This is a genomic window from uncultured Shewanella sp., from assembly GCF_947497935.1.
Classification (GTDB): Bacteria; Pseudomonadota; Gammaproteobacteria; order Enterobacterales; family Shewanellaceae; genus Shewanella.
Map to the genome: position 1 here is coordinate 287,562 of NZ_CANMIO010000001.1, position 115,343 is coordinate 402,904.

General features: G+C 45.1%; 105 protein-coding genes and 1 tRNA gene (1 of these 106 only partly in view). 52 read left to right on the top strand and 54 right to left on the bottom strand.

The window, feature by feature from the left end; all coding sequences use genetic code 11:
* Window positions 1-133 precede the first annotated feature (133 nt).
* Window positions 134-604, bottom strand: a complete 471-nt coding sequence (locus Q1A86_RS01205; protein WP_299801921.1) for an FKBP-type peptidyl-prolyl cis-trans isomerase — start codon at window positions 602-604, stop codon at window positions 134-136.
* 312 nt (window positions 605-916) lie between these two features.
* On the opposite strand from Q1A86_RS01205, the gene Q1A86_RS01210 reads away from it, so the two are divergent.
* Complete coding sequence (locus Q1A86_RS01210; protein WP_299801923.1) at window positions 917-1,990, top strand: outer membrane beta-barrel protein; 1,074 nt, start codon at window positions 917-919, stop codon at window positions 1,988-1,990.
* The gene (locus Q1A86_RS01215; protein WP_299801925.1) at window positions 1,987-7,002 is read left to right on the top strand and encodes an Ig-like domain-containing protein; all 5,016 of its coding nucleotides are present in this window, start codon (window positions 1,987-1,989) and stop codon (window positions 7,000-7,002) included. Before Q1A86_RS01210 ends, Q1A86_RS01215 begins: the two co-directional genes overlap by 4 nt.
* An 86-nt stretch (window positions 7,003-7,088) precedes the next feature.
* Here Q1A86_RS01215 and Q1A86_RS01220 read toward each other — a convergent pair whose 3' ends face one another.
* From Q1A86_RS01220 to Q1A86_RS01230, 3 genes are all read right to left on the bottom strand, one after another.
* A complete protein-coding gene (locus tag Q1A86_RS01220) occupies window positions 7,089-7,715 on the bottom strand; it encodes a cold shock and DUF1294 domain-containing protein (protein ID WP_299801927.1) in 627 nt (208 codons plus the stop codon).
* 95 nt (window positions 7,716-7,810) lie between these two features.
* The gene (locus tag Q1A86_RS01225; RefSeq protein ID WP_299801928.1) at window positions 7,811-8,104 is read right to left on the bottom strand and encodes a helix-turn-helix transcriptional regulator; all 294 of its coding nucleotides are present in this window, start codon (window positions 8,102-8,104) and stop codon (window positions 7,811-7,813) included.
* A gap of 113 nt (window positions 8,105-8,217) precedes the next feature.
* Entirely contained in the window at window positions 8,218-8,703 is a 486-nt protein-coding gene (locus Q1A86_RS01230; protein ID WP_299801930.1) for a hotdog fold domain-containing protein, read from the bottom strand.
* Window positions 8,704-8,884: 181 nt separating this feature from the next.
* On the opposite strand from Q1A86_RS01230, the gene Q1A86_RS01235 reads away from it, so the two are divergent.
* Window positions 8,885-9,802 carry a DUF368 domain-containing protein gene (locus Q1A86_RS01235; protein WP_299801932.1) on the top strand — a complete coding sequence of 306 codons (918 nt, stop codon included), beginning with the start codon at window positions 8,885-8,887 and terminating at the stop codon, window positions 9,800-9,802.
* A 181-nt stretch (window positions 9,803-9,983) separates the two neighbouring features.
* On the opposite strand, the gene Q1A86_RS01240 is transcribed toward Q1A86_RS01235, so the two are convergent.
* On the bottom strand, window positions 9,984-10,127 hold the full coding sequence (locus Q1A86_RS01240) for a hypothetical protein (RefSeq protein ID WP_299801934.1): 144 nt from the start codon (window positions 10,125-10,127) through the stop codon (window positions 9,984-9,986).
* A 59-nt stretch (window positions 10,128-10,186) separates the two neighbouring features.
* Here Q1A86_RS01240 and Q1A86_RS01245 point away from each other — a divergent pair, with 59 nt between their 5' ends.
* The 10 genes from Q1A86_RS01245 (at window position 10,187) to Q1A86_RS01290 (ending at window position 19,179) form a co-directional block, all read left to right on the top strand.
* A complete protein-coding gene (locus Q1A86_RS01245) occupies window positions 10,187-11,143 on the top strand; it encodes a DUF523 and DUF1722 domain-containing protein (protein WP_299801936.1) in 957 nt (318 codons plus the stop codon).
* A 62-nt stretch (window positions 11,144-11,205) separates the two neighbouring features.
* Complete coding sequence (phrB, locus tag Q1A86_RS01250) at window positions 11,206-12,726, top strand: deoxyribodipyrimidine photo-lyase (protein WP_299801938.1); 1,521 nt, start codon at window positions 11,206-11,208, stop codon at window positions 12,724-12,726.
* Complete coding sequence (locus Q1A86_RS01255; protein WP_299801940.1) at window positions 12,723-13,211, top strand: nuclear transport factor 2 family protein; 489 nt, start codon at window positions 12,723-12,725, stop codon at window positions 13,209-13,211. Before phrB ends, Q1A86_RS01255 begins: the two co-directional genes overlap by 4 nt.
* Window positions 13,208-14,014, top strand: a complete 807-nt coding sequence (locus Q1A86_RS01260; protein WP_299801941.1) for an SDR family NAD(P)-dependent oxidoreductase — start codon at window positions 13,208-13,210, stop codon at window positions 14,012-14,014. The genes Q1A86_RS01255 and Q1A86_RS01260 overlap by 4 nt, the downstream gene beginning before the upstream one ends.
* Entirely contained in the window at window positions 14,014-15,306 is a 1,293-nt protein-coding gene (locus Q1A86_RS01265; RefSeq protein ID WP_299801942.1) for an NAD(P)/FAD-dependent oxidoreductase, read from the top strand. Before Q1A86_RS01260 ends, Q1A86_RS01265 begins: the two co-directional genes overlap by 1 nt.
* The gene (locus Q1A86_RS01270) at window positions 15,303-16,085 is read left to right on the top strand and encodes a DUF1365 domain-containing protein (protein WP_299801943.1); all 783 of its coding nucleotides are present in this window, start codon (window positions 15,303-15,305) and stop codon (window positions 16,083-16,085) included. The genes Q1A86_RS01265 and Q1A86_RS01270 overlap by 4 nt, the downstream gene beginning before the upstream one ends.
* Complete coding sequence (locus Q1A86_RS01275; RefSeq protein ID WP_299801944.1) at window positions 16,085-17,353, top strand: cyclopropane-fatty-acyl-phospholipid synthase family protein; 1,269 nt, start codon at window positions 16,085-16,087, stop codon at window positions 17,351-17,353. The genes Q1A86_RS01270 and Q1A86_RS01275 overlap by 1 nt, the downstream gene beginning before the upstream one ends.
* A 31-nt stretch (window positions 17,354-17,384) precedes the next feature.
* Window positions 17,385-17,891, top strand: coding sequence for a DUF2878 domain-containing protein (locus Q1A86_RS01280; RefSeq protein ID WP_299801946.1), 507 nt, complete (start codon window positions 17,385-17,387; stop codon window positions 17,889-17,891).
* 35 nt (window positions 17,892-17,926) lie between these two features.
* A complete protein-coding gene (locus Q1A86_RS01285; protein ID WP_299801947.1) occupies window positions 17,927-18,649 on the top strand; it encodes a chalcone isomerase family protein in 723 nt (240 codons plus the stop codon).
* Window positions 18,637-19,179, top strand: coding sequence for a DUF3833 domain-containing protein (locus Q1A86_RS01290; protein WP_299801949.1), 543 nt, complete (start codon window positions 18,637-18,639; stop codon window positions 19,177-19,179). The genes Q1A86_RS01285 and Q1A86_RS01290 overlap by 13 nt, the downstream gene beginning before the upstream one ends.
* Before the next feature lie 84 nt (window positions 19,180-19,263).
* Here Q1A86_RS01290 and Q1A86_RS01295 read toward each other — a convergent pair whose 3' ends face one another.
* Entirely contained in the window at window positions 19,264-19,608 is a 345-nt protein-coding gene (locus tag Q1A86_RS01295) for a DUF3634 family protein (protein WP_299801950.1), read from the bottom strand.
* A 164-nt stretch (window positions 19,609-19,772) separates the two neighbouring features.
* On the opposite strand from Q1A86_RS01295, the gene Q1A86_RS01300 reads away from it, so the two are divergent.
* A complete protein-coding gene (locus Q1A86_RS01300) occupies window positions 19,773-19,955 on the top strand; it encodes a hypothetical protein (RefSeq protein WP_299801951.1) in 183 nt (60 codons plus the stop codon).
* 139 nt (window positions 19,956-20,094) lie between these two features.
* On the opposite strand, the gene Q1A86_RS01305 is transcribed toward Q1A86_RS01300, so the two are convergent.
* From Q1A86_RS01305 to Q1A86_RS01320, 4 genes are all read right to left on the bottom strand, one after another.
* Entirely contained in the window at window positions 20,095-20,817 is a 723-nt protein-coding gene (locus Q1A86_RS01305; RefSeq protein ID WP_299801952.1) for a TorF family putative porin, read from the bottom strand.
* Between the two features lie 169 nt (window positions 20,818-20,986).
* A complete protein-coding gene (locus tag Q1A86_RS01310) occupies window positions 20,987-21,358 on the bottom strand; it encodes a cupin domain-containing protein (RefSeq protein WP_299801954.1) in 372 nt (123 codons plus the stop codon).
* A gap of 80 nt (window positions 21,359-21,438) precedes the next feature.
* Window positions 21,439-22,944: a CoA-acylating methylmalonate-semialdehyde dehydrogenase gene (locus tag Q1A86_RS01315; protein WP_299801956.1), complete on the bottom strand. Its 1,506-nt coding sequence runs from the start codon at window positions 22,942-22,944 to the stop codon at window positions 21,439-21,441.
* Window positions 22,945-23,058: 114 nt separating this feature from the next.
* The gene (locus Q1A86_RS01320) at window positions 23,059-24,399 is read right to left on the bottom strand and encodes an aspartate aminotransferase family protein (RefSeq protein ID WP_299801958.1); all 1,341 of its coding nucleotides are present in this window, start codon (window positions 24,397-24,399) and stop codon (window positions 23,059-23,061) included.
* A 278-nt stretch (window positions 24,400-24,677) separates the two neighbouring features.
* On the opposite strand from Q1A86_RS01320, the gene Q1A86_RS01325 reads away from it, so the two are divergent.
* Window positions 24,678-26,177 (top strand): aldehyde dehydrogenase, encoded by a 1,500-nt coding sequence (locus Q1A86_RS01325; RefSeq protein ID WP_299801959.1) that lies wholly within the window; start codon window positions 24,678-24,680, stop codon window positions 26,175-26,177.
* A 94-nt stretch (window positions 26,178-26,271) separates the two neighbouring features.
* On the opposite strand, the gene Q1A86_RS01330 is transcribed toward Q1A86_RS01325, so the two are convergent.
* Both Q1A86_RS01330 and Q1A86_RS01335 read right to left on the bottom strand, forming a co-directional pair.
* A complete protein-coding gene (locus Q1A86_RS01330; RefSeq protein WP_299801960.1) occupies window positions 26,272-27,054 on the bottom strand; it encodes a response regulator transcription factor in 783 nt (260 codons plus the stop codon).
* 287 nt (window positions 27,055-27,341) lie between these two features.
* Window positions 27,342-29,174: a cytochrome c3 family protein gene (locus tag Q1A86_RS01335; RefSeq protein ID WP_299801962.1), complete on the bottom strand. Its 1,833-nt coding sequence runs from the start codon at window positions 29,172-29,174 to the stop codon at window positions 27,342-27,344.
* 456 nt (window positions 29,175-29,630) lie between these two features.
* Here Q1A86_RS01335 and Q1A86_RS01340 point away from each other — a divergent pair, with 456 nt between their 5' ends.
* The 3 genes from Q1A86_RS01340 to Q1A86_RS01350 all read left to right on the top strand — a co-directional run bounded on the left by Q1A86_RS01340 (window position 29,631) and on the right by Q1A86_RS01350 (window position 31,574).
* Window positions 29,631-30,167, top strand: a complete 537-nt coding sequence (locus Q1A86_RS01340) for a GNAT family N-acetyltransferase (protein ID WP_299801964.1) — start codon at window positions 29,631-29,633, stop codon at window positions 30,165-30,167.
* Window positions 30,168-30,301: 134 nt separating this feature from the next.
* The gene (locus Q1A86_RS01345) at window positions 30,302-30,862 is read left to right on the top strand and encodes a class IV adenylate cyclase (protein ID WP_299801966.1); all 561 of its coding nucleotides are present in this window, start codon (window positions 30,302-30,304) and stop codon (window positions 30,860-30,862) included.
* 19 nt (window positions 30,863-30,881) lie between these two features.
* Complete coding sequence (locus Q1A86_RS01350) at window positions 30,882-31,574, top strand: aspartate/glutamate racemase family protein (protein WP_299801967.1); 693 nt, start codon at window positions 30,882-30,884, stop codon at window positions 31,572-31,574.
* A gap of 77 nt (window positions 31,575-31,651) precedes the next feature.
* Here the strand turns inward: Q1A86_RS01350 and Q1A86_RS01355 are convergent, their stop codons facing one another.
* Window positions 31,652-32,959, bottom strand: coding sequence for an FAD-binding oxidoreductase (locus tag Q1A86_RS01355; RefSeq protein WP_299801968.1), 1,308 nt, complete (start codon window positions 32,957-32,959; stop codon window positions 31,652-31,654).
* Between the two features lie 243 nt (window positions 32,960-33,202).
* Here Q1A86_RS01355 and Q1A86_RS01360 point away from each other — a divergent pair, with 243 nt between their 5' ends.
* The 10 genes from Q1A86_RS01360 (at window position 33,203) to gabT (ending at window position 45,048) form a co-directional block, all read left to right on the top strand.
* Complete coding sequence (locus Q1A86_RS01360) at window positions 33,203-33,751, top strand: cupin domain-containing protein (protein WP_299801970.1); 549 nt, start codon at window positions 33,203-33,205, stop codon at window positions 33,749-33,751.
* A 497-nt stretch (window positions 33,752-34,248) separates the two neighbouring features.
* Entirely contained in the window at window positions 34,249-35,010 is a 762-nt protein-coding gene (locus Q1A86_RS01365) for a gamma-glutamyl-gamma-aminobutyrate hydrolase family protein (protein ID WP_299801971.1), read from the top strand.
* Between the two features lie 2 nt (window positions 35,011-35,012).
* Complete coding sequence (locus Q1A86_RS01370) at window positions 35,013-36,362, top strand: glutamine synthetase family protein (protein WP_299801973.1); 1,350 nt, start codon at window positions 35,013-35,015, stop codon at window positions 36,360-36,362.
* A gap of 280 nt (window positions 36,363-36,642) precedes the next feature.
* On the top strand, window positions 36,643-37,743 hold the full coding sequence (locus tag Q1A86_RS01375) for a polyamine ABC transporter substrate-binding protein (protein ID WP_299801974.1): 1,101 nt from the start codon (window positions 36,643-36,645) through the stop codon (window positions 37,741-37,743).
* 94 nt (window positions 37,744-37,837) lie between these two features.
* Window positions 37,838-38,974, top strand: a complete 1,137-nt coding sequence (gene potA, locus Q1A86_RS01380) for a polyamine ABC transporter ATP-binding protein (protein ID WP_299801976.1) — start codon at window positions 37,838-37,840, stop codon at window positions 38,972-38,974.
* A 10-nt stretch (window positions 38,975-38,984) separates the two neighbouring features.
* Window positions 38,985-39,890, top strand: a complete 906-nt coding sequence (locus Q1A86_RS01385; RefSeq protein WP_220761258.1) for an ABC transporter permease subunit — start codon at window positions 38,985-38,987, stop codon at window positions 39,888-39,890.
* Complete coding sequence (locus Q1A86_RS01390) at window positions 39,887-40,702, top strand: ABC transporter permease subunit (protein WP_299801978.1); 816 nt, start codon at window positions 39,887-39,889, stop codon at window positions 40,700-40,702. Before Q1A86_RS01385 ends, Q1A86_RS01390 begins: the two co-directional genes overlap by 4 nt.
* 163 nt (window positions 40,703-40,865) lie before the next feature.
* A complete protein-coding gene (locus Q1A86_RS01395) occupies window positions 40,866-42,185 on the top strand; it encodes an FAD-binding oxidoreductase (RefSeq protein ID WP_299801980.1) in 1,320 nt (439 codons plus the stop codon).
* Window positions 42,186-42,274: 89 nt separating this feature from the next.
* Window positions 42,275-43,723 carry an NADP-dependent succinate-semialdehyde dehydrogenase gene (gabD, locus tag Q1A86_RS01400; protein WP_299801981.1) on the top strand — a complete coding sequence of 483 codons (1,449 nt, stop codon included), beginning with the start codon at window positions 42,275-42,277 and terminating at the stop codon, window positions 43,721-43,723.
* A gap of 47 nt (window positions 43,724-43,770) precedes the next feature.
* On the top strand, window positions 43,771-45,048 hold the full coding sequence (gene gabT, locus Q1A86_RS01405) for a 4-aminobutyrate--2-oxoglutarate transaminase (RefSeq protein WP_299801983.1): 1,278 nt from the start codon (window positions 43,771-43,773) through the stop codon (window positions 45,046-45,048).
* 141 nt (window positions 45,049-45,189) lie between these two features.
* Here gabT and Q1A86_RS01410 read toward each other — a convergent pair whose 3' ends face one another.
* Window positions 45,190-45,621, bottom strand: coding sequence for a universal stress protein (locus Q1A86_RS01410; protein ID WP_299801985.1), 432 nt, complete (start codon window positions 45,619-45,621; stop codon window positions 45,190-45,192).
* A gap of 716 nt (window positions 45,622-46,337) precedes the next feature.
* Here Q1A86_RS01410 and Q1A86_RS01415 point away from each other — a divergent pair.
* From Q1A86_RS01415 to Q1A86_RS01430, 4 genes are read left to right on the top strand one after another with little or no spacing between them, the layout of a single operon-like run.
* A complete protein-coding gene (locus Q1A86_RS01415) occupies window positions 46,338-46,670 on the top strand; it encodes a cytochrome c (protein WP_299801987.1) in 333 nt (110 codons plus the stop codon).
* 3 nt (window positions 46,671-46,673) lie between these two features.
* On the top strand, window positions 46,674-48,083 hold the full coding sequence (gene ccoN, locus Q1A86_RS01420) for a cytochrome-c oxidase, cbb3-type subunit I (RefSeq protein ID WP_299801988.1): 1,410 nt from the start codon (window positions 46,674-46,676) through the stop codon (window positions 48,081-48,083).
* On the top strand, window positions 48,073-48,687 hold the full coding sequence (locus Q1A86_RS01425; protein WP_299802244.1) for a cbb3-type cytochrome c oxidase subunit II: 615 nt from the start codon (window positions 48,073-48,075) through the stop codon (window positions 48,685-48,687). The genes ccoN and Q1A86_RS01425 overlap by 11 nt, the downstream gene beginning before the upstream one ends.
* A 1-nt stretch (window position 48,688) precedes the next feature.
* Window positions 48,689-50,860, top strand: coding sequence for a cytochrome c (locus tag Q1A86_RS01430; RefSeq protein ID WP_299801989.1), 2,172 nt, complete (start codon window positions 48,689-48,691; stop codon window positions 50,858-50,860).
* A 116-nt stretch (window positions 50,861-50,976) separates the two neighbouring features.
* Here the strand turns inward: Q1A86_RS01430 and Q1A86_RS01435 are convergent.
* The 5 genes from Q1A86_RS01435 to rpsU all read right to left on the bottom strand — a co-directional run bounded on the left by Q1A86_RS01435 (window position 50,977) and on the right by rpsU (window position 55,925).
* Window positions 50,977-51,053 (bottom strand) — tRNA-Ile (locus tag Q1A86_RS01435).
* A gap of 348 nt (window positions 51,054-51,401) precedes the next feature.
* Window positions 51,402-53,246 (bottom strand): RNA polymerase sigma factor RpoD, encoded by a 1,845-nt coding sequence (rpoD, locus tag Q1A86_RS01440; protein ID WP_220765704.1) that lies wholly within the window; start codon window positions 53,244-53,246, stop codon window positions 51,402-51,404.
* A gap of 126 nt (window positions 53,247-53,372) precedes the next feature.
* Window positions 53,373-55,103 (bottom strand): DNA primase, encoded by a 1,731-nt coding sequence (gene dnaG, locus Q1A86_RS01445; protein WP_299801992.1) that lies wholly within the window; start codon window positions 55,101-55,103, stop codon window positions 53,373-53,375.
* 155 nt (window positions 55,104-55,258) lie between these two features.
* The gene (locus Q1A86_RS01450) at window positions 55,259-55,702 is read right to left on the bottom strand and encodes a GatB/YqeY domain-containing protein (RefSeq protein WP_299801993.1); all 444 of its coding nucleotides are present in this window, start codon (window positions 55,700-55,702) and stop codon (window positions 55,259-55,261) included.
* A 7-nt stretch (window positions 55,703-55,709) separates the two neighbouring features.
* Window positions 55,710-55,925, bottom strand: a complete 216-nt coding sequence (rpsU, locus tag Q1A86_RS01455) for a 30S ribosomal protein S21 (RefSeq protein WP_006080725.1) — start codon at window positions 55,923-55,925, stop codon at window positions 55,710-55,712.
* 228 nt (window positions 55,926-56,153) lie between these two features.
* Here rpsU and tsaD point away from each other — a divergent pair, with 228 nt between their 5' ends.
* On the top strand, window positions 56,154-57,170 hold the full coding sequence (gene tsaD, locus Q1A86_RS01460; RefSeq protein WP_299802004.1) for a tRNA (adenosine(37)-N6)-threonylcarbamoyltransferase complex transferase subunit TsaD: 1,017 nt from the start codon (window positions 56,154-56,156) through the stop codon (window positions 57,168-57,170).
* A gap of 64 nt (window positions 57,171-57,234) precedes the next feature.
* Here tsaD and Q1A86_RS01465 read toward each other — a convergent pair whose 3' ends face one another.
* Together Q1A86_RS01465 and plsY are read right to left on the bottom strand one after the other, a co-directional pair.
* Window positions 57,235-57,858 carry a 2OG-Fe(II) oxygenase gene (locus Q1A86_RS01465; RefSeq protein WP_299802006.1) on the bottom strand — a complete coding sequence of 208 codons (624 nt, stop codon included), beginning with the start codon at window positions 57,856-57,858 and terminating at the stop codon, window positions 57,235-57,237.
* Window positions 57,859-58,160: 302 nt separating this feature from the next.
* Window positions 58,161-58,760 carry a glycerol-3-phosphate 1-O-acyltransferase PlsY gene (gene plsY, locus Q1A86_RS01470; RefSeq protein ID WP_299802008.1) on the bottom strand — a complete coding sequence of 200 codons (600 nt, stop codon included), beginning with the start codon at window positions 58,758-58,760 and terminating at the stop codon, window positions 58,161-58,163.
* A gap of 300 nt (window positions 58,761-59,060) precedes the next feature.
* On the opposite strand from plsY, the gene folB reads away from it, so the two are divergent.
* The 5 genes from folB to Q1A86_RS01495 are packed head-to-tail and all read left to right on the top strand — an operon-like array spanning window position 59,061 to window position 62,573.
* Window positions 59,061-59,414, top strand: coding sequence for a dihydroneopterin aldolase (folB, locus tag Q1A86_RS01475; RefSeq protein WP_299802010.1), 354 nt, complete (start codon window positions 59,061-59,063; stop codon window positions 59,412-59,414).
* Window positions 59,415-59,906 (top strand): 2-amino-4-hydroxy-6-hydroxymethyldihydropteridine diphosphokinase, encoded by a 492-nt coding sequence (gene folK, locus Q1A86_RS01480; protein ID WP_299802012.1) that lies wholly within the window; start codon window positions 59,415-59,417, stop codon window positions 59,904-59,906.
* Between the two features lie 24 nt (window positions 59,907-59,930).
* Window positions 59,931-60,731 (top strand): undecaprenyl-diphosphate phosphatase, encoded by an 801-nt coding sequence (locus Q1A86_RS01485; protein ID WP_299802014.1) that lies wholly within the window; start codon window positions 59,931-59,933, stop codon window positions 60,729-60,731.
* Between the two features lie 55 nt (window positions 60,732-60,786).
* Entirely contained in the window at window positions 60,787-61,620 is an 834-nt protein-coding gene (locus tag Q1A86_RS01490) for a putative RNA methyltransferase (protein WP_299802016.1), read from the top strand.
* Between the two features lie 53 nt (window positions 61,621-61,673).
* Complete coding sequence (locus tag Q1A86_RS01495) at window positions 61,674-62,573, top strand: L,D-transpeptidase family protein (protein WP_299802017.1); 900 nt, start codon at window positions 61,674-61,676, stop codon at window positions 62,571-62,573.
* A 216-nt stretch (window positions 62,574-62,789) separates the two neighbouring features.
* On the opposite strand, the gene Q1A86_RS01500 is transcribed toward Q1A86_RS01495, so the two are convergent.
* Window positions 62,790-63,056, bottom strand: coding sequence for an Lpp/OprI family alanine-zipper lipoprotein (locus Q1A86_RS01500; RefSeq protein ID WP_012154230.1), 267 nt, complete (start codon window positions 63,054-63,056; stop codon window positions 62,790-62,792).
* Between the two features lie 227 nt (window positions 63,057-63,283).
* Window positions 63,284-64,513, bottom strand: coding sequence for a multifunctional CCA addition/repair protein (locus Q1A86_RS01505; protein WP_299802020.1), 1,230 nt, complete (start codon window positions 64,511-64,513; stop codon window positions 63,284-63,286).
* A 407-nt stretch (window positions 64,514-64,920) separates the two neighbouring features.
* On the opposite strand from Q1A86_RS01505, the gene Q1A86_RS01510 reads away from it, so the two are divergent.
* Window positions 64,921-66,591, top strand: coding sequence for an AAA family ATPase (locus tag Q1A86_RS01510; RefSeq protein ID WP_299802021.1), 1,671 nt, complete (start codon window positions 64,921-64,923; stop codon window positions 66,589-66,591).
* A complete protein-coding gene (locus Q1A86_RS01515; RefSeq protein WP_299802023.1) occupies window positions 66,591-67,616 on the top strand; it encodes a general secretion pathway protein GspB in 1,026 nt (341 codons plus the stop codon). The genes Q1A86_RS01510 and Q1A86_RS01515 overlap by 1 nt, the downstream gene beginning before the upstream one ends.
* Window positions 67,617-67,712: 96 nt before the next feature.
* On the opposite strand, the gene nhaD is transcribed toward Q1A86_RS01515, so the two are convergent.
* From nhaD to Q1A86_RS01530, 3 genes are all read right to left on the bottom strand, one after another.
* Window positions 67,713-68,960, bottom strand: a complete 1,248-nt coding sequence (gene nhaD / locus Q1A86_RS01520) for a sodium:proton antiporter NhaD (protein WP_299802024.1) — start codon at window positions 68,958-68,960, stop codon at window positions 67,713-67,715.
* A gap of 628 nt (window positions 68,961-69,588) precedes the next feature.
* Window positions 69,589-70,878 (bottom strand): glutamate-1-semialdehyde 2,1-aminomutase, encoded by a 1,290-nt coding sequence (gene hemL / locus Q1A86_RS01525; protein ID WP_248468971.1) that lies wholly within the window; start codon window positions 70,876-70,878, stop codon window positions 69,589-69,591.
* 26 nt (window positions 70,879-70,904) lie between these two features.
* A complete protein-coding gene (locus Q1A86_RS01530) occupies window positions 70,905-71,924 on the bottom strand; it encodes an aspartate carbamoyltransferase (RefSeq protein ID WP_299802028.1) in 1,020 nt (339 codons plus the stop codon).
* 281 nt (window positions 71,925-72,205) lie between these two features.
* On the opposite strand from Q1A86_RS01530, the gene lgt reads away from it, so the two are divergent.
* On the top strand, window positions 72,206-72,991 hold the full coding sequence (gene lgt / locus Q1A86_RS01535) for a prolipoprotein diacylglyceryl transferase (protein ID WP_299802030.1): 786 nt from the start codon (window positions 72,206-72,208) through the stop codon (window positions 72,989-72,991).
* Window positions 72,992-73,083: 92 nt separating this feature from the next.
* Here lgt and Q1A86_RS01540 read toward each other — a convergent pair whose 3' ends face one another.
* The 7 genes from Q1A86_RS01540 to Q1A86_RS01570 all read right to left on the bottom strand — a co-directional run bounded on the left by Q1A86_RS01540 (window position 73,084) and on the right by Q1A86_RS01570 (window position 81,736).
* Window positions 73,084-75,240 (bottom strand): TonB-dependent receptor, encoded by a 2,157-nt coding sequence (locus tag Q1A86_RS01540; RefSeq protein WP_299802032.1) that lies wholly within the window; start codon window positions 75,238-75,240, stop codon window positions 73,084-73,086.
* A 370-nt stretch (window positions 75,241-75,610) separates the two neighbouring features.
* Window positions 75,611-76,636, bottom strand: a complete 1,026-nt coding sequence (locus Q1A86_RS01545; RefSeq protein WP_299802034.1) for a glucosaminidase domain-containing protein — start codon at window positions 76,634-76,636, stop codon at window positions 75,611-75,613.
* 225 nt (window positions 76,637-76,861) lie between these two features.
* Window positions 76,862-77,275 carry a cytochrome c gene (locus tag Q1A86_RS01550; RefSeq protein WP_299802035.1) on the bottom strand — a complete coding sequence of 138 codons (414 nt, stop codon included), beginning with the start codon at window positions 77,273-77,275 and terminating at the stop codon, window positions 76,862-76,864.
* Between the two features lies 1 nt (window position 77,276).
* Complete coding sequence (locus Q1A86_RS01555) at window positions 77,277-77,666, bottom strand: cytochrome C (RefSeq protein WP_299802037.1); 390 nt, start codon at window positions 77,664-77,666, stop codon at window positions 77,277-77,279.
* A complete protein-coding gene (locus Q1A86_RS01560; protein ID WP_299802039.1) occupies window positions 77,666-78,892 on the bottom strand; it encodes a molybdopterin-dependent oxidoreductase in 1,227 nt (408 codons plus the stop codon). Before Q1A86_RS01560 ends, Q1A86_RS01555 begins: the two co-directional genes overlap by 1 nt.
* The gene (locus Q1A86_RS01565; protein ID WP_299802040.1) at window positions 78,892-79,212 is read right to left on the bottom strand and encodes a c-type cytochrome; all 321 of its coding nucleotides are present in this window, start codon (window positions 79,210-79,212) and stop codon (window positions 78,892-78,894) included. Before Q1A86_RS01565 ends, Q1A86_RS01560 begins: the two co-directional genes overlap by 1 nt.
* A gap of 802 nt (window positions 79,213-80,014) precedes the next feature.
* On the bottom strand, window positions 80,015-81,736 hold the full coding sequence (locus Q1A86_RS01570; protein WP_299802042.1) for a chloride channel protein: 1,722 nt from the start codon (window positions 81,734-81,736) through the stop codon (window positions 80,015-80,017).
* Window positions 81,737-81,797: 61 nt separating this feature from the next.
* On the opposite strand from Q1A86_RS01570, the gene Q1A86_RS01575 reads away from it, so the two are divergent.
* Both Q1A86_RS01575 and erpA read left to right on the top strand, forming a co-directional pair.
* On the top strand, window positions 81,798-82,601 hold the full coding sequence (locus Q1A86_RS01575) for a DUF6776 family protein (protein ID WP_299802043.1): 804 nt from the start codon (window positions 81,798-81,800) through the stop codon (window positions 82,599-82,601).
* Entirely contained in the window at window positions 82,594-82,944 is a 351-nt protein-coding gene (gene erpA, locus Q1A86_RS01580) for an iron-sulfur cluster insertion protein ErpA (RefSeq protein WP_299802044.1), read from the top strand. The genes Q1A86_RS01575 and erpA overlap by 8 nt, the downstream gene beginning before the upstream one ends.
* 86 nt (window positions 82,945-83,030) lie before the next feature.
* Here erpA and Q1A86_RS01585 read toward each other — a convergent pair whose 3' ends face one another.
* The 6 genes from Q1A86_RS01585 to Q1A86_RS01610 all read right to left on the bottom strand — a co-directional run bounded on the left by Q1A86_RS01585 (window position 83,031) and on the right by Q1A86_RS01610 (window position 91,858).
* The gene (locus Q1A86_RS01585; protein ID WP_299802245.1) at window positions 83,031-83,423 is read right to left on the bottom strand and encodes a hypothetical protein; all 393 of its coding nucleotides are present in this window, start codon (window positions 83,421-83,423) and stop codon (window positions 83,031-83,033) included.
* Between the two features lie 141 nt (window positions 83,424-83,564).
* The gene (locus tag Q1A86_RS01590; RefSeq protein WP_299802045.1) at window positions 83,565-83,945 is read right to left on the bottom strand and encodes a DUF2750 domain-containing protein; all 381 of its coding nucleotides are present in this window, start codon (window positions 83,943-83,945) and stop codon (window positions 83,565-83,567) included.
* Window positions 83,946-84,081: 136 nt separating this feature from the next.
* Window positions 84,082-84,777 carry an aquaporin Z gene (gene aqpZ, locus Q1A86_RS01595; protein ID WP_299802047.1) on the bottom strand — a complete coding sequence of 232 codons (696 nt, stop codon included), beginning with the start codon at window positions 84,775-84,777 and terminating at the stop codon, window positions 84,082-84,084.
* Window positions 84,778-84,930: 153 nt separating this feature from the next.
* Window positions 84,931-86,358 (bottom strand): alkaline phosphatase, encoded by a 1,428-nt coding sequence (locus tag Q1A86_RS01600; RefSeq protein ID WP_299802049.1) that lies wholly within the window; start codon window positions 86,356-86,358, stop codon window positions 84,931-84,933.
* Between the two features lie 60 nt (window positions 86,359-86,418).
* The gene (locus tag Q1A86_RS01605; RefSeq protein ID WP_299802050.1) at window positions 86,419-88,941 is read right to left on the bottom strand and encodes a prolyl oligopeptidase family serine peptidase; all 2,523 of its coding nucleotides are present in this window, start codon (window positions 88,939-88,941) and stop codon (window positions 86,419-86,421) included.
* 139 nt (window positions 88,942-89,080) lie between these two features.
* Window positions 89,081-91,858: a TonB-dependent receptor gene (locus Q1A86_RS01610; protein WP_299802052.1), complete on the bottom strand. Its 2,778-nt coding sequence runs from the start codon at window positions 91,856-91,858 to the stop codon at window positions 89,081-89,083.
* Between the two features lie 353 nt (window positions 91,859-92,211).
* On the opposite strand from Q1A86_RS01610, the gene Q1A86_RS01615 reads away from it, so the two are divergent.
* On the top strand, window positions 92,212-94,362 hold the full coding sequence (locus Q1A86_RS01615; protein WP_299802054.1) for a winged helix-turn-helix domain-containing protein: 2,151 nt from the start codon (window positions 92,212-92,214) through the stop codon (window positions 94,360-94,362).
* A gap of 71 nt (window positions 94,363-94,433) precedes the next feature.
* Here Q1A86_RS01615 and Q1A86_RS01620 read toward each other — a convergent pair whose 3' ends face one another.
* Window positions 94,434-95,543 carry an anhydro-N-acetylmuramic acid kinase gene (locus Q1A86_RS01620; RefSeq protein WP_299802056.1) on the bottom strand — a complete coding sequence of 370 codons (1,110 nt, stop codon included), beginning with the start codon at window positions 95,541-95,543 and terminating at the stop codon, window positions 94,434-94,436.
* 60 nt (window positions 95,544-95,603) lie between these two features.
* A complete protein-coding gene (locus Q1A86_RS01625; RefSeq protein WP_299802058.1) occupies window positions 95,604-97,019 on the bottom strand; it encodes a peptidoglycan DD-metalloendopeptidase family protein in 1,416 nt (471 codons plus the stop codon).
* Window positions 97,020-97,146: 127 nt separating this feature from the next.
* Between Q1A86_RS01625 and tyrS the strand changes: the two genes are divergently transcribed.
* Window positions 97,147-98,343, top strand: coding sequence for a tyrosine--tRNA ligase (gene tyrS, locus Q1A86_RS01630; RefSeq protein ID WP_299802059.1), 1,197 nt, complete (start codon window positions 97,147-97,149; stop codon window positions 98,341-98,343).
* A 75-nt stretch (window positions 98,344-98,418) separates the two neighbouring features.
* Here tyrS and Q1A86_RS01635 read toward each other — a convergent pair whose 3' ends face one another.
* The 6 genes from Q1A86_RS01635 to mtnN form a co-directional block, all read right to left on the bottom strand.
* The gene (locus tag Q1A86_RS01635; protein WP_299802061.1) at window positions 98,419-98,829 is read right to left on the bottom strand and encodes a hypothetical protein; all 411 of its coding nucleotides are present in this window, start codon (window positions 98,827-98,829) and stop codon (window positions 98,419-98,421) included.
* Between the two features lie 178 nt (window positions 98,830-99,007).
* Window positions 99,008-99,487, bottom strand: coding sequence for a nuclear transport factor 2 family protein (locus Q1A86_RS01640; RefSeq protein WP_299802062.1), 480 nt, complete (start codon window positions 99,485-99,487; stop codon window positions 99,008-99,010).
* On the bottom strand, window positions 99,487-100,110 hold the full coding sequence (locus Q1A86_RS01645; protein ID WP_299802064.1) for a trimeric intracellular cation channel family protein: 624 nt from the start codon (window positions 100,108-100,110) through the stop codon (window positions 99,487-99,489). Before Q1A86_RS01645 ends, Q1A86_RS01640 begins: the two co-directional genes overlap by 1 nt.
* Window positions 100,107-100,484: a DUF2721 domain-containing protein gene (locus Q1A86_RS01650; protein ID WP_220764463.1), complete on the bottom strand. Its 378-nt coding sequence runs from the start codon at window positions 100,482-100,484 to the stop codon at window positions 100,107-100,109. Before Q1A86_RS01650 ends, Q1A86_RS01645 begins: the two co-directional genes overlap by 4 nt.
* A gap of 167 nt (window positions 100,485-100,651) precedes the next feature.
* Entirely contained in the window at window positions 100,652-101,632 is a 981-nt protein-coding gene (locus Q1A86_RS01655; protein ID WP_299802065.1) for a cobalamin biosynthesis protein, read from the bottom strand.
* An 86-nt stretch (window positions 101,633-101,718) separates the two neighbouring features.
* Window positions 101,719-102,411: a 5'-methylthioadenosine/S-adenosylhomocysteine nucleosidase gene (mtnN, locus tag Q1A86_RS01660; protein ID WP_299802067.1), complete on the bottom strand. Its 693-nt coding sequence runs from the start codon at window positions 102,409-102,411 to the stop codon at window positions 101,719-101,721.
* Between the two features lie 232 nt (window positions 102,412-102,643).
* Here mtnN and Q1A86_RS01665 point away from each other — a divergent pair, with 232 nt between their 5' ends.
* From Q1A86_RS01665 to Q1A86_RS01690, 6 genes are all read left to right on the top strand, one after another.
* A complete protein-coding gene (locus Q1A86_RS01665; RefSeq protein WP_299802069.1) occupies window positions 102,644-103,243 on the top strand; it encodes a DUF6624 domain-containing protein in 600 nt (199 codons plus the stop codon).
* 128 nt (window positions 103,244-103,371) lie between these two features.
* Window positions 103,372-103,755 (top strand): VOC family protein, encoded by a 384-nt coding sequence (locus Q1A86_RS01670; RefSeq protein ID WP_299802071.1) that lies wholly within the window; start codon window positions 103,372-103,374, stop codon window positions 103,753-103,755.
* 25 nt (window positions 103,756-103,780) lie between these two features.
* Window positions 103,781-104,236 (top strand): GNAT family N-acetyltransferase, encoded by a 456-nt coding sequence (locus Q1A86_RS01675; protein ID WP_299802072.1) that lies wholly within the window; start codon window positions 103,781-103,783, stop codon window positions 104,234-104,236.
* A gap of 309 nt (window positions 104,237-104,545) precedes the next feature.
* Complete coding sequence (locus Q1A86_RS01680; RefSeq protein WP_299802074.1) at window positions 104,546-105,106, top strand: helix-turn-helix transcriptional regulator; 561 nt, start codon at window positions 104,546-104,548, stop codon at window positions 105,104-105,106.
* A gap of 16 nt (window positions 105,107-105,122) precedes the next feature.
* The gene (locus tag Q1A86_RS01685; RefSeq protein ID WP_299802076.1) at window positions 105,123-106,949 is read left to right on the top strand and encodes a hypothetical protein; all 1,827 of its coding nucleotides are present in this window, start codon (window positions 105,123-105,125) and stop codon (window positions 106,947-106,949) included.
* Between the two features lie 49 nt (window positions 106,950-106,998).
* A complete protein-coding gene (locus Q1A86_RS01690) occupies window positions 106,999-107,721 on the top strand; it encodes a hypothetical protein (protein ID WP_299802078.1) in 723 nt (240 codons plus the stop codon).
* Window positions 107,722-107,780: 59 nt separating this feature from the next.
* Here the strand turns inward: Q1A86_RS01690 and Q1A86_RS01695 are convergent, their stop codons facing one another.
* The 3 genes from Q1A86_RS01695 to Q1A86_RS01705 form a co-directional block, all read right to left on the bottom strand.
* Window positions 107,781-108,263 carry a MarR family winged helix-turn-helix transcriptional regulator gene (locus tag Q1A86_RS01695; RefSeq protein ID WP_299802079.1) on the bottom strand — a complete coding sequence of 161 codons (483 nt, stop codon included), beginning with the start codon at window positions 108,261-108,263 and terminating at the stop codon, window positions 107,781-107,783.
* 174 nt (window positions 108,264-108,437) lie between these two features.
* Window positions 108,438-109,142 (bottom strand): TorF family putative porin, encoded by a 705-nt coding sequence (locus tag Q1A86_RS01700; protein ID WP_299802081.1) that lies wholly within the window; start codon window positions 109,140-109,142, stop codon window positions 108,438-108,440.
* Window positions 109,143-109,160: 18 nt separating this feature from the next.
* Window positions 109,161-110,378 (bottom strand): BCCT family transporter, encoded by a 1,218-nt coding sequence (locus tag Q1A86_RS01705; RefSeq protein ID WP_299802083.1) that lies wholly within the window; start codon window positions 110,376-110,378, stop codon window positions 109,161-109,163.
* A gap of 157 nt (window positions 110,379-110,535) precedes the next feature.
* Between Q1A86_RS01705 and Q1A86_RS01710 the strand changes: the two genes are divergently transcribed.
* Complete coding sequence (locus Q1A86_RS01710) at window positions 110,536-110,679, top strand: hypothetical protein (RefSeq protein WP_299802086.1); 144 nt, start codon at window positions 110,536-110,538, stop codon at window positions 110,677-110,679.
* 29 nt (window positions 110,680-110,708) lie between these two features.
* On the opposite strand, the gene betA is transcribed toward Q1A86_RS01710, so the two are convergent.
* The 4 genes from betA to Q1A86_RS01730 all read right to left on the bottom strand — a co-directional run.
* The gene (gene betA / locus Q1A86_RS01715) at window positions 110,709-112,406 is read right to left on the bottom strand and encodes a choline dehydrogenase (RefSeq protein ID WP_299802089.1); all 1,698 of its coding nucleotides are present in this window, start codon (window positions 112,404-112,406) and stop codon (window positions 110,709-110,711) included.
* Between the two features lie 9 nt (window positions 112,407-112,415).
* Entirely contained in the window at window positions 112,416-113,879 is a 1,464-nt protein-coding gene (gene betB / locus Q1A86_RS01720; protein WP_299802091.1) for a betaine-aldehyde dehydrogenase, read from the bottom strand.
* Window positions 113,870-114,475: a transcriptional regulator BetI gene (gene betI / locus Q1A86_RS01725; protein WP_299802092.1), complete on the bottom strand. Its 606-nt coding sequence runs from the start codon at window positions 114,473-114,475 to the stop codon at window positions 113,870-113,872. The genes betB and betI overlap by 10 nt, the downstream gene beginning before the upstream one ends.
* Before the next feature lie 540 nt (window positions 114,476-115,015).
* A protein-coding gene (locus Q1A86_RS01730) for an FAD-dependent oxidoreductase (RefSeq protein ID WP_299802093.1) crosses the window boundary here: on the bottom strand, window positions 115,016-115,343 show its 3' end. The gene runs 1,082 nt beyond the window's last position; 328 of the gene's 1,410 nt are visible here — the last part of the coding sequence; its start codon lies beyond the right edge, outside the window — the gene reads right to left on this strand; the stop codon is at window positions 115,016-115,018.

The window sequence follows — 115,343 nt, forward strand, 5'->3', positions numbered from 1 at the left end:
CACAATGAATAGTCGTTTACCTCGTTATCAGTAACGAGACTGAACTAGATAAATGTTTGTTGCATACAACAAAAAAGCCCGAATGGTTATCCATTCGGGCTTTGTTTTTTATAGGGCAAATAGCCAATTCGAGTTAGTCGATACTAATTAGCTCAACATCAAAAATCAGCGTCGAACCGCCAGCAATTTTACCTGCACTGCGATTACCGTATGCCAATTCACTTGGTATAAAGAAACGTGCTTTCTCGCCCACAACCATCAACTGTACGCCTTCGGTCCAGCCTTTAATCACGCGATTAAGCGGAAACGCAATAGGCTCACCGCGCTCAACAGAGCTATCAAATACACTGCCATCGATTAACGTACCGTGATAATGCACGGTTACTGTGTCGCTAGCCTTTGGGTGCACAGTGCCTGTACCTGGCTCCAGTACTTGGTACTGAAGTCCTGAAGCTGTGGTTGTCACACCTTCTTTTAGTTTGTTCTCGGCTAAAAAGGCGCTACCGATAGCGATGTTTTCTTTGGCCGCTTTTTGGTTGTTCATAGAAGAGAAGAAATAAAACACAACACAAGCAATTACCACAACAGCTAAAACCACTTTCATTTTTGAGTCACCTTATTTTTATTTGACGGCCTATGATAGCGAATCACTCTCTTGAGGTAAATCTTGGTACTTAGTGTTAAGAATAGCGTTAAGAATAGCGTTTATATTGCTTGGTATATAGAGAGTATGAGCTTTAGTTTCAGAGACGATAAATTAGTAATCAAGTTATTGAATAATAGATTGATAAGTGTGCTCAATAAGGATTATTGTTGCGGCTAATAGGATGTTGTGGGGCGCTTTGGTTATGATGTGTAGTTATGCCCCAATTTGTACCGCTCCAAATTGTAACGAATCGTCATCAAGGAATAAGCCATGTTTAAACTGAGTTCTATGAGAAGCGCCTCACTTGTTCTTTCTACCCTGCTATATCTACCTTTAGGTGTGGCTTACGCTGGACAGCTTGATGGCGTCGAGCCTGTAAAAGAGTTCGAGCCTTATTTTTATCTTGGGGCTAAGGCTGGGCAGATGCATTACCAAAATGCCTGTGAAAGCTGGAGCATAAGTTGTGACGGAAACGATCTTGGTTACGGGGCGTTTGCAGGTTACCAAGCATGGCGCTACCTAGGTTTTGAAACTGCCTATCTCGATCTCGGTGAGGCTGTAGCGCACTATTCAGAAAGCGGTGTCAATAATACTTATACAGGCAGCATGAAAGGTTGGGAGTTCTCGGCCGTGGCGCGGTTTAATCTAAGTGACAATTTCGACCTATTTGCAAAGGCGGGTAGCCTATATTGGGATGGCGACAATCGTGGACCATATAGCCGTCAGTCTGACTCAGATTGGGCGCCTATGTTGGGAGCCGGGGTTGAGTATCAGTTATCCCCATCTTGGGTTGCACGTCTTGAGTATCAGTATATCGATAGCTTAGGCAGTGAACTCATTGGTGGCAGCAATGGTCACTTAACTACTTTAGGCATTAGTTACCGCTTTGGCCAAAGTGCAACAAAAGCTCAGCCGCCGGTTAAAGAAACTCCGGAAATCTTACCTGAGAAGGTTATTCCGTTAACACCTAAACCTGTTGTATTACCCGCATTCACGCTAACCACTTTATTCGATTTTGACAGCAGCGAATTAACCAACCCTGATGCTTTAGCGCCAGTGATTGAACGCCTAAAGCTGGTACCCACAGCTGTAGCCAATATTAAAGGCTATACAGACTCCAAAGGAAATGCCGTTTATAACCAAGCCCTGTCTGAGCGCAGAGCTCAAGCTGTGGCCGAACACTTAATCGAGGCTGGTATTAAACCTGAGCAGATTGAGGTTCATGGTTATGGTGAGCAGTTCCCATTAATGAAAAATGATACATCAGAACATCGTCATGAAAATCGTCGGGTACTTATCCATATCCAATCCATGACCATAACCCCTCAGCCGGAGCAAAGATGATGACTATTTTTAAGCCGATGTATCGTCAACTGCTACTACTAACTTTATTAGTACTTGCTGGTTGTGGCGGCGATGACGATGGTTTTCCAACCGGAGCCTGTGGTGGACCTGATAACCCATGCCCCGCATACGCAGTCGCTCTTGAGGTCAGTCCAAGCAACAGTGTGATTGCGGTCAACACTCATCAAATTTATCAGGCGATCGCGACATACAGTGACGGCTCAACTAAAGATGTCACACAAGAGGCCAGTTGGTCGAGTAGTGAGCCGACGGTCGCCACTGTTTCTGTAAATGGTGTCGCTCAGGGAGTCTTAGCTGGGGAGGTGCAGATCGCGGCAAGTCTCCCGCCTATGCAGGAAGGGGGCTCAGAATTAATCGATAGCGCGTCACTTAAGGTGACGGATGCAGCTCTGATGGCATTGAATATTGAACCGGGGCAGGCTCAGATATTGGCTGGAATGAGTCAGAATTTTCGAGCCTTGGCTTTGTTTGACGATGGCCATCAACAAGATGTGACTAACGAGGCTAATTGGACAAGCTTAGACGCTGCTATCGCAACAATAGAGAGCGAAGGAGAGACTATCGGACTTGCAACTGGAATTGCTGTAGGTGTGACACAAGTTAAGGCACAGTTTTCTGCTCAGGAAGCGTTAGCAACATTAGTTGTGCTAGCGACCAAACCAAGTCAGTTATTGATTAACCCTCTTGATGAAGTATTACCGAATGGTACCAGTCTACAGTATCAAGCACACCTTATTTTAGACGACGGTTTGAGTATCGATGTGACGACACAGTCGGCGTGGCACTCTTCTTCTGTCGATATTGCGTCTATCGATAATCAAGGCTTTTTAGTCGCTAAGGCACTTGGGCTAACACGAGTGACGGCGACACTTTCATTTGCTGGTGTTAGCTTGTCTGATACAACCACTGCAACGGTTGTCGATGCACAAGTGAGTGATTTAATCGTGACTCCTGCCCAAGGGATATTTCCTGTGGGAACCAAAGGCAGTTATGTTGCTACAGCCTATTTTTCAGATGGTCAGGTGAAAGATGTGAGTCGTGATGCACTCTGGTCTGCATCGCAGACGGATGTTGTCGACATCACAGCACAAGGGCAAAATGCCGGCGATGCCACCGCGAAAGCGGTTGGTAGCTCAAGCATTACTGCAACCTATCAAGAGTTAAGTGCAAATGCACAGTTAGAGGTGACCGATGCCGTGTTAACCTCGCTACAGGTCTCACCGTTGAATACCCTGGTACCGGCTGGCACTCAGGTTCAATATCAGGCTTATGCGAGCTTTAGCGATGGCAGTATAAAAGATGTCACGACTTTGGGTTATTGGCAAAGTAGTGAGCCACAAATTGCTTCTGTTGGCTTAATGGGGAGGTTTTCTGGCATCGCTGATACCTACCAAGAGGGCATTACTGAGATCCGCTTCGATTATTTGGGGCAGAGTCAGGCAACAGAGTTAACCGTTACAAAAGCGACTTTGGTGGATTTACAGATCTCACCGATAGATCTGCAGGTGCCTATCGGCACACAAGGCCAATATATTGCGATTGCCTATTATTCCGATGGGCATAGCAGTGATGTTACTCAACAGGCGAGTTGGCAGTCGAGTAATCGAGAGATTGTGAGTATTGTAAATTCTGGTGTCGATGCTGGTTATGCCATGGGGCTAACCGAGGGGCTGGTAGATATTTCTGCAACTTATTCAGGGCTAAGCTCAGGTGTCAGCCCAATAACAAGTTCTGCATTGCCTTTACGGGTTTCTCAAGCTGTAGCTGAGGAAGAATCATCGACCACTATCAGCAGTAAAACGACGGCAAAAGTTACTCCGGCAATTTTACAGAGCCTGATTATCTCACCTGTTAGCGCGAGTATTGCGGCAGGTATTAATCAGCCTTATCAATTATTTGGTCTATTTTCTGATGGTAGTAGTAAAGAGGTGACGCCTTACGCCTACTGGCAAACCAGTGATACTGCTATCGCTACCATAGACCGCTCTGGCTTGGCTCACAGCCTTGCAGAGGGACAGGTGAACATTGTTGCCAGTTATCTTGGCATGCAGATCAGTGCCGAGTTAATTGTGACTGATGCGGTTATCACTCAATTACAGGTTTCACCAGCAGATAGCTCCATTGCAGTAGGTTATAGTCAGCAGCTGATAGCAACTGCCTATTACTCAGATGATCATAGCAGTGACGTCTCTAGCTTAGCTAATTGGAGCTCACTGTCATCCTCAATTGTGCAAGTTAACGCCACTGGTCTTGCCGAAGGTGCGGCTCAAGGAAGCTCGACTGTTGAGGCTAGTTATCAAGGCATGCAGGCAAGCGCCAATGTTAATGTTACAAGTGCAATCCTAGAATCGCTTACTTTAACGCCCGTAACGGCTACTGTAGCTGCAGGTACTACTCAACAATATCGACTGTTTGGCATATTCTCTGACGGTAGCCATAAAGAGTTAACTTATGTCGCGAGTTGGCAATCAGGCTCCTTAGCAGTTGCAACCATTGATAAGTATGGCTTAGCGCAAAGTTATCTGCAGGGGATAAGTCAGATCCAGGCCAGTTATATCGGCTTCTCTGCCGTTGCTGAGCTTAAAGTGACCGATGCCGAAGTCACTAGTCTTCAAGTCTCTCCTGCCAACCTCTCGGTTCCATTGGGAACAACGGGACAATATCGTGCCGATGCATTTTATTCCGATGGCCATACGAGTGATGTTACCCATTTAGCGACCTGGAGTGTTAGCGATCCAAGCTTAGTTAATATTGCTGCAACGGGAAACTCTGCGGGATTTGCTGAAGCCATTGCGGTTGGGATGACGACAGTTCAAGCCAATTTTGAAGGGCAAAGTAATAAGGTTGAGGTGAAGGTAACCGATGCCATACTCGAACAGCTTGTGATCTCACCGGCTTATAGCAGTATTGCAGCAGGACTCGGTCAACCCTATCAAGCGACAGGTGTGTTCTCCGATGGTAGCAGTAAAACCCTTACTGACGTTGTCAGTTGGAATAGCTCCGATAGTGAGGTTGCAACACTTAATCGATTGGGGCTTGCTCAAAGCTATAAGGCTGGCAATATTGTCGTCAGTGCCAGCTATTTAGGCTTTAAGGCAACGGCTGAATTGAATGTGACCGATGCACAACTGAGCTATATTAGAGTCACGCCAATTTTTGCCAGTGTGCCATTAGGTACCGAAGGCCAGTTTAATGCTCGTGCTTTTTATACCGACAACAGCTCTGAAGATATCACTGAGGTTGCAACTTGGGGCTCCAATGATGATGCGATAGTGCATATTGGCACCGGTGCACCTAGCAGCGGTTTTGCCAGCGCCATAGGGCTGGGACAGGCTGTCATCACGGCTCAATATTTAACGGCAATCGATACCGCCGTGGTTAAGGTTACACCGGCCGAATTAGTCGAATTGACCGTATCACCACCAGATGCATCGATTGCTGCTGGGCTAGACCAAGCCTATCAGGCTTATGCTCGTTTCTCCGATGGCAGCAGTAAAGAGGTGACGTTAGAGTCGAGTTGGCAGAGTAGTGAAATCGATATCGCTACTGTCGACTCTCAAGGTTTAGCACATACTTTGTTGTCGGGTAACACAGAGATCCAAGCGAGTTATAAGTCTCTTACGGCTAAGGCTTCACTCTTCGTTAATGAACCTATTTTAGTGGACCTTCAGGTCACGCCAGTAAGCTCGACGATGAATATTAATGAGAGCCAGAAGTATATCGCGAGGGCGTTCTATTCTGATGGTTATTCAAATGATGTATCAATGCTATCAACATGGAGCTTAGCTGATGTCTCGGTTGCTCATGTTGTCCCATCAGGGTTCTCAGCAGGTATAGTCACTGGGGATACTCACGGTCAGACGAGAGTGACAGCGCGTTACGGTGGTATGGACGCTGAGGCTCAAGTTATTGTGAGTGATTTTGAATACATGGGTGTACAAGTCGAGCCCGCCGATACTCACGTTATCGTGAATAAAACGACCCAGTTACAGGCATTTGCTGTTTATAGAAATAGTAGCGGAACGATAACTCAAAAAGAGGTTACAGATGTCAGTGACTGGCGACCGGGTGATTCGAAAAAAGTCTCCATTGACGGTAAAGGTGTCGCATACGGTATAGAGGCTGGTGTAACGAATACCTTTGCGATCTATCAAGGTATTGAAGGACAAGGCAGAATCACTGTATACGATAGTGAACTAGTTACGCTGACTATCACACCTGACAACTTATCGGCCCCCGTTGGGACTAAAGGACGCTACAAGGCGATGGCGAGCTACATTGATAGGCCAGATGAGGATGTCACTCTGCTTGCCACTTGGTCTTCAAGTCATAATGAGGTGGTACATATTGTTACCTCTGGGAGCGATGGCGGAACGGCGACGGCTAAGGCTGTGGGCTCGAGTGAGATCAGCGCCCAGTTCGAGGGGGTTACCGATAGTGTCAACGTACAGGTAACCGCTCCCGTGTTAGAGCGGATAGAAATCACGCCAAGAGTTGATACCGTCTATATAGAAAATACACAGCAGTTTTACGCCAATGCTCACTTTTCAGATGGCACAGTGGTAGATGTGACGTTAGATGCAAACTGGAAAAGTGATAATCCACAGATAATTACTATCCAAACCGGTAATGCGAGAGCAGGCGAGGCGATGGGCGCAGACCAAGGTGACCCTACGACCATTTCCGCTAGCTATGACGGCTTTAGCGATAGTTTGTTGTTGAATGTAAAACTGAATGTCGTTGAAAGTATTGAAATTATTCCAAATACACTGACCCTTAAGAACGGAGATTATCAAGAGGTTCAGGTGATGGTAACTTTTAGTAATGGTGACGTGTATGACTACGGGGATTATGTTGGTTGGAGTTCAACGGATAATAACGTTGCCTCCGGTCACAAGGGAGAGATAAGCGCTAATGGTGTAGGTAACGCCACTGTGACAGCAACGATGGGTATGGCATCAGGCTCAGCAGAAGTCACCGTGACGCCTTAAGCTTTCTCTAAGTCTAGCTGACAGAGTTTAAACGAAAAACGCAGCCGTTCATTTGGGCTGCGTTTTAATTTATTGGGTGAATGACATTATTTTATATGCATAAATAACGTTTCTAGCTCTGGTCTGTGTAACAGATAAATAAGTGTGAGATTACAAAGTACCGTTAACCATAATACAAACTTAAAACGGCCTTTAGAAGATTTGTGTCTGAGCCATTGCTGAGCCAGTAACGCACCGGGCCAGCCCCCCACTAAGCTTAATAGCTGTAGTTTAAACTCACTGACACGCCAACGTTTTTTACGCGCTGAGCGCTTATCCCAACCATAGGCAATAAATGTTACTAGACTGGTAGTGATAAAGTAGAGCAATAGCCAGAGGGAAATATGTTGCAGTGAGTAGGCAATGGTTAAGCCTGCAATAAAGCTTAATGCAATACTTACACTGAATCGACTTGTAGAGCTGCTAATTTTCCGACTCGACTTTAGCGTACCACCACTTAGCAGCTGCGCTTGCTCAGCGCGCCACTTACCTTGCTTGTCCTTTACCTGATGAAACTGGACTCGATTGCCCGCTTGAGGCCGTAATTTTTTGTTAGTAAAGCCTGAGATGTGCAGAAAACACTGTTGTTTTTGTCCTGGAATTTGGATAAACCCAAATCCCTTAGCATCATCCCAACTATCTATAGTGCCAAGGGTTATGCTAATTTTTGTCATCGAGTCATATCTGCTTCTATTGACAGTGGGCCATAGCGCATGTGTTTAGCACTTGTATCATTGTACTTATTGAGCCTTGTCAGTGATGGAGTTGATTAGCATGACTCTTCTGAGCAGCACTCTTCTTGTAAAAACTGAATCAAGCCCTCTAAACAGTCAAATTGTGGGATGCAGTGCAGGACTCGGCCTTCTCTGTGCTGTTTGACTAGGCCTGCCGACATCAAACTAGAAAGGTGATGTGACAAAGTCGAGTTGGGGATCTGTAGGCTTTCTTGCAGCTGGCCAACAGGTAAGCCCTTATGGCCCGCTTTTACTAGGCATCTAAACAGGGTTAACCGGGTAGGATGACCCAATTCTTTTAAGGCTTTTGCTGCGATTTCAGTGTTCATTACGCGTACTCACAAAGAACAAGTTATGCTTCGGTATTATTCGAAATAATAGCAGGAAAATACTGAGCGACAAACGATATTATTGTCGGTCTGCTAATCCGTGGCGCTAGTGGTTATTTCTTGGCGGGTTTTTCCGAAATCCATAACTTAATCGTGCCTTGTACCACCACAACGCCATCGGTGTCATAAGCGGTAACGGGGACTAACATGTCACCAGGGACCCATTGCTCAGGTTTTACTTCGGCAACACAGGTGATATCGCTACCCGCCTTAGCGGTGTAATCGACACTCATGCCTTTAGGGATCCATCTTAAGTGATGCGGAATAGACGCTTCAGCCATCACCCCCATCGCCATTTCTAGACCATTACAGATGGCAATCACATGTACGGTTTGAATATGGTTGTGTACCGCTTTGTGTTTTTTGATTAAGCACACACAGCGATTCACATTTAATTCACTAATCATGGGTTTTACTGTGGCGAAGTAGGGCGCCATACGGCTAACCATGATTGAAAAAATCTTGTTGCCAAAAGGCAGCTTGGTGACACGGTTATACAGTGACATGACTTTAGTGGGCTTATTATTAGTATTGCTCATCTTTCCTTGTCCATTTTAACGCGCTTAACTGGTCGGATGAGGTTAACATTGAATTAACATCAATTGCTAGCATCAGATTATTCCGTGTGCAGAAAATTAAACTGCATTTCATTTCTTTTTAGAGGAAGTGGCACGTATAATTTCGCTCGATAAAAAAGATTTCAGTGAATTAAGGATTACAGTGAATTATTTACAGACCTACCTGAAAGGGATGGCAATGGGAGCCGCAGATGTGGTTCCTGGCGTTTCGGGCGGTACTATCGCCTTTATTACTGGGATTTTAGACCCACTACTTGAAAGCATTAAAAAGATTAGGCCATCTCTATTAGGTGTGGTTAAGGAGCAAGGTGTAAAAGCGGCGTTTATGCACATTAACGGACCATTTTTAGTGTGTGTGTTTGGTGGTATTTTGACCAGCATTCTGACTCTAGCCAAATTGATCACTTATTTACTGGAAACACATCCGATCCCAGTATGGTCGTTCTTTTTTGGTCTGATTTTGATCTCGGTTATTCATATGCTCAAGCAGGTGAAAGGGGTGACGATTGGGAGAGTCATCTTGTTTGCCTTGGGAGTCGTGTTTGCGTGGGGGATTACCATGCTAAACCCTATCGCACTTGAGATGACCTATCTGAACGTGTTCTTAGGTGGCTGTATTGCGATTACCGCAATGATCTTACCGGGAATTTCAGGCAGCTTTATCTTATTGTTGCTTGGGTTATATACGCCAGTAATCGGCGCAGTTAAGAATTTTGATATTGCGATTATGGCAACCTTTGCCGCCGGCGCTGCTATCGGCATACTTTGCTTTAGTCACGTATTGTCGGCACTACTTAGAAAGTATCATGACGCAACGCTGATGTTTTTGATTGGGTTAATGCTGGGTACGCTGGGTAAAATCTGGCCATGGAAAGAGGTACTGACGTTCCGTGAAAACTCTAAGGGAGAAATGGTACCTCTAGATGAGCGCATACTTTCGCCAATGCAGTATGAGCATATTACCGGCCAACCTTCGTTGATCATCTATGCGGTCATAGCCATGTTGGGTGGTATTTTATTGGTCTGGGGCTTAGAACGTTTTGCGGATAAAAACCGTTAATTGAGTCTCCTAAAACCGAGTTATCAAAAAGCCAGCTTATTAGCTGGCTTTTTCTTGCCCTGAAATTAGCAAGCCGCTAATTATCCCAATCAGTATAAGAATTTGATCTACTCAGAGCGATTTTTGGCAAACTAATTCAAGGCGAATAGCTGCAATAATGGTTATTCCCTTATAAAACTATTCAACGCAGAAGTAGGCAGCCAAAACGCTCCAGAATGGCGAGGTTTAGCGGTTCTGATGCTGTGATTCTTAATGACTTTGCCTCAGAACCGCTAAACTCTCGCTGAGCGACTACATGTTTATACTGATTGGTATTAATACTCATTAAAGTGATCTTTACTGTGGCTAGGTTCGTAAAATTATTCTCAATAGGGGAGTATGACGATGAGCCAATTTAATCCAGATAAGATTCAAATAGGGATCAGTGCCTGTTTATTAGGGGAGAAAGTTCGTTTTGATGGCGGACATAAAGCCTCGAGTTATTGCCAGAAAGAGATCGCAGACTATTTTCATTATGTGCCCGTTTGCCCTGAAATGGCGATTGGTATGGGTGCCCCTAGAAAGTCCATTCGTCTTGAAAAAGATGGCGATATTATCTTTGTAAAAAGTGCCGATGGGTCAGTTGATGTCACCGACAAACTCAATGAGTTTAGCCAAAAAAAGGTTGAGCAGCTTAACTTTCTTGGTGGCTATATCTTATGTGCTAAGTCGCCAACTTGTGGTATGGAGCGGGTGACTGAATATAAGTATGGCACTAACAATGGCTGGAAGTCAGGCATTGGTGTTTACGCTAAGAAATTGATGGAGCGTTATCCGCTTTTACCTGTTGAGGAAGAGGGGCGTTTACATGATCTGCCTATTCGCGAAAACTTCTTTACCCGCGTATATGCCTACCATGACTGGCATTGCCTGAAAGTATCTGGTTTGACTAAAAGCAATATTCTCGATTTTCATGCTCGTTATAAATACATGTTGATGGCCCATAATCCAAAGCTCTATCGAGAGCTAGGGCCTCTACTGGCGAATATGACTGGTGATCTTGAACAGATAGCAAATGATTATTTCGCAGGCTTCATGCAGATCTTAAAGATTAAAGCTACCCGTAAAAATCACACCAGTGCTTTGCAGCATATACAAGGTTATTTCAAGAAGCACTTATCGAGTGAGCAAAAGTCTGAGCTCAGCGAATCTATTCTCAAGTATAACCAGGGTCTACAACCTATCTTAGTACCGATGACCTTGATTAATCACTACTTGCGTGAACACCCAACCCCTTACATTGAAAATCAGGTGTACCTTAATCCTCACCCGCAGGAATTAAAGCTTCGCTATGCCTATTAACGAGTGACTGTTCCCGTCACTTTAATTCGTCATTTTAGTTTGTCACTCTCAAAGGGGGAGCCGTGAATAACGACAGCGTTATCGCAACTGGCAATGCCGTGATCTGGTTTAGAAGTGATTTACGTCTAGCCGATAATCAAAGTTTACTTGCGGCATGCGAACATGCTCGTCATGGCAAGGGTAAGGTTAGAGGGCTATTTATTTCGACCCCTAAGCAATGGAAGTCCCATGATGTTGCTGCGATTCAGTTAGACTTTATCGAACGTCAACTTAATTATCTTGCTGTAGAGCTGGCAACCATAGGGATCCCTCTCGATGTGTGTCATTTAGAGACATTTGATGAGATCCCAGATGTGTTAGCTCTGTACGTTAGTGATTGGCAGATAGATAAGGTGTTTGCTAGTAGCGAGCCTGAGTTTAATGAGCAGATGCGCGATCAAGCTATTGCAAGAGCGGGTGTAAAACTTGAACTTCATCAGCAACACTGTTTACTTGCCCCGTTAGATGTACTCAATTTATCTGGCGAAATGTATAGAGTCTTTACTCCCTTTAGTAAAAAGTGGTGTGAAATCGCCAGACAAAATCCAATACACACTTTAGCTAGACCATTATCGAGATCTACCCCCTTACCAAAACCGAATGAAATCAGTTTGCGCTGCAAGAAAGTGTCGAGTCGTGCTTGGCCTGTGGGGGAGGCGACTGCTCAGCAACAACTGCGTGACTTTGCCCAAAATAAGTTACTGGGTTATCAGGCAAATAGAGACTTTCCTGCACTTGATGGTACTAGCCGAATATCGGCCTATTTGGCGATAGGTGTGCTTAGCCCACGCCAATGTGTACAAGTGCTGCTCAGCCATTTTCCTGATGCACTCGTTCATGATGAAAGCCCCGGCAGGTGCTGGCTCAATGAGTTGATCTGGCGTGAGTTTTATCGCCACTTGCTGGTGGCTTTTCCCAAGCTATCTAAGCGGGCAAACTTCAATGCATTAGCTGATAACATTAATTGGCGAAATAACCCAAGAGAGTTTCAAGCTTGGTGCGAGGGGCGCACAGGTTACCCGTTAGTTGATGCTGCTATGCGGCAACTCAATCAAACGGGTTGGATGCACAATCGATTGCGTATGGTGACGGCAAGCTTTTTAACTAAGCACTTGCTTATCGATTGGCGTTGGGGCGAGCGTTATTTCAGGCAAAAACTCATTGATGGTGATTTGGCGGCGAATAATGGCGGTTGGCAATGGTCTGCTGGAACGGGCTGCGATGCCCAGCCTTATTTTCGGGTATTTAATCCTATCTCTCAGTGCGAAAAATTTGATCCTACTGGCGCCTTTATTCGTAAGTATTTACCTGAGCTAAATGATGTAGATTTAAAGTCAATTCATAAGCTTAAATTACACTCTCAAGCACAACTCTTTGTTGATAAGGACTATGCTTCTCCTATAGTTGACCATAAGTTTGCCAGAAAACGCGCAATGACTGAGTTGTCCGTAATGAAGCGAAAGGCATTAAGTGATATGCAAAAGATAAAAGGAACATCAAAAGTCACTAACCCTGTTGATTTGGACAAGGAGATTTTCGGATGACTGATAACACTCAAGTATTACAGACTGAATTGTCATCTACTGGCTGGGGTGAACTCATCGCTGAAAAAGAGTTAATCGATAGCTTTATCGAATTATATCAGCGGCTCGATAAAGATAATCTGCACTTGTTGGGGCAAGTTTACAGTGATGACATCGAATTTAGCGATCCGCTACATCATGTATCGGGTCTGCCTGCACTGACCGATTATTTTGCCAACCTTTACCACAATGTAGGTTCAATCGATTTTGAAATTCATCAGGTTATCCATCAAGCAGACTCTGCGAGCCTAAAATGGACCATGAGGTTTATACACCCAAAGTTAAATGCAGGGGGGGAAATTACCGTCGAAGGGATCAGTTTACTGAGGTTTAATCACAAGATTTATCAACACCAAGATTTCTTCGACTTGGGCACTATGCTTTATGAGCATATTCCACTGTTGGGTAGCTTGGTGAAGTTCGTTAAGGCGAAGGCGTCAAAATGAGAGCGGCGAATATGTTGACTCATGATCCAAAAAGCGTGCTTATTACAGGAGCAAGCTCTGGGATTGGCCTACAACTTGCGAAAGACTATCTCGCCGATGGCTGGCAAGTGTTTGCTTGCGGCCGCAATCAGCAGGCGTTATCCCAGTTACAAGGAGCTGAAAAGCTTAACTTTGATATTACCAATAATCATCAAGTTGCCGCGCAAGCTGACATTGTTAAGGCGAAGCTATCTAGCTCATTAGACTTAGTTATTTTAAATGCGGGTAGCTGTGAATATATCAATGACGCGGTCAATTTTGACGGCAAACTATTTGAGCGCGTGATCCGCACCAACCTGATTGCCATGGGGTACTGTTTATCGGCCTTCACGCCGCTTATCGATAAAGGCGGTAGGTTGGCGTTAATGGGCTCTAGTGCAGTGTATTTGCCCTTTCCACGAGCGGAAGCTTATGGAGCATCTAAAGCGGCTGTGCAATATTTGGCAGCCAGTCTCGCTATCGATCTAAAGCCTCACCATATTGGCGTCAGTGTTATTTGTCCTGGATTTGTTAAAACGCCATTAACCGATAAAAATGACTTCGCGATGCCGATGCAGCAAACGCCGGAGCAGGCTTCACTAGCAATACGACAAGGGTTAGCCAGAGGTCTACGAGAAATTCATTTTCCAAAAAGGTTCACCTTGTTACTCAAATTTATCTCTCTATTGCCGCGAGCAATATGGGAAAAACTAAATACGAGTAACACGTCTGTCGATACAGAGCATGAAAATGCTGCGACAAAACAAAATAAGAAGGTGCGCTAATGAATACCGTTGACAACATAAAGCAGCGTAAAAGAGTGGCGATTGTCGGCACTGGCGTATCAGGGCTGACCTGCGCACATATTTTATCTCAAAAGCATGATGTAACCGTATTTGAGGCCAATCACTATATCGGCGGCCACACGGCAACGGTTGATGTTGAAGTGGCGGGCAAAGAGTACGCCATCGATACTGGCTTTATTGTGTTTAATGACCGTACCTACCCTAGATTTGAGCAGCTTTTAGCTAGGCTTAATGTTAAGGCTATTACTACAGAGATGAGTTTCAGTGTGCACAATGCAAATACTGGACTTGAGTATAACGGCAATACACTCAGCTCTTTATTTGCTCAAAAGCGTAACCTTTTTAGACCTAGGTTTTGGTCATTTATTTTAGAGATTTTGCGTTTTAATAAACTCTGTAAGCAAGCTTTTTCAGCTGACAGCTACCAATACCAAACCTTGGGAGAGCTGCTAGATCGCCAAGGCTTTAGCGACTTCTTTAGTGAGCACTACATTTTGCCGATGGGCGCAGCCATTTGGTCATCGAGTATCGATGATATGCGCGCTTTCTCATTGCGCTTCTTTATTCAGTTTTTTGAAAATCACGGCTTACTCAATATTGCCGACAGGCCGCAGTGGTATGTATTAGAGGGCGGTTCACGTAGCTATATTCCTGATCTCATCGCACCCTTTAAAGAATCGATTCATTTAAACAGCCCAGTAACTGCTATTAAACGCGCTATCGGTGATGAGTGCGATGGAGTGCAATTACAGATAAATAAAGGTGAGTGGCAAGGGTTTGATGAAGTGATTTTAGCTTGCCATAGCGACCAAGCGCTAGCGATGCTAGACGATGCAACTGCTGATGAGCAGCAAGTGCTGAGTAAGCTTGCCTATCAAAATAATGAAGTGGTCTTGCATACCGACAAAAGCTTAATGCCTAAACGGAAAAAGACTTGGGCGAGCTGGAACTATCGCTTAGATGGCAATACTCAGCGTCAAGCATCGGTAACCTACAACATGAATATCCTGCAACGCTTACCAGCGGGGGCTCCTACATTTTGTGTGACATTAAATCAATCACAATTGATCTCTCCCGATAAGGTGCTACGTACATTTAACTATGCTCACCCAGTATTTAATGAAGAGAGCATGCAGGCGCAATCACAGCGAGACTTGATATCTGGTGTTAACCACACCCACTTTGCAGGAGCCTACTGGTATAACGGCTTCCATGAAGATGGCGTACACAGCGCATTTGATGTGTGTGAAGCCTTTGGGATGCGCTTATGAGTCAAGCAGCGTTAGCAGGAAACGACAGCACCGAGTCATTTGTCAGTGGGGTGTATCGCGGCAAAGTGATGCACCGTCGGTATAGCCCCGCAGAACACAGCTTTGATTACCAAATGGCGATGCTCGGTATCGATCTTGATGAGCTTGAACGATTGGAACAGGTCAGCTGGGTATTTTCCTCAACGCGCTTTGCACCGTTACGATTTGAGCAAAAAGATTATTTAGCCAACGGCGGCGATTTACTGCAAGACTTGAAAACCAGAGTACTAAGTAAAGCGTTGGCGTTAGGAGCTGAGCCCGGTTGTAATCGTGTGGTCTTTGTCGGCCAAGTAAGGCACTTTGGCATCTATTTTAGTCCGATAAACTGTTTCTTTTGCTATCAGGACGATAAGGCTAAATACATGTTGGCTGAGGTGAGTAATACCCCTTGGAATCAACGTCATTATTACTTGGTTAATCTTGAACGTACCGAGCCGACGGACAAGGTGTTTCATGTATCGCCCTTTATGGATCTCGACATGAAATACATTTGGCGGATTAAAGCACCTAGCAGCGAAGTCAGAGTTGGTATTGAAAATCGCAATACGCAGAAGTTATTTGATGCCAATTTATGTTTGTTTAAGCATGAGATGAGTGCCAAAAATTTGCAATCAATGCTAATAAATTTTCCTTTTATGACCCTTAAAATCGTCCAAGGCATTTATTGGCAAGCACTTAAATTATTAATAAAACGTGTGCCTTTTGTTGGGCATCCCGGTAAGCCAGCGGAGAAACGATAATGGAAAATATTACCACTAAAAATAATCTGGCTACTGAACGTTTGCTGGACAGCCTTGCAAGAAAGTTGTTACTCAGCGCGCTTCCTGGGCTTGCTGATGGCCACTTAAGCCTTATCGATGGTGATAAGAGTTACGAGTTTGGTCGTAAAGAGTCCGAGTTACACGCCACGATTATCGTTAATAATCCACGCTTTTATCGACAAATACTGTTGTCGGGTTCGATTGGTGCGGGCGAAGCCTATATTCAAGCGCATTGGACCAGCCCTGAGCTGACCAAGGTGGTGCAACTATTTGCGCGCAACCTGCCTCTATTAGACAAACTTGAACAGAAGTTATCTTGGATCTCGGCTCCCTTTAGTCGTATTGCTCACCTATTTAATCGCAATACTCAAGAGGGGTCTAAACGTAATATTTTGGCTCACTATGATCTGGGCAATGAGATGTACCAGCAATTCTTAGATAAACAGATGCTGTATTCAAGTGCGCTTTACCCTCATAGCGGTGCAAGCCTTGATGAGGCGCAGCAGCATAAACTAAAAACCATTTGTGAACGCTTAGACTTAACTCCTGGGCAGACTTTATTAGAGGTGGGCACCGGCTGGGGCGCGTTAGCTATTTACGCAGCCAAACATCATGGCGTACAAGTTACGACTACGACCATTTCTGATGCGCAGTTTGAATATGCCTCACAACGAATCGAAGAAGAGGGCTTACAAGATAGGGTAACGCTACTTAAAGATGATTATCGTATATTAACGGGAGAATATGACCGTGTGGTTTCTATTGAAATGATAGAAGCGGTAGGACACGAATACTTACCGGGATTTTTTAAGAAGTTACAGAGTTTACTTAAACCTAATGGACGCTTATTGATCCAAGCTATCACCATTGCTGATCAGCGTTACGACAGTTACCGCAAAGGAGCTGACTTTATCCAGCGTTATATTTTTCCCGGTGGTTGCTTACCGTCAGTGACACGCATGACTAACGAGCTCACCAAGCATACCGATTTTGTCACTTGGTCAGTCGATGATATGGGGCTGGATTACGCTAAAACTCTCAAAGATTGGCATGATAATTTTGACGCTGCGTTACCTAAGATAAAAGCGCTGGGTTACGGCGATGACTTTATTCGTATGTGGAAGTTTTACTTAAGCTACTGTGAAGGCGGTTTTTTAGAGAGGACCACAAGTACAGTGCATTTAGTGGCAGTGCGTCCAAGCTATCGCCTACAGTCTAACGGCTATCATACACAGATTAGCGTATAGAGGTCACGGTAAAGAGATGAGTGGAGGCCAGATGAACTCGAATCGTTTGCTTAAGTTTGCACAGCAACATTTGATGATTATCAATTTACTGATGTTTCAGGCAGTTTGGTGGTTATCTATCTTGTACCGAAACTCATCATTGTGGTTGACCTTAGCGCTGTTATTGGTTCACTTTTACTTGTCTACCTATGTGCGTCAAGATGTAAGTTTGATGCTTAAGGTCGCTATATTTGGATTTGCCTTCGATAGCGCCTTAATGTTTGCTGGCGTGTTTCAATTTCAGCAATTCCCTTTTTGGCTGTTAGCGATTTGGTGTCACTTTGCCATTTCATTACGTTATAGTTTGGCCTTCACCCAAAAATTAAATTGGCAGTTGAATGCTTTACTTGGCGGCATTTTTGGTTGTTTAAGTTATTTGGCAGGCGAGCGTTTTGACGCTGTTGTTTTGCCTCTGGAATTATTCTATAGCGCATTGATCCTGTTCTTTGTTTGGCTCGTAATGTTTCCTATGTTTGTTAATGTCACCCGAGATCAGTAAATAATAGTTGAGGTGACGGGCATAGGAAGGTCGCCATGTTTACCCAATCTGTTTGTCGCCATTTAAAGCTAAATGCGCTAAATCTAAATGTACTAGCGCTTAAAATTGGAATATTAACTGCAGCTGTGATTTTTGTTAGTCAGTCTCATGCCCAATCTGTAGCTAAAGTAGCAGCACTAGAACAACCCCATTCTCAAGGAACTTTTGACTCAACTTTTCAGGCTCATTCAACACAAATTGCATCACTGCAGATTCATAGCCAACAAGCAGCCTCTTTAACTAAAAATGTGAGCTCCTCTGCTGAGCCCGATTTCGACTCTTTTAAAGAAGTGGGCCGCGGTGAAATGCAGTGGTGGTGGTTTTCACTTTATCGCGCCACATTACTCACGTTGGACGGTGATTATAAACAAGGCGAGTCGCCGTTAGTGTTAGATATTGAGTACTTTCAAGAGATCCCAAGTGAACGTTTAGTCGAAGCAACCTTAGATCAGTGGCAGCACCTAGGCGTGAGTAAACAAAACCAACAAAAATGGCTCGCTGCCATCAACTCTATTTGGCCTGATGTGGTAGAAGGCGACAAGCTGACTTTACGAGTATTAGGCTCAGGTGTAAGCCAATTTTATTTTAATGGTGAGCCGTTGGCTGAGCCAATGCCTAAAGGCTTTAGTGAAGACTTTTTAGCGATTTGGCTATCTGAAGCTACTAGCCGTCCAGAGCTAAGAAAACAACTACTAGGAGAGCTTGCATGCGACTGTTAAGTAGGATTAAACATGGCATCGGCGCAATTGGATTTTTGTTGCTAGCGGCCTGCTCAAGTTCCGATATTAACGATTATCAAGGCACGAGACCTAATCTAGATTTAAAGCAGTTCTTTGATGGCAAGTTAACTGCGCATGGTACTGTGCAGGACTATAGTGGAAAAGTCGTTAGACGTTTTACTGTGGAGATGTTAGCGAGCTGGCAGGGGAAGGAAGGCGAGATCAAAGAGTGGTTTATCTATGATGATGGCGAAAAGCAGATCCGAATTTGGAACATCACAGATCTTGGTAACGGAAAATACTCAGGTACCGCCAATGATATTTTAGGCGAAGCCGAGGGGCAGGCTGTCGGCATGGCGCTGCAATGGCAATATGAAATGTTGTTACCCGTTGATGATACTGAGTACCAGGTAACCTTTGATGACTGGATGTTTTTAGTGGATGAAAATACTATTATTAATCGCAGTGATATCATCAAGTTCGGGGTCACTATGGCTGAAGTGACCTTGGTTATATCCAAAGTTGAATAGTGGAACTTTTATAATGGAGGGAAACAAGATTCATTCAGTTCAAAGCCTATTTAGGCCTTGAACTGAAAAGGTATTTTATAGCGTTTATGATGTTTTCCGGCTGTTATCGACCTGCTTCTTATCGTAATACTCAAATGGAAATACATTTCTAATTCGCTGGGTAATAGCATCGCTAACATTGGCTGATACATGAAGACGCACATCACCAAGCTTTTCGGCTCTAACTGTGGCTGTCAGCTTGTTTGATTTTGCAATAGCGCGGCATTCTTTGGCAAATTTGTCTGGGATCTTACCCTTGTGTGAGGTCAGGCGGCCGTCTTTAAAATGCATTTCAAATAGAGTTAAGCCTCTCTTACCACTGAAAATAAGCTTATAGATAATAAAAACAGCGATGGCGATAAAAATAATTTTAAGTAGGGTAGGGGTCATGCGCTTTCCTTTTCTTTCGATTTTAGCCCTTAAGTTAAGATACTCTTGCACAAGACAATTTAAAAGTGCGCCATGCCTCAGAATCGCTAGATTATAATTTGTGCTAGAGTGAATATGGAAAACCAAGGATTTATTGGCTTCTCAAATAAGTTAAGGATAACACCATGCAAATATCAAATTCGGAGCGCTGGCTTGAGCTTTGTCAGAAGCAGGCTCAACTAATCGAAAACCTATCTAAAACCTTTCCTGAGCGTCGTGAGCAGCATCAAAGCTTGAGTGGTCGGTGGCGCCAAGTGGCCGAACACCTGAGCCATGAAGAGTTTGAGCAGATGGCTAAGATAAAGTAGAGGCCTATAATCGCTTTACAGGCGACTCGTATAAGCATCCAATAAAAAAACCGCCTGAGGGCGGTTTTTTATTGGGAGGGAAACTGTCTAGGCCAGTTTTACCTTCTTAAGATTAACTTCTTAGCGCTAAATATATATCTTAAAAAGCATAGCTTACGGTCGCAAGCACAGTTCCATCGTTTCTCCATGGCTCTGAAGAATCGATGATATTGTCATCGCTTAAGTTAGTGTCTAACCAAGCAAGAGATAGACCTACACCACCAAGCTCAGTAGAGACACCGATAGAGTAATCGACATAGTCTTCACCCCAGTCGTAATCAGCGCCGTCACCATAGCTATAACCTACATGCGCATCGATGCTCCAGTTCTCGAAGATCTCATAGGAGTAGTTAAGCTCTGTGTAGTTCAATGATATATCTGCATTAGCGTAGTCATTGGTATACCACTGAGCGAGGTGGAAGCCGCCATAATAGAGACCTACATTGGCCTCTAAGTATCCGGTGTTTTCATCTTGTCCAGGATAGGTATAGTAGGTCAGAGTAACATCATATTCCCACTCTTCATCGGCGCCAAACGCTCCCCAGTAACCAGCATAAATATCAATTTCTACATCGGCGTCGTAGCTATCTTTATCAACATTACTCGCCCAAGCACCAAAGAAAAGACCATTTTCCATACTGTAGTCTAAGCTGCCTTGAACAGCGAAATCGCCAGCTGTTTGTGATACACCGCGGAAGCGGTAATCGTTAGTGGCGCTGATTTCGCCAGAGAACTCCGCTTGAGCTAGAGGGGCAAATAGCGCGGTAGATAGTGATAGACCGACAATCTGGGCAATCCGTTTTTTATTGAGTTTCTTATACACGGTAGTTTCTCCATTTTACTATGTTGACTGAGATGCTTTATTTTTAAGTGTTATACCAATCCCCTATAGGAAGTTGGCGTTAAGCATCCTTTGGTTTTGCCAAACAGCAGCACAATGCTACGACCTCATGGCTGATAAGCGATTTTCTAGTGCCTTATACCTATCGGTATTACTGCGCGTTAGCTTCAAAAATCACGTATACCTTACGGCAGTTATCTAGCACCTCCCAGGTGCCTTCAAACCCTGCTGGAATGACAAACCTGTCACCCGTTTTCACCGTTATGCTGTGACCATTGTTATCGGTGACCTTGCTAGAACCCGATAAAATCTCACAATATTCATGTTCGCTATAGGCGACTTTCCAACTGCCTACATCACCTTGCCAAACGCCTGCGTGGAACTGTTCGCAATCGCTTGAGTAATGGTTTTGCAACTCTTGCCCTGGGTTACCCGCCAGCACTTTTTCGGCATCGAGTTTATAGCGCTCGATAGCGGTATTAAGCTTGGCAAAGTTAAGGATTGAATCTATGTTTTGAATCATTAGTGCTTCCATTTCACTGCTTAGTTAGCGCTGGTTAAGCTAAACGAAAAAAGCGCGGTCTAAGCCACGCCTTTTTATATCTACTTCATCGTCGGCATCACAAAGTCAGCCTTTGCACCTTTCGATGCGTTTTGAGATGACTGCGGCCAGCGCGCAGTAATTGCCTTACGCTTGGTATAAAAGCGCACTCCATCAGGTCCGTGCATATGTAGTGGACCAAAGAGTGAGCGTTTCCAGCCACCAAAGCTATGGAACGCCATTGGTACTGGAATTGGGACATTCACACCGACCATACCGACTTGTACGTTGTGGCAGAAGTGGCGCGCGGCCTCACCGCTTTGAGTGAATATTGCTGTGCCGTTACCAAATTCATGGTCGTTGATGAGTTGTAGTGCTTCGCTGTAATCTTTTACGCGCACGATGGCGAGAACCGGACCGAAGATCTCTTCCTTATAGATGGTCATCTCAGGGGTTACGTGATCAAACAAGCAGCCACCTAGGAAGTAGCCTTGCTCATGATCGGCAACTGATAACTGTCGGCCATCGGCAAGTAGCTGTGCTCCCTCGCTAACGCCAGTCTCCACATAATTGCTGACTTTTTCTAAATGTTGGGCAGAGATCAGTGGGCCCATATCCATCTCTGGCGTCACGCCATTGCCGACTTTAAGGGCTTTGATCTGTGGTAGCAGTTTTTCAACTAATGCATCACCCGATTCGCCTACGGCCAAGACTACCGAAATCGCCATACAGCGCTCGCCTGCACTACCGTACGCCGCACCCATTAAGGCACCAACGGCTTGATCGAGATCGGCATCTGGCATCAATAACATATGGTTCTTCGCGCCGCCAAGGGCTTGTACACGTTTGCCATGGGCCGATGCGGTTGAGTAGATATACTCGGCAATCGGGGTCGAACCGACAAAGCTAACCGCCTGCACATCTTTGTGTGTGAGTAGCGTATCAACGGCTTCTTTATCACCGTTAACCACGTTAAACACCCCATTTGGCAAACCCGCTTCGGTCAGTAGTTCAGCCATACGCATAACAGAGCTTGGATCTTTCTCCGATGGCTTCATGATGAAGCTGTTACCGCAAGCAATTGCGATAGGGAACATCCACATAGGCACCATCACTGGGAAGTTAAACGGGGCAATACCCGCAACGACGCCTAGCGATTGGTTGAGAGTCCAAGCGTCGACACCACCGCCGACCTGCTCGGTATGCTCACCCTTTAATAGGTGGGGAATACCACAGGCAAACTCGACAACTTCTAAACCGCGAATGATTTCGCCTTTAGCATCATCGAGCACTTTGCCGTGTTCGCGGGTAATAAGTTCGGCAAGTTCATCAATGTTAGCTTCGACTAAGGCTTTAAACTTAAACAGAACACGAGAACGGTTTAGCGGGGTGACTTTAGACCATGACTCATGGGCCATCTTAGCCAATTCAATCACGCCTGCGACTTCTGCGGCGCTGGCAAGAGACACTGTGCCACGCTGCTCGCCAGTTGCTGGTTCGAAAAAAGCCTGAGTTCGTTGGCTTGGCGCAGAGTGGCCGCCGTTAATGTAATGGTTAATGGTGTGCATAACGCAAAATCCTAATTATCGCTCCCCAAAAGGGAATCAATTGTGTTTCAAAGTAATGGTTTTGCCCATTGCATCAACGCCGGTATCAGGAGCGAAGTGCAATAGGCACAGAGATTAACCGACAGCCCTAATTGCATCGCTAAGGGTATTCACTATTTGATCGATTTGTTGTTTATCGACAATAAGTGGCGGCGAAATAGCGATAATATCGCCGGTGGCACGCACTAAGGTTCCGGCTTCGAAGCAGTGTTCAAAGATCCCAAAGCCACGTTTGCCTACGCCTGCTTCACTTGGCGCAAATTGAATGCCACCAACAAGACCCGTGTTGCGAATATCAATCACATTAGGTAGGTCTTTTAAGCTGTGTACTGCATCTTCGAAATAGCCTTCAAGCTCTTTAGTGCGCTCAAATAGTTTTTCATTTTCATAGATATTGAGGGTAGCAAGCGCCGCGGCAGCTGCGACGGGATGACCCGAATAGGTATAGCCATGAAATAGCTCGATAGCATTTTCTGGCCCTTGCATACAGGTATCATAGATATTGTCATCGACCAGCACGGCACCCATAGGGATTGCGCCATTATTAAGCGCTTTTGCCGTGGTGATCATATCGGGAACCACGCCCCAACGCTGACTTGCAAACGCATCGCCGACACGGCCAAATGCTGTGATAACTTCATCAAATATCAATAAGATGCCGTGCTTTTGAGTTATTTCGCGTAGCTTTTGTAGGTATCCCTCAGGCGGTAGGATCACGCCTGCAGAACCTGACATTGGCTCGACAATCACGGCTGCAATGTTTTCTGCGCCGTGCAGGGCGACGAGTTGCTCGAGTACTTCAGCTTTCTCTGCGCCAGTTTTGGGCATGCCGCGACAAAAGGCATTGTCTTTTATGTCTAATGTATGGGGAAGGTGATCGACGCCCTGTAGCAACTGTTGATTAAAGGTCTTACGATTATTTCCTATGCCACCAACTGAAATACCACCAAAGCCAACACCGTGATAACCAAGCTCGCGGCCAATAAAGCGGGTTCTAGTTGCTTCACCGTTAGCGCGGTGGTAGGTGAGGGCAATTTTTAAGGCACTGTCTACCGACTCTGAACCTGAATTTGTGAAGAAGGCTTTATTTAATCCTTTTGGGCTAATTTGCGCTAAACGCTCTGCTAGCTCAAAAGCTAAAGGGTGACCCATCTGAAAAGAGGGAGCGTAGTCCATCTCATGAATTTGTTTACTGACGGCTTCTGAAATCTCTTTACGTCCGTGTCCGGCGTTACAGCACCACAAACCTGCTGTACCGTCTAATATGGGGCGACCTGCGACGTCTTTATAATACATACCTTCGGCGTGGGCGAGCATTCTTGGGCTCGACTTAAACTGCCTATTTGCCGTAAACGGCATCCAGTAATGTTCTAATGACTGTGCATCGCGTTGATTGTGCATCTGTGGATCTGCCATATCATCTACCTTGATTCAGTTTCATTATTGTTTTTGTTATCTGTTGCTTTTTTGGTCAAAGCGGTCGATATATTCCATGCTATGTCAGAAATAATGAACATGAAAGCTTTTTGTGCATTTATTTGTAGCAAAAATGAAGTTTTTGTAAAATATATTGAAATTGTGGTGCTATTGAGCGTAATCTTTAGCCACACCTTTTTGTAGCAATCGCCTATAGACGGCGCTTTGACTGCATTAACCATCATTCTAATTATTATATTCAGTGTTAAGAGGTCATCATGAGCACACCAGAAAATCGTAGTCAGTGGCAGGCGTTGGCAGATTCAATGTCGATAAATGGCTCAGCTTTTATTGCGGGCGAGTACCTTGATGCTCAGTCAAAGCAAACTTTTGACTGTATCAGCCCGATCGATGGCAAGGTCTTAGCTAAGGTGGCAAGTTGTGATGAGGCTGACGCTAATATTGCGGTACAAAATGCCAGAGAGACATTCGAAAGCGGCGTGTGGGCAAATTTAGCGCCAGTAAAACGTAAGCAGGTAATGATACGTTTTGCCGAATTGCTGGAAGAGAATGCCGATGAACTCGCGTTACTTGAAACTTTAGATATGGGTAAACCTATCCAATACTCAAAGTCAGTGGATGTGGCTGGCGCGGCCCGAGCTATTCGCTGGTCTGGTGAGGCGATTGATAAAGTTTACGATGAGATTGCACCGACCGCACATAATGAAATAGGTATGATCACCCGCGAAGCGGTGGGTGTGGTAGCAGCTATTGTGCCATGGAACTTCCCGATGTTGATGGCGTGCTGGAAATTAGGGCCCGCTTTAGCCACAGGTAATAGTGTGGTGCTAAAACCTTCTGAGAAGTCTCCGCTTAGCGCAATTCGTATGGCACAAATTGCCCTTGAAGCGGGACTGCCAAAAGGCGTGCTAAACGTGTTACCAGGCTTTGGTCATACTGTGGGTAAGGCGCTGGCGCTACATATGGATGTCGATACTTTGGTATTTACCGGCTCAACTAAAATCGCTAAGCAGTTGATGATCTACGCCGGCGAGTCAAACATGAAGCGCGTCTGGTTAGAGGCTGGAGGTAAGAGCCCGAATATTATCTTTAATGATGCGCCAGATCTTAAAAAAGCCGCCGAGGCCGCGGCATGTGCTATCGCCTTTAACCAGGGAGAAGTCTGCACCGCAGGTTCTCGACTGCTGGTGGAGTCAGGCGTCAAAGATGAGCTTATCGGCTTAATTGCGCAGGAGCTTAAGGGTTGGAAGCCTGGGCATCCGCTCGATCCAAACACTAACTCAGGCGCTGTAGTCGATAAACAACAGCTAGATAACGTACTTGGCTATATTCAATCGGGTAAGGATGAAGGTGCCACCTTAAACCATGGCGGCTCTCAGGTGATGCAAGACAGTGGCGGCGTATATATCGAACCGACGATATTCTCCAATGTTGACAATAAGATGACCATTGCCAAAGAGGAAATTTTTGGCCCTGTGCTATCTGTGATTACTTTTGATGGTATGCAGCAGGCAGTCGAGATCGCTAACGATACTATCTATGGACTCGCAGCTGGTGTATGGACATCAGACATAAATAAGGCTCATAAAACTGCTAAAGCACTTCGCAGCGGTATGGTGTGGATTAATCATTATGATGGCGGTGATATGACGGCGCCATTTGGCGGTTACAAGCAGTCGGGTAATGGCCGCGATAAGTCACTGCATGCGTTTGATAAGTACACCGAAATTAAGGCCACTTGGTTAGTGCTAGAGTAAATTCTGCGAGAAATAAGGTCTGTATAAATCTAAATAATAGCCACTTAGCTTGTAGATCTAAGTGGCTTTTTTTAGGCGGCTTATGTGGGGGGCGTTAAATAACAGTATTGAGTACACCGTATTGATAAGCCTTACTGATCAAGTTAGTTCTATTTTTAGCTTCTAAAATACTCCGAGCGCGATCAAGATGATAGTTCACTCCTCGCTCGCTCATAAATATTTGTTTCGCTATCTCATCGCTAGAGTGACCCTGGGCGACTAGCTCCAGTATTTGAATACAAGTTGGTGACAGCACTCTAAAGTTAATCAATGGGTTGATGGATTTTAGTGCCAGAGAGTTAAAGGTGTCGGCAAACTCGACTAATACCTGCTCAAGTTCTTTGCCATCACTAGTCAGGTGTTGGTTTATCTCTTCATTGGGAAGAGTGGAAAATAGATTAAACATCCCCAGCCAGCCTTTTGGGTTTTTTAGTGGTTGATAAAAAGTAAGTCGACTGGCAATTTCATAACGATGCAGTAGCTGTTCAAAGGTCATTTGCTGCCGCTGGGGAACACTATTACTAGGCCACAGATAGGGATTTTGAAATTTACGAATTGAGGGCGAACTCGTCGAAAAACCTTTATCGTTTTTAGAAAAGCGGCTAAGAAACTCGTCCCGGTATTGAAGGATCTCTGCATCGGATGAAACCGCAAAGCGCATTTTATTAATATTGACAGCTTTGGAAAAATTAATGGGATCACAAGGTTCTGGAGCTACTGACTGATTGTCACATGGCAAGATGCAATAATAGAAACGACTAAAGCCAAAACGAGAGAGTTGCTTCTTAAAGTCTTCAATGATGTAGTGATTAACCAATTTACTCTGTTTAGCTGACATTTTGACTTACCCATAATGAAAGAGGAAACATAGCTGTCCTCTTGGTTAATCCATATTGTGATCTTGTCGCTAACACAGCGATACACAAAGATATAAATCCCAGTGTTCGACCCCTCACGTTTGTCTATGGGACAAACTCCTCTGGGCTACAACTTCCTTAGACTCAATTCCACAAGACTTTGACTACATAATGCGTTTGTTAGACAAAATAAAGCAGGCTCATCCATGAGCTTGTTGTGATTACCGCACAGATAGCACGGTAATGATTCAAGTTTATCTAACGATTATTAGCGCTTTTCGACGTGACAGGTTAAGCAGCTTTCAGGCTCTTTAAACTGAGTCTCTAGACCAAAGTAATCATTTTTAGTGGTATAGGCATCACCGTGGCTTTCTAAAGTTTGCGCATGACAGAAACCACAAGTTAGCAATTCACCATGACTATCTGGTGCTCCGTTGTTACCATGACACTCTGCACATTCCCATGGTGCCATATCTTCTACCACGTGACTGTTTGTTGAGTCATGGCAAGTGCTGCAATCTGGGATCTGCCAGCCAAAATGGCTATCTGTGAGTGGTGCACGCGCTTGAGTGATATCTTTGATTTGACTAGGATCAACTTCTGGTGCGTCAGTATCACAGCCAGAAGTTGCTTGTTGATCGCCATAACCATTACCAAATGCCGCACCTACATAATTGATATATTCAGGGCTATAGATGATCATCGCATCACCAGTTAAGTGCGGATCGTTACCACCGAAAGGAAGGCCGAACTTGATGTAACCGCGTCCTTTTGGGTTATGGTTTTCATACTTTTCACCTGGGCCGTAGTTATGAGCGCGGTAACCTAGAACGCCTGGGATATTGCCATAACAGGCTTCTCGATATTCTTCACCCATATCGGTACGTGAACCACACATTACCCACTGATACAGGCCATTTTGGCGGCCAGAATCCATGTAATTTTCCCACTCACCTGTGGTGTGCACGAAGCCACAAGAGCCATTATTAGTGTATCGCTCGTTAACGATGTTTCCAAGGTCATCACGGCCATTAAAGGTGATAGCAGTCGCAACATAGCCTTGTACGTTAGCGTTGGTACTTAGGCGTGGCCAGTAACTGTAGTCTATGGTTAAGTCGTCGCGTTGTTCGTCAAGTGATAGCCAGGCATCTAATTCGGTTATTACACCGGGCTGGTAAATATCGGTACGCAAGTTATGAGCTTTAACTTCGATATTTTTGAATACGACTCGTTGATTTGGCACAAGTACTTCGCCAGTGGCTGAGTATTGCGCTGGTTTAAAGTCGATTACCATTTCAGGGATGATCACTTTGCCGCCATTTTGGGCCATACGATCCATCTCTTTTTCGTACTTCTTCTTACGGATCTCCATTTCACCCGGCTCTGCAGGCATAATTACGATACTCATCTCATTTTTTAATGGATGATGATCCATGCGGAAGTAGATCTCTTCTTCCTTGTAGTAGAGCCCCTTAGTATCATAGTCACCATTGGCAATATCTTTATCTTCCCACACGCTTGGAGCGACTAAGTATTTCCAGCCTTGTCCCTCTGTTTGACCGAGAGTTTCTTGGTCCACCGCTTCTGGCAAGCCTTTAATACCTTCAATAGCAGTAATAAAGTGAGTATTAAGCGCTTCATCTTTTTCAATCTTGATATCTAAACCGTAATTCTTGCCCGCCCAAACCAGCAAGTCCATGACTGAACCGCGGCCTGGTTGGAATAGGTCTGGACGCATGGTGTCAATATTCACGCCTGACATATTAATTGCTGTCGGTGGCAGTAAGTAATCAACTTTTAAGCCTAGATCTGCAGCTTCCTTTTCCATCATCGATTTAACGACGCCTTCGATTTCAATTGGCTTAGCGCGAGCCTCACTGGCCTCTGTTAATGGACTGAAGCCTTTAACGATAGAAATTTGAATAACTTTATTGATCTTTTGCTCATCGGCTAATGGGCCGCCGAATACGCTATCGGGTTTGATTATTGGTGGTGGCTCCGGTGTCACTGGCGGTGTTGGTGTGCTGGAGTTGTCGTCGCTACCACAGGCTGTGATTGCTAAGCTTAAGGCGATTAGGCTCGCTAAGCGGGTGAGATTCATTCATCATTTCCTTACTGTTGTTTTTGTGGGGTAAGGATAGAAGTACTATCTATGGCTAAGCACTAGTAAAAATACCAGTCAAGAACGGCAGTGTGATTTGGGTCTTAGGCTACTGATTAATGCGGACTATGACAGATGTTGTAGCCGATATACTCCCTGAATTATCCTGATTTATGACTTAAGTAATTGAGTTTAATTCACGAAAGTCGTACTAGGTAAATTGATAGATGGCTATAGAGAAAGACTCTGAGGATTAGGTATTACAAGCATATTTCACAGCTACTACATTGGTAACTTATCTAGATTAATGACCGCCCTAAGGCTAACCGAACGTCCCACTTTTGTTGTCTGATTGTTGAGGGATTTGATTGTCAAATGTTGTTCTTAAACAAAATATAGCAATCGAGGCTGATTTAGTGGTATTAAGAAATAGCGATATTGAAGAAGTAGAAAAAAATGAAACTTTCACTATGTGATACAAGTAAGACAAAAGAAATTATTCAGCTTTTTAGCGAAACATTTTCAGACTCAGAGGGTGAGGCTGAAGGAAGAGTCATTGGTGAGTTAACCACAGAGCTAATGAGCACTACTGACAGTGATGATTTGTTTATTTTTGTGGCTATCGAGGCGGATAAGCTCGCTGGCTGCATCATGTTTTCAAGATTAACTTTTGAAACTGGTATCAATGCTTTTATCTTGTCACCGGTTGCGGTTCACCCTAGCTTTCAACGACAAGGCGTGGGCCAGAAACTGATTCAATTTGGCCTAGATAGCCTACAAAGCAAAGGTATAGAGTTGGTGTTTACCTATGGCGATCCAAACTATTACTCGAAAGTGGGTTTTAAGCAGATAAGCGAAGATGTGGTAAAGGCGCCTCAAGCTCTGACTTATCCAGAAGGCTGGTTAGCTCAATCTCTAAAGGGCGAACAACTACAGGCTATTAGCGGTAGAACTCATTGTGTAGCAGCCTTAGATAAAGCTAAATATTGGTAATCGTATTAATGATATAGCCTAGCCTTTAGCTGTTGATTAACTTCAGTAAAGCTGAAAGTTTTAACTCTATCGCTAATCGCTGAATGGAAAACAGATATTATTTGTGCCAGTAGATTATTCGCGAGCCACAACCCATGAGTCATGAGCATTTTAAAGGTCAATTTGAAGTCGAGCTAAAGTATCGTTTGGCCGATAAGCAAGCTTTCTTAGCCGTATTGAGTTCTATAGAGCATGAGGTAATGTTTGAAGATAATATCGAGTCTGATAGTTACTTCGATACCAAAGAACAGTTGCTTTTAGCCCAGAATAAGAGTGTTTGTATACGAGAGTGCGAGCCATCGGGTATAAAGCTCTGGATAGTAAAGGGGCCAGAGGCCGATCGCTGTCAGGCCACCAACATTACCGATGCCGAGAGTGCTAAGAGTATGCTTGGAACCATGGGTTATCAGGTACGCCTAGAGATGAAGAAGCAGCGCAGTATTTACTTTGTCGGCAAGTTCCATATCACGCTTGATCACTTAGCTGGACTAGGCGATTTTGCCGAGTTTGCCATCATGACCGATGACGAAGGCATGTTAGAGGTGTATCGAGCTGAGCTAGTGGACTTAGCGGCTATTTTCGGACTAACTCAAGCGCACCTTGAGCACAGATCTTATCGTAGTTTACAGCAAGCCAATATATTGTCACTAACATAACAAAGCGGGGGGAGGGTTGATGAAAACGATAGGCATGTTAGGCGGTATGAGTTGGGAGTCTACAGCGAGTTATTACAAGGCGCTCAATGAAGGTGTAAAGGCAAGACTCGGTGGACTGCATTCCGCAAAAGTATGTCTCTACAGTGTCGATTTTGCTGAGATTGAAAAGCTACAGCATGCAGGTAAGTGGTTAGATACGGCTGATATCTTGTCAGATGCGGCTAAAAAAATTGCTGCAGGCGGCGCTGATTTTTTATTAATTTGCACCAATACTATGCATAAGGTAGCTGATGAGATCCAAAGTCAGATTTCAATCCCTATCTTACATATTGCCGATGCAACAGCAGTAAAGCTTTTGGCTAACGGTGTTACTAAAGTGGGGCTGTTAGGAACTCGTTTTACCATGGAGCAAGAATTCTACAAAAGTCGCCTGACAAACCAATTTGATATCGAGGTGATAGTTCCAAATGAAGCAGATCGTAACATTGTGCACCATGTTATTTATGAGGAATTATGCCAAGGCTTGATTAATCCTAATTCAAAGCAACAATATCTGGATATAGTTGATAACTTGTATGCCCAAGGAGCCCAGGCTGTCATTTTAGGCTGTACCGAGATTGCATTACTGATTGGCCAACCAGATACCCAAGTGCCACTCTACGATACTACAGCTATCCACTGTGAGTATGCAGTGGATAGGGCACTAAGTTAGGTATTGATTACTGGTTATAAGTAAGAAAACGGACTAGGAAGTCCGTTTTCTTGTTTATGCAGAGCCTAAAGTTGACGTTAAAAAATATCTTTAAACCTATGATAAAGCATGCCCATGGCTAATAGTGGTGAGCGCAGGTGTGGGCCTCCTGGGAAGGTCATATGGGGGATTTGGGCAAACACGTCGAAACGTTCGGCTTGAGTGGTTATTGCCTCGGCGATTAATTTTGCTGCCATATGGGTGGCATTAACGCCATGGCCTGCATAGGCTTGGGCATAGAAGATATTCTTGGCATCGGGCAAACGACCGATTTGCGGTAAGCGGTTAGCGCCTATACCCATCATGCCACCCCATTCATAATCGATACGCACGCCTTTTAGCTGGGGGAATACCTTCTCAAGGTTAGGTCTCAATGCCGCCTCAATGTCTTTTGGATCTTTGCCTGAGTAGGTACACAGGCCACCAAATAGCAGGCGATTATCTTCCGATAGATGGTAGTAATCCAAGTCGACTCTTAAGTCGGCAAAGGCCATGTTTTGGGGGATGATTGCGTCACATTGCTCTTGAGTTAACGGCTCAGTGGCTAAAATATAGGTGCCTGCTGGGAGTACCTTACTGCCAATGTTTTCTTCTAAATCTAAGCCTAAATAGGCGTTACCGGCTAATACTAGGTACTGGCAATTTACCTCGCCATGCTCGGTGATTACTTTTGGCTTATCGCCCTTAATAATCTTCTGCGCTGCGCTGTATTCATACATCTTAACGCCTAAGTTGCGGGCAACTCTGGCTTCACCTAAGGCTAAGTTAAGCGGGTGCAGATGACCACTGGCCATATCCACTAATGCGCCTTGATAGAAATCAGAGCCTATCACCTCGCCGATACGAGATTTATCGAGTAAGGTCATGTTATGGCCGTAACCAATACTGTTTAAATGTTCAAAATCTTCTTCAAGTTCCCTCATATGGCGAGGTCGAATCGCTAAGTCGCAATAACCCATCTGTAAGTTGCAATCAATATTGTGCTCAGCGACACGCTGTCTAACGATATCAACAGCTTCAAAGCCCATCTGCTCGATGGCTTTTACCCCTTCGCTGCCAATGATATTTTGAAACTGGCTAACGTCATGACCAATGCCACGAATAAGCTCGCCGCCGTTACGGCCCGATGCTCCCCAACCTATGCGTTTTGCTTCAAGCAATGCAACGCTAAAGCCTTTTTGGGCCAACTCAATTGCAGTATTAATGCCACTAAATCCACCGCCTACCACACACACATCCACATCAATGATCTCTTCTAGGCGTGGTGATTGATGTAGTTCTTTAGCGGTTGCAAAGTAATATGATGCGGGATATTGGTCGCTGTGCACCGGGCTTCTAGTTGGCATCTTATCTCCAAGTATATGTTTTTATTGTAAGTTGGAATTTTGACGGTATATTCTAAGTTATATAAATAAATTATTTACATATGTTCGTTATTTTTAACACGCTTTCCTGTAGAATACAAATTCACTCGGTGGCACTCATTTCGTTGATAATTACAAACGGGCTCTGGTTCTATCGAGAATACGTTTTATTGCCCTACACTTTGTTCGAGGCAAAGAACGATTACTTCAATTAGGGGAAAGATTTTGGATATTGGAGAAAACCTTAAAAGGGTTAGAAAAGAGAAAGGCTTGTCTCAACGAGAACTGGCAAAACGCGCAGGTGTGACTAACAGCACCATCTCCATGATTGAGAAAAATAGCGTTAGCCCTTCGGTCAGTTCGTTGAAAAAAGTACTTTCAGGCTTACCTATGTCTTTGGTGGAGTTTTTCTCTATTGAAGATACTTCAGCCGCCGAGCAAAAAGTGGTGTACCGCAGTGACGAGCTGTTAGATATCGGTGATGGCACCTTGGACTTTAAGTTAATTGGTCGAGACTTTCCCAATCGGGCCATGTCAGTCATGAGTGAAACCTATCCACCGGGGGCGGATACTGGCATTGAGATGCTTAAGCATGAAGGGCAAGAAGCGGCAATGGTGATTGAGGGACGATTAGAGTTGACCGTTGGTGATGAAGTGTTTGAGCTAAAAGAGGGTGACAGTTATTACTTTAATAGCGAGTTGCCTCATCGTTTTCGTAATCCGTTTGATGAAGCTTGTCGGATTATCAGCGCCACAACCCCTGCTAATTTTTAGTTTATATCCTCTGCTTTTTGTAAAGCTAGCTTACCGGAGAGTGTTTCACATTCTTAACGGTAACTAGCTTGTTATCTATTTCAAAATCCTGCTGTTTCCGCTTTATATAACATTACCCGCTAGGCAGTTCTATACGACGCTGTTTTTATGCTTTTATGTAAATAATTTTAAGCATCGGCTGTGCTTGAATGCGATCCGCGTCATCCTCGTTATTTATGCTTTTAATGCATAAAAAACTTATTAATATGCAATCCAATATAAACTTACACAAAGCTGTTTTACTCTAAGGTGTTGATAACTATTGGTTAGTCATATTTTTGTGTTTTTTTTAACAATCCTTTCACCTTCGCTATTGCCTACTTAATTGATTCCGTGTAGTGTGTGAAAAAATGAACGTTTGAGTAATAACTGTTCATTATTCAATATTTCGTAAATCAAGATAAAAACTATTCAAAATAATTCTAAAAATTACGAAGACAAAGGATTGAAGGTGTTTTATGTCGGAAGTAGGGCTCGCAGTTGTCGGTGTGACTGCATGTAATCAGCAGTTAGGCTTGCACCCCTTTAATATCGTGGGTGAGAAGTATTTATTATCGATAGCGGATGCAACACAAGCTTGGCCATTAGTCATTCCTGCGTTAGGGCACTGCCCCGCAGAAACCATTCTCCCACGTTTAGATGGGATCTTATTCACCGGCTCCCCCTCAAATATTGAACCACATCATTTCAATGGTCCTGCAAGCGATCAAGAAACACATCATGATCCCAAGCGCGATGCAACAACCTTACCGCTATTAAAAGCGGCAATCGATGCCGGTGTTCCTGTGCTTGCAATCTGTCGTGGCTTCCAAGAGATGAATGTGGTGTTTGGTGGCAGCTTGCACCAGAAGCTTCATGAGGTGGGAGGTTTTATTGAACACAGAGAAGATAAAACCAAGTCAGTAGAGGTGCAGTACGGGATCTCCCACGAGGTTCAGATAGAACCTGGGGGACTGCTTCACGATGCATGGGGCCGCAGCTCTGCAGAGGTGAACTCTGTCCATACCCAAGGCGTCGATCGCCTGGGTGTTGGGTTGCGGCCAGAAGCATATGCAACCGATGGTCTGATAGAAGCTTTTTCTGTCAGAAACGCAAAGAATTTTGCACTAGGTGTGCAGTGGCATCCTGAATGGAAAGTGCTTGATAGCCCTTTCTATACCGCAATTTTTGCAGCCTTTAATAAAGCATGCCAGCGCCGTGCAGCAAGCAGAGTGAAATAATTATGAAAAAGTTAGTCAGTTATTTAAAAGAGCAAAAAATTACCGAAGTTGAGTGTGTTGTCTGTGATATGACGGGTATTGCCCGTGGCAAGATAGCCCCAGTGGCAAAATTTATCGATGAAAAGGGCATGCGTTTGCCTGAGAGTGTGTTGTTGCAGACGGTGACAGGCGATTATGTCGATGACGAATCTTATGATGCACTACTCGACGAAGCAGATATCGACTTTGTCTGTGTGCCGGATGAAGATGCAGTCTTTAAGTTGCCATGGACCATAGAAGCCACGGCTCAGGTGATCCACGACACTTATGACAAGATGGGCAATCCTATCGAATTGTCTCCCCGTAACCTGCTGAAAAAAGTGCTTAGGCTTTATGAAGATAAAGGTTGGAAGCCTGTGGTTGCACCAGAGATGGAGTTTTATTTAACGCGTATCAATGAGCATCCCGACCACCCACTTATTCCTCCCGTTGGACGTTCTGGCCGCCAAGAGTCGGGTCGCCAGTCTTTCTCTATCGATGCGGCAAATGAGTACGATCCGTTATTTGAAGATATGTACGACTGGTGTGAAGAGCAGGGTCTGGATATTGACACCTTGATCCATGAAGAGGGCACGGCGCAGATGGAGATTAACTTCTCTCACGGCGATGCTCTTTCTCTGGCTGATCAAGTGTTTGTATTTAAGCGCACCCTACGTGAAGCCGCGCTTAAACATAATGTTTGCGCCACCTTTATGGCTAAGCCTGTAACCAACGAGCCGGGCAGTGCGATGCATCTGCATCAGAGTATCGTTGATGTTAAGTCGGGCAAGAATATCTTCTCTAATGAGGACGGCACTAAGAGCCCACTGTTTTATAGCTATATCGGTGGTCTGCAAAAGTTTATTCCAGAGCTGTTGCCACTATTTGCGCCTAACGTTAACTCGTTCCGTCGGTTCTTGCCGGGTGCCTCGGCTCCGGTAAACCTTGAGTGGGGCGAAGAGAACCGCACTTGCGGTCTGCGTATACCTGAGTCTTCACCGCAAAACTTACGTATTGAAAACCGTATCGCTGGCGCAGATGCTAACAGCTACCTGTCTATAGCGGCGAGCTTATTATGTGGCTACATGGGCATGGTGGATGATGTTAAACCCTCTACACCGGTTCAAGGCCGTGCAAATGAAACTCGCGGCGGGGCCGCACTGCCATTAACCCTTGAAGAGGCGTTAGCAATAATGGCCGAAAGCTCGGCTTGCCGTGAGTATTTAGGCGATATCTTCACTAACGGCTATATCGCGGTGAAGCAGGCAGATCTTGAAAACTACCGCCGGGTGATCAGTTCATGGGAACGTGAGTTCCTGTTACTCACAGTTTAAAGCGCTTAGTTTGATGAAATGAGTTTAATGACTCAGCACTGAGACTCGTTTTGGGGACGAGTCTTAGATGCCTAACATAAATCTTAAGCAAAGAAGTTATTCATACAGATAGCATTTTAAAGAGTGTTATCTATATGAAAGCTGTAAAGCAGTACCACACTGCCGATGCGGTTTTTCAGGTGTAGCATTGGTTAACAATAAGAACTAGCCGATAAATCGGTAACACAATGTATGGACAGCAGAGATAGATTAACTGCTGCTACGCTACAAAGGAGATAGCATGAAACTTTTAAAAAAGGCGACCACACTTGCCCTCGTCACAGCAAGTGTAATGGCTTCTACAACTGCGTACGCTGAAGAAGTTGTTCGCGTATATAACTGGTCAGATTATATTGCCGAAGATACCTTAGAGAACTTTCACAAAGAGACTGGCATTCGTGTTGTTTACGATGTGTTTGACAGTAATGAAGTGGTAGAAGCTAAGCTACTTTCGGGTCGCTCAGGCTACGATATCGTTGTACCATCGAATAGTTTTCTCGCTAAGCAAATTAAAGCGGGTGCCTTCCAAAAGCTAGACTCAAATCAGTTACCAAATCATAAGAACTTGAGTCCAGAGTTAATGACTCAGCTTGAATCTGCCGATCCGGGTAACCAGTATTCAGTACCGTATTTATGGGGTACAAATGGTATTGGCTATAACGTCGAAAAAGTAAAAGCTGTGCTAGGTGAAGATGCACCGGTTGATTCTTTGGAGCTTATCTTCAACCCTAAGTATGCCGAGAAGGTGTCTCAGTGTGGTCTGTCTTTACTTGATAGTGCCGATGAGATGGTGCCTATGGCGCTTATCTACTTAGGTCTTGATCCAAATAGCACTAAAGCCGATGACTTTAAGAAGGCCGGTGAAGTGCTCGCTCAGGTACGTCCTTACATCACTTATTTCCATTCATCACGTTATATCACTGACTTAGCGAATGGCGATATCTGTGTTGCATTTGGTTATTCGGGTGACATCTTCCAGGCTGCCGATCGCGCCGATGAAGCGGAAAATGGTAATACCATTGAATACTCAATTCCTAAAGAGGGCTCAAACCTTTGGTTTGATATGTTAGCGATCCCAGCCGATGCGGCTAACGTTAAAAATGCTCACACCTTTATTAACTATCTGCTCCGCCCTGAGGTGATTGCGCCTATCACTAACTATGTGGCTTACGCCAACCCAAACGTACCAGCGTTGCCTTTAGTGGATGAAGATGTACGTACTAATACGTCTATCTACCCAACTAAAGAAGTGCTAGATCGCTTGTATGTCGGTGATGTACGTCCAATGAAATCACAGCGTTCATTAACGCGTGTATGGACTAAAGTGAAATCGGGCTACTAAGCAGAGAAGGGCAAGGCATCGCCTTGCCCTTTTTGATCAATATGTAAGATAGAAATAAAGGGCGATGATTAATACCCTTAGTTGGAGAAGTAAAATGACTAGTACCTTAGACGTCACCAATAATTCGATTAAAAAGACGCAAGGCGAAGTGCTGCTTCAGATAGACAGAGTGAGTAAGCTATTTGATGAAGTGCGTGCAGTAGATGATGTCACGCTAAATATCAAGAAAGGGGAGATTTTTGCATTACTAGGCGGCTCGGGCTCGGGTAAGTCTACATTGCTACGTATGCTTGCTGGATTTGAAAAGCCATCTGAAGGGCGCATCTTTCTAGACGGAGAAGATATTACCGATATGCCGCCCCATGAGCGACCTATCAATATGATGTTCCAGTCTTATGCACTATTCCCACATATGACAGTGGCGCAAAACATCGCCTTTGGCCTTAAACAAGACAAGTTACCCAAAGCTGAAATCGAATCCCGCGTGCAAGAGATGTTGAAGCTAGTGCACATGGAAAGTTACGCCAAGCGTAAGCCAAATCAACTCTCCGGTGGTCAAAGGCAGCGTGTGGCTTTGGCCCGTTCCTTGGCTAAGCGACCTAAGTTATTACTGCTCGATGAGCCAATGGGCGCGCTGGATAAGAAGCTACGAACTCAGATGCAACTTGAGGTTGTCGATATTCTTGAAGCCGTTGGCGTGACTTGTGTGATGGTTACCCATGACCAAGAAGAAGCCATGACGATGGCGGGCCGTATCTCGATAATGAATGAAGGCTGGATAGCCCAGACTGGCTCGCCCACGGATATTTATGAGAGTCCGAGTAGCCGTATGGTGGCCGAATTTATCGGCAGCGTGAACCTGTTTGAAGGCGAGATTGTTGAAGATGAGGCCGATCATGTCATTGTCGAATGCCCTGGTTTATCGCAGAAGATCTTTATCGGTCACGGCGCCTCGACCAGTGTCGATGATAAGACGATATGGATAGCGGTGCGTCCAGAGAAGACACGTATTACCCGTGAGCAGCCACAAGGTGAATATAACTGGTCTAGTGGTGTGGTTGAAGATATCGCTTATCTTGGTGGAATTTCTGTGTACTACATTCGCCTACCGAATAACCTGCTTATTCAAACCATTATGACTAATCGAGAACGTCGTTCAGATCCTCCTACGTGGGAAGAAGCGGTTTTCATTAGCTGGGAGGCCACCAGCGGAGTGGTCCTTAGATCATAAGGATTTAATCATGAAAAAGCCGTTAAAATTTCGATTACCCAAAGGCCAATGCTGGACCATAGGTGTCCCGTACTTTTGGCTATTACTCTTCTTCGCACTGCCTTTCGCTATCGTACTTAAGATAAGTTTTTCGACTCCAATCATCTCGATACCGCCTTATGAGCCCCTGTTTCAGTATGCAGAGGAATCTTTGCAGATCATGCTGAATCTGGGTAATTACCTGCTTATTCTCGATGACTCTTTGTACTATAACGCCTACTTAGGCTCGCTTAAGATGGCAACAATCTCAACTATAGGCTGTTTGCTGATTGGTTACCCTATGGCCTACGCCATCGCTCGTGCGCCTAAGCGTAACCAAACCATGTTAATTCTGTTGGTAATGTTACCCTCTTGGACCTCATTTCTTATCCGGGTCTACGCCTGGATGGGGATATTGAGCAACAATGGTGTGATCAATAATTTGTTGATGTGGACTGGCATTATCTCTGAGCCTTTGCAGATCCTAAATACCAATACCGCTGTGTATATCGGCATCATCTACAGTTATTTGCCGTTTATGATTTTGCCACTTTACGCCAACTTGTCTCAGCTCGATGGCAGCTTGCTAGAAGCGGCGGCTGATCTTGGCTCTCGTAGTCTCAATACCTTTTGGAAAGTGACCCTACCGCTTTCAAAAGGCGGCGTGATTGCTGGATCCATGCTGGTGTTTATTCCGGTGGTGGGTGAGTTTGTGATCCCTGAACTACTCGGTGGTCCAGATTCATTGATGATTGGTAAGGTGCTATGGCAGGAGTTCTTCAATAACCGTGATTGGCCAGTGGCTTCGGCGCTTGCAATTGTGATGTTAGGGCTACTGATTATTCCGATAACCCTGTTCCATCGTTATCAGGCTAAAGAGATGGAGAAAACAGCATGAAGAAGTTAAATTTTTCTACCATTATGCTTTGGGCGGGTATGTTTTTCCTGTACGCGCCAATGTTTATCTTAGTTATTTATTCATTTAACGAGTCTAAGCTGGTTACCGTATGGGCTGGGTTCTCGACCAAGTGGTATGGAGAACTGCTGCGTGATCAACAGATCCTCGATGCAGTATGGACCAGTTTACAGGTGGCCTTTTACGCCTCAACCATGGCCGTGATATTGGGCACCATGGCGGCGTTTGTGATGACGCGATTCGCCCGAGGTTGGGGCAAGTTAACCCTATCTAACATGATCACCGCCCCTCTGGTGATGCCAGAGGTGATCACGGGTCTGTCATTGTTACTGCTATTCGTGCATATGGCCGACTTGTTTGGCTGGCCTGCAGAGCGTGGCATGTTGACCGTGTGGATTGCCCACTCAACCTTCTGTGCCGCTTATGTGGCGGTGGTGGTGTCATCGCGCTTACGTGAGATTGACCGATCGGTGGAAGAGGCGGCGCAAGACTTAGGAGCAACGCCATTTAAAACCTTCTTCGCCATTACCGTGCCGATGATCTCGCCTGCGCTAGTGGCGGGCTGGTTACTGTCATTTAGCCTATCGCTGGACGATTTAGTGATCGCGAGCTTCGCTTCAGGCCCAGGGGCAACAACCTTACCTATGGTGGTGTTCTCCTCGGTGAGAATGGGCGTCTCGCCTAAGATTAATGCGCTGGCGACACTGATCATTCTTATCGTATCGCTGATCGCATTTATCTCTTGGTACTTTGCTCGTCGCGCAGACATTAAGCAACGTTCTAGCTCTGCTTAGCAGTCGCTGCATCACTACGATGTGAGAGCTAGCTTTGATATTGGTTAGCTTTCATATCGAGCCGTTCTATAGATTAATCCCAATTTATTTAAGACAGTGAGCCGAAAATGGCTCACCTATCGAGATCGAGAAATACGCTATTGAAGCGTAAAGGACTGAAGTTATGTCAATAATAATCAACGAAAGACAGGCGGAAACCATGACCACTCCCCATGCTGATTCATATTATGCGGCGTCGGCAAACGACAAGACCGAGCGCCCAATGTTACAAGACAATATCGACACAGATGTGTGCATTATTGGTGCCGGTTACACCGGACTGTCGACTGCGCTGCATCTTCTTGAGATGGGCTACAAGGTTACCGTGCTTGAAGCGGCGCGCATCGGTTGGGGCGCATCGGGGCGAAATGGCGGTCAAATTGTTAACAGCTTTAGTCGAGATATCGACTCAATTGAGAAAACCGTTGGCACCGAGGCAGGTAAGTTGTTCGGTGAGATGGCCTTTGAAGGTGCGCGCATCATTAAGGAGCGGATCCATAAATATAACATCCAATGCGATCTGCAAGATGGTGGCGTATTTGCCGCGCTAAACGACAAGCAGATGGGCCACCTACAAGCGCAAAAGGCGCTATGGGAAAAGCACGGTCATATGAATCACCTTGAGCTATTAGACCATAGCGATATCCGTAAGGTAGTAAATACTGAGTCTTATGTCGGCGGTCTACTGGACAAGAGTGGCGGTCACATTCATCCACTTAACTTGGCATTAGGTGAGGCGCAGGCTGTCGAGTCGCTGGGCGGTAAAATATTTGAAGGCTCGGCTGTGGTTAAGGTCGAAGAGGGCGAAAGCCCCGTTGTGCACACGGCTCATGGTAGCGTGAAGTCTAAGTTTGTCGTGGTTGCAGGTAATGCCTACTTAGGCGACCTGATCCCTAAGTTACAGGCTAAATCTATGCCTTGTGGTACGCAGGTGATCACTACTGAGCCGTTAAGCGATGAAGTTGCAAAGAGTTTATTGCCGCAGAATTACTGTGTCGAAGACTGTAATTACCTATTAGATTACTTCCGTCTGTCTGGCGATAACCGATTAATTTATGGCGGCGGCGTGGTATATGGCGCAAGAGATCCTGCCGATATTAAGTCGATCATCGGGCCTAAGATGCTTAAGACCTTCCCACAATTGAAAGATGTGAAGATTGATTATACTTGGACAGGTAATTTCTTACTGACTCTGTCTCGCCTGCCACAAGTCGGTCGAATTGGCAGTAACATCTACTATTCACAAGGCTGTAGTGGTCATGGGGTAACTTACACTCACCTAGCAGGCAAGATCTTAGCTGAGGCGATTAATGGGCAGGCGACGCGCTTCGATGCCTTTGCAGGTTTGCCTCATTACCCCTTCCCGGGCGGGCATATGTTTAAGGTGCCATTTAGTGCCATTGGCGCCTGGTACTACACAATGCGTGACAAGTTAGGTGTGTAAATACATAGACAATAAAGCGAAACCAATCAGGCTCAAGACAGTCGAAAGGCTTTAGGTGATAAGCGCTTAAGCAAATTAAGGAGTAACCCGTGCAGTTAAATGATATGAGTTTGCTACGCCAGCAATGTTATATAGATGGCCAGTGGCTTGAAGCCATAAACGGTGAAAAAGTTGAGATAGCCGATCCTGCAACCCATAAGGTGATTGGTAGTGTACCTGTAATGGGCACGACTGAAACCAAAGCCGCGATAGCGGCGGCAGAAAAGGCGTTACCGGCTTGGCGTGCACTTACCGCGAAAGAGCGTGGCGCCAAATTGAACCGCTGGTTTGAATTGTTACTTGAGCACCAAGACGATTTAGCCCTGTTGATGACCACTGAGCAAGGTAAACCATTGGCCGAGGCTAAAGGTGAGGTTGCCTATGCGGCGTCGTTTATCGAGTGGTTCGCCGAAGAAGCAAAGCGCGTCTATGGCGATACGATTCCAGGCCATCAAGGCGATAAGCGCTTAATGGTGATTAAGCAAAGTGTTGGTGTTACCGCAGCCATTACACCATGGAATTTCCCTGCGGCGATGATCACTCGTAAAGCTGCTCCTGCATTGGCAGCGGGTTGCACCATGGTGGTTAAACCTGCGCCGCAAACTCCTTTTACTGCACTGGCATTAGCTGAACTTGCCGAGCGAGCAGGTATTCCTGCAGGCGTCTTTAGTGTGGTTACCGGTGATGCTATCGCTATCGGTAATGAGCTTTGTAGCAACCCGGTTGTTCGCAAACTCTCTTTTACTGGCTCAACTCCCGTAGGGATCAAGCTGATGCAGCAGTGTGCGCCGACCCTAAAGAAAATGTCACTGGAACTTGGTGGCAACGCCCCTTTTATCGTGTTTAACGATGCCGACATCGATGCTGCGGTAGAGGGCGCGATGATCGCCAAATATCGTAACGCCGGCCAGACCTGCGTCTGTGCTAACCGTATCTATGTTCAAGATGCAGTTTACGATGAGTTTGCTGAGAAGTTAGCAGCAGCCGTGACCAAGTTGAAACTGGGTGTGGGCACTGAAGCTGGCGTAACAACAGGGCCGCTTATTAACGCCGACGCGGTGGCGAAAGTACAAAGACATCTTGATGATGCCTTGTCTAAGGGCGCAACTCTAAAAGCCGGCGGTAAGCTTGCGAGCCTAGGCGGCAACTTCTTCGAGCCGACGATTATCACTCATGTCGATAAAAGTATGTTAGTGGCCAAGGAGGAAACCTTTGGGCCGCTTGCCCCGCTATTTCAATTCTCTGATGTCGATGATGTGATTGAGCAAGCCAATGACACTGAGTTCGGGCTAGCCGCTTACTTCTATGGTCGCGATATTTCCCTTGTTTGGAAAGTCTCTGAAGCATTGGAGTACGGCATGGTTGGGGTCAATACCGGGCTTATTTCCACCGAAGTTGCGCCTTTTGGCGGCATTAAGTCATCGGGCTTAGGCCGTGAAGGCTCAAAGTTTGGTATCGAAGAGTACTTAGAGATGAAGTACATCTGTATGTCTGTTTAATACTTGAAGATTAAGTTCATCAGTATGTCAGTTAAAAGGAAATAGTTATGACAACTAATGAGTCACTCATGGTGCGTCGTCAGGCGGCGGTAGCCAATGGTGTAGGGCAAATCCATCCTATCTATACTCAGCGAGCGGACAACGCCACAGTTTGGGATGTAGAGGGGCGCGAGTTTATCGACTTTGCAGGTGGTATTGCCGTGCTTAATACAGGCCATCTACACGACAAAGTTAAAGCGGCGGTTGCCGAGCAGCTAGAGCTGTTTTCTCATACTTGCTTTATGGTGCTGGGCTATGAGAATTACATTCAAGTATGTGAAAAGCTCAATCAGCTGGTGCCTGGGGATTTTGCCAAGAAAACAGCGTTATTTACCAGTGGCTCAGAGGCGGTCGAAAACGCGGTTAAAGTGGCGCGGGCTCATACCAAACGCAGCGGTGTTATTGCCTTTACCTCGGGTTATCATGGTCGCACCATGGCGGCGTTGGCGCTTACGGGGAGAGTCGCACCTTACAGTAAAGGTATGGGACTTATGTCGGCCAACGTGTTTAGAGCCGAGTTCCCTTGTGCGTTGCATGGTGTTAGCGATGATGACGCCATGACATCGATAGAGCGCGTTTTTAAAAATGATGCCGAGCCCGATGATATCGCAGCAATCATCATAGAGCCTGTACAAGGCGAAGGTGGTTTTTATCATACCTCAGTAGCGTTTATGCAGCGATTACGCCAGCTATGTGACAAGCATGGCATCATGCTGATTGCCGATGAGGTACAGACAGGCGCTGGACGCACTGGCACCTTCTTTGCTATGGAGCAGATGGGCGTTGCGGCAGATATCACGACTTTTGCTAAGTCTATCGCTGGTGGCTTCCCACTTTCAGGAATAACAGGCCGAGCCGAGGTGATGGATGCCATCGGTGCAGGAGGACTGGGCGGAACTTATGGTGGCAGTCCACTAGCTTGTGCAGCCGCGCTTGCGGTGATTGAGGTGTTTGAAGAAGAGCAACTATTGCAAAGAGCCAATGCACTCGGAGCTAAGCTTAAAGAGTCATTGCAGGCTATGGCGGCAGAGCATAAGCAAATTATCGATGTGCGTGGCCTAGGTGCCATGATAGCGGTTGAGTTGATGCAAGACGGCAAACCTGCACCTGAGTATTGTGCACTAATGCTCAAAGAGGCACGAGATAGGGGCCTTATCCTATTATCTTGCGGCACTTACGGTAATGTCTTGCGTATTCTGGTGCCACTTACCGCACCCGATGAGCAGATCGATCAAGGTTTAGAGATCATTAAGGCTTGTTTTGAGCAGGTGTTCAGCCCAGCTTAAACGGTTTTATTTAGCTTAATTAAAAATCCGGGATCAGTTCGATACCGGATTTTTTTATACCTCTAAATCAGCAAGGCACGAAATTGGTCTTGTAAGCAGAATGGTTTAGCTCTGATGCTATATCGCTATGGGTAATAGCAATTACTTTACCACTAGCACCGGACAGTGGGCTTTGTTGGCCACTTCCTCCGCTATATTGGCATTCAAGAAGTGAGCTAGACCTGTTCTCCCATGGCTTGCCATGACAATCATTCCAGCATTCATATTTTTTTCGGTAGCTAAGATCTGTTCGACTGGATGGCCATGACAAATTTTACTTTCAAATGGAAAGTAAATATCGAACGAGTCGATAAATTGCTGCATTTTATCAGCGGCCTCTCTTTCCATTCTCTCGATGAGTTCATCGGGTGTTACCGCGAGCACTCGGGTATGTTTATCGCCAAAAGGCTTATCGACAACGTGTAGTAGACAGACCCCGACTTTATAAAAATTTGCCATCTCAATGGCATAACTTATGGCGTGTGATGCTGTTTCTGAAAAGTCGGTCGGACATAGGATCTGTTGGGTTCGCATAACATTCTCCTGTTACCTGTCGCGCTATACCCAAAATCATCATTGGGGTAAATGGATTAAGGGCTAAATCCTCACTCCTTTAAATATAGGCGCTGTGTTCCTGTGAGTAAATTCGCTAGAGAAAAATCATTTACTCTGTTGTGACTGTTTTTTGAATCGGAAGAGATGATGATAAAAGGGGCTGGGAGTGACAGCGAAATAATAAAGCTAAGTTACAAAGTAGCCTGAATAACAGGCCTTTTCATGACTTAGCTTTACTTGTTGAGGTTAGTCCTTAGTAAATAACTTTGTCAGTCGATTAACGCATAACCCTAAGACCACAACACTGCACTCAATAATTGCAATTCCTGTCACTAATGAAAATAGTGCGGGTACATGTCTAATAAAATCCATCTAAGGCCTCTCAACAATACTCGATAAAAGCTTGATATGTTCGAATAAATATCCCACGGATAATCAGTTATGTTTTTGACCAAGTTCACAAAATTGTGAGTCTTAACGATTGTTAATCTTCACTTAAATTGATGAATTGGGGCCAAGGCCAAATGGTTTTTACTTTTGATTGGTGCAGTCGAGCTTACTCTTTGCTGTGAAAAGTTGAACCAAATCACCTTAACTAACGTAGTGGCATTTCGGTGGATAATTGCACAAATTGTGGCAAATAAATCAATACCGACTAGTTTCAATAAGGTGCACAAGAAGATAAGGGAATGCTTATGAATCGATTACCTCTATTGATAATCCTGATTTTTGGGTCAGCAAGCGTATCGGCAGATTACGACCCTAGCTTTAAAATTGGTAAAGAGAAAGCCAAAGTTTGCATGACCTGTCATGGAGAGGACGGGATCTCAACAATCGACCCTTACCCCAATTTACGCGGCCAAAAAATGGGGTACTTAATCTCTGCACTAAAAGATTATCAGTCGAGGCAGCGTACTAGTGGCTTGGCCATTTTGATGCAGCAACAGGCAGATACGCTTAGCGAACAGGATATGAAAGACATCTCTTACTATTACTCTGTGTTAGGCACGAAACAAGAAGAGGAGTAAGGCATGCAGGTAAGCACTGAGCAATATGATGTAAGGGTTGTTCGTTATTTTGTTGTGGCTGCGGTTATTTGGTCGATTGCGGGGATGTTCATTGGTGTGGTGCTAGCTGCACAGCTTTATTGGCCTGCACTTAACTTTGATTCTGAATATATCCAATTTGGACGGTTACGGCCTTTGCATACCTCTGGCGTGATCTATGGCTTTGTCGTCAATATTTTAATGGGTACGTCGCTGTATATTGTGCAGCGAACTGGGCAAACGCGGTTGTTTAATCGTAGTCTATCTTGGATGGTGTTTTGGGGCTGGCAGCTGATATTACTACTTGCGCTGATAACCTTGCCTCTAGGTTACACCACTAGTAAAGAATATGCGGAGCTTGAATGGCCCGTTGATATTCTGATTGTGATTGTTTGGGTGCTTTATGCAGTATTGTTTTTTGGCACTATCGCCAAACGAAAAGTGCAACATATCTTCGTTGCCAATTGGTTCTTCGGTGCCTTTATTATTGTCATTGCGCTGATTTTTATTCTGAATAATTTGGCCTTACCCGCCTATTTCATGAAGTCTTACTCTGTCTTTGCAGGTGCTCAAGATGCCATCGTTCAGTGGTGGTGGGGACACAATGCGGTGGGTTTCCTATTAACAGCGGGCATAATCGGTATGAACTACTACTTCATTCCTAAGCTGGCTGAACGCCCAATCTATTCCTATCGACTGTCTATCATTCACTTCTGGGGATTGGTTGGCTTTTATACTTGGGCAGGAACTCATCATCTTATCTATTCGTCAGTCCCTGTTTGGGTACAAAATATCGGTATCGTGATGTCACTAATTTTGTGGCTGCCCTCCTGGGCCGGCGCATTTAATAGTGCTATGACACTGCTGCAAAATAAGCAGAAGCTAAAGACTGATTACATTATGTGGTTCTTTATGTCGGCAATTCTGTATTACTGCTTAGCAACATTTGAGGGGCCTTTGCTGGCGATACGCTGGTTCAATATGCTTGCCCACAATACAGAATGGGTGATCGGCCATGTGCATTCTGGGGCGCTTGGTTGGGTCGCGATGTCTGGGATTGCGGTTTTTTATTACTTTATTCCGCGGCTTTGGGGTAAGCGCGGCCTATGGTCAAATCGATTACTTAAATGGCACTTCTGGCTGGCACACCTAGGTGTAGCCCTATATGCAATTGCACTTTGGGTAGCTGGTATTGGAGAAGGCTACATGTGGCTTACCCAGCAGGAGAATGGCTCTTTAGCCTACAGCTTTGTTGAGGCGATGGACTTTAAAGCGCCGTGGTTATTTGTACGTTTCTTTGGCGGAGCCTGCTTTGTGCTTGGTTTATTGTTGATGGCATTTAATCTGTACAAGACGGTATCGATGACAGTGGAGGGTAGTGAAGATGCTCAGTAAAGACTTTACTCAATCCTTAGTAATTCTCATTGTGGCTACCGCGTTAGTCGCAAGCTTTTCAATCGTAGTACTCATAGTGCCTAACTTAGTGCGAACCGATGCAATAAGAGTTAACTCACTCGCTAAGCCACTCACTGCGGTACAAGTCGCAGGGCGTGATATTTACATCAGTGAAGGTTGCCACGTATGTCACACACAAATGGTGCGCAATATCGAGCCAGAAGTGAAGCGTGACGGTAGAGCCAATAAAGAATCGGATGATATTTATGAGTTTCCTAACCTTTGGGGCTCAAAACGAACTGGACCAGACTTAACGAATCTGGGCCGAAAATACTCTGAGCAATGGCAGCGTATTCATCTGATTAATCCACGGCAAGTGGTGCCGACGTCATTGATGCCTGCTTACCCTTGGCTGTTTACGCAGATATTAAGCGGTGATGAGATAGAAGCTAAGATGCGCGCATTACAGACTCTTGGTGTGCCATACACTGACGATGAGATAGAAAGGGCACGTCTACAGGTTAAAGGGCTGACCAAAGGGGAGGCTTTGATTCAATATTTGCAAAGCTTAGGACAAGATACCGCCGACGATCAGGAGCGTTAATATGACTGTTTTCTGGAATATTTGGGTCGTTGGGTTTATCGCTATCTTTCTTACCTTTATGGCGTTAGTCATTGTGAAATATTGGCGCGATAACCAGAGTGCCGATAAAGACAAAACCATAGATACCTTCGACGGTATTGATGAAAATGATGCACCGCCACCTCGCTTGCTGTTTATCTCCTATTTAGTGGCTTTTGCTATCTCAGCCGTTTTTCTAGTGCTTTATCCAGGCCTTGGTAATTGGAAAGGAATGATGGGCTGGAAGCAAAGCGATGATGCGCTCAGCTCACCAGTGACCGATCTAACAATGGAAATGGCCACCATCAAGGATAAAAGCTTGTTAGCATTGGCAGATAATAAAGCGGTGACAGCCAGTGGTGCAGCCTTATTTGAAAACCATTGCGCGGCATGTCACCGCCGTAATGCGCAGGGGCAAAAGCATTTTCCAAATCTGATTGATAATGAGTGGTTGTATGGCGGCAGTGAGGCTGAGATCTTGCATTCGATAGAAAAGGGGCGACATGGCGCAATGCCTGGCTGGAAAGGCATTCTATCGGAAGATCAAATTACCAAAATGGCCTACTACATCGCATCATTACAGCCTCTACGTCGTAACCTAAATGCGCCACAGGTTAAAATCGATTTAGGTAGAGATATATTCGCTCAATATTGTGCAAGCTGTCATGGCGACGGTACTGTTGCCAACATACAAATTGGTGCTCCATTACTCAATGATGCTATTTGGCTTCATGGCGGCAGTATTGAAGAGATTAAGCACACCATTGATTTTGGTCTTAACAACTTAATGCCAGGGTTTGAGACCCAGTTAACTAGCGATGAAATCTTAGCAATCGGCGCTTATATTACAGAGCAGCGTTTAGAGCGTGATGCTCGGTTAGCAGCGCTAGATCCAGAGGCGGTTAAACGCGGAGAGTATTTAGTTAATGCGGGCGACTGTGTGGCTTGCCACAGCTCAGAAGGTGGCGAGCGTTTTGCGGGGGGCTTGCCATTTAAGACACCGTTTGGAACGGTATATTCAACCAATATTACACCCCATGTGAGTGAGGGTATTGGCGCTGATGATTATGCCGACTTTAAAGCGGCGCTGTTTGAAGGTAAAGGCAGGCACGGTTACTTGTACCCAGCAATGCCATACACCTCTTACCAATATTTAAAAGAGCAGGATACTCAAGACTTATGGAGCTATTTGCAGTCGATTACAGCAGTCGCAAGGCAAAACGATAAGAATGAGATGATTTTCCCATCAAATATCCGTACCGGATTGTTAGGCTGGAATTTGGTCTTTATGGATACGGCGCCGCTCTCCTATGAAGCTCCAAAGCATGCTGATTTGGACGAGCAAGAGTTAAAAGAGTGGCAACAGGGTAAGTATTGGGTCATGGGGCTAGGCCATTGTAGTGAATGCCATACCCCACGAAACTTAGCCCAAGCGTTAATACCCGAAAAGATATTCCAAGGTAATTTGATTGATGGCTGGAATGCACCAGATATTAGTGCGAAAGAGCTTTATCAAGATAGGTGGGATATTGAGTCGTTAACAGACTTTTTGCACACTGGACATTCGTCTAAAGGCTCTGCTTTTGCGGGGATGGCTGATGTGGTTAAAAACAGCACCAGCTTAATGACCCGTGATGATATTAAAACCATTTCGCGCTACTTGTTGGTAGGAGATAAGCACAACACCATTCCAGCCGATACTAAGCAACTAAACCCAACAGGGTTTACGGCAGAAGCTTATGCAGATAAACAGTTTAATGCTTATTCATTGTACGCAGAGACTTGCGGAGCCTGTCATGGTGAAGATGGTAAAGGTCGTGATCCGATTGCACCAACTTTATTGAATAACGGCATTATTATGCACAGCGACCCGTTTAATACGATAGCTGTGACGATACGTGGACTGTCGCCAACCTATTTAGATGAAGAGCGTAACTTCATGCCTATGACCAGCTTTCAAAATGTATTGACCGACACAGAGCTTGCAAACCTCATTAGTTTTGTTCGTCATTATTTAGGCGATAGAAAAGAGCCGGTTACTGCAGAGCAGGTTAAAGCGGTGCGTAAGCAGCTAGAGAAAGCAGGCTTTGCTGGTAACCTGCATACCACGCCCGATATGTATGACCATAAAGATGGGGATATTGATATCGATTAGCTAGGTTATTAAGGACTTGAGTTGCATGAATTGATGACAATGATGCGTTTAGTTTCGACAGTCAAATTCAAGGCATGAAAAAGCCGCTTAAATTTCTTTAAGCGGCTTATCAAAATTGGTGGCCCCTCACAGACTTGAACTGTGGACCTGACGATTATGAGTCGTATGCTCTAACCAACTGAGCTAAGGGGCCGACTTAAGATAGTCGTCACTATCGAAAGCGCTGAGAAGTATACGAGGTTTGTAAGCGCTTGTCACCAGAGATTTTGCTCGAAATGCGCTTATACATGCACGACTGCTTATCTGTTAATCAATATTTCGTTAGTTTTTATATTAGCCGTTAATCTGAATAGTACTTTTTGGGGGAATTCAGAAATTTAGCGCTGAATAGCGAAGGTCGAGCCTTGAGGTATAAGAAGGTTTAATACAGCGAATATTGTTTACTAATATTAATTTAAAGCAAAAAAAAGCTGCCCTTAGGCAGCTTTTTTATTTGAGGTATCGTACATACTGAACGAATACTCGATTATCAATTACTAGATTACTCGTCTAGGAATGACTTTAAGATCTCTGAGCGAGAAGGGTGACGCAACTTACGTAGCGCTTTAGCTTCAATCTGACGAATACGTTCACGTGTTACGTCAAACTGCTTACCCACTTCTTCAAGCGTGTGGTCTGTGTTCATGTCGATACCGAAACGCATACGCAGTACTTTAGCTTCACGAGCCGTCAGACCTGCTAGTACTTCGTGAGTCGCGTTCTTCAAGCTTTCGCCTGTCGCTGAATCAAGAGGTAGCTCAAGCGTCGTATCTTCAATGAAATCACCTAAGTGCGAATCTTCATCGTCACCAATTGGTGTTTCCATTGAGATTGGCTCTTTAGCAATTTTAAGTACCTTACGGATCTTATCTTCAGGCATTAACATGCGCTCTGCCAACTCTTCAGGAGAAGGTTCACGACCCATCTCTTGCAGCATTTGACGAGAGATACGGTTTAGCTTGTTGATAGTCTCAATCATATGTACAGGGATACGGATCGTTCTTGCTTGGTCAGCAATAGAGCGAGTGATCGCCTGACGGATCCACCAAGTTGCATAAGTAGAGAACTTATAACCACGACGGTATTCAAACTTATCTACCGCTTTCATCAGACCGATGTTACCTTCTTGAATTAGATCCAAGAACTGTAGACCACGGTTGGTGTACTTTTTCGCGATAGAAATTACTAGACGTAAGTTCGCTTCAACCATCTCTTTCTTCGCACGACGAGCTTTCGCTTCACCGATTGACATGCGACGGTTAATATCTTTGATTGCACCGATAGCTAGACCGGTTTCAACTTCAATTGCATCAAGCTTTGCACGACAACGTTGTACATCGAACTCAACCATTTGTAGACCTTCTACATATGGCTTGCCAGATGCAAGTTCATCGTTGAACCATTCGATGCTGCTTTCATTGCTGGTGTAAACTTTGACGAAGTTCTTCTTCGGCATTTTGGCTTGTTCAACACAAAGCTTCATGATCAAACGTTCTTGAACACGGACTTTATCCATCATAGAGCGCATGTTCTTAACTAAGCGATCAAACTGCTTAGGCATCAAACGGAACTCTTTGAAGATCTCGCCAATTTCGAATAGTGCTACAGTCGACTCTGGGTGACCACGGCCTTTTTCTGCAATGATTCTTAATGCATTTTCATGGGCAACGCGAAGTGTTGTAAACTTCTCTTTTGCTTCTTCAGGATCAGGACCTTTTGGACCTTCCTCTTCTTCTGCATCGTCATCGTCATCATCGTCATCGTCGTCATCTTCGTCATCTAAATCATCATCAGATAACTCTGAACCAACGTGAGTCGCTGTTGGCGCAACATCTTCTGCATTTGGATCAACAAATCCAGAAATAATGTCAGAAAGTCTTACTTCTTCGGCTTCGTAACGATCGTATTGCTCTAGGATCATCGCAATCGCTTGCGGATATTCCGCAACAGATGCTTGAACCGTGTTGATGCCTTCTTCGATACGCTTAGCGATAACAATCTCGCCTTCACGGGTTAGAAGTTCAACGGTACCCATTTCACGCATGTACATACGTACTGGGTCGGTAGTACGACCTAATTCAGCTTCCACTGTTGCAAGTGCAGCAGCGGCTTCTTCTGCAGCATCGTCATCGGTGCTGTCTTCAGACATCATGATTTCATCAGCATCCGGAGCCTGTTCATAGACTCGAATACCCATGTCATTGATCATCTGGATAATATCTTCAATCTGGTCAGAATCGACCATGTCTGCAGGTAAGTGATCGTTCACTTCTGCATAGGTTAAGTAACCTTGCTCTTTACCTTTGGCGAGCAACAATTTAAGTTGCGACTGCGGAGTATGATCCATAGATATCATCCAAGTTGGGAAACTGTTAAAACGACGGGCAAAAAACAGCCACGCAAGTCGTCAATTATAGCCTTCGGCGCTTCTCTGTGCTAGTCCAAGTGTTTACTTTTGAGGCTGAATTTTTAATTAAGCCTTGTTTTTAATCACTGAAATAAGCTTACTAAGCTGTAACCGCTCTTCTTTCGTGAGGTTCTTCTTCATACTCAGCTCTTGGTATCGTTGCTCAAGATACTGGTTGTTTAACCAAACGAGTGTTTCTTTTAACTTTTGAAGCAAGTTTTCATCCGCCACTTGATGATCCCATTGGGTCAGTTTTTTTAGGGTGCTGAATTGGTTATCGCCCCTGAACTGTTCAAGTAGTTGTGCGCTGCTTATCACTTGTCCGCGAGTTAAATCTAATACAAGGGTCAGCAAGTCAATGCCGGCCATCTGTATATGTTTTAGCGCTGGTTGCTCAGGCAGTTTTTCACCTAAACGTGGGTGCTGTACTAATAATGCAATGGCTAATCGCAATGGAGTACCGCGTCCTTTCAACGCTTTGTGCTGACTAGGCTTTTCTGCCGCTTTAGCTGAAAAATTAAATTTTCGCTTAAGTTCGTCCGCACCATTCATTCTTAGCTTATGGGCTAAATCTTCGAGTAACAGGCTCTGTAATACCGTGTCCTGTACTTTCTCTATAAGTTTAATGGCATTTTTTGCCAAAACACTCTTATCTTCGTTGCCGTAGGTTTTTGTCAGGTTCTCGAACAAAAACTCGGGTAGTGCCATGGCTTGGTCTATTTGTGCTTCGAACTGCTCTTTGCCAATCTGTCTTACCAGCGTATCGGGATCTTCTCCCTCTGGCAGGAACATGAAGCGAACTTGATTACCAGGTTTTAATAGCGGCAGGGCCGTTTCTAGTGCTCGCCATGCGGCTTCTTTACCGGCTTTGTCGCCGTCATAGCAGCAGATGACTTCTTTTGCACTACGAAGTAATAACTGAAACTGATCAGCCGTTGTCGAGGTGCCTAGCGAGGCGACCGCATAATCAACGTCAAATTGTGCCAGAGCTACCACGTCCATATAGCCTTCAACAATCAAGACTCTTTGTGGATCGCGGTGACGCTGCTTTAATTCATATAGGCCGTAAAGCTCATTGCCCTTATGAAATATGGGCGTTTCTGGAGAATTCAAGTACTTTGGCGTACCGTCCCCTAACACTCGGCCGCCGAAGCCGATGACTCGTCCGCGCCTATCTCTAATTGGGAACATGAGTCGGTCACGGAATCGGTCGTATCGTTTACCGCTGTCATTCTCGATGACCATACCTGCGGTTAATAGCTTATCTTGCGAATCTTGGTTTTGGCGGTAACGGCTCAGTAAGCCATCCCAACCATCGGGTGCAAAGCCGATATTGAAGTGTTCAACCACTTCTTTTGAAAGGCCTCGATGCTCAAGGTAATCAAGGACTTTTTGTTTATCTGTGTGTTGTCTTAGCTGACTTTGAAAGAAGTTACTGGCTTCTTCCATTAACTGATATAAATCGCGGCTTAGTTCTTGGTCGCGTGGCTTACCTGTGCCTTGTTCCCTTGGGACTTCGAGTCCGAGTTGTCCGGCGAGTTCTTCAATGGCATCAACAAAGTCGAGTCGGTCATATTCCATGACAAAATCGATGACGTTGCCGTGCGCGCCGCAGCCAAAACAATGGTAAAACTGTTTATCTCTGCTAACGGTGAAAGAGGGAGATTTTTCGCTATGAAAAGGACAACAGGCAGAGTGGTTTTTACCCGCCTTTTTAAGGGGCACTTTTGGGTCGATTAAATCGACAATATCAGTGCGAGCTACTAGCTCATTAATAAAATCACGAGGTATCGCCATTAGTGTTGTTAAATGCCGCCTTTATTACGTGAAATCAAAAGTTGCTTGAAATCAAACGTTTCGTGAAATCAAACGTTTTGTGAAATCAAGTTTGGGAATTTCGAAAACAAACAAGCCGCGCAGAAGCACGGCTCATTCATGCAATAAAACTAAAGTTACTTGAGTTTTGCACGGATCATAGCGCCAATTGCCGCCATGTCAGCTCTACCCATTACCTTTGGTTTTAATGCTCCCATTACTTTACCCATATCCGCCATGGTGGACGCGCCCATCTCAACGATGCTTGCATCAACTAGTGCAATAACTTCTTCTTCAGAAAGAGGTTGAGGCAGAAATTTTTCTAAAACTAGAATTTCTTCTGCTTCTATTTGCGCTAGTTCGTCACGACCTGCTGCTTCATATTGAGCAATAGAGTCACGACGCTGTTTTACCATTTTGGTTAAGACCGCTATAGCTTGGTCGTTAGTCAGAGTCTCGCGGGTGTCCACTTCAACTTGCTTAACGGCGGCTAGTGCCATACGAATAGTCCCCAAACGCAGCTTTTCTTTCGCGCGCATGGCTTCCTTCATTTGGTCTTTTAGCTGATCAACTAGGCTCATAATGAGATTAGTATAAACGTACGCGACGTGCGTTTTCGCGAGAAAGCTTCTTAGCAAGACGCTTAACTGCAGCGGCTTTAGCACGCTTACGTGCAGTAGTTGGCTTCTCGTAGAATTCACGAGCGCGAACGTCAGCTAGGATACCAGCTTTTTCACAAGAGCGCTTGAAACGACGTAGAGCTACGTCGAATGGTTCGTTTTCACGTACTTTAATAATTGGCATACGCCATCACCCCTTAGGTGTAGGTTGTATTGAGACAATTACTTGACTCAGATAATTTAAAAATGGTGCGGAATTCTATACCGACTTGCACCCTCTTGTAAACCCCTTAAAGTGATCAGAATGAGGCTGATTAGGCGATATTATCCCCAGACCGCGATAGGGCTATGGAGTAATTAAAGCACAGCAGGTAGAATTGGCGCTAGTTATGTTAACCGAAGACGAGAAATAATGCGGGTTTTAGGTATAGAAACATCCTGTGATGAAACAGGTATTGCGGTTTATGATGATGACAAGGGCTTGCTATCGCATACGCTCTATAGTCAGGTCAAATTGCATGCTGATTATGGTGGAGTGGTGCCAGAGCTTGCATCTCGCGACCATGTTCGCAAAATTGTGCCTTTAATTCGTCAAGCGTTAGCCGATGCTGATATGAGCATCGATGATCTCGATGGTATCGCTTACACCAAGGGGCCAGGTCTTATTGGCGCGCTATTGGTTGGTGCTTGTGTGGGGCGTGCCCTGGCTTTTTCATGGGATAAGCCAGCAATTGGCGTACATCATATGGAAGGTCATTTGTTAGCACCTATGCTAGAAGATGACGTACCTGAGTTTCCGTTTCTTGCCTTGTTAGTTTCAGGCGGACACTCCATGATTGTTGGGGTTGAAGGTATTGGACGATACACGGTTCTTGGTGAGTCTGTTGATGATGCAGCCGGTGAAGCGTTCGATAAAACCGCTAAGCTTATGGGGCTGGACTATCCAGGTGGTCCAAGACTGTCAAAGCTTGCGGCTAAAGGTGTGCCAAACAGCTACCGCTTCCCACGTCCAATGACAGACAAGCCTGGACTAAACATGAGTTTCTCGGGCCTTAAAACCTTTGCTGCCAACACGATTGCCGCCGAACCTAAAGATGAACAAACTCGCGCCAATATCGCCTGTGCGTTTGAAGAGGCCGTTGTCGATACGTTAGCAATTAAGTGTAAGCGTGCTCTAAAGCAAACAGGTTATAAGAACTTAGTGATTGCCGGTGGGGTGAGCGCGAATACTCGGCTACGTTCATCTCTGGCCGAGATGATGCAGAGTTTAGGCGGCAAGGTATATTACCCTCGCGGTGAGTTTTGTACCGATAATGGTGCGATGATCGCCTACGCGGGTCTGCAGCGTCTAAAGGCGGGTCAGGTTGAAGACTTGGCGGTAAAAGGCCAGCCAAGATGGCCGCTTGATACGCTAGAACCTGTCGACTAAGGGTAAAGAATAAATAGAAAAACGGCGCTCATTGAGCGCCGTTTTTGTTATTACAATCTTGTCGTTAGAAGCCGTGGTTAGCATTACTTACACGGAACCAACCCGCGATGCTGTATCGGTTGACGGTAGTTGGCAATACTTCGTGGGGGAAGCGTTCGCTTAAAAACACCACCCATTTACCAAATTCGGGGGTGATGGTTTCTAGCTGATTGTCTAGCTCATCATAAACCACTAACTCGCCTGCATGGTCGGCTTGCCAGTCATGATTAAGAAATAACACAGAGGTCAGAATACGGTTTCGAGTGCCTTGCAGAACGTCTGAGTGCTTTTGATAAAAAGCGCCTGGTTCATAGATGGCGTAGTGGCTTTCAAAATCAAATAGTCCCATAAACAGGCGTCTATTCATACCTTCCCGCAGCTGGGTCATTAAATCTAAATACTGCTTATCAGCAGGGCGTTGCTCTGTCAGCCAACGGATTTGGTCACTGCGAATACTATCGACGAGTTGCTGCTCGCCGCCACGACCAATCGCGGCAGGGCGAAAATCATCCCAAGTGGCATTTTTAGAAGTCTGCAATAACTGCTCACATACAGATGACGGTAGTGTATCGGAAAGAACGATATAGCCGGTTTCAACCAATGCATCAGCAATGGTATCCATCACAGCTTCACTTAATTGTGGAACCATAAACAAGGTACTCAAAAGAAAGAGAACACGATAGCTTTACTGGCAGGCTCATAAGAAGAGAGCACTGTATTCGAGGTAGTGTCAGAACGGGTAGTTTACTTGGAAAACAGGCTACCCAGTCAAAAATCGGCGCAATTATAAATTGCGTTTGTTAAAAAGCAATCGAAGAAAGTATAGATAGGCTTTGTTAAAACGCAATTATGGGTAATGAGCAATCATTAGCGCTACAAACGGAGATAAGTGATTTGAGTCAAGCGTAATTCGTTTCGGTGTGTAGAGACGCTTTGGACTGTGTAACGGTATTAGGTCTTTTTTCGAGAGACCTTAGATTCTTCACCTTTGAGCAGCCGCTTAATATTATCTTTATGGCGGATAACAATTAATGTCGACAGCATGGCCACTGGTATGGTGAAGCGATCATCAAGCCACCAAGTATAAACGGGAGCAAGTAGTGCTGTGCAGATGGCTGCAAAGGACGAGTAGCGAGTGACTAAAACGATGACAATCCAAGAGGCCATGAGGCAAAGCGCTAAGTCGTGACCGATTGGTGCCATGGCGCCAAAAGCGGTAGCTACGCCTTTACCGCCCTTAAAGTTAAAAAATATCGGGAAAATATGCCCAAGACAAGCGGCGATAGCGATGACGCCAAGTGCAATAGGATCGACGCCGAGCCTAAAAGCTAGGTAAGCTGGGGCAGCACCTTTTAGCATATCGAAAAAGAGTACTAATGCTGCCGAGCTTGCACCGCCGATACGCAGTACATTGGTTGCCCCCGGATTGCCTGAACCTTGGCTGCGGGGGTCGGGAAGGCCACGCATTTTACATACCAAAACAGCACTCGATATCGAGCCTGCCAGATAGGCGGCTAATATCATCACAATGGTCAGTACTGTTACGGTCAAATTGGTTTCCTTATTCGTCTTAGGGTATCATCGCGCCACACAATTAATGCGCTGCTATTTTTTATCACTGAGTTACGCCTTAAGCGGGTAACAAGTGCGTGAAATATGGTCGGTAATGCTTTGTTAGCATAAAGCGACAGCTTTTAGTAATTCTTTATATAGCGAGACTTATCCTACTTTGGTTTGGTCTCGTTAGAAAGAGCGTTAGACTAATATTTCAGCTTTGTGGCGGATTATATCCCTTTTGTCCGTTTTAGCTTATCTGACCTCAGTGTCATGGATTAAAGTTTTGGAGATATTATGGATAAAGTACTGATTAGAGAACTTAGAATTGAAACCGTTATTGGGATCTATGAGTGGGAAAAGCAGATCCACCAAAGCTTACTTATCGATTTAGACATGGCTTGGAATAATCGCCCCGCAGCCGAAAGCGATGATTATCAATATGCACTGTGCTATGAAACCGTATCGAATCGATTAACGGCATTGATCACTGAAAAGCCGATTGAGTTGATTGAAACCGTGGCTGAGATGATTGCCAGTTGTGTGATGACTGAATTTAATGTGCCTTGGATTAAGGTTAAGGTAATGAAGCCCGGTGCTGTACCGTCAGCTGCCGCCGTGGGTGTTGAGATTGAAAGAGGTTATGCGTAGATGGCAACAATCTTTATCAGCTTGGGCAGTAATATTGATCCTGAGCACCATCTAAAGGCAGCTTTAACGGATCTTAACGAGCACTTTGGTGCCCTTGAATTATCTTCTGTATTTGAAAGCGAAGCGGTGGGCTTTGAGGGGACCAATTTTCTTAATATGGTTGTTGCTGCACAAACCCAATTATCGATCACCGATGTGGTGAGTCGATTTAAACAGATTGAGCAGAGTCACGGCCGAGTTACAGGCGCGAAGAAATTTGCCCCCAGAACCTTAGACTTAGATCTATTGTTGTATGACGATACCGTTAGTGAGGAGCCTATCGAGTTGCCGAGAGCCGAAATCTTGTATAATGCCTTCGTTTTATGGCCATTAGCGGAAATCGCACCTACTTTAAACCACCCTGTTGTCAAGCGGTCGTATCAAACCCTTTGGAATGATTACGATAAGAGTCAACAATCACTATGGCCAGTTGAGTTTAGCTGGTCAGCGTAAACCTCTTTTTTATTTAGGATAGTTATGGATACCTTTCAGGTGATTATATTGGCTCTTATTCAGGGCCTCACCGAATTTTTGCCGATCTCGAGTTCTGCCCACCTGATTTTGCCTGCTCAGCTTTTAGGCTGGGAAGATCAAGGTCTGTCATTCGATGTGGCGGTTAACACTGGCTCTCTACTCGCCGTCGTGATGTATTTTCGTCGTGAGTTGCTGTCTATGTTTACTGCGTGGACAGGCAGCATTGTCACCCGTAAGCAGAGCGATGAGAGCAAGCTCGCTTGGTGGATTATTTTAGCCACAATCCCAGCTGTCATTATTGGCTTTAGCGCTAAAGACTTTATCGAGACGCATTTTCGTAGTATCGAGGTGATTGCCGCTACAACTATTATTTTTGGCCTATTGCTTTGGTGGGCTGATAAGATGCAACGTGAAGGCTTTAACGAGTTTCAAGTGGGTTGGAAAAAAGCCTTAGTGATCGGTATTGCTCAGGCGATGGCGCTTATTCCTGGCACATCTCGTTCGGGTGCGACTATTACTGCGGCCCTCATGTTAGGTCTAAGCCGTGAAGCGGCGGCGCGTTTCTCATTTTTGATGTCAGTTCCTGTAAGTCTTGGTGCGGCTATTTTAGTGACCAAAGATCTACTCTCTAGCGGTCAAGTTATTGATTATCAAGCCTTGGGTCTTGGTATTCTTGTGTCGTTTATCGCAGCTTATATCTGTATCCACTACTTCTTAAAGATCATCAGCAAGATGGGCATGACGCCATTTGTTATCTATCGCCTAGCGCTAGGTGCGGTGCTATGTTGGGTTATCTTTTTATAATACTAGGGCAAGCCACCCTATAATTTAAGCAATCGATTTAACAGATGAGCGTGTCATGAATAGTATTTATCTTTGCCCTGTTTGCCAGTCACCCTTTATGGTGCATGAAGAGTCGAAAGGCTTGCACTGTGAGAACAAGCATCACTTTGACATCAATGAGCAGGGTTACTGGGTATTTAGCCAACCGAAGAAGCCTAAAGCGGACTCCCGAGCGGTTATGCGTGCTAAGCGCTATGTGCTTGAGTCCGGGATCTATGTTCCACTAGCGCAAGCAATTGCCAAGGTGATTGCAGAGTTACCTCAAGTCACCTCAGCTGAAGTTTTATCTCAACTAGATTTTGATTGTGGTGATGGTTACTTCCTGCGTACAGTCAAAGGCATTTTAGCTGAGTTAACGCCTAAACTTGCATTAACACAGACAGGGATCTGCGAGGCCGAGAATGCAATATTTGCAGCGGCAAAAGCTGAGCCTAGTCCTACCTATATCGTTTCAACGCTAAAGCATTTACCTTTTGCCAATGAAAGTTTTGATTTGGTCACTTTGATCGATAAGCAATTAAAAGGCAAAGAGCTAACCCGCGTGTTGAAGCAAGATGGTGTATTGCTACAGGTCGCTGCAGGGCCAAGACATTTGTGGCAAATTCGTGAATTTATCTACCCAGATTTATCTGAAAAACCGGTTAGTGAGAACTTACCTAAAGAACTTGAGTTATTGCATAGTGAGCGTTTAGCGCTGACGGCAAGCGTATCGGGTGAGCAGGCAATCGCGCTGCTGGAAATGACGCCTTACGCATGGCGTGCCAACGATAAGGTGAGACATCAAATCCAACATACGCAGTTCGATGCACTAGAAATTGACTTCGTAATTAACGTGATGACTAGAAAATAATCTGTGCTCAGGGTAACCTTTGCTTATTGAATTAACCGGAAACTGAAAAACTGATGATGCGTACTTTGCTGTTGTTCATCTTGGCATGTTTGCCACTTACTTCATTTGCCAATGTTTACTCAATTTCTCAGAACGGCAGTCGCCTAGTCGGAGAGTTGCAGGAACATGTCGTGCAGAAGGGGGATTATTTCCAAACGATCTCTAAGCAATACAATATCGGGATCTTGGAGTTAATGCAGTCTAATCCTGGTGTTGACCCATTTTTACCGACACCAGGTACTCGTTTGTTGATCCCGACCCAGATGCTACTGCCTGATGTGCCACATAAGGGTGTCGTTATCAATTTAGCCGAATTACGACTCTATTACTTCCCTAAGGGGGGGAAAGAGGTGCATGTGTTCCCTGTCGGAATTGGGCGTGTAGGGCGCGAAACGCCAGAGATGGTGACTCGAATTAAGTCACGAATCCCCAATCCCAGCTGGACGCCACCTGCTAGCATTCGCAAAGAGCACCTAGAAGAGCGTGGTGAGGTATTGCCACGAGTGGTGCCCGCAGGCCCTGAAAACCCACTGGGGAAATTTGCGATTCAATTGTCTTATGGTGACGGTAGCTATCTTATACATGGCACTAACAAAGACTTCGGGATCGGCATGCGGGTGAGCGCAGGTTGTATTCGTTTGAACCCTGATGATATTGAGTGGCTGTTTGACCAAGTTAAATATGGCGATCAGGTCACTATCATTAATGAAACCGTTAAGACTTCTACAGAACCAGATGGTCGCCAGTTGATAGAGGTGCATTCACCGTTATCGACGGCTGATGGTGGCGATAACACTGTAAGAGAGATGAAACGCGGTGTGGTTGAGTTTATCGGTAATGAGCAGGTTGATTACAGTAAAGCTAACGATGCTCTGCTGACTCAAGCGGGGATCCCGGTCAACATTCAGAGCTAACCTTTTAGGTGTTTAGCTTATGAAGTGAGTTTAAAGCGTCCATTGGGCGCTTTTTTATTATCTTGCGATTGCCATTAAAGCTATTGAAAGCTTTGGAAATTAATGAATAGAGATACTGGGGGATGACAGATAAATTAAAGGCTTGGTTAAGTAAAATACTTAAAACCAAGCCTTTGGAGCTAACCTATTGAAAAACAGGTTAAATTCCTAAACGTATTACTTCTTGTAAGAAGACGCTACGTTGTCGATACGGTCGTTAGCACGCTGAGCTTCCGCTTGTGCGTCCATAGCTGCTGCTTTAGCATCGTTGATGTCAGCAGACATTTTGCCGTGATCTGATTTTAGAGAGCTAACTTCAGCTGAAAGCTGGTCAACTTTGTTACCTAGGTTTGCAACGCTTTCTTCAAGAGCAGTAGTGTTTGCACAGCCACCTAGTAGGGCAGTCATTGCTACACCAGCAATCATAAGTACTTTTTTATTCATCGGGAATTCCCTTTAGATAGGTTGGTTTAAATAAGTACAGCTGTACATCACAACTGAACTCGTTAATTATGTCACAGCCAAAAATTATTGCTACGCATTTTAAGCCTAAGCTCTGAATAACTTAGTGAAAATTTGTGCAATTGCAAGCTAAGTGTAAATTATACATATTTAACACTTATCTAATACTAGACCAAAAGTATGAACTTTTGATGAGTTTTTTATTTATTTTAAATTGAACGTAAGTCTTTGATAGCCTGAACTGCAGCCACTCTAGCGATACTTAATTGCTCGCGGATCTCCGCCCCTTTAAAGCCTTGCTGTATGATAGTTTTTACTTCTACTGCCGATGCGGCGACAAAACACTGCTTAAGATAATTCGCTTGAGGATAGGGGCTAAGCTCGAGCCCTGTTCGGCCTTTAGCGTCGGCTTCACAGGCGATTAGCAGCTGTTCGAGGCGCTGAGGTTTTCGCCAAAAATCAGCTTTATCAAAGAGTTTAACCAGAGTGTCGGCTCTAAGTTCGTTGATTTTATGTATGTTTTGGTGTTGGTCGCTGACTAGCAGCGCTAAGTCTCGATACTCATTAGGTACCCTATAACGTTCACAGAGTGACTTGATTAAAGGTAAGCCCTTTTGGCCGTGACCATGGTGCTTCGGCAGATGATCTTTAGGGCTTAACGCCTTACCGAGATCATGAACCAACGCGGCAAATCGTACTGCGTTATCGTCGCTTAGCTTGGCAGCTTGCTCAAGCACCATTAGGGTATGGATGCCGGTATCGATCTCTGGATGCCATTTTTCTGGCTGAGGCACACCAAACAGTGCCTCAATTTCAGGGAAAAGCACCGCAAGTGCACCGCAGTCTCTTAGTACCTGAAAGAATACTTGTGGGTTATCGGTAGCAAGCGCCTTATCGAGTTCCATATAGACGCGTTCGGCGGTTAATGCCTCTAATTCACCGCTTCGACTGATGGTTGTCATCAACGCAAGGGTTTCTGGTGCAATGGTAAAGCTTAAAGAGTGAAAGCGGGCGGCAAACCGAGCGACTCTAAGGACTCGTAAAGGGTCTTCAACGAACGCTGCCGATACATGCCTTAAGGTGCGCTTCTCTATGTCTTCTACACCTAAGTAAGGATCGTACAGTTTACCTTCATCATCTTGTGCGATGGCGTTAATGGTTAAATCTCTACGCAACAGATCTTGCTCAAGGGTAACGCTAGGTGCTGCATCGACACTAAAGCCGCCATAGCCTGCTGCAGTTTTGCGTTCAGTGCGTGCAAGAGCATACTCTTGACCTGTTTTAGGGTGTAAAAACACAGGGAAGTCTTTACCAACCTGATTGTAACCAAGGCTAAGCATCTGCTCTGGTGTCGCTCCAACGACCATATAGTCATGATCTTTAACTGGAAGCTTGAGTAATCTATCGCGGACAGCACCGCCAACAAGGTAAATTTTCACAGGGATTCTCACTTAATAACTTAGAGGCGAGTGTAGCATGGAAGCACTTCGTTAGATGCATAGTGCTATATAGTGATTTGTTGTTCTCTCTAAGGTCAAAGATGCAGATATAATTAGCAATATAGTACGCGCTATTTGATATTGAGCTTACTTTAGCAGAATAAGTTAATGCAAATTTTGACAAGTATTGCCCTTGGCTTTAACTTGAGTCTTAATTACAAATTTATGCTGTAGATTTGGGCTGCGAGGGTGACATTTACCCTTAAATGAAATTGAAAAGACTTCGGCTGGCATACCACTGTGTTATGAACTTCTGCCAGTATATTTCAGTGTTTATCTATAATGCATAAAAAGTCCAGCTGGCTGATTCGCTGGTTCATCATGGTTTTAAAAGGATAAAAGCTCGCATGTATAAGGCTTTCTTTGGCTTAAATGACAATCCATTTTCTATCGCGCCAAACCCTCATTATCTTTTTTTGAGTGATCGCCATAGAGAAGCTTTGGCACATCTTACTTATGGACTGGGTGAGACCGGTGGTTTTGTGTTGTTAACGGGGGAAGTGGGGACGGGTAAAACCACAGTGTCTCGCTGCCTACTGAAACAGCTCCCAGATAATACCGATACCGCATTTATATTAAATCCATCACTTACAGAGTCAGAACTACTGGCCACATTGTGTGATGAGTTGGGAATTGTTTATGGCGATGAACCTAGCCTTAAACAGCTGACCGATTTAATCAGTAAATTCTTATTAGAAAATCACAGCAAAGAGCGTAACACCGTCCTAATTATTGATGAGGCTCAACACCTAAGGGCGGAAGTGCTCGAGCAGCTAAGGCTATTAACCAACCTAGAAACCGATACCAAGAAGCTATTGCAGGTCATCTTGATTGGTCAGCCAGAATTGCAGCAACTACTTAAGAGGCAAGAGTTGCGTCAATTAGCTCAGCGAATAACCGCTCGTTATCATCTTCTACCATTAACGATAGAGGAGGTGGCGCTATACGTGCAGCATCGTCTGCAGGTTGCTGGCCGTCATGAGCCACTGTTTCATAAGAGTGCGATTAAGGCGCTACATAAATACAGTGGTGGCATACCAAGATTGATTAACTTGTTGTGTGAGAGGGCATTGATGGCGAGTTATGCGCAATCAAAGGTGCCTATTGATAGCAAGATGGTGCGCTTGGCCTCGGCAGAGGTGTTAGGTGAAGAGCCAGAAAAGAAGAGTTTGTTACTGCCAGTCAGTATCGCTGCATCATTGCTTGCGACTTTTGGCATTGCATTTTACTTGTTTTCACCGGCAGGCAGCACTGCTGCAGGCCCCAGTCTAAATGAAAATCCAAGTGTGAGTGCCGAACAAAGCCAAAGCGCAGGTATAAGCGCCGAAAAGCTACCAAACCAAGGCGTGGCTCAGGTGCAAGCAGTTAAGCAAGATGTTAGCAGCAACAGCTTGAGCAGTAGTCAGCGTGTGCTAAATAGCGCTATCGCTCAAAGTCATGAGATAGATACGGCTTACGCCAGTATCTTAGGTCTATGGGGCAAGGTGCCTTATATAGGTTTATCGGCATGTCAGTCGGCTAAACAGCAGGGCTTAGATTGTTTCCAGCAGCAGGGTAACTGGCACTCTCTTGTGCGCCTTAATTATCCTGCCGTCGTCTATCTAGTCGATGATAACCAGCAAGCATTTTATGGCACTGTAGTATCTCGCCAAGGGGAGCAAATTTTGTTGCAGCTCAATGAGCAACAGCTTTGGGTGAGCCGTGACTGGTTTACTCGGCACTTTACCGGCACCTTCGAGATCCTTTGGCAAGCGCCTAATAACCAGCCTAAAGAGATAGGTCAGTCTGCCAATCAGTCGCAGATCCAATGGTTAGAGAATAGTCTGGCACGTATTAACGACAGAGCGCCGAGATTGGTCGATCATTTTGACGCTGAATTAGAGCAGCAGTTAATGGCGTTTCAGCGCCAACATGGATTGAGTGCCGATGGCATTGCCGGAACGCAAACCCTGATACAGCTAAACTTATACTTAAGTGATGCTGGACCGCGTCTAGGTCAAAGCAAGAGGTTGTATTAATGTCGATTTTACTCGATGCCGTGACGCGAAATAGCCAGCAAAGTCAAGCGGTAACTCATGATGTGGTGCTAACTCCTAGGGCGCAATATAAGGCGAAGCAAGAGTCGGCAAGAGGAGTTAAGTACGCGGTTGTTTTTGTCTGTTTATCGCTGCTTATGGTTGTGGCTGCTTGGTTATTAACGCAGGTGATCTATCAAACGCCGAGTTCAGCTTCGACCTCTAGCAAAGTTCAGGCTATGGAGCAAAATTCGACGTTAAATGCGGCTCAAAGCCATAACTTAGCCATTCAGTCAGACCAAAGTTTGTATGAACAGCAAGGTGAGCAAGCTGAGATCCGTCTAGCTGGAAAAGTTGCGCTGCCACTGGCTCAACCTCTGGCGGTTACTCAAGCTGCAATGGTTTCTAATTCTGTATCGCCAACAAATAAGGTTGCAGTGGACGAGCAGCCTGATGATTTGATGGCTGCGTTATTAAAGGCGCAGGAGAGTGTAGAGCAAGTCAGCCAACCCGTTTCGAATCGAGCAAGTAACCAATCAGCTAACGAAATAGATCAGGAACCTATCATTCTAGGTGCTAATAGCAATCAGCGTGGCAACGAGCTGTTAGCATCGTTAAAGCACCAAGTTGAAGATGCGGCAGCCGATGTAGGTCTTGAAAGTACGGCCTCAGCCGAAAACAATAATCTGATAGCAGCATTTGAGGCGGCGCTTAAGGACGTTGAGCGTGACAATTCGGTGGCAACACCTGTGACAGAACCTGAGCTAGATCCCATCCCAACTACGCCTAAATCGGATGACATTCCCAAATATGGTCAGTTACCCGCAGGACTGCAGCTGCAAGTTCCTGAGTTCAGTATTAATGCCCATGTGTACTCGAGTGTGGCTGATAATCGTTGGCTCAATGTCGATGGGGCGGAGCTGCAGGAGGGCGACAGTATTCAAGGTAAGCTGACGATTGTGGAGATAAGACCAAGAGATGTGGTGTTAGCGATTCAAGGTACCGAATTTAAAGTACCCGCAATCTAGAGCTGTAACGGATAGATACATCAACTTGCAGCATTAAGATAAAAGGCCTAATTCAGAGTTAGGCCTTTTGCGTTTTATCGTGCTAACTGCAACAGATTAATTATATAAGTGGTAGGCCAAAAACAGGGTTGCCCCGTAGCCAACGCTGTAGCAAAGGCCTAGCGCTGGTACATATTTAAGGTAACTGACAAAGGTCAGCTCTTTGACTTTGCTCATGGCAATGATACCGGCAGCAGAACCAATCACCAATAGCGACCCTCCAACACCTACCGCGTAAGTGAGTCCTAACCATTCTGGAGTGTTCAGAGCGGGCTCTGCTTTTAGAAGTGCAGCGGTTAGTGGCACGTTATCTAATAGCGCCGAGCCAATACCGGCGACAAAGTTTGAAATATTAGGGTCATACTGCGAATACACTTGGGTAAGCAGATCAAGTGTCCCTATCTCTTTTAGCATACCGACCAGTAGTAAAATTCCTAAGAAAAATAGCAGGGTGTCGTATTCAACTTGGCGAATGTACTCAAGAATCTGCAGTTCTTCCTTATCACTTCTTGTTGTGTGGCCAACTAAGAACATCACTGAAAGACCGGTTAAGAAGGTCAAAACAGGCGGGATACCAAATAGAATATTGAGTGCCATTGTCATTACGATAGTGGCAAAGAAAATCACAGCAATCACCACATCCACAGAACGAACCTGCTTGGTGATTGGCGTGGTACTGACTTCACCTTCGGCTTTAAGCGAGAACAATACCGCCAATAACATAACGCTGATCGCGGCAGGTACAAATAACATTAACAACTCTGACATACCGACATGCCCGGCAAGGAAGATCATCAAGGTTGTCACATCTCCGGTGATCAAGGCCACTCCACCTGAGTTGACGGCAAAGATAATCAGTACAGCCATGCGTCTGCGGATCTGCTTATCGAGTTTAAACGTCGTGAGCAAACCTAGAGAGACTAAAGTTGCGGTGACATTGTCACAAATAGCCGACAGTACGAGTGAAAACAGAGCGACTTGGATCATTAACATGCGTACAGATACGCGCTGAGGAAACAGCTTCTGTACTAATATTTGAATCATTCCTTTAGCATTGAGATAGGCAACAAAGGTCATTGTCGACATTAAGAACAGCCACAATGTGGCAATCTCTAACAGGTTTTCATTGAGTTGGTGTTCGACTATTTTTTCATGACTTGGATCGCCTGCGGCCATGAATAAGGTTATCCAGGAGATACAGCCAAAAAATAGCGTGGTTTTTGCTTTATTGAGGTGGGTGACCTCTTCAAACACAATACTTAATAACGCTAGTACCGCGAGTGAAATCAAAAATGCGTACAACATAGGGCTACTCACATAGGTGATGTTATGGCGTACCTAAACTTATTCTGGGTCGCCAATTTAAGTTTATTTTAAGGTTTGTGGATAAAGCGGGGGCGATCAGACCATAGTAAAAAGCATAAGGCAACTGATACTTATCTCTAGCTTTTGCTTTTAATGTGATCTTGGTTTGGTGAGCTAGCTATCTTTTAGCGATATAAACTGGCTGAGGGGTTAGTTGTAGAGATAATAACTGCTGTTATTCAGCTTTCACTAATTTGATGGTTATCTTTGCTAGTAATTAAGGATAGTTAGAATTGGTTTTTTTATGCTGATTTAAATGTATTTATTGCTGCCATTTATCTTTAACTGTACGACGTAAGGTATTCAATTGCACTAATACCAATTGAAGGAATATCAATTGAAGGAATACTCATTGCACTAAGTGCTAATTACATTAAGAGTCTGTTCATTCAGTGGTCAGCGAAGGTAGGCGCAAAAACCGTTGAGCGTTATTAGGGCGTAAGGGATAACGATATGTTTAATCGCGAGCATTAATAATTGAGGGACGTTGTAGATATAAAAAAGGAACACTAATTAGTGTTCCTTTGATGTTTAGATATTACCTTTAAGCCAATTGGCTTAAGCGTAATTATGCCTTAGCAAGCTTTGCAAAAACGCGATCCGCTGCAGCAAGTGTTGCTTCTAGCTCTTCTTCACCATGAGCAAGTGATAAGAAACCTGCTTCATAGGCGCTAGGTGCTAGGTAAACACCTTCATCTAGCATTAGGTGGTAGAACTCAGCAAATAGTGCTGTGTCACACTTAGTCACTTGAGCAAAGTTAGTTACCGTTTCTTCGCTTGTGAAGAAGAAACCGAACATGCCGCCAACGTAGTTGATTGCCATTGGAATGCCGTGCTTGTTAGCTGCAGCTTTAAAGCCTTCAGCAATATACTGAGTCTTAGCAGCTAGTTGCTCGTATACGCCTTCTTCACAAAGCGCTTCCATCTGTGCAAGACCTGCAGACATTGCAATTGGGTTACCAGACAGCGTACCTGCTTGGTAAACAGGGCCTGTTGGCGCAATAAATTGCATGACATCTTTACGACCACCGAAAGCACCGACTGGCATACCGCCACCGATAACTTTACCCAGTGTTGTTAGATCTGGCGTAACGCCGTAGTGACCCTGTGCACCGCTTTTAGAAACGCGGAAACCTGTCATTACTTCGTCGATAATCATTAGTGCGCCGTACTGATCACAGATAGCACGTAGACCCTGTAAGAAACCGTCGATTGGCGGGATACAGTTCATGTTGCCTGCAACAGGCTCGATGATGATACAAGAGATCTCTTCTGGGTATTGCTCGAAGATAGTCTTAACAGACTCTAGATCGTTGTAAGTTGCTGTTAGCGTGTGCTTCGCAAAATCTTCAGGAATACCTGGAGAGCTTGGTTGGCCAAGCGTTAGCGCACCAGAACCGGCTTTTACAAGCAAGCAGTCAGCGTGGCCGTGGTAGCAGCCTTCAAACTTAAGGATTTTGTCACGGTTAGTGAAACCACGTGCTAAACGAATAGCACTCATTGTCGCTTCAGTACCAGAGCTCACCATACGAACTTGTTCCATTGAAGGAACCATTTCGATAACTTTTTCAGCCATAGTGACTTCAAGTTCAGTTGGTGCGCCAAAAGATAGGCCATTTTCAACAGCTTTTAATACCGCTTCACGAATTTTAGGGTGATTGTGGCCTAAAATCATTGGGCCCCAAGAACCAACGTAGTCGATATATTTTTTGCCATCTGCGTCAAAAATATAAGCGCCATCAGCTTTTTCGATAAAGCGTGGTGATCCACCTACACCAGAAAATGCACGTACTGGAGAGTTTACGCCACCTGGGATGGTCTTTTTAGCCTGTTCAAATAGTTCGTCAGAACGAGTCATTTTTAATCCTTAAATTTGTAGCCGACTTAGAAATCAGCCTTTCGTGAATACCAATTAACTGGGCGTTCGTATTGCTCAAGTTGAGCATCAACGCCTAACGTCAGTGCAAACAGTGCCATGCGGATCAGCAAGCCATTATCAGCCTGTCTAAAGATAGCCAGATTTGGATGATCGTTAAGATCATTGTCCAATTCGTTTGCTTGCTCACGCGAATCACGTGGCAGCGGGTGCATGATCACTGTGTTTGATTTGCAATGCTGTGTATAAATACTTTGGTTTAAACGGAACTTACCACGGTATTTGTTCGCTTCTTCTTGAGAGGGGAAGCGTTCTTCTTGAATACGTGTCAGATAGAGTATATCAGCGCGATCTAAATTGCCTTCAAGTTGGTCTGTTATTGTGATCTTATGGCCAGCATTTTCAATGTCACTGATCACAGAGTCAGGCATTGCTAGCTCTTTTGGTGATACGAGTGTGAAGCTGACATCTTTATACATGCATAACAGACGAGAAAGCGAGTGAACTGTGCGGCCAAATTTCAAATCGCCAACCATAGCGATATTCATACCGCTAATATCACGGCCACCGGCAGCGAGTTCTTTTTGAATGGTAAATAGGTCGAGTAGCGCCTGAGTAGGGTGCTCGTTAGCACCATCTCCGCCATTGATAACTGGAACGCGGCTGCCTTTAGCAAAGTCACGCACCGAGAACGAGTCTGGGTGACGCATAGCAATTACATCAGAGTAGCTCGATAGTACGCGGGCGGTATCGTAAAGTGATTCGCCTTTAGACAATGATGAAGACGCCATGCCCACGGTTTCGTTAACTCGGCCGCCCAGTAAACTAAAGGCACTGGCAAAGCTGACACGCGTACGAGTGCTAGGCTCAAAAAACAGGTTCCCTAAAACCGCGCCATCTAAAACAGTGGTGCGTTTTTGTCGTAAAGCATAGGGAGTCATGCGGGTAGCAACAGAAAAAACTTTTTCAACGGCTTCCAAGTCAAGTTGGTTTACCGAAAGGATGTGCGAACCTTGAAACTGAGTCATCAGCCTATATTTCCAATTTCTGAGGGGCGTTATAGCAAGGCTATAGCCCAAATTTATGTAGGGTGGCTGAGGCGGCACTATAGCAGAATCTAATGGGCAGATAAATATAACAAGTACAGAACATTGGATTAAATTATCTAGATTTTTGCTAATAGGTGATGACAGAAACATTCTGTTGCCGCAAATTTCGCTAAAACCTTGCCAAAAGGCCAAGTGACGCGTAAAACTGCGCATGAGTTATCATTTTTTCGATTCAAAACAACCGATTTGGAAGGCTTAGTTTGGAGCATTTTATTTGGAATATTGATCCTGTCGCGATAAACGTAATGGGGTTAAAAGTACATTGGTACGGCATCTTGTTTGCACTGGCGATTGCGTCAGGCTTTCAGGTGATGAAACGCATTTATATTAAAGAGAGTTTACCGGTCGAGTCGTTAGACAATCTTTTGATGTACTGCGTGGTGGGAATTATCGTCGGTGCGCGCTTGGCGCATTGTCTTTTCTACGACCCAGCTTATTACTTTAGTCACCCGCTAAAAATCTTGGCTATTTGGGAAGGTGGTTTAGCTAGTCATGGTGGTGGCTTAGGTGCGATTTTAGCTCTGTACTATTATCAGCGTCAGGTGAAATTGCCTTTCCTATTCTTGTTAGACCGTTTAGCGATTGCGACGGCGATATTTGGCTTCTTCGTTCGTATGGCAAATTTTGTCAACTCAGAAATTCTGGGGCTACCAAGCACTGTGCCTTGGGCGATTGTGTTCGAGCGTGTCGATATGTTGCCGAGACATCCCGCGCAGTTATATGAGGCGATCGCTTACTTATCTATCTTCATCCTGCTTTGGGCTATCTATAAGCTCACCGATATGAAGCAAAAACATGGCGCCATCTTCGGTTTATTCCTAGTGTTAGTATTTAGCTCGCGCTTCCTGATTGAGATGGTGAAGGTCAAGCAAGCAGTATACGCCGATACGTGGACATTCAGCGCAGGTCAGCTGTTGAGTATTCCATTCTTGCTTGTCGGTATCATGCTGTTGTTAATGCCTTATTTACGTAAAGCTAAAAATTAGTCACAGCTGAATCGAACACAAAAAAGCCGTTAGCGTATTACGCCGACGGCTTTTTTATTGGTTAGCTTTTTAGACTAATACGATAAGCGCGATTAGAACGGCAGACTAAAGCCCACAGTCGCAGTGCGCCCCATGCCTTTAAAATAACGAGTATCTTTGCCTACAGTCTGCGAGTAATAAGTGTAATAGTCTTCATTCAATAGGTTTTGAATGCCGATACTCAGGGTGCCATCGTAAACAGGGATAGCGATTGACGCATCGACAGTGGTGTAGCCATCGAAGCTGGCATAGACATGGTTATTTTCGTCTTTAAAGTCTTTATCCATGTAGAAGTTAGCCTGAATACGAGTCGAGATATCATTATCGAAGTTATGATTCCAGAACAGGTTGATGCGGTTAGGCGAAATGTTGGCGCCATCGAGATCGGTATCTACCTTTTGGTCGTCATTGGAGTCGTACTCACCGTTTTGAATCGCAAGGTTGATACCAAGGTCGTCATTGCTTCCTATGTAGGCTGTTACGCTGGCTTCAATCCCTTCGATTAAACTCTTCTCGCGTTTAATCACGAACGAGCCACTGCCATCTCCCTTATCGACCATACGTGCACCATAGTCACTCGATGAACGGTAGTAGGCGATCTTTGAGCTGAAGTATTCGCCTTGATAGTCAGCACCGAACTCAATGTTATCGGTCACGATAGGATCGAGAGCCAAGGTATCTTCGATACTTGGGTTCGGACCTTGGAAGTTGTCACCGTCACGCAATACTCGGCCTACATCTGGCATACCAAAACCCTGATTAAAACTGGTATAAACCCGTAGAGCTGGGGTTATTTTATAAGAGGCACCAATATTAAATAGCGTCTCATTAAAGTCAGGGCTGCCACCTTCAACGTACTTATTGCCGTAACCGTACATGGTCTTGTAATCATCGACGTTCAGTTTTGCGTACTCATAACGTAATCCGCCGGAAAGGGTTAGGTTTTCAATAAGGTCATAATCAATTTGCGCAAATGGCGCGATATTGTCATAGGTACTTTCAGGCACCCAAGAAACGCCACTCATCACCATATCTTGCTCTGTGGTGTCACGGAACACATCTAAGCCATAGGCGATATTCACGCCCGAGTCTGCTATATTGCTCGCCATCATAGAGGCCTTCATGCCCCATTTTACTGACTTGTTACGTGACTGCTCGTAGTAAAGCGACTCGCCGTTTTCACCCGTGCCACATACAGTTACTTGATCGCTACCTTCCATGCTTGGATCATAAAAGTCAGACCAACAACCTCCGCCATAGACAGCTTCGAAGTTTTGATTAAAAAATTGCAGGTTTAACTGTTGGCCAGCAATATCTTCATGGGTATAGGTTAAGCTGGTGGTGGTGACTTGGTTATTAGCGGCGTCCCAAGGCTGTTCTTGCTTAATAGCTCCAGTCGGGATGTTGTTCTCTTTGTCGCCTTTAACAGCCATGTAGTCGCCGTTATTTTCCATATTGTAATGGTTGACCATCAACTCAAGACGAGAGTTGTCAAAGTCATGGCCAAGTTTGATGAAAAAATCCATGCTTTGGCTATCCATCGATTCGCCTTGGGTGGTATCGACACCAATCATTTCATCGTTAGCATCGTAATAAACGCCGTTATTGCGATAACTGACAGCACCTATCATATCTAAATGCTCTGACTCACCAGAGAAGCTATAACTGGTACCAAAACTCACTCCATCGGATTCAAGATTGTTGGGCACTGTGACATCGAAGCTGACGTGGTGCTCGTTATCGCCACTGGGTTTTTTAGTGATGTAGTTGATAATCCCGCCTTGGGCACCTAGACCGTGCATCGCGTTGGCGCCATGGATAATTTCAATTCGTTCGATCATGGCGGGATCGATGGTTTGACCTGAGCGACCACCGCTTCGAAGTGGGTTAGACTGTGGTACACCGTCAATCATAATCAACGGAGTGCGACCTCGCAGAGTCTCGCCAGTGTTGCTCATTTTTTGGCGGCTAGGGGAAAAGCTCGGAGCCAGATTACCTATGATGGTTGAAAGGTCTTGAGTCGTTCTAAGTTGTTCATTTAGCTGCTCTTGGTCGATGATGGTTACCGTGTTAGGAATCGCGCTGACGGGCTTATCCATTCGGCTAGCGGTCACGGTAATGACTTCGATATCGCTGTCTTGTGCGACGGCTAAAGTTGGAAAGATAGCGGCTGAAATTGATAGCGCAATAATGGAGTTCTTAAACTGCATGAGTAATCCCGTTTAAGTGGAAACACTGTTATATCTATGTTTCCTTCCTTTGGAAAAACCTCCTAATCGTGTTTAGCCACTAACTTTGTAAATGATAATTATTAGTGTTTATAGGGTAAGGTGTATGTATGAACTGTGTCCATGGTCAGTTCCAATAAATAAATGCGAATACGAAGAGTTGTGATTTGGATCTCTGCATTTGTTGTGGCTGGGTTAACTGTCTAGTGGTGGGATGTTGTTTGGTCTGCAGTTGTTTACACCTGTTTCGCTTTGTATCCTGACTTGTATTTGGGCTTGAAGTTTATTGAAGACTAAAAGCAATAAGGCGCTTCCACTATTGAGGCTGCGCCGAGGTACTGGGGCTTTTAGATTAGTCTGGCCTTGGTATTAGGTGTAGCGGAGCCGCATCGCTTAAGTAGGCTTCATCGACTTGATCTAATTTGTTATAACTGATCATCTGCCTGATCCCATCGATATAGGCTTGGCCTCGTTCGGAATACTTATCTAAGGTTCCTGCAAGCTCTAAGCCCGTGATGGGTTTATTCTCAGCACGCAGGCTTGCCCGTAACTCTCTTAATTTTTTATAGGCATTATTAGTATTGAGGTTAAGCATATAGCCTTCAACAGATGCCAGCGGCGTATCGAAACGGGCTAAACCATAGTTACCTAACTCTTTGCGTTGTTGTTTAGGGATCATGCCCTTACCGCTAAAGTCCCACTGACCAAAAAATGCATTGCCCTCAACGGTAAACCGTGACGTCGCCCAGCCACTTTCTTCTGCAGCTTGTGCAAGAACAAGTGAGGGCGGCATGATATCGACCTCTTCTAACAAAGTCTGTCTCTGTTGTTCGGTGAGTGGCGTATCAGCATCCTTGGTGATTTTGTATTTTTTGGCAATTTTTTGTAAAACCACATCGTCTAATGGCGCCGATTCAATCAGGCGACGCTCCAAAAGAATATTCTCATTGGCAACTAATATAAGTGGTGCCAGTAAACGGAAAAACACCATCTTTTTCTGTTGTACAGGGATTTGATTCGAGGTTTTTTGCCAGCGTTCACTGACTGACTCAAAGGTCAGTCTCGGCACTTCGCGATTGCCTTCTTGCCAACTTTTAGTGGTGTAGTTGAGAGAGTCAAATAGCGCCATTAGCTCGTCGAGAGAGTCGATACGAACATCTTTAGCTGTTTTGGTTGGGCGCTCGTCAGAGATTTTAATAAAGCTGGTTTGTGTCTCGTCTGAGCCTGGGGGAGTGGCAAGATCGGCAGCAACAGTTTTGGGGGCTTGTTTAATGACTAGCGTGTCACTTTCAGGATTAAACTGAGAGTTAGCGGCATAAAAAATTAATAGGGCTGCGAGCAAGGTTAGGGCGATAAGAGTCTGAGGTTTCTTGAGCATAAGCAGTCCTTTAGAGGTAGCGCTAAGAAGCTAAAGTGTCATCTTACTATATCTGGAGGTTGTTATGGAATTGTAAATCGACACCAGTGGGAATGGGTCTTTGCGCAGATACTAGTGACGTTAAGCAAAAAGGCCCAAATAATTAGATTATCAGGGCCTTAATCATTAATGCTTAGGGCAGATTGATCATATGCGCTAAAGGCTACTTATCATATGAGCTTAAGGCTACTTACTTAAATCCGACGCGGTTTGCGTAGAGTAGTAGTAAGCGATGTCTTTCATTTCATTTTCAGACAACATGCCAGCCTGACCTTGCATTAGCGGATCGCTGCGATCGCCACGCTTAAAATCAACCAGCTGCTTAAATAGGTAAGCGGCTTTTTGCCCCTTAAGATCTGGGTAAGTCTTCATCATGCCCAGCATGGCATCGCCATGACAAGCAATGCAGCGTTGGTTAGCTAAGGCTTCGCCTTTACTCACATCTGCTTGATAGTTCAAGGCGCTAGCCTCAAGCTTTAATCCTTGTACCGCTAGGGTATCTTTAAAGGATGTATCAGACTCAGCTTGAACTGTGGCTAGCGTTGTCGTTGCCCATATCAAGCTAGTTGCTAAGACTTGTTTAATTAAACCATTACGCATCTTAACCTTCCTTGCTTGGTGTTGGCATTGGTGGCATTTGGTCACTATCTAAAGGCTTACGTCTAAAGATCTTCATGTCGATTCCCGTCTCATCATAATAAGTCGAGAGGTAGTCGAGCACGGGATCCCAAGTATCAGATAGGTCCCACAAGCCCTGGGTATCCACCATCCACTGAATAGTATCGCGCCAAACTTCACGATTGCCCTTGTTTTGCGGGATAATCAGCGTGGTATGGCAGGCGTTACACTGATAGTTAACCATTTCCCAGCCCGGTGCCATGATAAGGCCTGACACTGGGTCTACCGGATAGCTTTTGCCTGCATCTGCAGCCATAGCAGGAGAGAGGTAACTTAAGGCAAGCAAGCCTGCCGTAAACAGAGTCTTTGTCATTATACGACCCTTACTGCCACTCGGTGACAGCCGTTAAATAGGTAGCCTTTAGGGTTCCACTGTGGCTGAACCATAGGCTGAGTATCACCCTTGGTATCAGTTGCGCGAGCCCAAATTTCATAGTAACCAGCCTGTGGAAGCTTAAGATCGATATTCCACTGCTGCCATGCTGTTGGGTTTACAGGCTTAGTTAATGCCGCTGTTTGCCAAGTTGTGCCGTAGTCGTAGCTGACTTCAACTTTAGCGACATCGCGCATACCAGCCCAAGCGTGACCGCTTACAGAAAGAGTCTTGCCTAGTGCCATTTCGCTGCCCGTTTGTGGTGCAGTGATTAGCGACTTTACAATCATCTCTTCGATGATCTTAAAGTCTTTGTTGTCGACTTTCTCACCCGGTGCAACAGGGAACTTAGGTACTTGGTAAGCTGGAGCGCCCATCTTCTTACCGTCGTGAACGCGATCTCTCACGCCCATACCGGTTGCACATTTTTGTGAAACTGAACCAGGACGACCGCCAAATACAATACGTAGTGGGTAACCGTGCATGTAAGGGATATCTTCGCCGTTCATGCCCCAAGCAATCATGCCATTCTCATTCATAGCAGCATCGATTGGTACGCCGCGAGATATGGCTGCGCCTTTACCGCTGATGTGCTTATCTGCGCCATAGTGAGCGGTATAAACTGCATCACTCTTCACGCCACAATCAGCCAGTACGTCTTTAATTAATACACCGGTCCACTCAGCGCAGAATACCGCAGTGTTACTCCACTGGTTACCTTTCGCATTTGGGTAGAAGTTTTCACGGCTGTTACCACCACACTCAAGCACAAGTTGCTGAGTGTGAGTTTTGAATTTCTTTTTTAGTTCGGCAATGGTGTAGGTCTTTGGGGTTTCAATTGACTCACCGTCTACGGTAAATTCCCAAGTATCTGGATCAATTTTGTCAAACTCCGGCATCTGTCCGTTCCAACGGATAAAGGCTACATCGGCCGGTGTCTTAACTGGAGCAAGTAAGTGCTCTGGTGGGAATGCGTTTAGTGGGCTTGAGTTAAGCACTTTAAAATGGCTTGGTAAGTCATCAACGTTTTTCCACTTAACAGCAGATACGTCCATTGGCTCAATACCAGCAGGGCGATTTGATGCAAAGGCCCAGTTAAGTGGCAGCATGGCTGTTACTGAGGTCGCTGCTGCGCCCTTTAAAAAATTACGTCTATCGATAGCCATTAGTCTTGTTCCTTACCCGTATTAAAATATTCCGCCATTGCCTGCATCTGTTCTTCGGTTAACAGTTTGGCGACTTTACTCATCGTCTTATCTTGGCGTTTGTCTGCTTTAAAGTTTTTTAGTTGTCCAACCATGTATGCTGCGTTTTGTCCCTTTAAATTTGGGATCGAATCGAACTCGTTACTTCCGTCGACTCCGTGGCAAGCAATACACATGTTGAGCAGCTGCTTATAGTTCTCTGCAACGGCTTGACTGCTAAAGCCAAGTACTGATGCTGAGAGCACGACTAGCGCTGCTAATTTATTATTTAATACACTCATTGTGTGCCCTTATCGGGATGATGTTGTTTACGTTTGGTTAAGCGAACCCTTGGAAATTAGCCTGACCCTTGCATCACGCTCTTTGGTGATTGCACCAGGTTACGTCCTTGCAACTTTTATTTATCAACACTCTCGAGTACTTCATTATCGTTATTCGTAAATGAAAGTGTTTGAGTTCGTAAAACTACCTAAAAGTGTGATGATAAGCCTGTGAAAAAATCTAAAAAGTTGTGAAAACGCCGAAAAAGTAGACGCTTTGTTGGTTTTTGATACCATTCGCAGTTGGAAGTACAAGTGAGCGCAGTTGTGCGGTGATTGTTGATTTATTATTGTTCACTGGTTTTGTATTTGATGGGAATTCGTTTTTTTGTGTGGGTAGCTCGTTATTTCACCACTTGGCTGGCGCTGGGAGGTGAGGGGGGGCGAGTCGTCAGGTTCTAAATGCTGATGTTCTTGTTTGTTAACTCGCCGATATGAATGCTTGTTTCTGCAATCTATTAGTGATGCATATGGGATTTTATCGCATATGTTAAAGATGATAAGGCTGAGTTGGTAATTGTTTCAAAAGTGCTTAAGGCCATTTGGGGCCAGCATGGTTATTTTGAGTAATACATTAAAATGAATCGCGTTCGATGAAAAAGATTGGCTGCCTATTGGACGAAAAACTGGTTTCTCAGATTGTAAAAGCTTGTTTATCAGATGGGAAAATATGCCTAACAGGTGAAAAGCCACTTGTCTAGTAGGGCTAATCTTGAGCTTAATCAAGTTAGCTTAACCAAATTCGCTTAGTTAAAGCATAAGTTTACACTTGTCCAGAACGGATCTCTTTTTGTAAAGAGACCCAATTTATTACGCCAACAATCTGTTTACTCGATTTTTGATAGATATAGACCTCACCTCGACGTTCTTTCGAAAGAATGGCATACACTTCATTAAGGGTTGCGGTATCAGGTAGCCCTTGAATACGGTGGCGAGTCAAGGTCGTGTCCTCATCTCTGACTTGTAGCTCAAGCTGCAACATTTCCACTTTGCCTTGAGTATTTCTAACGAGCACCGAGCGGCCTTCTGCGCGCTTAAGCACCTCTAGTAATAGTTCGTCATTATCACCGACAATCACAAAACGCTTATCCATAATGTGGCGTACGCCGACTTTCTGTAGTCCAAGGTTTACTGGCGCAACTTTATAGCCTAGTCCCATTATTTCGAGCTGTTTGAAGAATATAGACTTGGTCTTAAAGCCTTGATGAGCAATCAAGAAGGCCGGGATCACCACGAACATGGAGGGTAAAATTATCGAGGCGTTATTGGTTAACTCAATAAGTGCCACGAGTGCTGCTAGAGGAGCGCTTAAACAAACCCCCATCATGCCTGTCATGCCGATAATGGTATAAAGACCAATATAAGGAGCAATACTTGGAAACAATAAGGCGCTAATTAAGGCCAAGATGGTGCCGAGTAAAGCACCAATTCCATAGAGTGGGCCAATCAGTCCGCCTGGAATACCTAGGCCGATGGCAGCGATGGTGGCGATTATCTTGCCGATTAAAATCGCGCTTAAGAACAAAATACTAGGATGCTGATTAATGGTCTCGGCAATGGCGAGTTCACCACTGCCAATCGCTTGCGGTAATACTAGACCGACTAAGGTGGTAACGGCACCAGCAAGCAGTAAGCGATTAATCAGTGGCCAGTGTTGTCCAATAGCTGTCACTTTAAGTAAGGTGGTATTAAATAATGCCGCAATACAGCCAAGTATTACACCAAATATTGCAAGTAGTGGGTATTGACTGAGTGGAATGGCTGCCACACCAATTTGATCTAACTCATGTACATCGCCGAACATAAGCTGGCTGCTAAGGGCACCACAAATGGCTGAGATCATAACCGGAAAAAAATAATGGATCTTGTACTCTCTAAGCACGACCTCGAAAACGAAAATCACCGCGGCGAGTGGCGCGTTAAAAATGGCGGCGATTCCGGCGGCGATACCACTGGCACACATGACGCGGACACTGTTGTCGGGGAGCTTAAATTTCTCAGCTAATACACTGGCACTAACGGCACCTAAATGGATTGCAGGGCCTTCTCGTCCTACTGAGAAGTTAGTGGCAAGGGCAAATAAAGCTTGGAAAAATTGACCGGGGGCAGACTGCAGCGGGATCTTGCCATAATGCAGTTTCATTCTGTGGATCACATAGGCGATGCCCATGCGTTTATAGCGCTGAGATCCCATTTTTGCGACGCCCCAGATTAAAAAGGAGCCGAAAAGCGGTAATAATACTCGCCAGTCATCGATGATGTCCGTAAAATTCAGCTCTTGGGTTTTGGTGACGGTGTCGCACCAGACCAGTAATAATCTAAAAAGAACAATGACACCGGATGCAAACAGTGCAAAAAGCAACGCGAGCAAACATAACTGTACACTGACCTTAGACTGAGAAAGCGTATCTTTAAGGTCGCTATGTAGGTACTTTTGAAATTGCTCTCGCTTCTTCGCAATGATTTGATGCACAGAAATTTCCAAAATTTATGTTTGTCACATTGATTTCAAAATGTGAGATTTTTTATTAAGGGGCTGTTACTTAATGCCAAATTATCATCGTTGGCTCGATCGCTTGCAAGTGATTGAGCGACAAATTAGACCCTCAAGTGTCTATTTATTACTTTTACTCCTAGTCGCCTTTGCGTTGGGCGCACTCATTTACGATGTGGCCAAGGCGCGTTTCCTGCCAAAAGTAGAGGCTAAAGTTGATAACAGCGAGCGCTATGTACAAGAGCTGCAACAGCAAGCACAGACTCTGGCGGCCCGTAATATTGAGTTGGCGTTAGAGCGTGAAGCGAACACCAATATGCAGGCGATGTTTGTTGAGCAAAATGCTAAGCAGAAAGAGTTGGAACGTGAGCTGGCATTTTACCGCAGCGTTATGGCACCAGAAAACAATGCTGACGGCGTGGCCATCAATGCATTAGAGCTAGAGCCTAGTATAGAGCCACGTCAGTACAGAGTTAAGTTAGTGCTCACTCAACTAGAAAAACGTAAGCGTTCTTTGGCAGGACGCAGCGAAATCACATTGGTTGGTTTGCAAGATGGCAAAACGGTTAGCCTCAAGTTATCAGATTTGAGTGATGCCTCATTTAAATTTAAATTTAGGTATTTTCAGGTGCTAGAGGGCGAATTTACATTGCCTGAGGGCTTTAGCTTGTCTAGAGTGAAGGCCAAAGTGATAGTACCTACGAGTCGTTGGACCAAAGGTTCGCAAACTGAACAGGAATATAGTGCACAAGATTTACTTGTGGATGAAAAAGAGCAGGGCATATTACTTGAACAAAACACTCAGGTATTAGATAATTCTGCACAGCAAACAGAAGTAAGAGGTAGTAATGACTGAACAAGCTGAAGATGCTTTGCCAATCCGTTTCACCGATGCGGCGGCTTCAAAAGTAAAAACCTTGCTCGAAGAGGAAGAAAATGAGGCACTTAAGTTACGAGTGTACGTAACGGGTGGCGGTTGCTCAGGTTTCCAGTATGGTTTTACTTTCGATGAAAAGGTTAACGAAGGTGACTTTACTGTAGAGAAGCAAGGTGTTCAGTTGGTTGTTGACCCAATGAGCCTGCAATACCTTGTTGGTGGCGAAGTGGATTACACTTCAGGCCTTGAAGGTTCACGTTTCTTCGTTAAGAATCCAAATGCAACGACCACATGTGGTTGTGGTGCAAGCTTCTCTGTTTAACCTGGCATAAGGTAGAGCTGATGAAGTAAAAAAGCCGTCTAATGACGGCTTTTTTTATATCTGTACATTCAAGAGTAGAACTGGACTCAACGCATAATGTTGAGGTTAAACTCGCGATTAAAGTACTGGCCCACCTTGCGGTTAAAGGCAATCCAAACCTGTACTATCGCCAATAAAATCAAAATACCAAATACCAACCAGTCAGGAAGCTGCGCCTTAAAGCTGCCGATAGCGAAGTTAGATGGCCCAGATGCGACCATATTGTCTGGGTCATAAAGGACCAGTGGCATAATGCTGACAATAACTAATTGTAAGCCAGTATAAACCCGCAGCATTATGAGACCTGCCTTTTGTTTACCAATGATGGCAAGGACCATAAATAGCGTCAGAATACAAAATAGTACCCCCTGCTTAGCGATTAATCCGCTGACAGAAATCGCCACAAAAAATATCAATAGTGCGATGAGTCGTTTAGGCATGGGAACTTTGCTTGGCGTACTGGGAGCTGTGGCTGAGTTTTTGGTATCCACTTGTTATTCTCTTTTATTGTCTTTATACAGCAGGCAATGATGCGATTACAGCTAACACAGAGGTGTTAGCTGTAATTTTCTAGCATAAAATTAGTGACGTTGCTTAGGCGTTAGACGCTCTTCTAGCTCGTGTGGCGGGATCACTACGCCTAAGTCGTCTTGTACTGGGAATACGGCAACGAAAAGGTCATCGTCTTGCATACCAGGTACCCAACGCTCTAGCCACTCGTCAACTGGAATCGCTAATGCTTGGCAGTCTTGCCAGTCATCAACAGCCCAAAGTGCAGCAGCTTCTTCAGTTGGCCACATAGGAATGCAGTCTTCCTCTTCGGTGGTCAGCATTACGCAGCCGTCTAAATCTTGTAATGACCATAGAGTCTTATTTTCTTTAACTTGCTCAACTAGGTAGTCGTAGCGAGACTCTGGCGTCATCTCAGTGATTTGTTTAAGGCTTTTGTTTTTGTTGCTCATGGTATACATCTCTTAAATTTAAATGTGGCGAGCCTTGAAACAAGGAGAACGCGCCGATTAGACGGATAATAGCACCAAGCTGACTATTGAAAAAGAAAACAGAGCCTAATTTGGCTCTGTTTATCTATTTTGACAATTAATCTTTAGCGTCGAAGACTTTATAAATTAGCCCTGCGAGAATCGCACCGACAATTGGCGCAAGCCAAAATAGCCAAAGTTGTGAAACGGCCCAGTCACCGACAAAGAGTGCTGGTCCGGTGCTGCGAGCTGGGTTTACCGAGGTATTGGTGACTGGAATGCTGATTAAGTGGATTAATGTTAGCCCTAAGCCAATGGCGATAGGCGCAAAACCTTTTGGCGCGCGTGAGTCGGTAGCACCAAGAATGATCAGTAAAAAGAACAAGGTCATCACGATTTCACAAATCAGCGCCGCCGTTAAGCTATAGCCTCCTGGTGAGTGCTCGCCATAGCCGTTTGAGGCAAAGCCTGCCGATAGACTAAAGCCATCTTGTCCAGATGCGATCAGATATAAGATCCCAGCGCCAGCGATACCACCGGCCACCTGAGCGATAATATAGGGAAGCAATTCTGATGCAGGAAAGCGTCCGCCTGCCCATAGGCCAATTGAAACTGCTGGGTTTAAATGGCATCCCGAGATATGGCCTACGGCAAATGCCATGGTGAGGACGGTCAAACCGAACGCAAATGCCACACCGAGTAGGCCGATCCCAACTTCTGGAAAAGCTGCGGCTAAGACGGCGCTACCACAACCCCCTAAGACAAGCCAAAGTGTACCGATAAATTCGGCAGTCATTTTTTGGTTTATATTCATAAAACAGTTCCTTGAGTTTGCATCATTCCATTGGCAGTAAGTAGGCTGCCGACTGTCAATATAAGACAAACTTACTTTATGCCTTACTAAACAAAGAAGTAAACAGTTATAAAATGAAATTTATTGTTGCTACAACCTAGTGTATTGAGAGCGTTACTGAACCTTATAGCGTTCGTCTTGCACCATCTGAATTAAGGTGGCGGCTATTTCGGTATTGTCTTTATGCCCCCTGAAGTACAGTGCACCTTTACCATAGGCATAAATTGGCACATCGATAGCATCATGGCCTCCTGTAGTCCATCCAGTATAGGTCAGCTTATCAATTACTTGTTTAAGAATGTCTGCAAGCTCTTTTGTGGGCTCATGATGCGAGAGGAGACTGTTAAGCCGGCTGCGCAGGAATTCGAGTTTTTTGGGCTGAATATCAATGCTGATATGGGGTCTAATAAAATGTGTGAAGCTAGGTAAATCATTGAGGACTTCAGGCGTCTCCACAATTTGTTTTGCGATGGAGATAGGCAGCGAGTGAACCTGATGCAGTAATTGACCTTGCCATTGGTAAGTCCCGTCTCGTCCTAGAGTTAGCCCGCCAGTCGAGTGATCGGCCGTAGCAATGAGTAAGGTGTCAGGGTGGGTATCGACATAGTGCTTTACTAGGCTCAAAGTATTAGCAAAGTCATGCATTTCATTCATCGCGCAAACAATATCATTACTATGTCCACACCAATCTATTTGGCTGGCCTCTACCAGCATCACAAAGGGTGCGTCTTGAGCCGATAGTAAGGCTAAGGCTTTTCGGGTCATAGTCGTGAGGTGCAGAGGGTCCTGACTTTCTAGGGTGCTAGGCAACCCCTTGGGGGCGAATAGGCCTAAGGCAGGCAGTTTTTCGATACTGTTTAAATCGCTTAGGCTGTCGATATACTGGTAGCCATACTCTTGAAACTCTATGGTCAGGTCCCGATCATCGCGAGCGAAGTATTGGGCGCCGCCGCCTAGCATGAGATCGGCAACGGGGCGCTTGTCGATAAGGTTAGTTAAATAGCTATCGGCAATCTGATCGTAGTTTCTTCGGCTTTCATTATGGGCTAAAAAGCTGGCAGGGGTGGCGTGGTTAATCTGGGACGTGACCACAATTGCAGTGGTTTTCCTCTGCGCTTTCGCCATCTCCAGCAGTGTGGGGAAAGCCCCTCCTTGATGGTCTACTGAAATCGCGCCGTTATAGCTTTTATAGCTGGTGGCTAGCGCGGTAGCCGCCGCCGCGGAGTCGGTGACATAAGTGTTGTCATCAGGGTAGGTACTCGACATCCCGACTAACAGCTTATCGAAGATTGTCTTCTCGACTCTTTGAGTTTGTGGGTTATCGTTGTAGTAGCGATAGGCGCTGGTATAAGCTGGCCCCATACCGTCACCAATCAGATAGATGATATTTTTTGGTAGGTATTCGGCCACGATAATTGGCGCAAAAGGATCATCCGTGCCTGCTGCAGCCTCTTTACTTAAGAGGGCGGGGCTCCATAAACTGGCGCAAAGCAGGCTGGAGAAAATTGCCGAGAAACCAACAATCGAGGTTAAGTGAGTCATGTTCTGGCTACCCTTAATGTTCAAAAAACCGCTGGCTAACTCAGTTAGCCGCAGGCGTTATTAATGGAATGTCACTTGTGTTTTATCAGGCAGGTTTGGCGTAAAGTGAGCGCTGCCTCTGGTAAGCGCTGGGCTTTTTAGGTATTGCTCTAGCCAGCTTTCTTGTTCCCACAACATATGCATAATTGATTCTTTAGCCTTATAGCTATGGCTCTCATAAGGGAAGGTGACTAGGCGAGCTTGCCCTCCAAGCCCTCTTATTGCTTTAAACAGCCTGGCAGACTGCATGGGATAAGTGCCGGAATTTGAGTCCATCTCGCCATGCATCAGTAATAATGGTTCATCAATTTTGTCAGCATGGGTAAAGGGCGATATCTGTTGGTAGAGGCTAGGGGCTTCCCAGAAGTTACGTTTTTCATGCTGAAAACCAAAGGGAGTTAAGGTGCGGTTATAGGCGCCACTTCGGGCAATCCCTGCGGCAAACAGATCTGAATGCGCAAGCAAGTTTGCCACCATAAAGGCACCATAGGAGTGACCTCCTATGGCAACCCGGTCCCTGTCGGCTACCCCCATCTCCACTAAGGTATCGATTGCAGCTTTGGCGTTGGCGACTAACTGATGGCGGAAACTATCGTTGGGTTTCTCTTTACCTTCGCCAACAATGGGCATGGCAACCTTATCGAAGATGGCAAAACCTTTGGCTGTGAAGGCAACGGGGCCCTTAGCGCTAATTTGATTGTATTGATTGGGTGAATAGTTAACCTGACTGGCAACCTCCGCATTTTTGTATTCGCGGGGGTAAGCCCACATGAGTACTGGCAGTGGCCCATCTTCAGAGCGGTAATTAGCGGGGAGGTATAACACGCCTGATAAAGGCAGGCCGTCATCACGGGTATAATTGACTAACCGCCTAGTCATGCCTTTGTAAGCCTCGAGCTTATGTTGGCTTTGATACAGCACTTGCTCGTTACCGGACTCCACCTCTAACATCACTAAGTGCGATGGCGTATCTGAGGTCTGCCTACTGATGATAAGTGTCAGCGGCTCAAGCTTTACAATATATTTAACGCTTTCTAATTGCTCTGTTGAGGACTGCCAAAGGGTTACTGGCTTGTCTATACTGTGGTTCTTTTTATTAGCGCTGAGTGCCGATGACTTTAAGAATGGCTGATAGCCCTCAGGTGATGCACCAAGGCCGTAATGTAGTAGGCTATTGTTATCTAGCTTGTAGACTCGACCTAGGCTTTGTCCATCAAGTTTAGCGCTTTGTCGATAGAGGTTACCGGGGGCGTTGTAGGTATCGCGGATAGCCTTTTGATACCAGAGATACAAGGTTTTATCACTGTTTATTGAGGTATCCAAAAGGCTCACACGCATCTGCTTCTTGTCGGACTGACGCTCAGTGATAAGTGCAGTACTCTTCTCTCCCCACTGTACTTTATTTATCCGCCAAGGCGTTTTGGTTAACGGCGTAGGTTGTTGAGTAAAAGGAGCGCTGAGCTGCAGCAGTTGATCGCGATAGGCAACCTTGACGCGACTGTCACCATTATCGAGGGCTTTGACAAAGGCGAGGGTATCGGGTTTATCGCTACGCCAATGGATCATGCGTGGACCTTTTCGCACCGAGTCGCTTCCCGGAGGGCGATATTCACCGCTCTCTAAGTGGGCAAGTGTTCGTAGTTTTTCTCCCGAGCGGCTAAAGAGCTCTACCGATTGCGCAAAGTCATAGTATTTAACCATATATGAGAAAGGCGCGGCGATACGTTTTACCACTAGGTAATTATCATTAGGTGACAGGCTATAGCTAATATTAATCGCGGGCTCACCAATCGGGGTGACATCGCCATTGAGTGCAATAAAGCTGAGTTGGCTGGTGGTTAAATTTGAAAACTCGTGCTCATCTTGTAGGTTTTTGAGCAGATCTTGATAGGTTCTGCGTGGCGCTTTCTGGCCTGAGGTTTCACTTATGTTAGGGGCGATTACCGCTTGAGTCTGAGCTTGCGTGGCGCTCTCGACTACGAGGTTAGTGAATACGCCCTTGCTGTCGTTTTGCCAGATATATTTTAAACCCAGTGTGGCATTGAGGCGGCTAGGATTAAGTTTGTGGCTTTGTTGTTTGGCTAAATCATAAATAAATAGATCGGCGCTATGCTTTGTTAGGCCGATATAGCTTAGATATTGGCTATCGGGGGAGAAGGCGACATTGGCGACCTGCATGCCGTTGGCTAGTGCTATGGTGACAGGTTTTACGCTTGATTTAAGCTGGGTTAGGTTAATGAGTTCGATGTTTAAGTAGGTGTACTTAATGCGGCTCGGGATCAACAGGTCTGGTGATACTCTAAGCCCAGCGAGTTTGCGCTCATCTTGTGCAAGGGTGTCGATTGAAAGATGTTTCTTAGGAGTTAATACCGCCAACCATTGCTTGTCTCTGGATAAGCGAGTGCTTACATTTTTTGTTTGTTCTACGACATCTTGCAGTGCCTTGCTGGGGAGTTGGTAGCTATTGCTCATGGCTTGATTGCTGAAAAATAGCGGGTAACAGATGGCTATCAGGGCATACACTAAGAGCGAATTTCGAGACATTCTTATCTCCTGAACCAGAGGTGGTTGTTTTAAAAATAAGCGCCCATTAGATGGACGCTTGAGAACTCGTTATTAAGGGAGATTTACGCCCAAACAAGTTGAATACACTCACTTCAACTTGTTTGGGGAGTTAACGAGGTTAAAACTTCTGTGAATAACCTAAGAAGAAGCTACGACCAGTATTTGAATAGCTGCTGTTGTCATCTTCATAGAAAGGCCAGTCATTGTGCTTGTCGTTACGCACGTCGTACAAAGGTGGCATCTCATCGGTGAGGTTTTTAACACCTGCGGTAAAGCGACCTTTCCACGGTGCGTAGTAGCTTAAGGTGATGTTGACTGTTTGATAGGCATCTAAGGTATCAGTTTCCATCGATTCAACATCATCACCATTTTCATCTAGGTACTCGAACAGATCGACACCTTTTGCTTCACCTGTGTAGTAATAAGCAACGGTTGCACTGAAGTCTTGATAGTTCCAGCTCAAGCTTGCGTTACCTTTCCATTTAGGGAAGTAATCGGTTTCAGTTTGCTCTTCAATCTCGCTATCGACGCGCTCTTGGTACTCTTTCTTAATTAAGTAAGAGGCGGCTACTTTAAATTTAAAGTCACCAATAGCTGTTTCAGGGAATTGATAGTTGAAGCTGGTATCGATACCTTCTGATGCTTCATAGGCGCTGTTGATAGGGCCCTTACGCATACAGGCGATGTTTTCGATGCCATCGTCATCGTATTCAGTCAGGTAACCGACTCTATCCATCTCTTCACAACTGCTGTAGTTACCCGTCTGATAATAAGAAGGATCGTCTAGCATCTCATCGGTAGAGATAGTTTTCACTGCGCCTTCAAGCTCGATGTTCCACCAGTCGACAGTAATATCTGCGCTGTCGGTAATATTGGCAACGAAACCTAAGTTCCAGAATTCACCCTTTTCCTCTTCAAGGTTTAAATTACCTTGAGTAATTGAGCGGTAATCATCTTCATAGATCTCATCAGGGATCGTTGGATGCGGATAATCGGTGCCACCGAAGCCGATAGTTCGGCCAGCATATAGGCGGTGCATATCCGGCGCTCTAAAGCTCTTACCCCAGTTAGCACGAACCATGACCTCATCAATTGGACGATAAGATAGGCCAACCTGTGGTGTGGTTGCGCCGCCTACATCTGAGTCATCCAAGTATTGGTCGTAACGAAGGGCTGCTGAAAGGTCCAGAGACTTAACCCCTGTGATGTCGGCAAGTAGTGGGATTTGTAATTCACCGGCAACGGCCACACGATCACGGTCGCCCTTACCACCTGTACCACCCATTCCGATTAAGCCACCGCTTGATGTGACCTCATCTAGGGTGTCTTCATAACTTTCACGCGCCCACTCCGCCGTGGTTGCAAAGCCGGCTGTACCCGCTGGTAATTCCATTAAGTCGCCAGTAAATACGGCTTGAAACTGATGCATGCTTGAATCTGAATTCTTGGTTGAATCAGCAATTAACATGTTAGCTTGTTCAGTTGTCAGCTCATTATGTGGGTACCATTTTGATGGATCTGCATCGTTTGGATCGAAGGTGACAATATCGAGCAGCGCATCGGCGCTCACCATATGATGGTTTTGTTTTTCATACTTGTTGTAGCTGCTCGACCAAGAGAGATCTAGTTCATACTCACCTATGGTGCCGTCGGCGCCAAACGAGATAGCAGCCTTAGTGTTTTGGGTATCATAGGTACGCGGTCCTGGATACTCTTCCATTCTACGGGCAAGGTAGAAGCGATTATCGTCTTCAAACTCATATTTGTCATAACTTAGCGCACCGGTCGCTTCATCTTGATAGATGCTAGTGCCAAAACCTTTTTCATCTTTGTACTTGGTCGACTCTTTGTAAGATGCGTTGATCATGCCGTAGATCTGCCAATCATCATTTAAGTCATAAGTTGAGTTCAGCACTAAGTTGACACGATCATAAGCAGACTTTAAGCCACGGTCGGCATACTTATCGTAGTAGCAATCATATTTGTACGCAGGTCTGTAAATGCCTTTATCACCAAATAACTCGTTACATTGCTGCTCATCAAGGTTGACGTATTTATCTTCGTGATAAACCTTGCTGTAATCGGTAATTCTAGAAGACCAACTTGAAGGCGTTGCATCGCCATAAGGACCTGCGCCCCACGTAAGGATCCCGTCTTCATTTTCATAGTAAGCAGGGCTATAAAGGTCATCACGCTGATAAGTTTGAATCGATTCAACTTTCTTATATTCAAGCATTAACAGGGTTTGGCTCTTGTCGGTATTAAAGCCTTGTAGGTAAGACAGATCTAACTGTTCTCCGCCCCCCTGCGTGGGCTCGGTATACTTGGCAGCGACCTTTGCACCTTCATAACTCTGCTTTAAGATGATGTTCACTACACCACCAACGGCATCTGACCCGTAAATGGCCGATGCGCCACCGGTTAGGATTTCGATGCGCTCTACCGCAGCTGTTGGAATATCAGATACATCGACAAAGTTTGAGGTGCCGCCTGCTGCACTAGGGAACGAAGCTTGGCGGCGACCGTTGATCAATACCAAGGTACGGTTGGCGCCCATACCACGTAAGTTGACAGAGCTAGCACTGTCGGTATAGCCATCACTTTCGCCATTTAATGAGCCACCAGTATTGGCTACAGAGGATTGCAGTACTTCAGCAATAGAGTTAAGGCCGCTATTGGCAATATCGTCGGCGGTGATCACGGTTACTGGCGCAACACCTTCGAAGTCGGCACGTTTAATACGTGAACCCGTGACCTCAATTTTTTCCATCTCTTGTTTAGCGTCGCTCTTGTCTGCGGCTTCGGCTGCAAATAAGGTTGTGGGGGTGAGCGCCGCCATACTGATGGCTAGGCTCAATGCTGAAATTTTCATCTTAGGTTTCATCTTAGATTTCATTGATTGCAGTCCTTATTTTTATAATGTCCCCAAACGCCTTTAATCCTATTTGCGCACAACATCAGCTGATTAAGGCGAGTCATTCCTGGGGTGAATACTGTCGAGTTTCCAATTCATATGCTGCTGGTTGTCAACTGAGTTCATTTGTAATTAATTTGTAATCGGGCGGCAATCGGTTGCGGGTCGTTTCTTTGTTGTTTATATGTCTATTCAATGTCTATTGTTCATATTTTCATTGGTTTAGTGTATCTTTTGGGGGCGTGTAGTTTGCTTTGTCTATGTTGAATAGATGTGAATTCTTGATGGTTTTGTCACTGTCGATATAAAAAAGATAAGCAAAAAATGGGGTTGAGATGGTAGAGATAAGAAAAGAAGCGGTATTTAAGCTCGGTCGGTGTGAGGTTAACCCTAGTGATAATAGCCTTAATTTTTATGACGCGAGCAGCGATAGCAATAGCATTAAAAAAGTCTCTATTCAGCCAAAATTTATTGAAGTATTAAGCTACCTTGCGCGGCAATATCCGAAAGTTGTCACCCGAGAGGAGCTAATTGACAATATTTGGGAAGGCAACAGCTATGTGGGCAGTAAAGCGCTAACCAATGCAATCTGGCATCTTCGTAAACAGCTCAATCGAGATGCTGGTGGCGAGCAAGGCATTGAAACTGTAAGAAAGATGGGTTATCGCCTTTTACTCGAACCTGAGTTTAATGATGCGGATCTGGTGGAAAAGCCAGACTTATTTCAGCAAGCGCAGTCGACAATTACTCGGCTGACTCTCGTTAATCGACGCTTGCTGCTGGCAGCAAGTCTTTGTTTAGCCCTAATAGCTGTGGCTTGGGGTTACCATTTGTATCAAGACAGCATTCGCTATGTCCCAACGGTTAAGTTGAATTTAACTACAGCAGCTGGCTCAGAGCTTTATCCGGCAGTTTCTCCCGATGGTCGTTGGCTGGTTTATGGCAGTCGTGGCAGTAATAGGTATGCGAGCCTTTACCTTAAAGATCTGCAAAACCCAACCGAAAGCCCCAAGCGACTGACATCGACTAAGTCTGCAGAGATCCGAGCCGTGTGGAGTCCTGATGGCAGCGCACTGTATTATGGTTCAGAGCATCGGAGTGAAGATAAGTGCTACCTGACTAAACTCAATTTAGACAGCAACGAAGCACTTAAGTTAGGAGAATGCTACACCTATAGCTCGGCTATAGATGTCGCGCCGGATGCAAGTCGTTTGGTTTATATTTGGGATGCTGGCGAAGGTTTTGGTTCGGGCTTGTATGAGTTGGCTTTAAATCGAGACGACAGTATTCCTAAGCGTTTATCCTGCAAAGAAAACTGTAGTTACCGAGATCGTGATGCGGCTTTTAGTCCTGACGGAAGTTGGCTCGCAGTGGCTAGGCGCTTTGGTAATATTTCGGAAGATATCTTTCTTTTGCATACCGAAACAGGAGAAGAGCAGCGTTTAACCTTTGGTCTAGAGGATATTCGCGGTCTTAGCTGGCATCAAGACAGTGAGCGTTTGATCTTTAGCACGGAAAACTCCGGAGTAAGACACGGCTACATAGTGGGGATCGATGACAAGCTGATCCAGTCATTAGAAGTGGAGGGCATGAGTTACCCGCGCTCTATTCCCGAAAGTGATGAAGTGGTTTATTCCAATTATATGCGTGATTATCAGGTCGCCTCATTTGCGCTAGAGCAATCTATCCCAACGGCGACCTTTCCACTGCTACAGGTAGAATACAGCTACCGAAACCCCGATTATTCTGCTGTTACTCAGCGTATTGTTTATGTCTCTAATGAAACCGGTTTTAATGAAATCTGGTCAAGCGATGCCGATGGCAATCAAAGGCGGCAGCACACAGATCTGAAGCGTAGGGTGGCTTATCCTAGCTGGTCTCATGATGGCACGAAGGTGGCTTTTCTTGCACCGGATGACAAAAACGAAGGTAACAAAATTCATGTGCTGGATATGAAGACCTCCAATATCAGCATTCTTGCTACCCCCTATCTCGATCATAATCGCCCTAGCTGGGGTTGGAATGATGAGATGGTGCTGGCGAGTAGTAAAGATGGTATCACTGAGTTTTATCTAGATAACCGCTTACCTAAGGTCATAAGCCCTATCGATATGCGGCTAGGCAAGATGATCGCCGACGATAAGTTAGTCTTTACTCAGCTTGGAAAAAGCGGATTGTGGATGCTCTCTTTAGCTAAGCCTGGCCAGCCGAGCGAGCTGATCAGTGGTAATAATTTCGGTGAAGGCTATAACTGGGTGGCAACCGATAAAGGGATCTATTTTAGAAACAGTCGCAGTGGTTTTCAGTTGATTAATTTTTGGCGTTTTAACACTGGGCTTATCACGCCTATTTTGAAGTTACCGTCGGGCAGTATTCCACGCTCGGGCGCGATGACCTATGTGGCTAACCGAAACAGCTTACTGATGACCTTATCGCAAAATTACAAACGTGATGTGATCAGGTTGCAGCACAAGCTGTTGTATTAGAAGACTAAGGTGAAATATCAATTGCAGCACAAGCCTGTATGTGAGCTTATGCTGCTATGTTTATTTTGGCTTTATCTAGCCGGATAGAAGGATCCTAAGATGGCTTCTCTTGAGGCTCCAGTCACGGCCGGTAGATTCCCCGGTAGACCTTGATGATAGCGCATTGCCAACCAGGCAAAGGCAATCCCTTCGACCCATTGCGGATCTATGCCAAGCTCTGAGGTTGTCACCACCTTATAGTTAGGCAGGAGTTTGTGTAATCGGTGCATCAACTCGCTGTTGTAGGCGCCGCCACCACACACATACAGTTCACCATTTTCCGATAACTTAAGTGCGTCGTTGGCAATACTGTAGCAGGTTAAATCGAGGAGGGTCGATTGAATATCGGCTTCACTTAAGTGGCCAAATTCAGATAGTTGCTGCTCCGCCCAAGCCTGATTAAACAGTTCCCGGCCAGTGCTCTTGGGCGCGGCGAGTGAAAAATAGGGGTGAGACAACAGGTGCTGCAACATTCTTTGATCTGTGGTGCCCGATTTTGCCCAGGCGCCATCCTTGTCATAAGGCTGGCCGAGCTGATGTTGGATCCACGCATCGCTTAATCCATTTCCAGGACCGGTATCAAAGCCTGTGACATCTTCATTATTACCCGGTAGATAGGTCACATTGGCGATTCCACCTATATTGAGGATGATGCGTTTGTGATTAGGGCTAGCAAATACATGCTGATGAAAGGCTGGTACTAGTGGTGCACCTTGGCCGCCGAGGGCGATGTCTTTGCGTCTGAAATCGGCGATAACATCGATACCCGTATCAACGGCAATGGTGTTGGGATCGCCAATCTGCAGGGTAAAGCCCATCTCAAGGTTAGGCATATGGCGCACGGTTTGACCGTGGCTACCGATGGCGATGACCTGCGACTTGTCGACATTGGCTGTCTCCAGCAGGGCATTGACCGCTTTGGCGAAGAGTTTACCCATGCTACGGTCTAAGTGACCGAGGCGGTTTATTTCATCGTTACCCGGCAGGCAAAGCTTTTGCAGGCTGCTTAATAGCGCCTTTGGAAGCTCCTCTGTGTGAGAGGCAATAAGGCTTGGCTGATCGCCATCGAAGCTAACCAGAACCGCATCGATACCGTCCATGCTCGTACCGGACATTAAGCCTACGTAATAACTGTTATTCATGGCATTAAACCTATAAAAACCTTATAAATCCCACCGAGTAAAGATTGGGGCCCTGCAGCGCTACTGCGCTGCGATTTGCACCTGTTTGTTATGTTCAAGCTCAGCCATCATTGTTTCACTAAGCTTAGCAAACTGGGCTTTCTCCTTCCTCGCAATCGGCTCAGACTTTGGTAGTTTGATGGTACGAGGATTACGGTGCACGCCATTAACGATGAATTCATAGTGCAGGTGAGGCCCCGTTACTCGCCCCGTTGAGCCTAGGGTACCGATAATTTGTCCCTGCTTAACCGATTGTCCGGTCTTGACCTTACGTTTGGTCAAATGCAGGTACTTGGTGGTATAGGTATCGTTGTGCTTAATAAACACATAGTTACCATTGTATTGATTATAGCTAGACTTGATCACTCGGCCATTACCCGCAGCTTTAATCGGTGTACCCACGGCCGCGACATAGTCTACGCCGCGATGGGCTTTAACTTGGCCTGTTACCGGATGGAGCCTACGAGGATTAAAGCTTGAGCTCACATATTTAAAGTCAACCGGAGAGCGCAGGAAGGCTTTACGCATGCTGCGGCCCTCTTCTGAATAGTAGTTACCATCCTTGTATCTTACTGCCGTATAGCGGTCACCTTGGTTAGTGAATTCTGCTGCTAGAATATTGCCATTCTTTAAGAACTCGCCATCGGCATACTCTTCTTCAAATATCATGGCAAATTGATCGCCTTTGCGTAGATCTAACGCAAAGTCGATATCCCAGCCAAAAATGGTAGCCAGCTGCATAATTTGGTTCGGAGTCAGCCCAGCGTTCACGCCGGCGTTCCAGAAGTTGTTTTCGATGGTAGCACTAGCAAATTTATTACGAGCCTCAACTTTCTTCGTGACGATCTGCTCTTCATAGCCGCTTTCGTTATGAGTTACGATTAAGGTGGTGATTTTATCGAGATGATAAGTCAATCTTGCCAGCTTGCCGTCTACGGTTTTAGCAATAACTAAGTCATCGCCAGGCATGATTTTTAGCAGGTTCTTCTTAGCCTTTGGTAGCTGCGTGACATCATAGACATCTTTCGCCGTCAATCCTGCACGCTCAAAGAGTGCAGCTAAGGTGTCACCGCTTTTTACTTGGAAGTGTTTCTCATTTAATTTGGGCGCAGTTTCTGCAGTCGGTTCAGGCTTTACTTGTTGTTGAGACAGCTCTGCACTTTTGCTTGCTGCTGGCGCAAGTTGTGCAAGGCGTTTACGCTGCTCAGGATCCGTCTCGTTTAATGATGCTGCCGGCGCAGTGGGAGTTCTAAAAGCTAACGGTACGCTATAACGTGTATTAACGTCATATTCACCGTCGGCTGACGGTGTTTGTTTGGATGCCTGCACGTCATCTGATGGCATTAAGATAATAATTAACGTGACAAATAATAAACCGCACAAGAGCATTTGATGTAATTTCGGCAGTAATTTAAATAAAGTTATAACCTTTCCCATTGACCTTGATACCAAATTAGCCCTTTCTTAGTGATCCCTTTAGTGTACACACTTTCATTTGTGCTTGCTAACAAGTAACATGAGTGCCCATATTTTTTTGATTAGGCTCCCAGGAGTAACCGCCGATATGGCTGATTTAGAGCAAGCATTAGCAGAAATAAGACGTGGCACCGACGAGATTTTACTCGAAGCGGATCTACTGGAGAAGTTGAAAGAAGGTCGCCCATTAAAAATTAAATTAGGCGCTGACCCGACCGCTCCTGATATTCATCTTGGCCACACGGTTATTTTGAACAAGATGCGTACTTTCCAAGAGCTAGGTCATGAAGTGATCTTCTTGATTGGTGACTTCACCGGTATGGTCGGTGACCCTAGTGGTAAGAACAGCACGCGTCCACCTTTGACTCGTGAGCAAGTGCTTGCCAATGCTGAAACTTATAAGCAGCAGGTTTATAAGATTTTAGATCCTGCTAAGACTCGTATCGAGTTTAACTCTACTTGGTTAGAGCCACTTGGTGCTGCGGGTATGATCCGCCTTGCTTCACAGCAAACTGTTGCACGTATGATGGAACGTGATGACTTTAAGAAGCGTTACGGTTCGGGTCAATCAATTGCGATCCACGAATTCATGTATCCATTGCTACAAGGTTACGACTCAGTTGCACTCGAGGCTGATGTTGAGCTAGGTGGTACCGATCAGAAGTTTAACCTTCTAATGGGTCGTGAACTGCAAAAGTCTGCAGGCCAAAAGCCACAGACAGTGATCATGATGCCACTGCTTGAAGGCCTAGACGGTGTTAAGAAGATGTCTAAGTCTGCTCACAACTATATTGGTGTGAGTGAGCCGGCGGGTGAGATGTTTGGTAAAATCATGTCAATCTCAGATGATTTGATGTGGCGTTACTTCGAGCTACTGTCTTTCCGTCCTCTGACTGAAATTGAGCAATTTAAAGCAGACGTTGATGCGGGTGCTAACCCACGTGATGTGAAAATCGCACTAGCGAAAGAGATCATCGCACGCTTCCATGATGAAGCTGCCGCAGAAGCTGCACACAATGAGTTTATCAACCGCTTCCAAAAAGGCGCTATCCCTAGCGATATCGAAGAGTTAGAGATTGCTGCTGGTGAAGGTATTGCGATTGCTAACCTGCTTAAAGAAGCCGGTCTAGTGAGCTCAACATCTGATGCGATGCGTATGATTAAGCAGGGTGCTGCTAAGATGGATGGCGATAAGATTGAAGATACTCGCCTACAATTGCACGCTGGTACTTCGGCTGTTTTCCAAGTGGGTAAGCGTAAGTTCGCTAAGATCACAATAGTTTAAGCTGCTGCGATGGCCTAGCTTAACTCGCTAGGCCTAAGAGCTAAGTCTAAACACATATCACAGGGCCTAAATCGGCTAGTGATTATCCGAACAACGGTCTGTACCAAAGTGCAGGCCGTTTTTACATTGCCAAGTTAATCTTGCTGCATCCAACTTCCAACGATTTTTTTGCTTTTCCATCGAAAGGATTAATAGCATTTTAGGATGCTGCTCACTGGCACCACTGACGTTATAGGTCACAACCTTGCCTTGGTATTGTTTGACTTTGGCCAGCTGGAAACTGCTGCCCGCATAGTGGGCCGAAATAGACTCTGGCAGCTGACTCCAGCTGCGTTGTTGTTGCTGAGCGAGCTCAAGTTTTTGATTAAACTTATTAATAGGCTGATCGGCAAAAGAGACCACGATAGGTTGCTCGAGAGCAAAAGCAGAGCCAGCAACTAGCGTGGAAAAGATAATCAGAGAGCGAAGCGCGTTATTAAAACTCATAACAACCTACTACAGATAAGGTACTTAATACTTTGACACGTTAGTGACAAAAAGTTTCCTGTAGTAGGGTGAATTTGTGAGCTAGGTAGACTAGTAATGGCTATAAGCTTACGATTGCTACATTGCTACATTGCTACATTGCTACATTGCTGTTTAGCGCTTTACACTGGTTTGGCGATTATTGAACAGCCAATTGATCTGACATGGTTTGGTAATCCATCAGATCTTGATGTTCTTTCACTCTTTCATGGGTCATGTCTAAGCGCAGTGTTGTCACGCCAGGAATGGCGATATCGATGATACGTCCAGGCTTTCCAAAGAGCTCGCCTGGGCCTTTGTAGCGGTAATTACCAATAAGCACGACTAAGGAGCCTGAGTTAAACATATGCTCGATATTAAAGTTGTACTCGAGTACGCCGCGATGAGCGCGTTTCAAGAACTGAAGAATATGGCGTCTGCCGGTGTATTTACGCCCGGCGGTTCTGTCGTTAAACACACTGTCACGATTATAAAAAGCACTCAGGCTAGAGTAGTCTTGATGAGTTAGGGCGTGAATATACTTGATCGCTAGCTGTTGCTCTTTTGGCATGTCACCGATATTAGCAAGAGCGGGAAAGCTAAAGAGTACAAATACAAAACTAAAGAAAGCTAATCTCATTATTGTGGTGTCTTTAAATCAAAAGCCGGTAAGGAAAGGTGCCAACGAATTGCGGCTAATCTAATCACGAGTGCGGTACTCATTGCAAATAATAAGGCAAACATATCGGCCGCTCCCAAATGCAGGCTAATGGTGTAACAGATCCCCCCCATTATTGATGCGGTGGCGTAGATCTCTGTGCGAAGTACCATAGGCACCTGTTGGCAGAGTAAGTCACGAATAATACCACCGCCAACGCCTGTGATTAACCCCATCACTACAGCAGTCATGCCGCTAAGTTCTAAATTTAGCGCTTTTTCTACGCCAATCACAGTAAAAAGCGCTAAACCGAGCGCGTCGGCCACAGGCAAAATATAGCGGGGAACTCGTTTAGGTTTACGGACAAAAATAAAGGTCAGAGCTACGGTGACTAAAATCACCGTGATGTAATTTGGATCTTGGATCCAAAACACCGGGGTCGTGCCTAACAGGGCGTCGCGAATACTACCGCCACCGATGGCGGTAACCGAGGCTAGCACCAGTACCCCAAAGGGGTCCATCTTGTGCCTGCCCGCGGCTAATGCACCTGAAAGTGCAAATACTGCAGTACCACATAAGTCAAAGAAATAGATCCAATCGATCATTTATCCATCTCTTCAAGATGAATGTTGAGGGCATCGACCGAGATACGGATCTCAATAACCGAAAGCAATAATGAATAGAGCAGTAAAAACAGGCTGCAACCAAAGATAAAGGCGCCAACTTTGTTAAAGCCAATGTAGATAAAAATCATACATAAGACGCATAGAGCGAAGCTTAAAGCGCCAGATTCCTGCATACGCCTAATGATGCTGATCCGTTGACGAAGATTCTTTAACTGGCTGTTATGGATTGGTTTACCGTCATTACTCAAGTTACGAATAAGTGCCGCTAAGGCAAAGAAACGGTTGGTGTAAGCCAGCAATAGCAAAGAGATTGCTGGAAAGAGTAAGGCAGGCGTAGTTAGCGAAACATGGATATTATCGAACAAAGGAATCAGCCCTAAAAAGAGTCAGCACAGTAAGTTTAAATGATGATACCAATGCCAATAATTTATACAAGATGATTACAATCCGATGGACAAATAAGCAGCGCTAAAATGACATTATTAAACAGAATTCAACACAGAGCTGTTATATCTTCTGATTAGCCTTGCATCACTCGCAATATGCCCCAAATAGTGGGCAAGATAATGATAGCCAATGCCCATAGGCTGAAGGCAACGGAGTTGAGTTTTATCGCTCTGAGTAGGGACTGTTCATCGGGGAGATCACCATAAGTTATCTTAGGCATATCAACCCGAGTCTGTTTAAATTTCACTGGCCCACCAAGCTCGATACTCAATGCGCTGGCGACGACTTCGCAGGTTTGATATTCGTTGAGTGGTGTTGCATTTATTTTGGGAAAAAGCAGGGTTGCAAGGCTTTTGGGACCACCTTGAATTGCTAGGCTAAGATTCCATAACTTTGCTGGAAGAAAGTGGAACAGGGTGCTCAAGGCATAGACTGGCATACCAAAATAGTGAAACTCAGGATTATAGACAGGCCAGCAGGATTCGAGCTGTTTAATCATTCTGGCGACGATAAGCAGGGGCACGCCGCCGATAGCATAGAACAAGATGGCCGAAACAGTGCCATAAATTGAGGTGGTCGACAGTCTTTCTATGGCAGCCTTACACAGGCCTACATTTGAAAGCGACGCCGTGCTGCGAGTTAACCAAGGCAGTAATAGGCTACGAGCTCGGGCCTTATTATCCCGTTTTAGCGCGATAGCCGTTTCGTTGGCAATATACCTGAAATGATCGTCTTGCAAACAAAGATAGATAATGATGGTTTCGAAGAACCAGGGGAATTCAGCCAACTCGACCAGAAAACTTATCACCGCCCAAAAGGGGATGATTAACAGCAACATGGCTAAAGTGCCAGCGATTAACTGCTGCGAGGGCGCACGGTTAACATGGTTGACCTTCGCGCTTAAATTTTTAGCCACTTGAGATAACCATTCAAGTGGCTGTAGGCTACGCGGCAGTGGAGCGATTCGTGCCAATAAAATGGACACCAATAACACCAAGGCTCCGATGTAAAGCTGACTATCTTGAGAGAAGATCTTAGTAAACTCTGGAACCATATCGCCGCGCTATCCTTGTGTTGCACTCTTTTACTTAAAACCGCTACTTGAACAGAGAGTTAAGTCAGAGGGAGAAACCGTTTAGCTTATAGTTGCTCAAGTAGTGCGATAACCATCAACGCCGAGTGATGACCCGCTTTAACAATATACTCGTCAAAATCCACTGGCGAGTCGTTGTTAGCATTATCAGACAGTGACCGAATAACCACAAACGGTACGCCAAACTGGTGACAAACCTGAGCAATTGCTGCGCCTTCCATCTCACAAGCAGCCATAGTTGGGAAGTTCTCAAGCATGGTCTTAGTGCGCACAGGATCGCAAATAAAGCTGTCGCCAGTACAGATTAAGCCTTCGATTGCTTTTACTTCACCAAGGCTAGCCACGGCTTTTTGCGCAGCAGTCACAAGCTTAGCGTCAGGAATAAATGCCGCAGGTTGCTGCGCCATCTGGCCAATCTCATAACCGAAAGCGGTCACATCTACATCGTGGTGACGTACTTCAGATGAAATCACGATATCACCAATGGCTAGAGCGTCGACGAAGCCGCCAGCTGAACCTGTGTTAATAATCGCATCAGGCGCATACTTTTCGATAAGTAGCGTCGTCGCAATACTGGCAGTGACTTTACCAATACCAGAGCGAGTAACGATAACTTCTTTACCCGCTAGCTGACCTGCAACAAACTCGATACCGGCGATGGTGGTAGAGCTTGGGTTTTCCATCGACTCAACTAAATGTGCAACTTCCGGCTCCATAGCGCCAATAATACCGATTTTCATTAAATGACCTTTTTACTACCTGAATGAATATGGACGCTAATATACCACGGTGCTTACCGTTAGTGAAAAAGCCTTGAAGATAAGATGAGAGATAGGGCGAAGATGAGGCAGCCATTGTTACGGTGCAATTTATTGTTTCGCTATTTTAGAGGTGATAACTTGTTAAATTAACGTTTGACGTTTGAATGAGTTAATACCGTTTAACCAGCTATGGACAAGGAGTGTTTAGCTTATGCGTTACTTTTTAATCGTTTTATGTGTTTTCTTCTTTTCTATTGCTCAAGCCAATGAAGCATTAAAAAGGGAGTTGATTCATATGAGTGCTATAGATCAGAAGGTTAGGCGTGAAATTCAAGAAAGTGGCTGGGAGAATAGCTCTAAAGCATTATTGCTGAAAATCCAGGAAATAGATGAGAACAACACTAATAGATTAAAGGTTATTATCAAAGAACACTCTTGGTTAACCAGCGATTTAGTCGGTAAAGAAGGAATGGCGGCTGTGTTTTTAATCGTTCAACATTCACCAGATCTTGAATTTAAAGCACAGATGCTTCCTTATTTAAAAATTTCATATTTAAAGGGAGAGGGAGTTACTGGGCAGGAAGTCGCTCTTCTTACCGATAGAGTTCTTATAGAGAAAGGTTACAAACAATTGTATGGAACTCAGGTAGATATAAGTGCAGGAAAGGTGATAATTAAACCGATAGAAGATGAAACTAATGTAGATACGCGCCGTGCAGAAATGCAAATGCCGCCATTAGCATTTTATTTAAAGCTGATGGAAGAGATGTATGGTATTACTGACCATCCAGAAATAGAGCTTAATCAATGAATTCATGATGAAGTCGTCATTGTCACTTTCATTGTCATTGCCATCTAAATCGACATCCAGTGCTCCAAAGCTTAACCCCAATTCTGCAGGAGTTAAGCTAAATGAGTTGATAGCGATAAGGAAAAGTTATGAACCTAAATCAAGTCACTTTGCCAGTTTATGACATGCCAGCTGCGGTACACTTCTATTTAACCTTAGGCTTTATACTGATAGTCGATACGCCGCACTATGCGCGCTTCGAATGCCCCGTTGGAGATGCCACTTTTTCGCTCTCTCTAGAGGATGAGGCTGGCAAGACTGTTGGAAAAGGTTGCGGCGCCATCATCTATTTTGAACATGAGAAGCTCGATGAGTGGGTGAGTTCGCTGAAACAAGCGGGCATTGAGTTTGACCAAGATCCGACGGATCAAGCCTACCTTTGGCGTGAGGCGATACTGCACGACCCATCGGGCAACAAGATTAAGCTCTATTGGGCGGGCGAGAACCGACTGAATCCGCCATGGCGAGTATGAAAGTTAGATTGAGATCGAGAGAAAAATGCAAATCAAACTAGGCTTAATCCGTGACGACAAGGTGCTGGCGCTATTAAAAGATCACCATGAAGATATGTGCAGCCATTCGCCGCCAGAGAGTGTGCATGCGCTCGATGTGTCTGGGCTGGAGGCTGACCATGTTACCTTCTGGAGCCTATGGAGCGAAGATGAACTTGCTGGCTGCGGTGCGCTAAAGCAGTTAGATAGTACCCACGGTGAAATTAAGTCGATGCGCACATCCACTGACTTTTTACGTCAAGGCGTTGCCCAACAACTATTAGCCCACATCATTGCAGAGGCAAGATCACGGGGTTATCAGAGGCTTAGCCTTGAGACTGGCTCTATGAAAGCCTTTATTCCAGCCCGTAAACTCTATGAGCAGTTTGGCTTTCAAGGCTGCGAGCCGTTTGGAGATTATACGCACGACCCCTACAGTAGTTTTATGACTAAAAAACTCTAGTGAATGGATAATATTAACTATTTTCTATCAATGATGATTCTCGCCTAGTCAGTTTCTGAAGTATTTATATACTGCCTCGCCCTGAGATAAGTTGATACTTTGGAGACTTTCTCCAATTCTTGCTTTTCTCTAATGGTTTAACCCTTTTTCGTATTGCTCAAGATCACGTAAAACAAACAAGTCTCGCGTATTAGTGTGATGTGTGTCACGCATAACTCTTGCTTTACTAGAACTCTAGATTCAATCAGCACGACCTCACAGTTGTTGCCCTATTTTATTTATTAAAATTATATAAAGGCTGCAGTATATATGTTGAGTTTTATGGAGTGGATAATATTTTATTTTTCCTATCAAAAAAAAGATAAGTTAAAGGTTGCAAGTAAGCCTGTCGTTAATAGATATGACTATTGTAGGAAAGTGGCTATATCTGATGATAAATATAAATCTTTCTCATGCAAGATGTTATCTAAGGTAGATGATAATGAACGAGATAAACTTATTTTTAGAACATTTATTCACGAACCAAAAATATTACAGGTTGTAAGTGGTGCAAGTGAAGAGTTATATGCGAATGTATATTTGTTAAATGGGGTGGGTAACCAGATTTCTAAAGAAAGTATATTGGAAACAGTCACTTTAAATATGCCTGATAATGCAGGCGTTCATCAAGCCCGTTCATTCGCCAAACAAAGATCTGTTGTAAAACTCACAGCATTGGGCTTTAACACCCAAGATATCGCCAAGGCCTTATGTCTAACGCCAAGAGGTGTGGAGTATCACCTAAACAATGCGAAACACATACTTGGGGCTAACAATAAATCAAATTTAGTCTATTTGGCTGCCATTCAAGGATGGCTTAATTTAAATTAGGATGTAAATAAATAAAATGAAAAAACTTTCCGCATTATCTTTTGCGTTGCTTTTGGCTGCCTGTGGCTCCGATGATAGCCCAAGCATACCGCCATCTATTTCTGAGCCTGAATATGAAAATTTAGATGTTAAGGTTGATACTAAAGAAACTTTTAACGGTGAAGTGACTGTATATTTAGGTCGTCATAGAAACTGTGATTATTATCCACAATACTGTACTAAGGATGGTAGAAATTTAATCACCCCTGATGACAGTAAATATATTATTAAAGTCAGTGCTGACGAGCTTAAGAGGAAGTATCCAGAATCAATTAATAAAGAGCTATTTTCATCCGGAAATTACTCTGCTTTGGACGTATTACGCTATGTCGCCGATACCCGCAAAGATTTACACTTCGAGCTGGGTGAATTTAATCAAGAGATCGGTACCTATGAGTTTAACGTGTCATGGGATAGAAATGGTGATGGTAACTTCACCTCTTTAGATAACATAGATAGTGAAAGTAACCTCAATAGCCCAGATTGGTACGCTCGATTTATGTATGACGAAGGCGAGTCGATGCGTGAAGGCTCTCAGGCTTCGTTAGAGGTTTTGTACGACCGCCTAGATGAGTTTCCTGTACGCAATAATCTATTTCTTCGATTTGAGTCATTCTCTCATGATATGACTGAGCGTCGTCAATCACTGCAGCGAAAGCAAGTTGATAGACTGGAGCAACATGGGGGTGTCGTACTGCCTGAATTGCTCGTCAATTTTGGTAAGGGAGCAGGAGACGAAGTCATAGCGAGAGATATCCCTGTATCTGCCCATAATATTCGAACGGATATCTTCACGGAGGGCACTCATACCGCCATGGATTTACTGCTCTCTGCTGATGATGAAGGTTTAGTCGATTTTCAGTTTAACTATTGGCCTCAGCTTCATTTAGATACAAATGTCGGCAGTTATGGTTTGGTGTCAATTAATGGGCAGCGAGCGAAAGGCTTGGCTGGATGGCTACTACGAATTGGCGAGAAAGAAACTTTCACCGACTTCTTCGATCCTATTCCTCTGGACAATGGTGCTGGCGTTATTGCTAACATTAAAGCAGCTGGGCCAAAGTATTGCTCTTGGTTAATACCTGATGGACAACATACTGACCAAACGGCAATGCAGTGTTATGAAGAGTGGGGCAACTTGTTTGGAGGCGCTTTCATTCATCGAATGACTGATGTAATCGTCAACAAGTACCCTGTTGGGGTTGTTCAGCTGTTTTGGCTAGATGCAATGAATAAAACTTGGAATCCGACCGAACAAAATATCGCGGGAGATGGAAAGTTTCCTGTTTATGATATTTCTAAAGCCATTGCTCCCCTAGAAGAAAGTCACTTTGGCTGGAAGGTCGCAGATTGCGGTATGTGCCATAGCTTAGATAATATTCATCTAGATGGTGACTCGCCAGCATTGCCTGGTACGATAGAGCCATATTTCTGTGCTTCTTGTCATGGTAATAACGGGGCGACAGCCGGCCATGGTGAGACTTCTCACTGTTTCTGGTGCCATTCTAAAGACCAGAAGATGCCAAATCATGGCGACGCATCGATAGAACGTGTGATTTCCGAGATCGCTTGCGTAGATAGAAATACAGGGGAGCCAGATGATGGGAATAAAGGCCCATGCTCGACAGTATTAAATATGCCTGCAGGTACGCTTGTTGCGCATGATAGAGCAGGAAACTATGAGTCAGAATTCCCTGATATTAAATATTCCAATAAGATCACGACAATGGGTAATGGTGATTGGCATACAAGCCAAACTTTCCCAGACCCGTATGCTTGTGTGACATGTCACGTTAATCAATAGAGTAAGAGCTTGCAAGCCGAGGAGACCAACTTGGCTTGCATGTTAAATCATGAAGAAAATAGACATAGAAACTGTTGTTAAAGTTGCCAAAGAGATCATTAAGAAGAAGGGCGTTATGGGCTTTTCCATGAGCGACCTGTCAACGGAAGGGGGGATCTCTCCGGGGACTCTGTACAGAATAGTCAATAATAAATCAGATATTCTTGTTCATATTTTCATCGGCTGTCTTTCTAAGAGGTTAGAGATGGCTTTAATCATGAAGGAGTTGCCACTAACTGCAAAAGAGCGCTTCTTGGTTTGGAATCTGTATCCAAGCTATCTGAGTGAGTATCGTGATAAGACTTATGATTATGGGGTTACGATTCTTGGCAGCAATCAGAGTGTGTTGTCCCATTCTAGCCCTGAACTGATTGAGAAATTAAATGTGATTGTTAGTAAAAATATGGCAACCGACAGGGGGCTATATGAAGATATGCTGAAGGCGGGTGATGTCTCTAGCTCCTCAGAATTGACTAAAAGTGTTTTTCTTCAGTCAATTACTGCTAGCCGAGGTGTGCATGTCATGTCATCAAACCAGTTAATACTGCCCGGTAAAGGGCATCAGATCACTCAAAGCGGTATCAGTTTGTTGATGAACACCTTATCGCAATTAGATTGGGGGAAGCTTGAGTCCGTGAATGAACAGCGTATCATGATGGCAATGAGAACCGGAAAAGATCTGTCATCAACCGAGGCTATATGGAAAGGTGGATTGGGAGCTCAAGATAGTTAATCTAGATTTGAACTTGCCTATTAGCATCTCCTTTAAAAGCTGACAGTATGAGGTCGCCTTTATTGAGGTGCATCAGCTTGAATTTGCCCCACTAAGAGTACAGGCGCTGCATCTAGCTCATCGGCATCCATCATGGCGGCGATACGTTCAACAGATGACAGCAATTGGCTTTGCTCCCACTGTTCCAGATTTTGATAACGGGTAATAAAGTGTTCTTGTAAAGGTTTAGGCGAGTCACTTAATAAGGCTTGGCCTGTTTCACTCAATGACAAATGTACCTTGCGCTTATCGGTCTCACTGCGCGTTCTGATCACGAGCTTGCGGTTTTCTAACCTATCTATAATCGTGGTAACAGTGGCAGGACTTAAGGCGACTTCTTTGGCTATATCCTTAGCTAATGGTGCATCTAACTGAGCGATATTTTGCATCACCATCAACTGAGGTCCAGTTAAGCCTGATTGTTTGTTAAGTTGACGTGAGTGGATATCAATTGCTCGGATCACTCGGCGCAGTGAAATCAATAGTTGTTCGTACTTTTCCATCTGTTTTCCTTAGCCAAAAGGCCTTTGCCGATATTGTTAAGTGATGAGCGAATATGCTTACAGTTGATCGTGATTTAGCAGCACTTACAAAAGTGCGGTACAACGACCTGCGTTATACCGCACAATTTATATAAGGCGCAAGTTTGCACTTGCTACATACTGGTTAGAAACCCTTTAGAAGTTGAAGGTTCTTGCAACCGAAAGTACTGCGCGAGTATCGGCGGTATCGATATCCATGCTGGTATCTTCAACTGCTAGGTTAAAGTCAAAACCTTTCCAGCTAGTCATGTACTCGGCGCGATAATGGTTATAGGCTTTGTCGCCATCCCAAGACCACTTGTTCTCGTCTGTTGACGTTGAACGGTCAAAGCTGATACGGATATCATGACCTTCGGCTATGGTAAAGGTATGTGCTGCCATCATGATGTAATGACCCGCGTCCACACCGAAGTAATCCCATGTGTACCAGAAGTTAAGCTCTGTCTGACCAACAGATGAACCGTAGCCAAACTTAGTGTAAATCTCTGGGTACTGATATTCGTCTGAGAACGAATCACCATGGTAAGTGTAGTAAGCGATACCCGCATCCAGTGAAACACTTTCACTTAACTGATAGAACATACCGCCGTAGAAGTCGAGTTCTAGCCAAGTGTCGTCACCCGAGCCATAATCAACGTTCGATGCCCAAGTGCCCACATACCAGCCTGCATCGGCGGCGTAATCTAAGCTTGCCTGTAGCGCAGGACCGTTGTCTGTTTGGCTTACACCGTTAAAGGTGTAGTCAGAGGTAGCAGTAACGGTTGAGCTAACGTTAGCCATTGCCGTTGTTGGCAAAACGATTAGACCCAGTAGCGCAAGATTTTTAATTGTTGTTTTCATTGTTTCCCTATCTTTTTTTTAGTTAGCTAATTCAATTTTGCTAAAATCAATTTTGTTCTCTGTTGGTGAACGCTCAATCGCGGCCACCTTCTTGTATTTCGTCGCCATTATGTAACCAAAGCAGCCTAAAATTAGGCCAATGGCTAGGGCTCCAACCCACTGAATTTCTAAGAAGTTAAGTTGGAATAACAGGGTTAGGCCGCTCATTAAGGCAAGGTTACCTATGATGTATTTAGTCTTGCCGAAGCGTTCCACTGTCAGGTTGAGGTTGTCGGTGTACAGACGAATTAACGAGTCGAGGGAGTTAACTACGAAAGTAATGCCGACCATCACCATGGCAAGGTTATAGAAGCCTGTGGTGGCTATCTCATTGGCGCTGTAGTAGTACAGAACGGTAAACCACACGGCGATTGGTAACGATGGGAAAACCATCATGGCAATCAATACTTGATAGGTCTTCAAGCCACCCACAAAACGTGAGGTGAACTGACCAATCATGATGCTCCAAGCAAACCACCAGAATAGGTAGAATTCGTGGTAATCGTTCATCGGAAGTACGAAGTGGTGAATATTGCCAAAGTAATCACCAATTAAGGCGAAGGTATTCACGAATTCACCGATCCCAGATTCTTTTGACATAAAGGCGCCAGCCCACATCAACACGATTAAACCTAAGAACAACCAAGTGCTGGCTAAGCTAAGGATACGTACATAGCGGATGCTAGTACTCGAGTACACGGCTGCGGCGATAATCACGAATACAATCAGATAGAAGCTACTGACAATTGACTCTCCATCGCCCATTTCTGGCAGGTACCAAGGTAAGTTGGTTAATAATAGGTAAGCGGTAAAGGCACAGGTGCCGATAATCACTAAGTTATTAATAAACTTAATCACTGGGATTTCGAAGAACTTCACTCTTGGCTCTATCACACAGAAATAGAAGCAAGTTAAGAAGTAAAACGCCCAGATTAAGAATGCCCAGAAACCAAACTCAATCGCTAATGGATTAGTAAAGCCGTATTCAGGACTCGCGCTTAAGTCTGCATAGCCACCGAACTCCGTTAGCGGGAACATGATTAAGCCAACATCGAGCCCCGAGGTAAACAGGATTGCGATAAAGGTAAAGGTACGCACTGGCGTGACACCAATACACTTGACGTTACCCCAGCGATAAATCACAAAGGCAATGGCGGCGAAAGTAAATAATATCCCTATAGTTAGCCAGGTAGTCATTATTGAGCTCCTAACTTTTGTTTATTTAACATGGTTTGATCCTTGTTTTTATTATCGTTATGCCCGCTTTCAGCCAAATTTTGGCTGCAAAAATCCCTCAAGCCTTAATTGCCGCTTTTACGACAGTTAAGGTTTGATAAATTAAACGTGGCGATTAATGCCATTTAGCCGCAGTGGCTTAGGCTGGCTACCTATACGTAAACAGTTTGAAGAGGCGGCAGAAGGATTGCCGAACATCTTCATCTCGTTTGTGGAGGGGCTTGGCTTAGCCCATGTACAGCACGAGTGCGCTTGCACATGAGCTAAGCAGCATGAGTTAAGCCACAGCGATTATCTTGCTGGCGGTCGTTGTCTTTGTTGCTGTTGCCAATCCTGACTAACAACCACTTCGGCTGCACTTGGCGCGAGTGGCGTGTTACCTAAGATTAAGTCGGCGGCACGCTCGGCTAACATGATGGTTGGCGAGTTAAGATTACCGTTTGGAATGGTCGGGAAAATTGAAGAATCAACCACCCTAAGACTCTGTATTCCATGTACTCGGGTGTCTGAGTCCACCACAGCCATTGCATCTTCTCCCATCTTGCAGGTGCAAGAGGGATGGTAGGCACTTTCAACCGCGCTTCTCACGAAACTGTCTATCTGTTCATCGGTTTCTACACTCATTCCAGGTTGGATCTCTTCACCGCGGAATTCATCTAGCGCTGGCTGGTTGATGATCTCTCGTGTTAAGCGAACGCAGGCGCGGAAACCTTCGATATCATCTTGATGAGAAAGGTAGTTAAATAAAATGCTGGGGGCCTGCTTAGGATCATCTGAGATGACTTTGACACTGCCACGACTCTTAGGCTTGTTATGCCCTATATGCACCTGAAAACCATGACCAGCAAAGGCTTCTTTGCCGTCGTATCGCATCGCAGCTGGCAGGAAGTGGTATTGCAGATCCGGCCATTCGAGACCCGCTTTTGAGCGAATAAAGCCGCAAGATTCGAAATGATTGGTCGCGCCTAGGCCCGATTTGTTTAAGATCCAGCGAGTGCCGATAAACAATTTATTCAGTGGGTCTAGCTTGCCGTTAAGCGATATAGGCTTAAGGCACTTAAACTGGAAGTAAAACTCGAGGTGATCTTGCAGGTTTTCCCCCACACCAGGCAGCTCGTGTATTTGCTCAATACCAGCTTTGGCTAAGGTGTCTGCTGCACCAATACCTGAGAGTTGTAAGATATGTGGCGACCCAATTGAGCCTGCCGATAACACCACTTCCTTATTGGCATTAACCTCTAACATCTTGCCTTTACGCTCAAAGCGTACACCTACGGCTTTGTTAGCTTCGCCTTGCTTGGTTGAAAACAGCACCTTGTGCACCTGAGCATGAGTGATAACGGTTAGGTTTTCACGCTTCATGGCAGGTCTTAGGTAGGCGTTAGCCGTTGACCAACGTACGCCATTTTTAACCGTCATATGCATAGGGCCAAAGCCCTCTTGCTGTGCACCATTGTAGTCGTTAGTGGCTAAGTAACCGGCATCAATACCTGCTGCTACAAAGGCTTTGTAGAGCGGGTTTTTCATATTATTGCCGTTGTTGACTCCTAAAGGGCCATTACCGCCGCGGTAGTCATCTTCGCCAAACGCCCAGCTTTCGGCTTTTTTGAAATAGGGCAAGCAGTGGGCGTAATCCCAGTTTTTTGCCCCTTGTTGCTGCCATTCATCGAAATCACGAGCATGGCCGCGTACATACACCATGCCGTTAATCGATGAAGAGCCGCCTAACACTTTGCCTCGTGGGCAGTGCATACGGCGATTATCAAGATAAGGCTCGGGATCGGTTTCAAATTGCCAAGCGTACTTCTTGGTATTCATGGGGATCGATAACGCAGTAGGCATCTGAATAAAGATGCTCTTATCGCTGCCACCTGTTTCAAGCAATAACACGCGGTTATTGCTATCGGCTGATAAACGGTTCGCTAATACGCAGCCTGCGCTACCTGCGCCAACGATAATATAGTCGTATTGAGGATTAGTCATGGTCATGTCAGCTCCTTAAAATGGACTTTCAAGAGGCTGCATACCTACGTATACGGCTTTGATCTGGGTGTAAGCTTTTAGGGTTTCGCTGCCGTTTTCACGGCCAATCCCAGACATCTTGTAACCCCCCACGGGCATTTCGGCAGGTGAAGCGCCATAGGCATTTATCCAGCAAATACCGGCTTGCATCTGATGAATAACACGGTGCGCGCGGGTGATGTCTTGAGTAAATACTCCTGCTGCAAGCCCTAAATGGATGTCGTTAGCGCGGCGAACCACTTCTTCTTCATCGCTAAAGGGCAGTACAGACATCACCGGGCCAAAAATCTCTTCTTTGCTTATGGTCATCTCATCAAGGCAGTTGCCAAAAATGGTAGGTGCAACAAAAAAGCCATTAGGGCTATTTTCAGGCTTAAGGGCATGGCCACCAATGAGTAGCTCGGCGCCTTGTTGTTTACCTATCTCGATATAGCTCAGAACCTTGTCTTGGTGAGCCTTTGAGATAAGTGCACCAAAGTTAGTGGCTGGATCCATAGGATCACCGCAGACGATATTGTCGTGAGTACGCTGTAGTAGTTTCTGAATAAATTGTGGGTAGATATCTTGCTGCACAAATACGCGGGTACCGTTAGTGCAGATCTCACCCTGAGTGTAGAAGTTGCCTAACATGGCAGCAGATACCGCGTTGTCGATATCGGCATCATTGAAGATGATCAGCGGTGACTTACCGCCAAGCTCCATGGTGACCTCTTTGAGTGAGCTTGCCGCGGCGGCCATTACTTTCTTACCGGTACCGACTTCACCTGTGAATGAGACTTTGGCTATTTCATCATTATTGGTCAGCCAAGCACCGACTCGGCCATCCCCTTGAACGACGTTAAACACACCGTCAGGTACGCCTGCTTCGGTGAAGATCTCTGCCAGCTTTAGTGCACCGAGGGGCGTTTCTTCCGACGGCTTAAAGATCATCACATTACCGCAAGCCAAAGCGGGAGCCGATTTCCAGCAAGCGATTTGCAGCGGGTAGTTCCATGCGCCAATACCGGCACAAATGCCTAGTGGCTCACGGCGGGTGTAATAGAAATCATCGCCGATAGTTTGCTGATTGCCTTCAATGCTAGGCGCTAAGCCTGCGAAGAACTCGATTGAGTCTGCGCCAGTTACGACATCGACCACAGAGGCTTCTTGCCAAGGCTTACCCGTGTCTTGCACTTCAATGGCTGCAAGCTCATCGTTGCGCTGACGGAGTAGGGCCACAGCCTTTAGTAGAATACGGCTACGCTCCATTGCGGTCATTTTTGACCAGAGGTCAAATCCGGCTTTTGCACTTTCAATGGCGGCTTGTTGAATTTTTTCGTCGGCAACTTCGACTAAATAGCTCACCTCTCCATTGGCTGGATTGATGACTTCGAAGGTTTCGCCTGTGGAATTGTTGAGGGCTTTGCCGTGGATATAATTGGGGTATACGACTAGTGACATCGGTTTTCTCCGTACTGCATGATCACTGCCTCGATAAAGGCTTTAGATAGAATTTGGGCCTGCTCGAACTCTTTCTCTGGGGCTGGGCTTAAGGCACTGCGGAGCCAGAAACCATCGATCATCGCAGCGGTTTGCTTGGCGGCGGTAACGGCTTGTGCCTTAGGAAGAAGCTTTTTAAAAGAGAATAGGAGGTTGCTGTATAAACGCTGGCTGTTGATGTGTTGTAGTCTGGCAAGACCCTGCTCATGCATGGCTTGTGACCAAAAGCTTAACCAAGTCTTAGTGGCAGGCCTTGAACGTTGTAGTTCGGTAAAATTGGCTTCCACAATGGCATGTAGCCTTTCTAGCGGTAGCATAGTCTTGCCTAATGTGCGGCTAAGTAATGCTTGTTTAAGTTGATCTAGTAGGTACTTCTGCGTCGCTTCAATCAGACCTTGTTTGCCACCGAAGTAGTGACTGATGAGTCCAGAAGATAAACCAGCCAAGCCGCTAATGCTATTGATGGTGGTATTGTGTAAACCGTGGCGCTCAACTGAGATAAGAGTGGCTTCGATGAGCTGTTGTTGTCGAACGGTTTTCATTGGCGGACGGGGCATAAAAAGCGAGTTCCTGAGTACAGTTTTAGAATGTTATTTTTTATGTTTTCTTATTGTGATTTTGTGTTTTTTATTGTTGATTGAACGTTCAATTAATAACAACTTTAATGGTTAGAGTTGTAACGATCAAGCTTTATTAAAAAGCGTGACGCACTTCACGGATTTGATTCGGTGAATTGTGGCAGGACTATGGCGTTTGCAAGTTATTGTTTGTTATAGGGTAACTGGCTTGCTGTAATTTTACTCAGAGAGGTCAGATGAGTCGTAAATAAAGTTTGAATAAAAATTAGTTTTAGCTGTAATCGTTATCGAATTGGCTTCGGTTGTGAGCAAAAGGGGAAATTTACTTGAGTAACAGGCGCTACTTTTAGAGGACCCTATTAGGCTTAGACAAATTTGATTTGAGATCGGGAAAAAGTCGGCAAAAAAAAGGCGCTCCATTGGGAGCGCACAATCACAAGCAACTTTTTGATATGACTCGAGCGACTGTTTAAATGAGCCTGCTTTAAAGCTGTTTATAAAACTAGTCTCTTCTAAAGATTAGTCTTCTAAGTAATTTAAAATACCCAAGGCGGCGTCTCGCCCCTCTGCAATAGCGGTAACCACTAAGTCTGAGCCTCGCACCATATCGCCGCCTGCAAACACTTTTGGATTGCTGGTCTGAAATGGGTTGTCGGCCACCTTTGCTGCTTTCACTAAGCCCCAATCGTTAAGCTCAATATTGTGCTCTGTTAACCATGCCGCTGGGCTTGGCTGAAAACCAAAGGCGATGATAAGCGCATCGGTATCTAATACCTGTTCGCTCCCCGCTATCGGCTCTGGGCGGCGACGGCCACTGTCATCGGCTTCACCAAGCTGAGTCTCGATA

Bases quoted from the DNA above. Each gene is read 5' to 3' on its own strand.
- folK (WP_299802012.1), top strand. From the start codon at position 59,415: ATGGCAACAATCTTTATCAGCTTGGGCAGTAATATTGATCCTGAGCAC.
- tyrS (WP_299802059.1), top strand. From the start codon at position 97,147: ATGGCTGATTTAGAGCAAGCATTAGCAGAAATAAGACGTGGCACCGAC.
- Q1A86_RS01640 (WP_299802062.1), bottom strand. From the start codon at position 99,487: ATGAGATTAGCTTTCTTTAGTTTTGTATTTGTACTCTTTAGCTTTCCC.
- gabT (WP_299801983.1), top strand. From the start codon at position 43,771: ATGACAACTAATGAGTCACTCATGGTGCGTCGTCAGGCGGCGGTAGCC.
- Q1A86_RS01670 (WP_299802071.1), top strand. From the start codon at position 103,372: ATGAACCTAAATCAAGTCACTTTGCCAGTTTATGACATGCCAGCTGCG.
- Q1A86_RS01540 (WP_299802032.1), bottom strand. From the start codon at position 75,240: ATGCAGTTTAAGAACTCCATTATTGCGCTATCAATTTCAGCCGCTATC.
- Q1A86_RS01610 (WP_299802052.1), bottom strand. From the start codon at position 91,858: ATGAAATCTAAGATGAAACCTAAGATGAAAATTTCAGCATTGAGCCTA.
- Q1A86_RS01695 (WP_299802079.1), bottom strand. From the start codon at position 108,263: ATGGAAAAGTACGAACAACTATTGATTTCACTGCGCCGAGTGATCCGA.
- Q1A86_RS01705 (WP_299802083.1), bottom strand. From the start codon at position 110,378: ATGACTACCTGGCTAACTATAGGGATATTATTTACTTTCGCCGCCATT.
- erpA (WP_299802044.1), top strand. From the start codon at position 82,594: ATGACTGAACAAGCTGAAGATGCTTTGCCAATCCGTTTCACCGATGCG.
- Q1A86_RS01635 (WP_299802061.1), bottom strand. From the start codon at position 98,829: ATGAGTTTTAATAACGCGCTTCGCTCTCTGATTATCTTTTCCACGCTA.
- Q1A86_RS01365 (WP_299801971.1), top strand. From the start codon at position 34,249: ATGTCGGAAGTAGGGCTCGCAGTTGTCGGTGTGACTGCATGTAATCAG.
- Q1A86_RS01370 (WP_299801973.1), top strand. From the start codon at position 35,013: ATGAAAAAGTTAGTCAGTTATTTAAAAGAGCAAAAAATTACCGAAGTT.
- Q1A86_RS01605 (WP_299802050.1), bottom strand. From the start codon at position 88,941: ATGTCTCGAAATTCGCTCTTAGTGTATGCCCTGATAGCCATCTGTTAC.
- Q1A86_RS01675 (WP_299802072.1), top strand. From the start codon at position 103,781: ATGCAAATCAAACTAGGCTTAATCCGTGACGACAAGGTGCTGGCGCTA.
- Q1A86_RS01515 (WP_299802023.1), top strand. From the start codon at position 66,591: ATGTCGATTTTACTCGATGCCGTGACGCGAAATAGCCAGCAAAGTCAA.
- Q1A86_RS01680 (WP_299802074.1), top strand. From the start codon at position 104,546: ATGTTGAGTTTTATGGAGTGGATAATATTTTATTTTTCCTATCAAAAA.
- Q1A86_RS01560 (WP_299802039.1), bottom strand. From the start codon at position 78,892: ATGGCTATCGATAGACGTAATTTTTTAAAGGGCGCAGCAGCGACCTCA.
- Q1A86_RS01265 (WP_299801942.1), top strand. From the start codon at position 14,014: ATGAATACCGTTGACAACATAAAGCAGCGTAAAAGAGTGGCGATTGTC.
- Q1A86_RS01490 (WP_299802016.1), top strand. From the start codon at position 60,787: ATGAATAGTATTTATCTTTGCCCTGTTTGCCAGTCACCCTTTATGGTG.
- Q1A86_RS01585 (WP_299802245.1), bottom strand. From the start codon at position 83,423: ATGCCTAAACGACTCATCGCACTATTGATATTTTTTGTGGCGATTTCT.
- Q1A86_RS01625 (WP_299802058.1), bottom strand. From the start codon at position 97,019: ATGGGAAAGGTTATAACTTTATTTAAATTACTGCCGAAATTACATCAA.
- Q1A86_RS01355 (WP_299801968.1), bottom strand. From the start codon at position 32,959: ATGCCAACTAGAAGCCCGGTGCACAGCGACCAATATCCCGCATCATAT.
- Q1A86_RS01685 (WP_299802076.1), top strand. From the start codon at position 105,123: ATGAAAAAACTTTCCGCATTATCTTTTGCGTTGCTTTTGGCTGCCTGT.
- Q1A86_RS01450 (WP_299801993.1), bottom strand. From the start codon at position 55,702: ATGAGCCTAGTTGATCAGCTAAAAGACCAAATGAAGGAAGCCATGCGC.
- Q1A86_RS01415 (WP_299801987.1), top strand. From the start codon at position 46,338: ATGAATCGATTACCTCTATTGATAATCCTGATTTTTGGGTCAGCAAGC.
- Q1A86_RS01300 (WP_299801951.1), top strand. From the start codon at position 19,773: ATGCAAATATCAAATTCGGAGCGCTGGCTTGAGCTTTGTCAGAAGCAG.
- folB (WP_299802010.1), top strand. From the start codon at position 59,061: ATGGATAAAGTACTGATTAGAGAACTTAGAATTGAAACCGTTATTGGG.
- Q1A86_RS01395 (WP_299801980.1), top strand. From the start codon at position 40,866: ATGTCAATAATAATCAACGAAAGACAGGCGGAAACCATGACCACTCCC.
- Q1A86_RS01230 (WP_299801930.1), bottom strand. From the start codon at position 8,703: ATGAGCAATACTAATAATAAGCCCACTAAAGTCATGTCACTGTATAAC.
- Q1A86_RS01270 (WP_299801943.1), top strand. From the start codon at position 15,303: ATGAGTCAAGCAGCGTTAGCAGGAAACGACAGCACCGAGTCATTTGTC.
- Q1A86_RS01275 (WP_299801944.1), top strand. From the start codon at position 16,085: ATGGAAAATATTACCACTAAAAATAATCTGGCTACTGAACGTTTGCTG.
- Q1A86_RS01225 (WP_299801928.1), bottom strand. From the start codon at position 8,104: ATGAACACTGAAATCGCAGCAAAAGCCTTAAAAGAATTGGGTCATCCT.
- Q1A86_RS01330 (WP_299801960.1), bottom strand. From the start codon at position 27,054: ATGTCAGCTAAACAGAGTAAATTGGTTAATCACTACATCATTGAAGAC.
- mtnN (WP_299802067.1), bottom strand. From the start codon at position 102,411: ATGAAAATCGGTATTATTGGCGCTATGGAGCCGGAAGTTGCACATTTA.
- Q1A86_RS01575 (WP_299802043.1), top strand. From the start codon at position 81,798: ATGCCAAATTATCATCGTTGGCTCGATCGCTTGCAAGTGATTGAGCGA.
- Q1A86_RS01665 (WP_299802069.1), top strand. From the start codon at position 102,644: ATGCGTTACTTTTTAATCGTTTTATGTGTTTTCTTCTTTTCTATTGCT.
- Q1A86_RS01295 (WP_299801950.1), bottom strand. From the start codon at position 19,608: ATGACCCCTACCCTACTTAAAATTATTTTTATCGCCATCGCTGTTTTT.
- Q1A86_RS01710 (WP_299802086.1), top strand. From the start codon at position 110,536: ATGCCATTTAGCCGCAGTGGCTTAGGCTGGCTACCTATACGTAAACAG.
- Q1A86_RS01555 (WP_299802037.1), bottom strand. From the start codon at position 77,666: ATGACAAAGACTCTGTTTACGGCAGGCTTGCTTGCCTTAAGTTACCTC.
- Q1A86_RS01485 (WP_299802014.1), top strand. From the start codon at position 59,931: ATGGATACCTTTCAGGTGATTATATTGGCTCTTATTCAGGGCCTCACC.
- Q1A86_RS01600 (WP_299802049.1), bottom strand. From the start codon at position 86,358: ATGACTCACTTAACCTCGATTGTTGGTTTCTCGGCAATTTTCTCCAGC.
- Q1A86_RS01590 (WP_299802045.1), bottom strand. From the start codon at position 83,945: ATGAGCAACAAAAACAAAAGCCTTAAACAAATCACTGAGATGACGCCA.
- Q1A86_RS01335 (WP_299801962.1), bottom strand. From the start codon at position 29,174: ATGAATCTCACCCGCTTAGCGAGCCTAATCGCCTTAAGCTTAGCAATC.
- Q1A86_RS01345 (WP_299801966.1), top strand. From the start codon at position 30,302: ATGAGTCATGAGCATTTTAAAGGTCAATTTGAAGTCGAGCTAAAGTAT.
- Q1A86_RS01615 (WP_299802054.1), top strand. From the start codon at position 92,212: ATGGTAGAGATAAGAAAAGAAGCGGTATTTAAGCTCGGTCGGTGTGAG.
- Q1A86_RS01700 (WP_299802081.1), bottom strand. From the start codon at position 109,142: ATGAAAACAACAATTAAAAATCTTGCGCTACTGGGTCTAATCGTTTTG.
- Q1A86_RS01430 (WP_299801989.1), top strand. From the start codon at position 48,689: ATGACTGTTTTCTGGAATATTTGGGTCGTTGGGTTTATCGCTATCTTT.
- dnaG (WP_299801992.1), bottom strand. From the start codon at position 55,103: ATGGCGATACCTCGTGATTTTATTAATGAGCTAGTAGCTCGCACTGAT.
- Q1A86_RS01280 (WP_299801946.1), top strand. From the start codon at position 17,385: ATGAACTCGAATCGTTTGCTTAAGTTTGCACAGCAACATTTGATGATT.
- betB (WP_299802091.1), bottom strand. From the start codon at position 113,879: ATGTCACTAGTCGTATACCCCAATTATATCCACGGCAAAGCCCTCAAC.
- Q1A86_RS01425 (WP_299802244.1), top strand. From the start codon at position 48,073: ATGCTCAGTAAAGACTTTACTCAATCCTTAGTAATTCTCATTGTGGCT.
- Q1A86_RS01205 (WP_299801921.1), bottom strand. From the start codon at position 604: ATGAAAGTGGTTTTAGCTGTTGTGGTAATTGCTTGTGTTGTGTTTTAT.
- Q1A86_RS01240 (WP_299801934.1), bottom strand. From the start codon at position 10,127: ATGAGTATTAATACCAATCAGTATAAACATGTAGTCGCTCAGCGAGAG.
- Q1A86_RS01545 (WP_299802034.1), bottom strand. From the start codon at position 76,636: ATGCTCAAGAAACCTCAGACTCTTATCGCCCTAACCTTGCTCGCAGCC.
- Q1A86_RS01350 (WP_299801967.1), top strand. From the start codon at position 30,882: ATGAAAACGATAGGCATGTTAGGCGGTATGAGTTGGGAGTCTACAGCG.
- Q1A86_RS01690 (WP_299802078.1), top strand. From the start codon at position 106,999: ATGAAGAAAATAGACATAGAAACTGTTGTTAAAGTTGCCAAAGAGATC.
- hemL (WP_248468971.1), bottom strand. From the start codon at position 70,878: ATGACTCGTTCTGACGAACTATTTGAACAGGCTAAAAAGACCATCCCA.
- potA (WP_299801976.1), top strand. From the start codon at position 37,838: ATGACTAGTACCTTAGACGTCACCAATAATTCGATTAAAAAGACGCAA.
- Q1A86_RS01325 (WP_299801959.1), top strand. From the start codon at position 24,678: ATGAGCACACCAGAAAATCGTAGTCAGTGGCAGGCGTTGGCAGATTCA.
- Q1A86_RS01340 (WP_299801964.1), top strand. From the start codon at position 29,631: ATGAAACTTTCACTATGTGATACAAGTAAGACAAAAGAAATTATTCAG.
- Q1A86_RS01245 (WP_299801936.1), top strand. From the start codon at position 10,187: ATGAGCCAATTTAATCCAGATAAGATTCAAATAGGGATCAGTGCCTGT.
- Q1A86_RS01260 (WP_299801941.1), top strand. From the start codon at position 13,208: ATGAGAGCGGCGAATATGTTGACTCATGATCCAAAAAGCGTGCTTATT.
- Q1A86_RS01465 (WP_299802006.1), bottom strand. From the start codon at position 57,858: ATGGTTCCACAATTAAGTGAAGCTGTGATGGATACCATTGCTGATGCA.
- Q1A86_RS01550 (WP_299802035.1), bottom strand. From the start codon at position 77,275: ATGCGTAATGGTTTAATTAAACAAGTCTTAGCAACTAGCTTGATATGG.
- Q1A86_RS01510 (WP_299802021.1), top strand. From the start codon at position 64,921: ATGTATAAGGCTTTCTTTGGCTTAAATGACAATCCATTTTCTATCGCG.
- Q1A86_RS01255 (WP_299801940.1), top strand. From the start codon at position 12,723: ATGACTGATAACACTCAAGTATTACAGACTGAATTGTCATCTACTGGC.
- ccoN (WP_299801988.1), top strand. From the start codon at position 46,674: ATGCAGGTAAGCACTGAGCAATATGATGTAAGGGTTGTTCGTTATTTT.
- Q1A86_RS01320 (WP_299801958.1), bottom strand. From the start codon at position 24,399: ATGGCAGATCCACAGATGCACAATCAACGCGATGCACAGTCATTAGAA.
- Q1A86_RS01500 (WP_012154230.1), bottom strand. From the start codon at position 63,056: ATGAATAAAAAAGTACTTATGATTGCTGGTGTAGCAATGACTGCCCTA.
- rpsU (WP_006080725.1), bottom strand. From the start codon at position 55,925: ATGCCAATTATTAAAGTACGTGAAAACGAACCATTCGACGTAGCTCTA.
- Q1A86_RS01210 (WP_299801923.1), top strand. From the start codon at position 917: ATGTTTAAACTGAGTTCTATGAGAAGCGCCTCACTTGTTCTTTCTACC.
- Q1A86_RS01620 (WP_299802056.1), bottom strand. From the start codon at position 95,543: ATGAATAACAGTTATTACGTAGGCTTAATGTCCGGTACGAGCATGGAC.
- Q1A86_RS01655 (WP_299802065.1), bottom strand. From the start codon at position 101,632: ATGGTTCCAGAGTTTACTAAGATCTTCTCTCAAGATAGTCAGCTTTAC.
- Q1A86_RS01390 (WP_299801978.1), top strand. From the start codon at position 39,887: ATGAAGAAGTTAAATTTTTCTACCATTATGCTTTGGGCGGGTATGTTT.
- Q1A86_RS01495 (WP_299802017.1), top strand. From the start codon at position 61,674: ATGATGCGTACTTTGCTGTTGTTCATCTTGGCATGTTTGCCACTTACT.
- betI (WP_299802092.1), bottom strand. From the start codon at position 114,475: ATGCCCCGTCCGCCAATGAAAACCGTTCGACAACAACAGCTCATCGAA.
- Q1A86_RS01375 (WP_299801974.1), top strand. From the start codon at position 36,643: ATGAAACTTTTAAAAAAGGCGACCACACTTGCCCTCGTCACAGCAAGT.
- Q1A86_RS01565 (WP_299802040.1), bottom strand. From the start codon at position 79,212: ATGAGTGTATTAAATAATAAATTAGCAGCGCTAGTCGTGCTCTCAGCA.
- nhaD (WP_299802024.1), bottom strand. From the start codon at position 68,960: ATGTTGTACGCATTTTTGATTTCACTCGCGGTACTAGCGTTATTAAGT.
- betA (WP_299802089.1), bottom strand. From the start codon at position 112,406: ATGACCATGACTAATCCTCAATACGACTATATTATCGTTGGCGCAGGT.
- aqpZ (WP_299802047.1), bottom strand. From the start codon at position 84,777: ATGAATATAAACCAAAAAATGACTGCCGAATTTATCGGTACACTTTGG.
- rpoD (WP_220765704.1), bottom strand. From the start codon at position 53,246: ATGGATCATACTCCGCAGTCGCAACTTAAATTGTTGCTCGCCAAAGGT.
- tsaD (WP_299802004.1), top strand. From the start codon at position 56,154: ATGCGGGTTTTAGGTATAGAAACATCCTGTGATGAAACAGGTATTGCG.
- Q1A86_RS01290 (WP_299801949.1), top strand. From the start codon at position 18,637: ATGCGACTGTTAAGTAGGATTAAACATGGCATCGGCGCAATTGGATTT.
- Q1A86_RS01285 (WP_299801947.1), top strand. From the start codon at position 17,927: ATGTTTACCCAATCTGTTTGTCGCCATTTAAAGCTAAATGCGCTAAAT.
- Q1A86_RS01530 (WP_299802028.1), bottom strand. From the start codon at position 71,924: ATGACTCAGTTTCAAGGTTCGCACATCCTTTCGGTAAACCAACTTGAC.
- Q1A86_RS01410 (WP_299801985.1), bottom strand. From the start codon at position 45,621: ATGCGAACCCAACAGATCCTATGTCCGACCGACTTTTCAGAAACAGCA.
- Q1A86_RS01310 (WP_299801954.1), bottom strand. From the start codon at position 21,358: ATGATTCAAAACATAGATTCAATCCTTAACTTTGCCAAGCTTAATACC.
- Q1A86_RS01215 (WP_299801925.1), top strand. From the start codon at position 1,987: ATGATGACTATTTTTAAGCCGATGTATCGTCAACTGCTACTACTAACT.
- Q1A86_RS01385 (WP_220761258.1), top strand. From the start codon at position 38,985: ATGAAAAAGCCGTTAAAATTTCGATTACCCAAAGGCCAATGCTGGACC.
- Q1A86_RS01220 (WP_299801927.1), bottom strand. From the start codon at position 7,715: ATGACAAAAATTAGCATAACCCTTGGCACTATAGATAGTTGGGATGAT.
- Q1A86_RS01315 (WP_299801956.1), bottom strand. From the start codon at position 22,944: ATGCACACCATTAACCATTACATTAACGGCGGCCACTCTGCGCCAAGC.
- Q1A86_RS01645 (WP_299802064.1), bottom strand. From the start codon at position 100,110: ATGATCGATTGGATCTATTTCTTTGACTTATGTGGTACTGCAGTATTT.